The organism is Variovorax sp. GW821-FHT09D05 (assembly GCF_059416325.1).
This window is the reverse complement of record NZ_JBWKOZ010000001.1, coordinates 670634-780914: the sequence shown is the minus strand read 5'-3', so window position 1 is coordinate 780914 and position 110281 is coordinate 670634. Positions and strand designations below refer to the sequence as shown.

The 110281-nt window shown below is 66.4% G+C and carries 109 protein-coding genes and 1 tRNA gene (2 of these 110 cut by a window edge); 42 read left to right on the top strand and 68 right to left on the bottom strand.

Annotation, left to right across the window (positions count from 1 at the left end):
- Together AC07O3_RS03750 and AC07O3_RS03745 are read left to right on the top strand one after the other, a co-directional pair.
- Nucleotides 1–624, top strand: the 3' portion of a protein-coding gene (locus AC07O3_RS03750; protein ID WP_093058329.1) for an Lnb N-terminal periplasmic domain-containing protein. The gene continues 408 nt to the left of window position 1, outside the view; the window shows 624 of its 1032 coding nt (coding positions 409–1032); its start codon lies off the left edge, out of view; it ends in the stop codon at nucleotides 622–624.
- A complete protein-coding gene (locus AC07O3_RS03745) occupies nucleotides 624–2561 on the top strand; it encodes an esterase/lipase family protein (RefSeq protein ID WP_426393077.1) in 1938 nt (645 codons plus the stop codon). Before AC07O3_RS03750 ends, AC07O3_RS03745 begins: the two co-directional genes overlap by 1 nt.
- An 8-nt stretch (nucleotides 2562–2569) precedes the next feature.
- Here AC07O3_RS03745 and AC07O3_RS03740 read toward each other — a convergent pair whose 3' ends face one another.
- Nucleotides 2570–3364 (bottom strand): tetratricopeptide repeat protein, encoded by a 795-nt coding sequence (locus AC07O3_RS03740; protein ID WP_495338605.1) that lies wholly within the window; start codon nucleotides 3362–3364, stop codon nucleotides 2570–2572.
- A gap of 224 nt (nucleotides 3365–3588) precedes the next feature.
- Between AC07O3_RS03740 and AC07O3_RS03735 the strand changes: the two genes are divergently transcribed.
- Nucleotides 3589–5241 carry an ankyrin repeat domain-containing protein gene (locus AC07O3_RS03735; protein ID WP_495338604.1) on the top strand — a complete coding sequence of 551 codons (1653 nt, stop codon included), beginning with the start codon at nucleotides 3589–3591 and terminating at the stop codon, nucleotides 5239–5241.
- Nucleotides 5242–5367: 126 nt separating this feature from the next.
- Here the strand turns inward: AC07O3_RS03735 and AC07O3_RS03730 are convergent, their stop codons facing one another.
- The 10 genes from AC07O3_RS03730 to mgrA form a co-directional block, all read right to left on the bottom strand.
- Entirely contained in the window at nucleotides 5368–6375 is a 1008-nt protein-coding gene (locus AC07O3_RS03730; RefSeq protein ID WP_495338603.1) for an LLM class flavin-dependent oxidoreductase, read from the bottom strand.
- Nucleotides 6372–7310, bottom strand: coding sequence for an ABC transporter substrate-binding protein (locus tag AC07O3_RS03725; RefSeq protein ID WP_495338602.1), 939 nt, complete (start codon nucleotides 7308–7310; stop codon nucleotides 6372–6374). The genes AC07O3_RS03730 and AC07O3_RS03725 overlap by 4 nt, the downstream gene beginning before the upstream one ends.
- Before the next feature lie 8 nt (nucleotides 7311–7318).
- Nucleotides 7319–8239, bottom strand: a complete 921-nt coding sequence (locus AC07O3_RS03720) for an ABC transporter substrate-binding protein (protein ID WP_093074468.1) — start codon at nucleotides 8237–8239, stop codon at nucleotides 7319–7321.
- 38 nt (nucleotides 8240–8277) lie between these two features.
- Nucleotides 8278–10113, bottom strand: a complete 1836-nt coding sequence (locus AC07O3_RS03715; RefSeq protein ID WP_495338601.1) for an amino acid ABC transporter permease/ATP-binding protein — start codon at nucleotides 10111–10113, stop codon at nucleotides 8278–8280.
- A complete protein-coding gene (locus AC07O3_RS03710; protein ID WP_495338600.1) occupies nucleotides 10110–10649 on the bottom strand; it encodes a GNAT family N-acetyltransferase in 540 nt (179 codons plus the stop codon). The genes AC07O3_RS03715 and AC07O3_RS03710 overlap by 4 nt, the downstream gene beginning before the upstream one ends.
- A complete protein-coding gene (locus AC07O3_RS03705; RefSeq protein WP_495338599.1) occupies nucleotides 10649–11989 on the bottom strand; it encodes an LLM class flavin-dependent oxidoreductase in 1341 nt (446 codons plus the stop codon). Before AC07O3_RS03705 ends, AC07O3_RS03710 begins: the two co-directional genes overlap by 1 nt.
- A gap of 42 nt (nucleotides 11990–12031) precedes the next feature.
- A complete protein-coding gene (locus AC07O3_RS03700; RefSeq protein ID WP_495338598.1) occupies nucleotides 12032–13042 on the bottom strand; it encodes an LLM class flavin-dependent oxidoreductase in 1011 nt (336 codons plus the stop codon).
- Nucleotides 13043–13143: 101 nt separating this feature from the next.
- Nucleotides 13144–13644 (bottom strand): P-loop nucleotide/nucleoside kinase family protein, encoded by a 501-nt coding sequence (locus tag AC07O3_RS03695; RefSeq protein WP_495338597.1) that lies wholly within the window; start codon nucleotides 13642–13644, stop codon nucleotides 13144–13146.
- Nucleotides 13645–13682: 38 nt separating this feature from the next.
- Complete coding sequence (locus AC07O3_RS03690; RefSeq protein ID WP_307614151.1) at nucleotides 13683–13880, bottom strand: hypothetical protein; 198 nt, start codon at nucleotides 13878–13880, stop codon at nucleotides 13683–13685.
- A 106-nt stretch (nucleotides 13881–13986) separates the two neighbouring features.
- Nucleotides 13987–15027 carry an L-glyceraldehyde 3-phosphate reductase gene (mgrA, locus tag AC07O3_RS03685; RefSeq protein WP_093054901.1) on the bottom strand — a complete coding sequence of 347 codons (1041 nt, stop codon included), beginning with the start codon at nucleotides 15025–15027 and terminating at the stop codon, nucleotides 13987–13989.
- Nucleotides 15028–15242: 215 nt separating this feature from the next.
- On the opposite strand from mgrA, the gene AC07O3_RS03680 reads away from it, so the two are divergent.
- Genes AC07O3_RS03680 through AC07O3_RS03660 form a run of 5 tightly spaced genes read left to right on the top strand, consistent with a single transcriptional unit; the run spans nucleotide 15243 to nucleotide 19314 of the window.
- Nucleotides 15243–16307, top strand: a complete 1065-nt coding sequence (locus AC07O3_RS03680; protein WP_495338596.1) for an ABC transporter substrate-binding protein — start codon at nucleotides 15243–15245, stop codon at nucleotides 16305–16307.
- An 8-nt stretch (nucleotides 16308–16315) separates the two neighbouring features.
- A complete protein-coding gene (locus AC07O3_RS03675) occupies nucleotides 16316–17125 on the top strand; it encodes an ABC transporter ATP-binding protein (RefSeq protein WP_495338595.1) in 810 nt (269 codons plus the stop codon).
- Complete coding sequence (locus tag AC07O3_RS03670) at nucleotides 17122–17949, top strand: ABC transporter permease (RefSeq protein ID WP_489012838.1); 828 nt, start codon at nucleotides 17122–17124, stop codon at nucleotides 17947–17949. Before AC07O3_RS03675 ends, AC07O3_RS03670 begins: the two co-directional genes overlap by 4 nt.
- 13 nt (nucleotides 17950–17962) lie before the next feature.
- Nucleotides 17963–18826 carry a substrate-binding periplasmic protein gene (locus AC07O3_RS03665; RefSeq protein WP_495338594.1) on the top strand — a complete coding sequence of 288 codons (864 nt, stop codon included), beginning with the start codon at nucleotides 17963–17965 and terminating at the stop codon, nucleotides 18824–18826.
- 56 nt (nucleotides 18827–18882) lie between these two features.
- Nucleotides 18883–19314, top strand: a complete 432-nt coding sequence (locus tag AC07O3_RS03660; protein WP_495338593.1) for a GNAT family N-acetyltransferase — start codon at nucleotides 18883–18885, stop codon at nucleotides 19312–19314.
- Between the two features lie 6 nt (nucleotides 19315–19320).
- Here AC07O3_RS03660 and AC07O3_RS03655 read toward each other — a convergent pair whose 3' ends face one another.
- Nucleotides 19321–20808 (bottom strand): MFS transporter, encoded by a 1488-nt coding sequence (locus AC07O3_RS03655; protein ID WP_440531461.1) that lies wholly within the window; start codon nucleotides 20806–20808, stop codon nucleotides 19321–19323.
- A 127-nt stretch (nucleotides 20809–20935) separates the two neighbouring features.
- On the opposite strand from AC07O3_RS03655, the gene AC07O3_RS03650 reads away from it, so the two are divergent.
- Both AC07O3_RS03650 and AC07O3_RS03645 read left to right on the top strand, forming a co-directional pair.
- Nucleotides 20936–21868, top strand: coding sequence for a LysR substrate-binding domain-containing protein (locus AC07O3_RS03650; RefSeq protein WP_495338592.1), 933 nt, complete (start codon nucleotides 20936–20938; stop codon nucleotides 21866–21868).
- A gap of 125 nt (nucleotides 21869–21993) precedes the next feature.
- A complete protein-coding gene (locus AC07O3_RS03645) occupies nucleotides 21994–23733 on the top strand; it encodes a carboxylesterase/lipase family protein (RefSeq protein ID WP_495338591.1) in 1740 nt (579 codons plus the stop codon).
- 49 nt (nucleotides 23734–23782) lie between these two features.
- Here AC07O3_RS03645 and AC07O3_RS03640 read toward each other — a convergent pair whose 3' ends face one another.
- Together AC07O3_RS03640 and AC07O3_RS03635 are read right to left on the bottom strand one after the other, a co-directional pair.
- The gene (locus tag AC07O3_RS03640) at nucleotides 23783–25015 is read right to left on the bottom strand and encodes a class I SAM-dependent methyltransferase (RefSeq protein ID WP_258355008.1); all 1233 of its coding nucleotides are present in this window, start codon (nucleotides 25013–25015) and stop codon (nucleotides 23783–23785) included.
- A gap of 159 nt (nucleotides 25016–25174) precedes the next feature.
- The gene (locus AC07O3_RS03635; RefSeq protein ID WP_495338590.1) at nucleotides 25175–26167 is read right to left on the bottom strand and encodes an AraC family transcriptional regulator; all 993 of its coding nucleotides are present in this window, start codon (nucleotides 26165–26167) and stop codon (nucleotides 25175–25177) included.
- A 244-nt stretch (nucleotides 26168–26411) separates the two neighbouring features.
- On the opposite strand from AC07O3_RS03635, the gene AC07O3_RS03630 reads away from it, so the two are divergent.
- The gene (locus tag AC07O3_RS03630) at nucleotides 26412–27464 is read left to right on the top strand and encodes an aldo/keto reductase (RefSeq protein WP_093054881.1); all 1053 of its coding nucleotides are present in this window, start codon (nucleotides 26412–26414) and stop codon (nucleotides 27462–27464) included.
- On the opposite strand, the gene bioD is transcribed toward AC07O3_RS03630, so the two are convergent.
- From bioD to AC07O3_RS03600, 6 genes are all read right to left on the bottom strand, one after another.
- Nucleotides 27447–28187, bottom strand: coding sequence for a dethiobiotin synthase (gene bioD, locus AC07O3_RS03625; RefSeq protein WP_495338589.1), 741 nt, complete (start codon nucleotides 28185–28187; stop codon nucleotides 27447–27449). The genes AC07O3_RS03630 and bioD overlap by 18 nt on opposite strands.
- Nucleotides 28184–29416 carry an 8-amino-7-oxononanoate synthase gene (bioF, locus tag AC07O3_RS03620; protein WP_495338588.1) on the bottom strand — a complete coding sequence of 411 codons (1233 nt, stop codon included), beginning with the start codon at nucleotides 29414–29416 and terminating at the stop codon, nucleotides 28184–28186. The genes bioD and bioF overlap by 4 nt, the downstream gene beginning before the upstream one ends.
- A complete protein-coding gene (bioA, locus tag AC07O3_RS03615; RefSeq protein ID WP_495338587.1) occupies nucleotides 29400–30782 on the bottom strand; it encodes an adenosylmethionine--8-amino-7-oxononanoate transaminase in 1383 nt (460 codons plus the stop codon). Before bioA ends, bioF begins: the two co-directional genes overlap by 17 nt.
- Before the next feature lie 283 nt (nucleotides 30783–31065).
- The gene (locus tag AC07O3_RS03610) at nucleotides 31066–31935 is read right to left on the bottom strand and encodes an NmrA family NAD(P)-binding protein (RefSeq protein WP_495338586.1); all 870 of its coding nucleotides are present in this window, start codon (nucleotides 31933–31935) and stop codon (nucleotides 31066–31068) included.
- 13 nt (nucleotides 31936–31948) lie between these two features.
- Entirely contained in the window at nucleotides 31949–32260 is a 312-nt protein-coding gene (locus AC07O3_RS03605; RefSeq protein WP_093074500.1) for a plasmid stabilization protein, read from the bottom strand.
- Between the two features lie 103 nt (nucleotides 32261–32363).
- On the bottom strand, nucleotides 32364–33257 hold the full coding sequence (locus AC07O3_RS03600) for a LysR substrate-binding domain-containing protein (RefSeq protein WP_093054870.1): 894 nt from the start codon (nucleotides 33255–33257) through the stop codon (nucleotides 32364–32366).
- Between the two features lie 166 nt (nucleotides 33258–33423).
- On the opposite strand from AC07O3_RS03600, the gene AC07O3_RS03595 reads away from it, so the two are divergent.
- The 6 genes from AC07O3_RS03595 to AC07O3_RS03570 are packed head-to-tail and all read left to right on the top strand — an operon-like array spanning nucleotide 33424 to nucleotide 40507.
- Nucleotides 33424–34557, top strand: coding sequence for a C45 family autoproteolytic acyltransferase/hydrolase (locus tag AC07O3_RS03595; protein ID WP_495338585.1), 1134 nt, complete (start codon nucleotides 33424–33426; stop codon nucleotides 34555–34557).
- A gap of 13 nt (nucleotides 34558–34570) precedes the next feature.
- Entirely contained in the window at nucleotides 34571–35452 is an 882-nt protein-coding gene (locus AC07O3_RS03590; RefSeq protein ID WP_495338584.1) for an alpha/beta hydrolase family protein, read from the top strand.
- A gap of 15 nt (nucleotides 35453–35467) precedes the next feature.
- Entirely contained in the window at nucleotides 35468–36412 is a 945-nt protein-coding gene (locus AC07O3_RS03585) for an ABC transporter permease (protein ID WP_495338583.1), read from the top strand.
- A gap of 5 nt (nucleotides 36413–36417) precedes the next feature.
- Entirely contained in the window at nucleotides 36418–37245 is an 828-nt protein-coding gene (locus AC07O3_RS03580) for an ABC transporter permease (protein ID WP_093054950.1), read from the top strand.
- The gene (locus AC07O3_RS03575) at nucleotides 37242–38906 is read left to right on the top strand and encodes an ABC transporter ATP-binding protein (RefSeq protein ID WP_495338582.1); all 1665 of its coding nucleotides are present in this window, start codon (nucleotides 37242–37244) and stop codon (nucleotides 38904–38906) included. The genes AC07O3_RS03580 and AC07O3_RS03575 overlap by 4 nt, the downstream gene beginning before the upstream one ends.
- A gap of 35 nt (nucleotides 38907–38941) precedes the next feature.
- Nucleotides 38942–40507, top strand: a complete 1566-nt coding sequence (locus AC07O3_RS03570; protein WP_495338581.1) for an ABC transporter substrate-binding protein — start codon at nucleotides 38942–38944, stop codon at nucleotides 40505–40507.
- 7 nt (nucleotides 40508–40514) lie between these two features.
- Here AC07O3_RS03570 and AC07O3_RS03565 read toward each other — a convergent pair whose 3' ends face one another.
- The 3 genes from AC07O3_RS03565 to AC07O3_RS03555 are packed head-to-tail and all read right to left on the bottom strand — an operon-like array spanning nucleotide 40515 to nucleotide 44027.
- The gene (locus AC07O3_RS03565) at nucleotides 40515–41105 is read right to left on the bottom strand and encodes a DUF4304 domain-containing protein (RefSeq protein WP_495338580.1); all 591 of its coding nucleotides are present in this window, start codon (nucleotides 41103–41105) and stop codon (nucleotides 40515–40517) included.
- Nucleotides 41102–41719, bottom strand: a complete 618-nt coding sequence (locus tag AC07O3_RS03560; RefSeq protein WP_495338579.1) for an alpha-ketoglutarate-dependent dioxygenase AlkB — start codon at nucleotides 41717–41719, stop codon at nucleotides 41102–41104. The genes AC07O3_RS03565 and AC07O3_RS03560 overlap by 4 nt, the downstream gene beginning before the upstream one ends.
- Complete coding sequence (locus AC07O3_RS03555) at nucleotides 41706–44027, bottom strand: ATP-dependent DNA helicase (protein WP_495338578.1); 2322 nt, start codon at nucleotides 44025–44027, stop codon at nucleotides 41706–41708. The genes AC07O3_RS03560 and AC07O3_RS03555 overlap by 14 nt, the downstream gene beginning before the upstream one ends.
- Nucleotides 44028–44178: 151 nt before the next feature.
- Here AC07O3_RS03555 and AC07O3_RS03550 point away from each other — a divergent pair, with 151 nt between their 5' ends.
- From AC07O3_RS03550 to AC07O3_RS03530, 5 genes are read left to right on the top strand one after another with little or no spacing between them, the layout of a single operon-like run.
- Nucleotides 44179–47655, top strand: coding sequence for a response regulator (locus tag AC07O3_RS03550; RefSeq protein ID WP_495338577.1), 3477 nt, complete (start codon nucleotides 44179–44181; stop codon nucleotides 47653–47655).
- Nucleotides 47652–48527 (top strand): CheR family methyltransferase, encoded by an 876-nt coding sequence (locus AC07O3_RS03545; protein ID WP_307614133.1) that lies wholly within the window; start codon nucleotides 47652–47654, stop codon nucleotides 48525–48527. Before AC07O3_RS03550 ends, AC07O3_RS03545 begins: the two co-directional genes overlap by 4 nt.
- Nucleotides 48524–49141 carry a chemotaxis protein CheB gene (locus AC07O3_RS03540; protein WP_495338576.1) on the top strand — a complete coding sequence of 206 codons (618 nt, stop codon included), beginning with the start codon at nucleotides 48524–48526 and terminating at the stop codon, nucleotides 49139–49141. Before AC07O3_RS03545 ends, AC07O3_RS03540 begins: the two co-directional genes overlap by 4 nt.
- A complete protein-coding gene (locus tag AC07O3_RS03535; protein ID WP_093054847.1) occupies nucleotides 49131–50360 on the top strand; it encodes a hybrid sensor histidine kinase/response regulator in 1230 nt (409 codons plus the stop codon). The genes AC07O3_RS03540 and AC07O3_RS03535 overlap by 11 nt, the downstream gene beginning before the upstream one ends.
- Nucleotides 50357–50713: a response regulator gene (locus AC07O3_RS03530; RefSeq protein ID WP_440531444.1), complete on the top strand. Its 357-nt coding sequence runs from the start codon at nucleotides 50357–50359 to the stop codon at nucleotides 50711–50713. The genes AC07O3_RS03535 and AC07O3_RS03530 overlap by 4 nt, the downstream gene beginning before the upstream one ends.
- A gap of 10 nt (nucleotides 50714–50723) precedes the next feature.
- On the opposite strand, the gene AC07O3_RS03525 is transcribed toward AC07O3_RS03530, so the two are convergent.
- Both AC07O3_RS03525 and AC07O3_RS03520 read right to left on the bottom strand, forming a co-directional pair.
- The gene (locus AC07O3_RS03525) at nucleotides 50724–51554 is read right to left on the bottom strand and encodes an SDR family oxidoreductase (RefSeq protein ID WP_495338689.1); all 831 of its coding nucleotides are present in this window, start codon (nucleotides 51552–51554) and stop codon (nucleotides 50724–50726) included.
- Between the two features lie 36 nt (nucleotides 51555–51590).
- The gene (locus AC07O3_RS03520; protein ID WP_093173820.1) at nucleotides 51591–52574 is read right to left on the bottom strand and encodes an aldo/keto reductase; all 984 of its coding nucleotides are present in this window, start codon (nucleotides 52572–52574) and stop codon (nucleotides 51591–51593) included.
- Between the two features lie 102 nt (nucleotides 52575–52676).
- On the opposite strand from AC07O3_RS03520, the gene AC07O3_RS03515 reads away from it, so the two are divergent.
- Nucleotides 52677–53588 carry a LysR family transcriptional regulator gene (locus AC07O3_RS03515; RefSeq protein ID WP_093054841.1) on the top strand — a complete coding sequence of 304 codons (912 nt, stop codon included), beginning with the start codon at nucleotides 52677–52679 and terminating at the stop codon, nucleotides 53586–53588.
- On the opposite strand, the gene AC07O3_RS03510 is transcribed toward AC07O3_RS03515, so the two are convergent.
- The 5 genes from AC07O3_RS03510 to AC07O3_RS03490 form a co-directional block, all read right to left on the bottom strand.
- Complete coding sequence (locus tag AC07O3_RS03510) at nucleotides 53561–53923, bottom strand: hypothetical protein (protein ID WP_440531441.1); 363 nt, start codon at nucleotides 53921–53923, stop codon at nucleotides 53561–53563. The two genes, AC07O3_RS03515 and AC07O3_RS03510, sit on opposite strands and share 28 nt — an antisense overlap.
- Nucleotides 53924–53928: 5 nt before the next feature.
- Nucleotides 53929–55395 carry a DUF1501 domain-containing protein gene (locus AC07O3_RS03505; RefSeq protein ID WP_495338575.1) on the bottom strand — a complete coding sequence of 489 codons (1467 nt, stop codon included), beginning with the start codon at nucleotides 55393–55395 and terminating at the stop codon, nucleotides 53929–53931.
- A 24-nt stretch (nucleotides 55396–55419) separates the two neighbouring features.
- Entirely contained in the window at nucleotides 55420–57252 is a 1833-nt protein-coding gene (locus AC07O3_RS03500) for a DUF1800 domain-containing protein (protein ID WP_495338574.1), read from the bottom strand.
- Nucleotides 57253–57462: 210 nt separating this feature from the next.
- Nucleotides 57463–57813, bottom strand: coding sequence for a hypothetical protein (locus AC07O3_RS03495; protein WP_495338573.1), 351 nt, complete (start codon nucleotides 57811–57813; stop codon nucleotides 57463–57465).
- 131 nt (nucleotides 57814–57944) lie between these two features.
- On the bottom strand, nucleotides 57945–58892 hold the full coding sequence (locus AC07O3_RS03490) for an adenylate/guanylate cyclase domain-containing protein (RefSeq protein ID WP_093054831.1): 948 nt from the start codon (nucleotides 58890–58892) through the stop codon (nucleotides 57945–57947).
- A 311-nt stretch (nucleotides 58893–59203) separates the two neighbouring features.
- Between AC07O3_RS03490 and AC07O3_RS03485 the strand changes: the two genes are divergently transcribed.
- The gene (locus AC07O3_RS03485) at nucleotides 59204–59542 is read left to right on the top strand and encodes a hypothetical protein (RefSeq protein WP_093054829.1); all 339 of its coding nucleotides are present in this window, start codon (nucleotides 59204–59206) and stop codon (nucleotides 59540–59542) included.
- A 59-nt stretch (nucleotides 59543–59601) separates the two neighbouring features.
- Here AC07O3_RS03485 and AC07O3_RS03480 read toward each other — a convergent pair whose 3' ends face one another.
- The 8 genes from AC07O3_RS03480 to AC07O3_RS03445 all read right to left on the bottom strand — a co-directional run bounded on the left by AC07O3_RS03480 (nucleotide 59602) and on the right by AC07O3_RS03445 (nucleotide 66027).
- Nucleotides 59602–60573, bottom strand: a complete 972-nt coding sequence (locus AC07O3_RS03480) for an LD-carboxypeptidase (RefSeq protein WP_495338572.1) — start codon at nucleotides 60571–60573, stop codon at nucleotides 59602–59604.
- Nucleotides 60570–61679 (bottom strand): tRNA adenosine(34) deaminase TadA, encoded by a 1110-nt coding sequence (gene tadA, locus AC07O3_RS03475; protein WP_495338571.1) that lies wholly within the window; start codon nucleotides 61677–61679, stop codon nucleotides 60570–60572. The genes AC07O3_RS03480 and tadA overlap by 4 nt, the downstream gene beginning before the upstream one ends.
- Complete coding sequence (locus tag AC07O3_RS03470; RefSeq protein WP_495338570.1) at nucleotides 61669–61905, bottom strand: hypothetical protein; 237 nt, start codon at nucleotides 61903–61905, stop codon at nucleotides 61669–61671. Before AC07O3_RS03470 ends, tadA begins: the two co-directional genes overlap by 11 nt.
- 1 nt (nucleotide 61906) lies before the next feature.
- Complete coding sequence (locus AC07O3_RS03465; protein WP_495338569.1) at nucleotides 61907–62551, bottom strand: FMN-binding negative transcriptional regulator; 645 nt, start codon at nucleotides 62549–62551, stop codon at nucleotides 61907–61909.
- Nucleotides 62552–62594: 43 nt separating this feature from the next.
- Nucleotides 62595–63293 carry an ankyrin repeat domain-containing protein gene (locus AC07O3_RS03460; protein WP_440531437.1) on the bottom strand — a complete coding sequence of 233 codons (699 nt, stop codon included), beginning with the start codon at nucleotides 63291–63293 and terminating at the stop codon, nucleotides 62595–62597.
- Complete coding sequence (locus AC07O3_RS03455; RefSeq protein ID WP_495338568.1) at nucleotides 63293–63793, bottom strand: GlcG/HbpS family heme-binding protein; 501 nt, start codon at nucleotides 63791–63793, stop codon at nucleotides 63293–63295. Before AC07O3_RS03455 ends, AC07O3_RS03460 begins: the two co-directional genes overlap by 1 nt.
- Nucleotides 63794–63910: 117 nt before the next feature.
- Nucleotides 63911–64549: a response regulator transcription factor gene (locus tag AC07O3_RS03450; protein WP_426393016.1), complete on the bottom strand. Its 639-nt coding sequence runs from the start codon at nucleotides 64547–64549 to the stop codon at nucleotides 63911–63913.
- Complete coding sequence (locus AC07O3_RS03445; protein ID WP_495338567.1) at nucleotides 64546–66027, bottom strand: sensor histidine kinase; 1482 nt, start codon at nucleotides 66025–66027, stop codon at nucleotides 64546–64548. Before AC07O3_RS03445 ends, AC07O3_RS03450 begins: the two co-directional genes overlap by 4 nt.
- A gap of 62 nt (nucleotides 66028–66089) precedes the next feature.
- Between AC07O3_RS03445 and AC07O3_RS03440 the strand changes: the two genes are divergently transcribed.
- Nucleotides 66090–67154, top strand: coding sequence for a DUF72 domain-containing protein (locus AC07O3_RS03440; RefSeq protein WP_093074546.1), 1065 nt, complete (start codon nucleotides 66090–66092; stop codon nucleotides 67152–67154).
- Here the strand turns inward: AC07O3_RS03440 and AC07O3_RS03435 are convergent.
- From AC07O3_RS03435 to AC07O3_RS03415, 5 genes are all read right to left on the bottom strand, one after another.
- Nucleotides 67151–67645 carry a RidA family protein gene (locus AC07O3_RS03435; RefSeq protein WP_093074548.1) on the bottom strand — a complete coding sequence of 165 codons (495 nt, stop codon included), beginning with the start codon at nucleotides 67643–67645 and terminating at the stop codon, nucleotides 67151–67153. The genes AC07O3_RS03440 and AC07O3_RS03435 overlap by 4 nt on opposite strands.
- Nucleotides 67646–67731: 86 nt before the next feature.
- The gene (locus AC07O3_RS03430) at nucleotides 67732–68052 is read right to left on the bottom strand and encodes a non-heme iron oxygenase ferredoxin subunit (RefSeq protein ID WP_093074550.1); all 321 of its coding nucleotides are present in this window, start codon (nucleotides 68050–68052) and stop codon (nucleotides 67732–67734) included.
- 8 nt (nucleotides 68053–68060) lie between these two features.
- On the bottom strand, nucleotides 68061–68543 hold the full coding sequence (locus AC07O3_RS03425) for an aromatic-ring-hydroxylating dioxygenase subunit beta (protein WP_093054805.1): 483 nt from the start codon (nucleotides 68541–68543) through the stop codon (nucleotides 68061–68063).
- Nucleotides 68540–69796, bottom strand: coding sequence for an aromatic ring-hydroxylating dioxygenase subunit alpha (locus AC07O3_RS03420; RefSeq protein WP_440531433.1), 1257 nt, complete (start codon nucleotides 69794–69796; stop codon nucleotides 68540–68542). Before AC07O3_RS03420 ends, AC07O3_RS03425 begins: the two co-directional genes overlap by 4 nt.
- A 36-nt stretch (nucleotides 69797–69832) precedes the next feature.
- A complete protein-coding gene (locus AC07O3_RS03415) occupies nucleotides 69833–70822 on the bottom strand; it encodes a 2Fe-2S iron-sulfur cluster-binding protein (protein WP_495338566.1) in 990 nt (329 codons plus the stop codon).
- A 127-nt stretch (nucleotides 70823–70949) separates the two neighbouring features.
- Here AC07O3_RS03415 and AC07O3_RS03410 point away from each other — a divergent pair, with 127 nt between their 5' ends.
- Nucleotides 70950–71864 (top strand): LysR family transcriptional regulator, encoded by a 915-nt coding sequence (locus AC07O3_RS03410; RefSeq protein WP_093054799.1) that lies wholly within the window; start codon nucleotides 70950–70952, stop codon nucleotides 71862–71864.
- Between the two features lie 33 nt (nucleotides 71865–71897).
- Here the strand turns inward: AC07O3_RS03410 and AC07O3_RS03405 are convergent, their stop codons facing one another.
- Both AC07O3_RS03405 and AC07O3_RS03400 read right to left on the bottom strand, forming a co-directional pair.
- Complete coding sequence (locus AC07O3_RS03405; RefSeq protein WP_495338565.1) at nucleotides 71898–72524, bottom strand: 2'-5' RNA ligase family protein; 627 nt, start codon at nucleotides 72522–72524, stop codon at nucleotides 71898–71900.
- An 8-nt stretch (nucleotides 72525–72532) separates the two neighbouring features.
- Nucleotides 72533–72685 (bottom strand): hypothetical protein, encoded by a 153-nt coding sequence (locus AC07O3_RS03400; protein ID WP_177142293.1) that lies wholly within the window; start codon nucleotides 72683–72685, stop codon nucleotides 72533–72535.
- A gap of 1 nt (nucleotide 72686) precedes the next feature.
- On the opposite strand from AC07O3_RS03400, the gene AC07O3_RS03395 reads away from it, so the two are divergent.
- A complete protein-coding gene (locus tag AC07O3_RS03395; RefSeq protein ID WP_495338564.1) occupies nucleotides 72687–73295 on the top strand; it encodes a porin family protein in 609 nt (202 codons plus the stop codon).
- A 64-nt stretch (nucleotides 73296–73359) separates the two neighbouring features.
- Here the strand turns inward: AC07O3_RS03395 and guaA are convergent, their stop codons facing one another.
- The 4 genes from guaA to guaB form a co-directional block, all read right to left on the bottom strand.
- Nucleotides 73360–74979 carry a glutamine-hydrolyzing GMP synthase gene (gene guaA, locus AC07O3_RS03390; protein WP_093173852.1) on the bottom strand — a complete coding sequence of 540 codons (1620 nt, stop codon included), beginning with the start codon at nucleotides 74977–74979 and terminating at the stop codon, nucleotides 73360–73362.
- Nucleotides 74980–74990: 11 nt separating this feature from the next.
- On the bottom strand, nucleotides 74991–75410 hold the full coding sequence (locus tag AC07O3_RS03385; RefSeq protein ID WP_093054789.1) for a type II toxin-antitoxin system VapC family toxin: 420 nt from the start codon (nucleotides 75408–75410) through the stop codon (nucleotides 74991–74993).
- A gap of 11 nt (nucleotides 75411–75421) precedes the next feature.
- Nucleotides 75422–75670, bottom strand: coding sequence for a type II toxin-antitoxin system Phd/YefM family antitoxin (locus AC07O3_RS03380; RefSeq protein WP_093074566.1), 249 nt, complete (start codon nucleotides 75668–75670; stop codon nucleotides 75422–75424).
- A 165-nt stretch (nucleotides 75671–75835) separates the two neighbouring features.
- Nucleotides 75836–77305: an IMP dehydrogenase gene (gene guaB, locus AC07O3_RS03375; protein ID WP_093054786.1), complete on the bottom strand. Its 1470-nt coding sequence runs from the start codon at nucleotides 77303–77305 to the stop codon at nucleotides 75836–75838.
- Between the two features lie 128 nt (nucleotides 77306–77433).
- Between guaB and AC07O3_RS03370 the strand changes: the two genes are divergently transcribed.
- On the top strand, nucleotides 77434–77964 hold the full coding sequence (locus AC07O3_RS03370; protein ID WP_093074568.1) for a DUF4124 domain-containing protein: 531 nt from the start codon (nucleotides 77434–77436) through the stop codon (nucleotides 77962–77964).
- A 15-nt stretch (nucleotides 77965–77979) separates the two neighbouring features.
- On the opposite strand, the gene AC07O3_RS03365 is transcribed toward AC07O3_RS03370, so the two are convergent.
- Both AC07O3_RS03365 and AC07O3_RS03360 read right to left on the bottom strand, forming a co-directional pair.
- Nucleotides 77980–78318 carry an RnfH family protein gene (locus AC07O3_RS03365; protein ID WP_426393002.1) on the bottom strand — a complete coding sequence of 113 codons (339 nt, stop codon included), beginning with the start codon at nucleotides 78316–78318 and terminating at the stop codon, nucleotides 77980–77982.
- Nucleotides 78318–78764, bottom strand: coding sequence for a type II toxin-antitoxin system RatA family toxin (locus tag AC07O3_RS03360; protein WP_258355058.1), 447 nt, complete (start codon nucleotides 78762–78764; stop codon nucleotides 78318–78320). Before AC07O3_RS03360 ends, AC07O3_RS03365 begins: the two co-directional genes overlap by 1 nt.
- Nucleotides 78765–78827: 63 nt before the next feature.
- Between AC07O3_RS03360 and smpB the strand changes: the two genes are divergently transcribed.
- The 6 genes from smpB to AC07O3_RS03330 all read left to right on the top strand — a co-directional run bounded on the left by smpB (nucleotide 78828) and on the right by AC07O3_RS03330 (nucleotide 83159).
- Nucleotides 78828–79304 (top strand): SsrA-binding protein SmpB, encoded by a 477-nt coding sequence (gene smpB / locus AC07O3_RS03355; protein ID WP_007832247.1) that lies wholly within the window; start codon nucleotides 78828–78830, stop codon nucleotides 79302–79304.
- A gap of 99 nt (nucleotides 79305–79403) precedes the next feature.
- Entirely contained in the window at nucleotides 79404–79772 is a 369-nt protein-coding gene (locus AC07O3_RS03350; protein ID WP_495338563.1) for a COG4315 family predicted lipoprotein, read from the top strand.
- A gap of 18 nt (nucleotides 79773–79790) precedes the next feature.
- On the top strand, nucleotides 79791–80306 hold the full coding sequence (locus tag AC07O3_RS03345; protein ID WP_495338562.1) for an RNA polymerase sigma factor: 516 nt from the start codon (nucleotides 79791–79793) through the stop codon (nucleotides 80304–80306).
- 13 nt (nucleotides 80307–80319) lie between these two features.
- Nucleotides 80320–81138: an anti-sigma factor family protein gene (locus AC07O3_RS03340; protein WP_495338561.1), complete on the top strand. Its 819-nt coding sequence runs from the start codon at nucleotides 80320–80322 to the stop codon at nucleotides 81136–81138.
- 92 nt (nucleotides 81139–81230) lie between these two features.
- On the top strand, nucleotides 81231–81626 hold the full coding sequence (locus AC07O3_RS03335; protein WP_258355062.1) for a COG4315 family predicted lipoprotein: 396 nt from the start codon (nucleotides 81231–81233) through the stop codon (nucleotides 81624–81626).
- Nucleotides 81627–81737: 111 nt separating this feature from the next.
- Complete coding sequence (locus AC07O3_RS03330; RefSeq protein WP_495338560.1) at nucleotides 81738–83159, top strand: hypothetical protein; 1422 nt, start codon at nucleotides 81738–81740, stop codon at nucleotides 83157–83159.
- A 17-nt stretch (nucleotides 83160–83176) separates the two neighbouring features.
- On the opposite strand, the gene AC07O3_RS03325 is transcribed toward AC07O3_RS03330, so the two are convergent.
- The 12 genes from AC07O3_RS03325 to AC07O3_RS03270 all read right to left on the bottom strand — a co-directional run bounded on the left by AC07O3_RS03325 (nucleotide 83177) and on the right by AC07O3_RS03270 (nucleotide 99336).
- Nucleotides 83177–84094, bottom strand: a complete 918-nt coding sequence (locus AC07O3_RS03325; protein WP_093173862.1) for a DMT family transporter — start codon at nucleotides 84092–84094, stop codon at nucleotides 83177–83179.
- Nucleotides 84095–84113: 19 nt separating this feature from the next.
- Nucleotides 84114–85952, bottom strand: coding sequence for a translational GTPase TypA (gene typA / locus AC07O3_RS03320; protein WP_093054766.1), 1839 nt, complete (start codon nucleotides 85950–85952; stop codon nucleotides 84114–84116).
- Nucleotides 85949–86905, bottom strand: a complete 957-nt coding sequence (gene truB / locus AC07O3_RS03315) for a tRNA pseudouridine(55) synthase TruB (RefSeq protein WP_495338559.1) — start codon at nucleotides 86903–86905, stop codon at nucleotides 85949–85951. The genes typA and truB overlap by 4 nt, the downstream gene beginning before the upstream one ends.
- A 2-nt stretch (nucleotides 86906–86907) precedes the next feature.
- A complete protein-coding gene (gene rbfA, locus AC07O3_RS03310; RefSeq protein ID WP_062479819.1) occupies nucleotides 86908–87279 on the bottom strand; it encodes a 30S ribosome-binding factor RbfA in 372 nt (123 codons plus the stop codon).
- Between the two features lie 21 nt (nucleotides 87280–87300).
- On the bottom strand, nucleotides 87301–90288 hold the full coding sequence (infB, locus tag AC07O3_RS03305) for a translation initiation factor IF-2 (protein ID WP_093054762.1): 2988 nt from the start codon (nucleotides 90286–90288) through the stop codon (nucleotides 87301–87303).
- Nucleotides 90289–90312: 24 nt separating this feature from the next.
- Nucleotides 90313–91806: a transcription termination factor NusA gene (gene nusA / locus AC07O3_RS03300; protein ID WP_093054760.1), complete on the bottom strand. Its 1494-nt coding sequence runs from the start codon at nucleotides 91804–91806 to the stop codon at nucleotides 90313–90315.
- A gap of 16 nt (nucleotides 91807–91822) precedes the next feature.
- The gene (gene rimP / locus AC07O3_RS03295; protein WP_495338558.1) at nucleotides 91823–92470 is read right to left on the bottom strand and encodes a ribosome maturation factor RimP; all 648 of its coding nucleotides are present in this window, start codon (nucleotides 92468–92470) and stop codon (nucleotides 91823–91825) included.
- A gap of 177 nt (nucleotides 92471–92647) precedes the next feature.
- Nucleotides 92648–93847, bottom strand: coding sequence for a YbfB/YjiJ family MFS transporter (locus AC07O3_RS03290; protein ID WP_093074585.1), 1200 nt, complete (start codon nucleotides 93845–93847; stop codon nucleotides 92648–92650).
- Between the two features lie 16 nt (nucleotides 93848–93863).
- Nucleotides 93864–95501, bottom strand: coding sequence for an ABC transporter ATP-binding protein (locus AC07O3_RS03285; RefSeq protein WP_495338557.1), 1638 nt, complete (start codon nucleotides 95499–95501; stop codon nucleotides 93864–93866).
- Nucleotides 95501–96544: an ABC transporter permease gene (locus tag AC07O3_RS03280; RefSeq protein ID WP_307614107.1), complete on the bottom strand. Its 1044-nt coding sequence runs from the start codon at nucleotides 96542–96544 to the stop codon at nucleotides 95501–95503. The genes AC07O3_RS03285 and AC07O3_RS03280 overlap by 1 nt, the downstream gene beginning before the upstream one ends.
- Nucleotides 96537–97550, bottom strand: a complete 1014-nt coding sequence (locus tag AC07O3_RS03275; RefSeq protein WP_093054750.1) for a microcin C ABC transporter permease YejB — start codon at nucleotides 97548–97550, stop codon at nucleotides 96537–96539. The genes AC07O3_RS03280 and AC07O3_RS03275 overlap by 8 nt, the downstream gene beginning before the upstream one ends.
- A gap of 22 nt (nucleotides 97551–97572) precedes the next feature.
- On the bottom strand, nucleotides 97573–99336 hold the full coding sequence (locus AC07O3_RS03270) for an extracellular solute-binding protein (RefSeq protein ID WP_495338556.1): 1764 nt from the start codon (nucleotides 99334–99336) through the stop codon (nucleotides 97573–97575).
- Between the two features lie 106 nt (nucleotides 99337–99442).
- On the opposite strand from AC07O3_RS03270, the gene fabI reads away from it, so the two are divergent.
- On the top strand, nucleotides 99443–100225 hold the full coding sequence (fabI, locus tag AC07O3_RS03265; protein ID WP_093054746.1) for an enoyl-ACP reductase FabI: 783 nt from the start codon (nucleotides 99443–99445) through the stop codon (nucleotides 100223–100225).
- Between the two features lie 64 nt (nucleotides 100226–100289).
- Nucleotides 100290–101132, top strand: coding sequence for a DNA ligase (locus AC07O3_RS03260; RefSeq protein WP_495338555.1), 843 nt, complete (start codon nucleotides 100290–100292; stop codon nucleotides 101130–101132).
- 27 nt (nucleotides 101133–101159) lie between these two features.
- On the opposite strand, the gene AC07O3_RS03255 is transcribed toward AC07O3_RS03260, so the two are convergent.
- Nucleotides 101160–103457: an Orn/Lys/Arg family decarboxylase gene (locus AC07O3_RS03255; RefSeq protein WP_495338554.1), complete on the bottom strand. Its 2298-nt coding sequence runs from the start codon at nucleotides 103455–103457 to the stop codon at nucleotides 101160–101162.
- A 216-nt stretch (nucleotides 103458–103673) separates the two neighbouring features.
- Here AC07O3_RS03255 and AC07O3_RS03250 point away from each other — a divergent pair, with 216 nt between their 5' ends.
- The 5 genes from AC07O3_RS03250 (at nucleotide 103674) to AC07O3_RS03230 (ending at nucleotide 106223) form a co-directional block, all read left to right on the top strand.
- Nucleotides 103674–104099: an NfeD family protein gene (locus tag AC07O3_RS03250; RefSeq protein ID WP_093054742.1), complete on the top strand. Its 426-nt coding sequence runs from the start codon at nucleotides 103674–103676 to the stop codon at nucleotides 104097–104099.
- 33 nt (nucleotides 104100–104132) lie between these two features.
- On the top strand, nucleotides 104133–105062 hold the full coding sequence (locus AC07O3_RS03245) for an SPFH domain-containing protein (protein WP_093054740.1): 930 nt from the start codon (nucleotides 104133–104135) through the stop codon (nucleotides 105060–105062).
- 25 nt (nucleotides 105063–105087) lie between these two features.
- Nucleotides 105088–105178: transfer RNA gene (locus AC07O3_RS03240), tRNA-Ser, on the top strand.
- A gap of 207 nt (nucleotides 105179–105385) precedes the next feature.
- The gene (locus AC07O3_RS03235; protein WP_093054735.1) at nucleotides 105386–105742 is read left to right on the top strand and encodes a hypothetical protein; all 357 of its coding nucleotides are present in this window, start codon (nucleotides 105386–105388) and stop codon (nucleotides 105740–105742) included.
- Between the two features lie 91 nt (nucleotides 105743–105833).
- On the top strand, nucleotides 105834–106223 hold the full coding sequence (locus AC07O3_RS03230) for a response regulator (protein ID WP_093054733.1): 390 nt from the start codon (nucleotides 105834–105836) through the stop codon (nucleotides 106221–106223).
- 92 nt (nucleotides 106224–106315) lie between these two features.
- On the opposite strand, the gene AC07O3_RS03225 is transcribed toward AC07O3_RS03230, so the two are convergent.
- From AC07O3_RS03225 to AC07O3_RS03210, 4 genes are all read right to left on the bottom strand, one after another.
- A complete protein-coding gene (locus tag AC07O3_RS03225; protein ID WP_093054731.1) occupies nucleotides 106316–107530 on the bottom strand; it encodes a branched-chain amino acid ABC transporter substrate-binding protein in 1215 nt (404 codons plus the stop codon).
- Between the two features lie 136 nt (nucleotides 107531–107666).
- Complete coding sequence (locus AC07O3_RS03220; protein WP_495338553.1) at nucleotides 107667–108062, bottom strand: hypothetical protein; 396 nt, start codon at nucleotides 108060–108062, stop codon at nucleotides 107667–107669.
- Nucleotide 108063: 1 nt separating this feature from the next.
- A complete protein-coding gene (locus tag AC07O3_RS03215; protein ID WP_495338552.1) occupies nucleotides 108064–108504 on the bottom strand; it encodes a DNA polymerase III subunit chi in 441 nt (146 codons plus the stop codon).
- A complete protein-coding gene (locus tag AC07O3_RS03210) occupies nucleotides 108501–110018 on the bottom strand; it encodes a leucyl aminopeptidase (RefSeq protein WP_495338551.1) in 1518 nt (505 codons plus the stop codon). Before AC07O3_RS03210 ends, AC07O3_RS03215 begins: the two co-directional genes overlap by 4 nt.
- A gap of 21 nt (nucleotides 110019–110039) precedes the next feature.
- On the opposite strand from AC07O3_RS03210, the gene lptF reads away from it, so the two are divergent.
- On the top strand, nucleotides 110040–110281 hold the 5' portion of the coding sequence (lptF, locus tag AC07O3_RS03205; protein ID WP_495338550.1) for an LPS export ABC transporter permease LptF. The gene runs 880 nt beyond the window's last position; 242 of the gene's 1122 nt are visible here — the first part of the coding sequence; the start codon lies at nucleotides 110040–110042; its stop codon lies beyond the right edge, outside the window.

Genomic DNA, 110281 nt, shown 5'->3' with positions numbered 1-110281 from the left:
CGCTCGGTCGACGTGGCGCTCTCGTACTGGAGCGGCCCGGCCATCGCGCACACGCTGGTGTCCTTCGGTTTCGATGACGGGCAGTTCGTTACCTTCTCCATCGAGATCCGCAAGGAGCGCGGTGAAAGCTTCTCGTCGGTCGGCGGCTTCTTCAAGCAGTTCGAGACCAGCCTCGTTGCGGCCGACGAGCACGACATCATGCGCGTGCGTACCAACGTGCGTGGCGAAGACGTCTACATGTACCGCGTGCGCCTGCCGCAGCAGGAAATGCGCTCGCTGTTCGTGGCCTACCTCGGCGAAAGCGCGGCGCTGGTGCGCGAGGCCAGCTTCTACAACACGCTCACCGCCAACTGCACCACCATCGTGTATGCATTGGCCAAGCGCATCGTGCCCGGCCTGCCGATGGACTGGCGGTTGCTGGCCTCGGGCTACCTGCCCGACTACCTCTACGACGTGGGCGGCCTTACGCCCGGCTACAGCATGGAAGCGCTGCGCGCGGCGGGCCGCATCACCGACCGTGCCATCGCCACCGACAAGGCGGCGCCGGGCGTGAACTTCTCGCAGGCGATCAGGCAAGGCCTGCCGGGCCTCGAGGACTCCAAGGCACCCAAGGCGAAGCCGTGATGCGCATGCGCTTTCTTTGCCTTCTGTGCTCTGCCGTGCTGCTGGCCGGTTGCGCAGGCGTGAAGGTCGGCTCGATCTCGCCGGCCGAATACCTCGCGCAGCGCCGCGGCGACGTGCTCACCACCGGCGAGCTCAGCACCTCCGCACAGGAAGTGCTGCGCGTGATCGGCTCCGACGCCGATCTGTGTCGCAAGGACGGCCAGGCCTGCCGCAATGCGCTGGCCGACTCATCGGGCCTGAGCGACGAACAGCGCCTGTCCGCGCTGTCGGAAGTGTGGCTGCAGGTGGCGCTGGCGGCAGACAAAGGCGGCACCGCAGCGCAGTCAGATTCATCGGCCACCACGGCCATCGAGGCCTGGCTCGAAACCGCGCGCCATGCCTACGCCTACCTGTTCTACACCGCCCGCAAGCCGCGCGACCGCGCCTTCGAAGACCGGCAGACGCAGGTTCGCGACTACTACAACTACGCAGTGCAGCAGGCCATCACCGGCCTCTTCAAGACCTACCGGCGCACCGGGTCGCCATCGGACCCGACCCCGGAAGTGCCGCAGGTAGGCGACTGGCGCATCGAAACAGATGTGTCGGGACTGCGCCTCCCCACCAGCGCGCCGCTGCCGGACGAACTGATTCCCGCCGCCTCGCTGACCTTCTCTGGCCTGCGCAACACCTACCGGCGCGACGGCTTCGGCGCGGAGCTGGTGGCGGCAAACGCCAAGCGCACGGACGACGAGGCAACGCCCGGCCCGGCCGACGACAAGCGCCCGCCCCGGCCGCCCTACCGCGAGATGCCGTTCCCCGCCGTCACAGCGCTGCTGCTGTTCGACGGCGCCAATCTCGACGAGATCCTGCGCACCCACACGCTGCGCATTGCGGCCTACGACCCGTACCGCACCGCCAACGTGCAGCTGGCCGGGCAGGAGGTGCCACTGGCCGCCAACTTCACCTCGGGCTATGGCCTGTGGCTCGCGCGCTCCGACTTCGCGCTGCAGGCCCTGCGCAGCCTGTTCGGCGGCCGCGACGGGCTCACGCAGCCGCGCATCTACCTGATGCAGCCCTACGACCCGAACCGTCGCACGGTCATCATGCTGCACGGCCTCGCGAGCAGCCCCGAGGCGTGGATCAACGTGGCCAACGAAGTGCTCGGCGACGAAACGCTGCGCCGCCGCTACCAGATCTGGCAGGTGTATTACCCCACCAACGCACCGCTGCCGATCAACAACTTCGCGATCCGCGAAGCCGTCACGCAGACGCTTGCGCACTTCGACCCCACGGGCAAGGCCGAGGCCTCGAACAACATCACGCTGATTGGCCACAGCATGGGCGGCGTGCTGTCGCGGCTGATGGTGTCGTCGTCGGAAGACAAGCTCTGGGAGGCGCTGCTGGCCAGCTACCCGATGCAGGGCGCGCAGCAGCAGCGCATGGAAGAAAAGCTCGCGCCCTACCTGCGCTTCGAGCCGCTGCCGCAGGTGAGCGACGCGATCTTCATCGCCTCGCCGCACCGCGGCACCGACTTTGCCAACAACCGCGTCTCGCGCTGGGTGGCCAACCTCATCACGCTGCCGGTGGCAATGCTGGGGCAGCTGAGCGACATCTCGCGCGAGCTGATCCGCATCGCGCCCAGCACGCAGGGCCAGGAGCCGCTGCGCATTCCCAACAGCATCGACAACCTGAGCGACCGCGATCCGTTCGTGCGGCTGTCATCGGGGCTGCCGATGAATCCGCGCGTGCGTTTTCATTCGATCATCGGCAACGACACGCCGGGCGTGGCGCAGGCGCTGTCGAGCGACGGCATCGTGCCGTACGCAAGCTCGCACCTGGACGGCGCGGCATCGGAGCTGGTGATTCCGTCAGCGCACAGCGTGCAGGAGAATCCGTTGGCGATCCTGGAGATACGGCGGATCCTCAGGGAGCAGCTGCGTTCGCAGCCGCCGCGCTGACCGCGCGGCTACCTCTTCGCGGAGCGCTGCGCCCGCACGCGCTTCAGGAAGTCCTGGAAGAGCGCCTTCTTCTCGGGAAAGCGCTCCGCTCCCTCCGCGAAGATTGCCTCCGCGGCGGCCAGCTCTCCCAGCCGCATGAGGCACTCGCCCTTTGAGAAGAAAGCAGCCGGCCCGTCGGGATTCACCCGCAGCGACTGCTCGAAGTCGTTCAGCGCTTCACGGAAATTCCCGAGTTCCATGTGGGTGAACGCCCGGTTGTCGATGGCTTCGAAGAACAGCGGAAAGAGCTCCACCGCCGCGTCGTACTCGGCAATGCCCTCCTGTTTCTTGCCCTGCTCGCAGAGTTCATTCCCGCGCAGGTAATGCGCGTTGGCCTCGCGGACGATCTCCTTGCTGTCCTTTCCGGTCACCTCGAGGTAGCGCGGAAAGTCCGTGAGCCTCAGGTACTCGGCAAAGCCGATCAGGTCTTCTTCGGTGGGCTGCCGGTTGCCGATCAGCTCCCAGCCCTCCTCACCGAAGCTGCCTGCGTCGATGGGGGCATGCCATATCGACACCTCCGCCTGGTTCAGGGAATCGGCCGTGGGCTTGGCGTCCATCGGCTTGTAGCTCAGGCAATGGGCGGCCGCCGTTCCATCGGGCCATGGGTCGACTTCGAGGATCCAGACGGCCCGCCAGACCTGTCCGTCGCGCCGGGTCAGCAAATCGCCCGGCTTCACCGCGAGCTGGTTTTCCGCCGGAGAGTCGGGCGTCGAGGTCGAACCACCAAGGCGTGCGGCGAGCCGCTGGATGAATTGGGGCAGCATGGTTTGCGTCGGATATCGGAAGGATGGATGTGCGCGCCACTGTAGCCGCTCGCTGTCTGTCCGTTGACCGGCGCGCGCATCGTGCCCTAACATCCCGCCCGCGGTGCAAGCCGCGCCCGGGCCCGCGGGAAGGGTTGAACCCACTTGCCTTCATTTGCCGATCCACAACACCTTTTGTGCAGCCGGATTTGCGGGTCATCGGCGTCTGATGCACGGAGGTTCAAATGAAGCGCATGCCCGCCCGGCCCGACCTGGGCCACCTGAAGAAGCAAGCCAAGGAGCTGCTTGCTCTCTACCGAAGCAACGACCCCACCGCCACCACCCGTTTCCGCGAGGCCCTGCCGGCCGCCGCCGGCAAGAGCGACGCCGCCATCGCGGCCCTCGGCCTGCGCCTGCACGACGCGCAATCGTGCATCGCGCGCGAGTACGGATTCGTTTCGTGGACCGACCTGCAGGGCTTCGTTCTTGCGCGCCGCTCGCAGGTGGAAGATCCGGCGAAGGCCGTGCTGCAATGGCTGCGCCTCGTCTATGCAGGCGACATCGCCGGAGGCGTGAATCGCGCACGGCCTGCCCTGGCCCTGCGCCTGCTCGATGAAAGCCCCGGCCTGTTGGGCGACGACCCCATCCTCGCCTGTGCCATCGGCAACGAGGCACCGATCCGCCAGGCCATCGAGCGCGATCCGGGCTGGGTGAACCGCGCCGGGGGCTCGCTCTCGCTCCCGCCCCTGGTCGCGGTCGCCCACTCCGGGCTGCTCCAGCTGCCGGACTACCAGGAACGCCTGCGCAACTGCGCGAAGCTGCTGCTCGACGCAGGCGCGGACCCGAATCAATCGGCAGGCAACCGCTGGCCGCCGGCATCGCTTGCCGCGCCCGACGAAACCGAGCGCCTGTCCGCGCTCTACGGCGCCGCCGGCCAGAACCGCGATGCCGTGCTCACCAGGCTGCTGCTGGACGCGGGCGCCGATCCCAACGACGGCGAATCTCTTTACCACTCGCTTGAAACCCCGGCCTGCACAAAGCTGCTGCTCGAAGCCGGAGCACGCGTCGCGGGCACGAACGCGCTCTACCGCGTACTCGACCTCGACGACGTGCAGACCCTGCGCCTGCTGCTCGCGCACGGCGGCAACGCGAACGAGCCGCCCATGGGCTCGCCCACCAGCGACTGGGGTTCGCTGCTGCTGTGGGCCATCCGCCGTCGTAGGTCGCCCGCGCACATCGAGGCGCTGCTGGCGGCAGGCGCCGATCCATTCGCCACCACATCAGACGGCACGAGCGCCAACACCGCCGCCCTGCGCTTCGGATTGCCCGAAGTCGCCAGCCTCCTGCAGAAGGCCGGCGGCGGCACCCCGATCCCGGTGGACGAAGCCTTCACCGCTGCCTGCGCGCGAGGCGACGAAGCCGCGGCCCGCGGCATCCAGTCGACGCACCCCGGCATCGTCGGTTCGCTCTCCGATGCACAACTGCGCCTGCTGCCCGAACTCGCCGCACAGGGCTGCGTCGACGCGGTGAAGCTGATGGTCAAGCTAGGCTGGCCCATCGCCACCCGCGGCGGCGACTGGGACGCCTCGGCGCTGAACAAGGCCGTGTTCCGAGGCGACGCGGGCCTCGTGCGCTTCCTGCTGGAGCACGGCGCCAGCTGGGAAGAGCGGCACGGCTTCGGCGACAACGCCTGCGGCGGCCTTTCCTGGGCCTCGTGCAACGAGCCAGAAGGCGAAAGCGACTGGCTCGGCTGCGCCGAAGCGCTGGTCGAGCACGGCATGCCGACCGCACAGCCCGACCCCGAGAGCCCTGACAGCGTGCTCATCGGCGGACGGCGCTATGTGTTCTCGGATGAGGTCACCGATTTCCTGCTCGGTGCATCCGCGACCAGAAACTGAAGAAAAAAAACGGGCCCAAGGGCCCGCCCAAAGCCGTCCGTCGAATCGCGCGGAACGCAACCCGACTCCGACTCACCTCGAACTCAACTCCTACCTACTCTTGCTTCCCCGTTTTCCTCCTCGAACTCAAAGCGCGCGCCAACCAAGTTCCAGCGCTATGCGGCCGGACAGGTCGGTCAATATCTGTTCGTAGTCCTCGCTGCTGAAGTTGTAGGGCAGCTCCACGCGCAATTCGCTCACATGCGGCAGCACCGGGTCGTGCCGCAGGCGCTCCAGGATTTCATCGGACGTGCCAACGAGATCGGTCGCGAACAGCGTGCGCCGCTCACCCTGCGGTGCCAGCGTGCGCTCGACGCGGCCGGCTGCGAACTCGCGGTAGCGCTTGCGCGTGGCGGCATCGGCGCCATCGAGCGGCACGATCACACGGCCCAGCGCCACCCTGCCCTTGCGCGCATCCGCTTCGCTTACGCGGTAACGCTCGATCAAGCCCAGCTGCGCCTGCAGAAAGTCGTCGGTGGTCTCGCCCGAGAGCACATTGCCCAGCAGCAGGTTGAACCCGTTGCGCCCCGCCCATTCGACCGAGCGCAGCGAACCGCCGCCATACCAGAGCCGGTCGATCAGGCCCGGCGCATGGGGCTGCACGCGCGGCCGCACACGTCCGCCGGCCGATTCGACAAAAGTCTGCTCGTCGCCGAGCAGCGTGTCTTCCAGATTGGCCTTGAGCCGCCCCACGCGCTTGTGCGTGAAGTCGATGGTGTTCGGCGCCGCGTCGTAGAAGCGGTTGCCGAGCAGTGCTCCATGCAGCGGCGCGCCAGCGCTCAGGCCCACCTGCAGCCTGCCGCGCGACAGCACATCGACCGTGGCCAGGTCTTCGGCAAGGCGGAACGGGTTCTCGTACCCCATCTGGATCACCGCCGCGCCCAGTTCGATGCGGCGCGTGCGCTGCGTCGCGGCGGCCAGGAAGGTCGCGGCCGACGACACACCGCGCTCCAGATGGCGCTGCCGTACCCATGCGCCGTTGAAGCCCCGCTTCTCGCCGAACTCGAAGAGCTTCAGCGCGGCCTCGATGCCCGCGAAAGGGTCGGCCTCGGCGTAGTTGCCCGGCGTCAGGAATGCGAGATGGCGAATGTTCACGGCGCGAACTTCGGCAACCCGGGCGGGTTGGTCTCCGACTTTGGCAACGCCTCTTCGGCCAGGCTCCAGCGCGCGAGCGCCTTGGCATAGGTGCCGTTTCGGATCAGGTTGTTGGTCGCGGTGGTCAGCGCCGCCGCGAGGCCGCTGCCCTTGCGCGTGGCAATGGCCACGTCCGACTTCAGCGGCCAGCCCGCGTTGACGGTGCCCACCAGCCTGATCTGCCCGTTCTTCGCCGCCTCGTAGGCTTGCGGCGCATTCGGATTGAAATTGGCGTCGACCCGCTTGGTGACCACCGCCAGCGTGCGCGTCACATCGTCGTCGTAGTACTGGATCTCGACGGGCTTCAGCCCCGCCGCAACGTTCTGCCGGTTCCATTCGAGCAGGATGCGCTCCTGGTTGGTGCCGGCACCGGTCGTCAGCTTCAGGCCCGCAACGTCCTTCGGCTCCCTGATCGCCTTGATGGCGCTGTCGGTGCGCACATAGAAGCCGTGCAGGCCGAGGCGATAGGTCGAGAAGTCGAACTTCTCCTTGCGCTGCTCGGTCACGCCGACGTTGGAGATCACGGCGTCGTACTTGCCCGAGCTCAGGCCCAGCGGCCAGTCGGCCCAGGCAATGGGCTGCAGGTCGAGCTTGAGGCCCAATGCGTCGGCGATGAGAAGCGCGAAGTCGGGGTCGAAGCCGACGACGGTCTTCGCATCGGTGGCGTAGGTCGATATGGGTGGCGCGAACGGTGCGATCGCGACCGTCAGCACGCCTTCCTTCACGAACTTGAAGCCCGGCGGAATCGCGTTGACGGCCTCGGCGTCCTTGCCGGTGCGCAGGCGGCCGCGTTGCTCAGGGCTGAAGTCGAACTTGTCGGCGGCATGGGCCACGCCGGCCACGAGCGTGAGCGCGACAAGGCCACGGGCGATCCAGGCGTGCTTGAGAAAAGTCATGGCCATCATCAGTTCTTCGGCAGGCCCGGCGGGTTGGTGCGCGAGGCTGCGATGGCCTCCGACTCCAGGTTCCAGCGCGACAGCGCCTTGGCGTAGTTGCCGTTCTTGATCTGCGTGTTCAGCGCCAGCGTGACCGCATCGGCAAGGCCCGAGCCCTTGCGCGAGGTAACGGCAATCTCGGCCGTCTGCGGCCAGCCGCCCGAGAACACGCCCGCGAGCTTCGTCTTGCCGTCGCGCGCCTCGTAGGCAGCGATGGCGTTCGGGCCCACGTAGGCATCGGCGCGGCCCGACTGGATGGCCAGGCGCTGCACCACATCGTCGTCGTAGTACTGGATCTCCACCGGCTTCAGCCCGGCCGCCACGTTCTGCTTGTTCCAGCGCAGAAGAATCTGCTCCTGGTTGGTGCTGGCGGAAACGATCAGCTTCAGGCCCGCGATGTCCTTCGGCTCCTTGATCGCGCCGAGCTTGCTGTCCGACTTCACGTAGATGCCGATCTGATCGTTACGGTAGGTCGAGAAGTCGAACTTCTCCTTGCGCTCTTCCGTGACGGTCACGTTGGACACCACCACGTCGAACTTGCCCGACTGCAGGCCCAGCGGCCAGTCGGCCCAGGCGGTGGACACAAGCTCCAGCTTGCGACCGAGGCTGTCGGCCACCAGCTGCGCGATGTCGGGGGCGTTGCCCACCGGCGTCTTCGTGTCTGTCGCATAGGCGGCGAACGGCAGGCGGCCGGTGGTCGTGCCGACGACGAGCACGCCCTCCTTCTGGAACTTGAAATCCTTCGCGAGCTTGATGGCCTCGTCGATCTTCTGCGCGCGCGGGCGGCCGGCCTGCTCGGGGCTCAGGTCGGCGGCGGGCTGGGCCGAGGCGGCGAGCGGCACCAGCAGCGCGGCCAGGAGAACGGACAGGATGTTTCGTCGATGGGTCATGAAGGGCAATGCAGCAAGAAAGGGAAGAAAGGAAGAAGTCAGAGAACCTTGGCCAGGAACTCGGCCGTGCGCAGATGCTCCGGCGCGTTGAACACCTTGTCGGGCGAGCCGGTTTCGAGAATCCGCCCGCGCTCCATGAAGACGATGGTGTCGGCCACCTCGCGGGCAAAGCCGATCTCGTGCGTGACGATGACCAGCGTGGTGCCCGAGCGCGCCAGCTCCTTGATGACGGCCAGCACCTCGCCGACCAGTTCGGGGTCGAGCGCCGAGGTGGGCTCGTCGAACAGCAGCACCTTCGGCCTGAGCGCCAGCGCACGGGCAATCGCCACGCGCTGCTGCTGGCCGCCGGAGAGCTGCCTCGGATAGGCATGCGTCTTGTCGCTCAGGCCCACGCGCACCAGCAGCTCCGAAGCCAGCGCCTCGGCTTCCGCGCGCGGCAGGCCGCGCACCGACACCGGCGCCTCCACGATGTTCTCCAGCACCGTGAGGTGCGGGAACAGGTTGAAGTTCTGGAACACCATGCCCACGTCGACGCGGCGCTTGAGAATTTCCTTCTCGTGCAGCTCGTAGAGCGTGTCTTCGTCGCGGCGGTAGCCGATGAGCTCGCCGTCGATGGCAATGAAGCCGTCGTCCACGCGCTCCAAGTGGTTGATGGCGCGCAGCAGCGTCGACTTGCCCGAACCCGACTGGCCGAGGATGACCGTCACGCTGCCTTGCCCCACGGTCAGCGTCACGTCGTCGAGCACCTTGAGCGCGCCGAAGCTCTTCGAAACGCCGTGGATAGTGACCTCGCCGCCCTGCGTGAGCGGATCGGTCCAGCGCGGCACCTGTGCAGGGGCATCGGCAACAGATGCCTCCTCGGCCACAGGCAGCGCTGCTTGCACCTTCGCGCGCCACAGCCCGCGCACCACGCCGCCAAGCCACGAACTCGGCGGATTGCGCAGCGCACCGCGCGAGAAATGCCGCTCGACGTAATGCTGCACCACCGACAGCACCGTGAGGATGATGAGGTACCACACCGTCGCCACCATCAGCAGCGGAATCACTTCCAGGTTGCGCCGGTAGATGATCTGGATCGTGTAGAACAGCTCGGGCAGCGCCAGGATGTAGAGGTTCGACGTGCCCTTGGCCAGCCCGATGATGTCGTTGAACGCCGTGGGCAGAATGGTCCGCATGGCCTGCGGCAGCACGATGCGAAAGGACTGCCGTGTGCGCGACAGCCCCAGCGCCGCCGCCGCTTCGAGCTGCCCCTGCTCCACCGACAGGATGCCGCCGCGCACGATCTCCGAGGCAAAGGCCGCCTGGTTCAGCGTGAGGCCCAGCAGCGCCGCCACGAACGGGCTGATCAGTTGCGTTGTCGGGTACGAGAAGAAGGTGACGTCGGTGCCCGGAATGCCCAGCGTCACCGTCTCGTAGAGATAGCCCAGGTTGTTGATGATCAGCAGCAGCACGATCACCGGAATCGACCGGAAGATCCAGGTGAACACCCAAGCCAGCCGCGCCAACAGCGGCGAGCGGGACACTCGCGCCAGCGCCAGAGCAGTGCCGAAGAAAAAGCCCAGCAGCGCACCCAGCGCCGTCAGCAGCAACGTGCGGCCCAGGCCTTGCAGCACAGGCTCGGCGAAAAACCATTGCGCGAATACGCCCCAGCCCCAGCGCGGGTTGGTCAGCGTCGAATGCAGCACGATGCCGATGACCAGCACCGCGAAGATCGTGCCGGCCGTTCGCGCGGGGTATCTGGCCGGCACGATGCGAAAGTGCGAGTAGTCGCCCTTCGCGGGCACTGGTGCAGGTGCTGGGCGCTGCGGTTGCGGCGCGCGAACCGGTACGGGGCTTCGCGGCTCGGCGCCGGCATCGAGAACGGTCGTATTCATCGCTGCACCGCCTCAGCCTGTTGCTCGGCAAGGCGACCGCGATGGCGCCCCGTGTTCAGGTACTTCTCGAACGGCAGCTTGCGCGGCGTCTCCGGGTCGACAGGCGGATCGAACAACGCCGTGTAGCCATGGCCGAGATACAGGCCCACGGCCTCAGGCTGGCGAAAGCCGGTCGTCAGGTAAATGCGCTCATAGCCCTGCCGCAGCACCTGAGCTTCCAGTTCCGCGAGCACCTTGCTGGCCAGGCCCTGCCGCCGCAGGTCGCTGTGCGTCCACACGCGCTTGAGTTCCGCTGTGCGCTCGTCGTGGCGCATGAACGCACCGCCACCGATGGCAACGCCGTCGCGCAGCAGCAGCACGAAGTTGCCGCCGTGCGATGGCGCGAACACCTCGGGCGGATAGCGATCCATCTCGCGCGGCGCACCCGGCTCGCGCAGCACGTCGCCGTAGCGGCTGTCGTACTCGAAGGCCAGGCCCTCGATAAGCGGCTTCGCGCGCGGGTCGAGCGGCGTGGTGTAGAGGAACTGTTCGCTCATCAGGCAGCCTTCTGCACTGCGGGCGCAACTTCCTGCGCCGCATAGCGGCTCGCCTTGCGCGGCAGGCCCAGGTGGTCACGCAGCGTGTGACCGGGCAGTTCGCGCTGGTAGCGCCCGCGCGCTTCCAGCACCGGAATCACGAACTCGATGAAGTCGTCGAGGCCCTGCCCCAGCACCGGAAAGCCGAGGATGAAGCCGTCGGCCGCGCCCTCGTCCACCCAGCGGATGATCTCGTCGGCAATGCGCTCGCCGGTGCCCACGAACTGCGTGCGCGGCGTGGCCACTTCGAGCGCCACTTCGCGCAGGGTCTGGCCCTTGGCCTTAGCGTTGGCCTTGATGCGGTCGGTGGTCGAGCGAAAGCTGTTGCGGCCGATCTCACCCAGCTCGGGGAACGGCGCGTCCAGCGGGTACTGGCTGAAGTCGTGGTGGTCGAAGAAGCGGCCGAGGTAGGCCAGTGCCTCTTCCACCGTCAGCAGCTCGCGGATGGCGCGGTACTTGGCCTCGGCCTCCGCCTCGGTGGCCGCGACCACGGGGCCGATGCCGGGGAAGATCTTCACGTCGTCGGCCTGCCGGCCCTGTGCGACGGAGCTGGCCTTCACCTGCCGCAGGAAGCTGCGCGTGTCCTCCAGCGAGGGCGAGTGCGTGAACACCGCGTCCGCATACTTGCCCGCGAGCCCGATACCCGCATCCGACGAACCGGCCTGGAAGATCACCGGCTGCCCCTGCGGCGAGCGCTGGATGTTCAGCGGGCCCGACACCTGGAAGAAGCGCCCCTTGTGGTCCAGCGGGTGCAGCTTCTCGCGGTCGAAGAACTGGCCGCTCTCTCGGTTGCGCACGAAGGCGTCGTCGTCCCAGCTGTCCCACAGGCCTTGCGTGACGGCCAGGTACTCGTCGGCGATCTCGTAGCGCAGCGCGTGCTCAGGGTGCGCGCGGCTGTAGTTCTTCGCGCTGCCTTCGAGCGGCGTGGTCACCACGTTCCAGCCCGCGCGGCCGCCGCTGATCAAATCGAGCGAGCCGAACTGGCGTGCCACCGTGAACGGGTCGCTGTACGAGCTGGAGACAGTGCCCGCGAGGCCGATCTTCGAGGTCACGGTCGCGAGCGCCGACAGGATCGAGATCGGCTCGAAGCGGTTGAGAAAGTGCGGGATCGATTTCTCGTTGATGTAGAGCCCGTCCGCCACGAATGCGAAGGCGATGCCCGCCGCTTCGGCCTTCTGTGCGGTGCGCACGAAGAAGTCGAGGTTCACGCTGGCATCCGCAGGCCCGCCCGGATGCTTCCAGGAATTCATGTGGCTGCCGGCCCCCTGCAGCATGACGCCGAACTTGATGTTGTTGCTCATGACGATTGCTCTCTTGTCTCTTCTGGAATGGAAAGGAAAGGCTCAGGCCGGCACGGGTGTCGATTTGTGCGCCTTGGCGAGCAGTTCGACGGATGCGTGACGCTCCGCGAAACCGGCCACCGGGATGTCGATGACGAACTCCTCGATGCCATAGCGCTCGCTCAGTGCGTCGAGCGCATCGCGCACCTCTTCACCGGTGCCTGCGACCACATGAGGGCGGCGCTCTTCAGTGCGGTAGTCGCTCACGCCGGCTTGCCGCGCGAACTCGGCAGCGGCTTCGAGGCTCGGCAGGTTGACGCTCTGGCCGGTAGGCAAGTGCACACGAAAGCTTCGCAGCGCGCCGACAAGCTCCGCGGCTTTCTCGTGCGTCTCTGCCGCGAATGCAAAGAGCGCGAGTAGCGGTGCGCGCCCGGACTCCGCGCGATAGGCCTCGAGTGATTGCGCAAGATTCACCGGATCGCCGTTGAAGTGCCCCGCATAGACGAACTGCCAGCCGAGTCGCGCTGCAAGCACCGCGCTCTCAGGGCTGCCGCCGAGCAGCACGCGCTGCGGCAACTGCGGCGGGTTGGGCGTGGCGACCGCACCGGCCAGCGCATGGCCGGAGGCAATGCCGTCGTGCAGGAATGCATCGAGCTCGGCCAGGCGCACGCTGAAGTCTTCGCCCTTCTTCACCGGATCGTGCAGCCACTGCAGCGCCTTGCTCGTCAGCGGCAGGCCGCCTGGCGCCTTGCCGATGCCCAGGTCCACGCGACCCGGCGCCAGCGAGGCCAGCACGCGGAAAGTCTCGGCCACCTTGAACGGGCTGTAGTGCTGCAGCATGACGCCACCCGTGCCCACGCGGATGCGCGAAATCTTCGCAAGCACATGCGCGGCCAGCACCTCGGGCGCCGAGCCTGCGTAGTTCTTGTTGCCGTGATGTTCGGCGAGCCAGTAGCGGCGGTAGCCCAGCCGCTCAGCGCTCTGTGCGAGCGAGATGGTGTGCTGGAACGCCTGTGCGGCGTCGGCGCCTTCGGGGATCAGGCTCTTGTCGAGCAGGGACAGCGAGTAGGACACGTTGTGAGGCGGGAAGCGCCCTTGAAAGAATTGCTTCAAATTCTCTTGGGCATCGCGCGCACCGTTTGCGCCGAATTTCTATATCGATATCTGCTGAGTGCTCAGTCGCGCGTGTGAGAAAGAATTACCTCGGCAGCTTCTCGCGCGCCAAGGAAAGCCGTGTCAATGACGAGACGTTGCGTGGTCCACGGTTCGTAGTCGCGCTGCTGCACGGCCGCCCATGTCGGTGGCACGAGGCCCGGCACATCGATGCTTCGCTGCTCGACGCGGCGCCGATGCTCGGGGATGTCCGAACACACGATCTCGACCTCGACGATGCGCGACGAGGCGTCCGCCGCAACAGCCTGCCATGCCTCGCGCGTAACTGGCAATGGATTGACGCAGTCAGCCACGACCGTCAGCCCGAGCGAAAGATTGGAGCGGGCCAGCTCGTAGGCCACAACGTAGCCGGCCGGGCCGACCTCGCCGGCCAGCGCATCAGTCGACCGCAGTGCCTGCTCGATGGTGTCGATGCGCAGGTACACGCAAGGCACGAGCGCGGCTATCTCGCGTGCGATGGTGGTCTTGCCGGTGCCGGGCAGGCCACCCAGAACGATCAGCATCTTCTTGCGTCTCCAGGTTCAGGGCCCTGGTGCGGAGTTCACCACGAATGCGGCAGCAAGGCCAGAGCGGCCGCAGCATGCAGTCGCCGCAGCGCCCTTGCCGGCACATAGCCATGCGGCGCCCGCCGCGCCACTTCGTGTGCCGAGCTTGGCGGAATGCGCCAGGCCTTGGTTGTCAGGGCGAGAACGTGGCGGGCCTGGGCCGCCGGGGAAACGTAGTGGGTGCGCAGTGGCATGGCAACGGTCGAAAGAAAACTTCGGCCGATTCTGCGCAGTGCCACTGCTTTTCCAAAGACGGATTCCAAGTTACCTGATGCGGTTCGCGAATCGCGATCCCGGGCTTCAGGCGAAATCGGTCGATGGCTTCTCCCAGAGATTGACGCCGCCTTCCACCGCGTACTTGTCGATCTCGGCCAGTTCCTCTGTGCTCAACGGCGCGTGCGACAGCGCCGCAACGTTGTCGACGATCTGCTCGGGCCGGCTCGCACCGATCAGCGCGGAGCTGACGCGCGGGTCGCGCAGCGTCCACGTCAGCGCGAGCTGCGCCAGCGTCTGGCCGCGGCGCTTCGCGATCTCGTTGAGCGCGCGGGCACGCTCCACATTGGCTTCGGACAGGTGCTCCTGCTTGAGCGAGCCGCCGCCGGGCCGGTTGATTCGAGCATCGGCCGGAATGCCCTTCAGATACTTGTCGGTCAGCAGACCCTGCGCGAGCGGCGTGAAAGCGATGACGCCGGCGCCCAGTTCATCAGTCGCGTTCAGCAGGTCTTTCTCGATCCAGCGGTTGAACAGGTTGTAGGCCGGCTGATGGATCAAGAGCGGCACCTTCCACTCGCGCAGCAGCGCGGCGATCTCGCGCGTCTTGCCGGCCGAGTAAGACGAAATGCCGATGTACAGCGCCTTGCCCTGCTGCACGGCCTGGGCCAGCGCGGAGGCGGTTTCTTCCAGCGGCGTGTGCGGGTCGAAGCGGTGCGAATAGAAGATGTCGACGTAGTCCACGCCCAGGCGCTGCAGGCTCTGGTCGAGGCTCGCGAGCACGTATTTGCGCGAACCGCCGCCCTGTCCGTACGGACCCGGCCACATGTCCCAGCCGGCCTTGCTCGAAATGATGAGTTCGTCGCGGTACGGCTTGAAGTCCTCGCGCAGCAGCCGGCCGAAGTTGGTCTCGGCGCTGCCGTACGGCGGGCCGTAGTTGTTGGCCAGGTCGAAGTGGTTGATGCCCAGGTCGAAGGCCGTGCGCAGCAGTTGGCGCTGCGTGGCAATGGAGGTGGTGTCCCCGAAGTTGTGCCAGAGCCCGAGCGAGATGGCGGGCAGCACGAGCCCGCTGCGCCCGACGCGGCGGTAGGGGATGGCGTCGTAGCGCTTGGAGTCGGCGTGGTAGGTCATGGGTGTGTCTTGTCTTGACGGTGGATGGAGAAAAGGAAAAGAGCCGTCGAGGATGCCCCCGCAGGCACAGCGCGGCAAGCATTTCCACGCCGCTGTCGCGCTTATCCGTCGCCGCATATGCATAGGCGGTTTTCTTCGTTGGCGCAGCGCGGAGCGCTTTCTAGCATCGGCGCTCCGCCAACTCCCAGACCGCTCCCCTGCCGGAGCGCGCCGCCATGTCCATCGAAGCCTCTTCCCTCCCTTCGCGCCGCCTTGCGCTCAAGACTTTCGCCTCGCTGACCGCGGCCGGGGGCCTCGGTGGCCTGTTGCTGGCGGGTTGCTCGCGCGACGAAGGCAAGACCGCATCGGCCGGCGGCGCTCCGGCCGTGGTGAAGAAGGTCGGCGAGAAGGTTGCGTTCAAGTATCCGAACAACCCCTCGTTCGACCTGATCTACCTGGCCGACGAGCTCGGCTACTTCGAGGGCACGAACACGCGCCCCGAGTACGTGGGCAAGATCGCCGCGCCGCAGATCATTCCGCTGGTGGGCACGGGCGAGATCGACTTCGGCAGCCGCATGGTGCCACTGGTGATCTCGGCCATTGCCTCGGGCGCCGACCTCAAGGTGGTGGCAGCAGGCGGCAAGACGCTGCAGGAAGCGCCGCACATGAAGTACTTCGTACGCAAGGACTCGGGCATCCGCGAACCGAAGGACCTCGAAGGCAAGACCATCGGCTTCAACAGCTTCGGCGCCTGCGCCGAGTTCGTCACCAAGAAGTACCTGCGCCAGCACGGCGTGGACGTGAACAAGATCAACTTCGTCGTCATTCCCGACGAGCAGGCCGAGCAGACGCTGGTAACGCGCAACACCGACCTGGCGATCATCCACGCGCCCTTCTCGGGCCGTGCCGACAACGCCGAGCAACTGGTGCGGCTGTGGAGCGACTTCGACCTCGACGGCGGCCTCGGCGGCATGGCGCCGTACAGCGCGCACGGCCAGTTCATCCGCCAGCACCCCGAGGCGGTGCGCGACGTGGTCGTTGCACTGGCCAAGGCCGGCAACTGGGTCAACGCCAACACCGAGGAAGCTCGCAAGCTGGTGGCCAAGCGCATCAACATGGACCTGAAGAATGTCGACCGCTATGCCTACGTCGACGACCTGGTGGTGACCGAGCCGCCGATCCAGTACTACATCGACATCCTGCAATCCGAAGGCAAGCTCGCCTCCGGCAAGGTGGCGGTGAAGGACGTGTACACGAACGAGTTCAACCCCTTCGTCAACAAGATCAGCACGAAGGCCTGAGCGCGCCGATGACCATCAAGATCTCTGCCCGCGATGTGCGGATGGACTACGCAGCCCGCGGCGCGAGCGAGCGCGTGTGTGTGCTCGAAGGCTTCGACCTCGACGTGCGCGAGGGTGAATTCCTCTCGGTGCTCGGCCCGTCGGGCTGCGGCAAGTCGACCTTTCTCGGCATCCTGGCCGGGCTGACCGAGCGCACCGGCGGGCGCATCGCCATCAACGGCCAGCCGCTCGCGGGCATCAATCGCAACCAGGGTGTGGTGTTCCAGGGCTATGCGCTGTTTCCTTGGCTCTCGGTGCTCGACAACATCGCTGTCGGGCTCGAGATACGTGGCGTCGGCAAGGCCGAGCGTCGCCGCACCGCGCACGAATATCTCGAACTGGTCGGGCTGCATGGCTTTGCTGACCGATACCCGCACGAGATTTCTGGTGGCATGAAACAGCGTGTGGCCATTGCGCGCTCGCTCGCCTACAAGCCCGACGTGCTGCTGATGGACGAGCCCTTCGCCGCGCTCGATGCGCAGACGCGCGAGATTCTCCAGGGCGAGCTGCTGCGCATCTGGGAGCAGTACCGCAAGACCATCGTGTTCATCACGCACAGCCTGGAAGAAGCGGTGTACCTGTCGGACCGCGTGGCGGTGATGACGCAGCGGCCCGGCCGCATCAAGGACATCATCGACATTCCGCTTGCACGGCCGCGCTCGGCGGAGCTTCGTCACTCGGCCGAGTTCGCCGCGCTGCGCCAGCGTGCGTGGGAGGTGCTGAAGGACGAAGTGCAGATCGGCCTGCGGCCCAGGTCGCTCGAAGGGGGCGTGTCATGAGTGCCGTGCTCGACGCTCCAGTGGTTCGTTCGCCCAGCCGACTCTTCAAGTTCGCTCGCGGCCTCGGCCGGGTGGCCGAACGCGGCATCGGCATCGTGATCTTCCTGGCGCTGTGGGAGGCCCTGCCGCGCCTTGGCATCGTGAGCGATGCCTACCTGAGCCCGCCTTCCGCCGTGATCGCGAGCATCGCCCAACTCGTCGACACCGGCCAGCTCTGGAAGCACATGGCCGCGAGCCTGCAGCGCTCGCTGTGGGGACTGGTGCTCGCGAGCTTCTCTGGCGTGGTGCTGGGCCTGCTGATCGGCAGTTCAAGGCGGCTGGCGGCCATCGTCGATCCGGTGCTGCAGCTCTTTCGCCAGACTTCTGCCTTCGCGCTGTTTCCGGTGTTCATCCTGTTCCTGGGCATCGGCGAGCTGTCGAAGGTGGCGATCATCTTCTGGGCCTCGTTCTGGCCCGTGCTGCTGAGCACAGTGAGCGGCGTGAAGCAGGTCGACCGGCTGCTTGTGAACTCGGCGCTGTCGATGGGCGCGTCGCAGCGCTTCATCTTCTTCAAGGTGGTGCTGCCGGCGTCGCTGCCGTCGATCTTCACCGGCGTGCGGCTGGCGGGGGCGTACAGCATCACCGCGCTGGTGGCGGCCGAGATGATCGGCGCGCATTCGGGCCTGGGCTTTCTCACGCTGAATTCTCAGGAGACCTTCCAGATACCGACCATGTATGCGGGCATCCTGCTGCTGGCGGTGCTGGGGCTGGTGCTCAACTACCTGCTTGCGCTGCTGGAGCGGCGGTTGCTGCGCTGGCGCAGGGGGTTGAGTCTCGATGAGTGACGCTGCTTCCCCAGTGGCTTCGCGCCCCCGCCGGCTCGCGCTGGCAGGCGCCTCGCTCGTCGCGGCGGCCGCGCTGGCGGGCCTGGGCGCATCGTGGGCTTCGGGGAGCCGCCTGAGCGAACTGCCCAAGGGGCCGGTGCTGGCCAAGGCCATCGAGCGCGGCACGCTGGTCGTCGGCGTACGCCGCTATCCGCGCCCTGCCCCTCCCGAAGCACCGACGCCGCCGGAGCCCGATGGCTTCGATGCCGCATTGGCGCGCGAGCTGGCTCGCTCGCTGGGCGTGACGCTGGAACTGGTAGGGCTGGACGCTGCCGCGCAGGACGCCGCGCTGCGCGATGGCCGTGTCGACCTGCTGATCGCAGGAGTGCCGTCCGCCGCCGCGCCGAAAGGCATCGACGCCGCCCCCGGCAGCTACGACACAGGCAGTGGCCTGGTGGTCGCGCTGCGCAAGGGTCGCGTGCAGGATGCGGAGGCGCTGCGCGGCGCGCCGGTCTGCGTTGGCGAAGGCTCGGGCTATGCCGGTGCAGTGTCTCTGCGCTATGGGGCTGAGCCGCGCAGCTATCCCTCTTCCGTGCATGCCGTGTCGGCCTTCATGGCGGGCGAATGCGCTGCGCTGGCCGAAGATGCCGAAGTGCTGGAACGCCTGCTGAAGAACGACGAATGGCGCTTCTACAAGCCGCTGGCAAGCGGCCTGCGCCCGCCATCGGACGCCGCCATCCGCCTGCCGAAGGGCGATGCTGCCTCGCGCGACTACCTGGCCGCCGCGCTGCGCCAATGGCGCGCGGACGGCACGCTGGCACAGGCGCGCGGTGCGCGCGCGGGCAACCTGCAGTTCGAGATCACGCTGCTCAAGGACGGGTTCGTCTGTCATTCCTGAGTGGGCGGCGGTTCGGGGCCGGTACAGTTGCCCAGCTCCTACCCAGCCCACATGCCATGACGAACATCACGATCACGACACCCACGCCCGAAGAAGTCCACTCCGGCGAGCTGGGCCTCAAGCTGCGGCACTACAACTACGGCTTTGTCGGCGAGTACCCCGAGCAGCAGTACATCCGCCTCAACGCGAGGGACGAAAACGGCCGCCTCCTCGGCGGACTGCGCAGCTTCGTGTTCCTGTACTGGCTCAACGTCGAAGTGCTCTTCGTCGAGGAAGACGCGCGAGGCGCGGGCCTCGGCAGCCGCCTGCTCGCCGAAGCCGAGCGGCAGGCCATCGCGCTAGGTGCGAAGAACGCGAATGTCAGCACCTTCCAATGGCAGGCCCGGCCGTTCTACCTGAAGCACGGCTACGAGGAGTTCGCCCGCATCGACGACTACGCGCCCGGCTTCTACCTGGCGTATATGAAGAAGTCTCTGCTGGGGCCCTGAAACCGGCTACTTCGGCGCCGGCTTCCCCGCCCCGACTGCATGGCTCTCCAGCCCCTCTTTGGGCAGCAGCAATGCCAGCGCGATCACACCCAGGCTCACGACCAGCATCGCCATGAAGGTGAGATGCAGCGAGCCGCCCAGTGCCAGACGGATGCCTGCATCCCCCGCGACGGAGCCGTGCACGCCCTGCAGCAGCAGGCGCAACTGGTCGTCGGTGAACATCATCGTGCCGTCCCCGCGCGTCAGCCCGAAATTGAAGACCGCGCCGAAGAAGGCCGCGCCCAGCGCACTGCCGAGGTTGCGCGAAAACACGTTCGATGCGGTGGCGACGCCGCGTTGCGAAAGCTCCACGCCCTCCTGGATCAGGATCAGCGAGCTCAGGCTCATCACGCCCATGCCGAGGCCGATGATGAAAGAGCCCACGGCGGGCAGCACCGGCGAGCTGCCGGCCCCCAGCAAGGCGAAGGTCGATGTACCCAGCGGAATCAGCGCCGCACCGGCCACCACCATGCGCCAAAGCCCAATGCGGTGGAAGGTGCGCGAGGTCAGCGTCGCGCCGATGGGCCAGCCGAGCATCACCATCGTGAGCGTGAGGCCGGCCGTGACCGACGAACGCTCGAGCACCACCTGCACGTACATCGGCAAAAAGGTCGTGATGCCGATCAGCACCATGCCGGCGAGCATGGCCGCGCCGTTCACGGTGGCGATCATCCGCGCGCCCCAGAGGCGCAGCGACACCATGGGGTCGGCCGCGCGGCGCTCCTGTGCGATGAACAGCGCGAGCGTGACGACGAACAACCCGGCCCACGCGAGCGCCACGCCCGAATTGCCGACGCCGAACTCGGTCAGCGCAATCATCAGCGCCGCAATGCCGATGGTGAACAGCACCGCGCCCACCATGTCGATGGATGAGCGCCGCACCGTGGGCGCCTCGTGCAAGAAGAACCAGAAGCCCGCCGCCGCGGCCAGGCCGATGGGCACGTTGACCCAGAAGATCCAGGCCCACGACAGCTTCTGCACGATCAGCGCGCCGATGATCGGCCCGACCACTGCAGACACGGCCCACACGCTCGCGAGCCAGCCCTGCACCTTGCCGCGCTCGCGCACCGGATAGAGGTCGCCCACGATGGTGAGCGACACAGGCTGGATGGCGCCCGCGCCAATGCCCTGGATCAGCCGGAAGCAGATCATGGCCGGCATCGACCACGAGAAGCCCGCCAGCACCGAGCCGATGACGAAGACGGCGATGCCCACGAACATGATGGGCTTGCGGCCGTACAGGTCGGAGAGCTTGCCGAACACCACCGTCATCGCGGTCTGTGCGAGCAGGAAGGAGGCGAACACCCAGCTGTAGAGATGCAGGCCGCCCAGCTCGGAGGCGATCTGCGGCATCACGGTGGAGACGATGGTGGCTTCGATGGCCACCATCGCCATGGAGGCCATGATGGAGGCGATGACCAGCGGGCGGTTTGTTGTTCTGTTGGGGGAGGTCATGAGCCGTGCATGCTATAGACGGCACGAGTCCCTGTCCGCTGCTCGGGCTCTCGGCGCCGTTCGTTGGCTACAGTCCGGTGCAGCCGGCCGGCGTCATCCGGGCGCCGGGCGCTTCAGAAAGCTGCGAATGGATGAACTCAATGGCGTCGTCGACGACCTGATCGCGCTCGTGCTGGTGGTGGAAGCCGGCGGGTTCAACGCTGCGAGCACGCGCCACGACATTCCCGTGTCCCGGTTGAGCCGCCGCATCGCGGGCCTCGAAAAGCGCCTTGGCGTGAGCCTGCTGGTGCGCAGCTCCCGGCGCTTCAAGGTGACGGAAATCGGCGAACGCCTGTACCAGCACGGCCTGGCGATTCGCGCCGAGACCCGCAACGCGCTCGCCGTGGCGCAGGACACGCTCAACGAGCCGTCGGGCCATCTGCGGGTGTCGTGCCCCGTCGCCATGGCCACGGGCCTGGTCGGGCGGCTGTGCGTGGAGTTCGTCAAGCGGCATCCGAAGGTGACGCTGACGCTGGACTCCACAGACGGGCGCCCTTCCCCTTGGAGCGAGGCGGCCGACCTGCTGATTCGCCCGAGCATCGACACGCTGCCCGATTCGAGCATGGTGTCGCGCAAGCTCGGCGATTTTCCGTACCTGCTGGCAGCCACGCCGGCGCTGTTCGAATCGCTGGGCGAGCCGGCCACGCCGCAAGCGCTTGCGGCGCTGGACGACTGCCCCGCCATCGGCTGGACCTTCGGCCCGCATCCCTCGCGCTGGCTGCTGCGCGGGCCCGGCGATGCCGAGGTCGAGCTGAACGTGCATCCACGTTTCACCAGCGACAGCCTGCTGCAGATCCACCAGGCGGCGCTCGCGGGCATCGGCATCGCGCGGCTGCCGGTCAGCCTGTGTGCCAAAGACCTGGAACAGGGCCGCCTGCGCGTGGTGGCGCCGGGGTGGGCGCCGCCGACCATCTCGATCCACGCGCTGTATCCCTCGCGCCGCGATCTCACGCTGGCGGGGCGGCAGTTTCTGGCGATGCTGGTGGAGGCCACCGAGCCCTATTCGAAAACGGTGAGATAGCGTCGTTTCGAAACTGCATATTCAGAAAGCTGCGTTGCATTAGCCCGGGTGTCATCGCACGGTCATCGCTCCTAGCATCGGCCGCAAGTCGGGTCCGCTGTGGAACCGGCCACCCGAGGACGACGATGGCGCATCACGAAAAGAAGAGTTCTTTCCCGATCTGGCCCGAAAGCCGGCGGCGGTTCATCCAGGCGACCGGCGCGTTGATCGCGCTGCCGCTGGCCGGTTGCGGCGGCGGAGGCGGAGGCGGTGGCGGCTTCTCGACACCTTTTGCCGGCAACGGCACAGGCACCGGACAACAGGCCGCTGCGCCGGTCGCCGACACCACCTCGGGGCGGTTCAAGGGACAGGTCAGCGGCAGCGTTGCGTCGTACCTCGGCATTCCGTATGCCCAGGCGCCTGTCGGCGCGCTGCGCTTCCAGTCGCCGAAACCGTTCAAGCCCGCGTCCGACGTAGTGAACGCCGACAAGTTCGGCGCTGCCAGCCTGCAGACGCTGCCGCCGTACGTCACATGGATCTACCCCGTGCCGGCGCAGCAGAGCGAAGACTGCCTGACGGTCAACGTGTGGGCGCCTGCCGATGCCGCCAGGGCGCCGGTGATCGTGTGGCTGCACGGCGGCGCCTGGCGCACCGGCGCCACCAGCATGCCGCTGATGAACGGCGCAGCACTCGCGGCACTCGGCGTGGTGGTGGTCACAGTCAACTTCCGGCTGGGTGCGCTGGGCGGCCTTTCGCACCCGGACCTTGTCGATGCCGACACCGGCAGCATCGCCAACTGGCAGTTACAGGACCAGATGGCCGCGCTGCAATGGGTGCACCAGAACGCCGCCGCCTTCGGGGGTGACCCGGACAACATCTGCCTGATGGGGCAATCGGCCGGCGGCACCAGCGCAGCGGTCATTGCGCAGAACCCCGCCTCCCGGAAGTTCCTGCGCAAGGTCGTGCTGTTGAGCCCCGGCAGCAACGCGGCACCGAACAGCTTCAGCCTGAAGGACGCGGCGGCATACACCGAACTGCTGGCCGCCCGCATGAACACTACGCCGCGGGGCCTGCGCGACGTGCCGGCCGCCACGCTCCATGCGGCGGAGATAGCGCTCAACGCGCAGCCGTTGCCAGCCACCATCACGACCGGGCGCAGTTCGAAGTTCGTTCCGGTCGTGGATGCGCAGTTCTGCCTCGCGGACTGGACGCGTGCCGCATGGCCGGCCGACCTGCCCGTGATCATCACTACCACGCTGACCGAAGGCAGCTTCTTCGTCGACCTGATCGACCCCGCCACCGGCAAGGCGCTGACGGCGCCCCTGCCGCAAAACGACACGCAGCTGCTGGCATACATCACATCGCTGACCAACTCGGCCACGGTGAGCAGCCAGGTGCTTGCAAGCTACCGCCAGGCCGCCGCCGACGAGGGGCGGCCGACGGGCGCCGGCGACCTGTTGGTGGAGATCTACGGCGACTACGCCATTCGCGTTCATTCGGTGCACTACGCCGGCAGGCTCGCCAGTGAAGGCAAGGACGTGCGCTTCGGCACCTACGCGCACGCTCTCAAGGCGCCGGGACACGGCGTGCCGCACTGCGCCGACCTGCCATTGCTCTTCGGCACCTACGGGCTGGACTACTACAAGGACAAGGTCGGCAACGGCACCGCGGAAGCGCAGCTGTCGGCAAGCATGGCAGCGGCGCTGGTGTCTTTCGCGCGTGAGCCTCAGGCCACGGCATTCGGTGCCGGCACAGCGTGGCCGCGCTACACGGGCCCCTTGGCGAATGTGGTGCGCATGGGCGAAGGCAGCAGCGCAGGCGTGGTCGTCGGCACGGTGCCGAAGCTGGCGCAACTCGCCATCTGGGACGGTCTTCTGGGCTACTGAAGTGGCTCAGGCGCACGGCCCTCGGGCCGCACGGCGCCGCAACCGTCAGTCAGCCCGCATTCAACGCCGAAGTGCCGTCGTAGATGTAGCGGCGCGACCAGGGCAGCGTCTTCGCCGACCTGCCCGCCTTGCGCCCGACGATCTGGTAGATGGCCACGTCGTCGTTCTCGAAGGCATAGGCACAGCCCGCGAGGTAGATGCGCCAGATGCGGAATTTCTCCTCGTCGACGAACGCGTGCGCCTTCTCGCTGTTGGCTTCGTAGGCATCGCTCCAGCAGCGCAGCGTCTGCGCGTAGTGGCGGCGCAGGTTCTCCACGTCGAAGGCTTCGAGGCCGCCCTGCTGCATGGCCTGCAGCGCCAGGCTGATGTGCGGCAGTTCGCCGTTGGGGAACACGTAGCGGTCGATGAAGTCGCCGCCGCCGTAAGAAACGCCGCCGCCCTCGGGGTCGGACGAGGTGATGCCGTGGTTCATGACCACGCCGTCGTCGGCCAGCAGCTCCTGCACGCGCTTGAAGTACGCGGGCAGGTTCTTGCGGCCCACGTGCTCGAACATGCCGACGCTGGTGATGCGGTCGAACTGGCCGGTCACGTCGCGGTAGTCCTGCAGGCGGATCTCGATGCGGTCCTGCAGGCCGGCGGCCTTCACGCGTTCGGTCGCCAGGTCGAACTGGTTCTGCGACAGCGTGACGCCCACGCAGCGCGCGCCGAACTTCTGCGCCGCGCGGATCACCAGCGCGCCCCAGCCGCAGCCGATGTCGAGCAGGGTCTGGCCGGGCTTCAGTTCGATCTTGGTGAGGATGTGGTCGATCTTTTTCAGCTGCGCGGTGGCGAGGTCTTCGTCGCCGTTCTCGAAGTAGGCGCACGAATAGACCATGTTCGGGTCGAGCCACAGCCGGTAGAAGTCGTTGGAAACGTCGTAGTGGTACTCGATGGACTTCTTGTCCGACGACTTGGTGTGCGCGAAGTAGCGCGCCATGTGCCGCAGCGCGCCGCCGGGCTTGTCCATCGATGTCTTGGCCAGCCCGTAGGCAATGTCGATGACGTCGCTGAGCTTGCCTTCGATGTCGATCTTGCTCTTGACGTAGGCCTCGCCCAGGTTGTCAAGCGTGGGCTGCAGCATCAGCGACAGCGCCGCGGGCGACTTCACGTGCAGCGTGACCGAAGGCCCGCTGAAGGTGCCGAAGTCATAAGACTGGCCGTCCCACAAGGTGAGCCGCGCAGGCAGGTTGGCGCGTGCACGAACGGCGGCGCTCCACTGCGCCAGCTTCTTTTCCCAAAGCATGCATTTCTCCGTGTTGTTTGGTTCTCCCGATCACATGAACGGGCTGCTGCAGCGAACAAAACAATAGCGAAATTTTGCAAAACCTGCATGGTCGGGACGACGCAAGAAATTGCAGCAAGTGCTACAAGGCGGCCGGCCGGCCCGTACCAGCTGTAGCCCTCAGGCTGCTTCCATCGACTCCGCGCCCATCGCGTCGTTGCCCGCCTCGCCGAGCCAGCGGCGCTTGTCGCGCAGCGGCGGTGCGCCGAACATGCGGCCGTACTCGCGCGCGAACTGCGACGGGCTTTCGTAGCCCACGTTGTGCGCGGCACTCGCCACGTCGGCGCCGGCAATCAGCATCTGGCGGCGCGCCTCCTGCAGGCGCAGCTGCTTCTGGTACTGCAGCGGGCTCATCGCTGTGACGGCCTTGAAGTGATGGTGGAACGACGACACGCTCATGTGCACTGCCCGCGCCATGTCTTCCACCCGCAGCGACTGCGCGTAGTTGACGCGCAGCGCGCTGATGGCCTTGGCGATGCGCTGGGTGTGGCTGTCCTGCAGCGCGATCTGCCGCAGGCGCGCGCCTTCGCCGTTCACCAGCAGGCGGTACATGATCTCGCGCTTGATGAGCGGCGCCATGATCGGCACGTCTTCCGGCGTGTCGAGCAGCCGCAGCAGGCGCAGCACCGGCTCCAGCACCGGCATGGCGATGCGGTTGACGTACATGCCGCGCGAGGCCGGCGCGTTGGCCTTGGCCGGCAGCTTCTCGTCACCGATGAGGTCGCCGATTTCGTCGAGGGCCAGCTCCAGCCGCACGCCGAGGTACGGCTCTTTCTCGCTCGTGACGCACACCTGGCCGCACACTGGCAGGTCGACCGAGGTGACGAGGTAGTGCATGGGGTCGTACACGTAGATGTCATCGCCCACGATGATCCGCTTGGAGCCTTGTGCAATGAGGCCCAGCGCCGGCGACGCAAAGCCGTGCTTGGGGCCTTCGGGCTTGCTGATGCAGAACACCTGCAGGCCGAGCACGGCGGTGATGACTGTGCCGTCCTGCCCCTGGGTGATGTGCTCGATCAGCGCCACCAGTTCCTTGCGGGCTTCGTCGAGTTCGGGTTCCAGCGGCATCGGCTGTGCGATGACGGCGGCGATTTCGGGTGTTTCGTCGGACATGTTCGGGGCCTTGTCGCGGTGGGAGGCCAGGGAATGGCCACCATGGAGGATTGAGCGGTTTTGTAGCTTAGCGCGCCTCCCTTGGATTCGCACCTGCCGGCGGGGAGGTCTGGAGAATCAGGCAAATACTTTGCAGGAACGCGCTCGCCACGCCGGGGGCGGCAGCCGGATACTTTTTGCAGTCGCCCGGGCTTTCCGGCCCTTTCGGCCTCCCTCGGGCGCCTCCACCGCAAAGGATTCCTCCATGCAATACCGCAAATTCGGCCGCACCGGCCTCTTCGTTTCCGAGCTGTGCCTCGGCACCATGACTTTCGGCGGCTCCTCCGGCATCTGGGGCCAGATCGGCAACCTGCAGCAGTCCGAGGCCGAAGGGCTGATCGGCAAGGCCATGGACGCCGGCATCAACTTCATCGACACGGCGGACGTGTACTCCGACGGCCAGTCAGAAATCATCACCGGCCAGGCACTGAAGAACCTCAAGGCGCCGCGCGACAGCTTCGTGCTGGCCACCAAGGTGCTGGGCGAAACCGGCAGCAAGGGCGTCAACTCGGCCGGCGCCTCGCGTTTTCACATCATGGATGGCGTGAAAGCCAGCCTGCAGCGCCTGCAGCTCGACCACATCGACCTGTACCAGATCCATGGTTTCGACCCGGCCACGCCCATCGAGGAAACCGTGCACGCACTGGACAACCTCGTGCGCCAGGGCCACGTGCGCTACGTGGGCGTGTCGAACTGGGCGGCCTGGCAGATTGCGAAGGCGCTGGGCATCGCCGAGCGCGACCGGCTGGCGCGCTTCGAATCGCTGCAGGCCTACTACACCATCGCCGGGCGCGACCTGGAGCGCGAGCTGGCGCCGATGCTGCGTAGCGAAAACGTCGGGCTGATGGTCTGGAGCCCGCTCGCGGGCGGCCTGCTGAGCGGCAAGTTCGGCCGCAATACCGAAGCGGAAAAAGGCAGCCGCCGCACCACCTTCGATTTTCCGCCGGTGAACGTCGAGCGCGCCTACGACTGCATCGACGTGATGCGCCAGCTGGCCGAAGCGCGCAAGGTGTCGGTCGCGCAGATCGCGCTGGCCTGGCTGCTGCACCAGCAGGTGGTGACCAGCGTGATCATCGGTGCCAAGCGCGCCGAGCAGCTGGACGACAACATCGCCGCCACGGCCATCAAGCTCACGGCCGATGAACTCGCCACGCTGGACAAGGTGAGCGCGCTGCCGGCCGAGTACCCGGGCTGGATGCTGGAACGCCAGGGCGGCGTGCGCGGCAAGCGGCTGGTGGAATCAAACCAGCGCGGCTGAGACTTCCGACGCAGCAGCGCGGCGCGCGGCATGCGCTGCCGTCGCGCGCAGTGCGCGCAGGTCGATGTGGCGGGCAGCGCTGGCCGCATCGGGGTGTTCGAGGTGCGGCACGATGCCGAGCAAGGGCGCACCGAGACGCGCGCGCAGCGTCTGCAGATTGGCCTGCGGCGCGAGCATCGACGGATCGACCATGCTCGCCACCCAGCCCGCCAGCACGAGGCCACGGGCGCGAACGGCCTCGGCGCTCAGCAGCGTGTGGTTGAGGCAACCCAGCCGCAGCCCGACCACGAGGATCACAGGCAGGCCCAGTGCCACGGCCAGATCGGCGCTGTCGAGGTCGTCGCCGAACGGCACGCAGAAGCCCCCCACGCCTTCGACCACCACCGCATCCGCACGCGCCGACAGTTCCGCGAAGGCCGAGAGCATCGGCTGCAGCGCGATGTGCACGCCCTCTTCCCTGGCCGCCAGGTGCGGCGACATCGGTGCGCGCAGCAGATATGGGCAACGCAGCGCCAGCGGCGCATCGACGTTGCCGGCCGCGTGCAGCTGCTCCACGTCTTCGTTGCACCATTCGCCATTCATGTCTTCCAGCCCCGCGGCCACCGGCTTCATGCCGACCGCGCGCAGGCCAGAGCCGGCCAGCAGGCTCAGCATGGCGCTGCTGACCAGCGTCTTGCCGATGCCCGTGTCGGTGCCGGTCACGAACCAGGCCCGGCGCGTCATGCGGCTTCCTTCAAAGGCTGCGCGAGGGCTTCGCCCAATGCATCGACCAGCCGCGCGACATCGGCTTCGCTGTGGCTGGCCGACAGCGCGATGCGCAACCGCGCCGTGCCGGCAGGCACCGTCGGCGGGCGGATCGCGCCCACACGCAGGCCGCGTGCATCGAGCTGCGCCATGACTCGCATCGCGCGTGCGTTGTCGCCGACGATCAGCGGCTGGATTGCGGTGGGTGACTCCGGCAGCCACGCGCTTCTATCTGCTGGCAGCACTTCCTTCAGGCCGCGACGCAACTGCGCGATGCGGGCCTGCAGCCGCGCACGGCGTTCCGCGCCCTCCTCGCCCTCGATCAGCGTCAGGCTCGCGAGCAGCGCATGTGCGACGGCTGGCGGCGCGGCGGTGGTGAAGATGTAGGGCCGCGCACGCTGCACCAGGTAGTCGATGACGGTACGGTGCGCCGCTACGAAAGCGCCCGACACGCCAGCCGCCTTGCCCAACGTGCCCACCAGAACCAGTCGCTCAGAGCGCAGGCCCATGGCTTCGGGCACGCCGCGCCCCGTGTCGCCCAGCACGCCGAAGCCGTGCGCGTCGTCGATCACCAGCCAGGCGTCGTGCCGCTCGGCCAGTGCGAGCAGCTCGGCAACCGGCGCGATGTGGCCGTCCATGCTGAACACGGCATCGCTCACGATGAGCTTGACCGGTGCGTCGCAAGCGGCGAGTTGCGCATCGAGCGCGGCCACGTCGCAATGTGGATAGCGCTCGACGCGCGCCTTGGCCAGTCGCGCGCCGTCGATCAGCGAGGCATGGTTGAGCGACTCCGAGAAGATGACAGCCTCGGCTCCGCCAAGCGCCGACAGCACCGCGAGATTGGCCATGTAGCCGGTGCAGAAGAACAGGCTCTGCGCCTCGGGAATGAAAGGCGCCATCCAGCCGGCCAGCCGCTCTTCGAGCTGTGCGTGCGCGCGCGAGTGGCCGAGGATCAGGTGCGAACCGCCGCTGCCGGTGCCATACAGCGCAGCGCCTTCGGCCCACGCAGCAGCCAATGCGGGATGCGCGGCGAGGCCGAGATAGTCGTTGCTGCTGAAGCCGAGCATGGTGCGCGGTGCAATGGCGCCTGCCAGCGTCAGGGTCTGTTCGGGTGCGCAGGCGGTTTCGGCGATCTGCCGGCGGCGGCGCAGCGACTGGGCGTCGAGCGCATGGATCTCGCCCTGCAGGCGGTCAAGCAAGCGCGACATTGCGGGCTCCTTCCTTTGAACTCGTGGCCATGACGGCTTTCAGCGTGGCCAGCGTGCCGTCGACCAGCTGGTCGATCTCGCCATCGTTGATCGCATACGGCGGCATGAGGTAGACGGTGTTGCCGATCGGCCGCATCAGCAGCCCCTGCGCACGCGCCGCCATGTGGAAGCGCTCGGCAAAGCGCGCGCCGGGCTCACGCACGTCGAAGGCCGTGATCATTCCCCGCTGCCGCAGGTGATCGACCGGCTGGCCCTCGAGCCCGTCGTGCAGTCGCTGCAGCAGGCGCGCCGCCCGGCCGCGGTTGCGCTGCAGCGCGTCTTCGCTCTTGAACAGCTCCAGCGTGGCCACCGCCGCACGGCAGGCCAGCGCGTTGCCGGTGTACGAATGCGAATGCAGAAAGCTGCGCGCCACGTCGTCGTCGACAAAGCCTTCGTAGATGGCGTCACGCGTCATCACCAGCGCTAGCGGCAGGTAGCCGCCGCTGATGCCCTTCGAGAGGCACAGGAAGTCAGGCCAGATACCGGCCTGCTCGCACGCGAAGAAGCTGCCGGTGCGGCCGCAGCCCACCGCTATCTCGTCGGCGATGAGGTGAACTTGGTAGCGGTTGCACAAGGCGCGCACGAGCCGCAGGTATTCAGGGTCGTGCATCGCCATGCCGGTGGCGCATTGCACCAGCGGCTCGACGATCACGGCGGCGATGGTGTCGTGCTGTTCGGCCAGCAGAGCTTCGAGTTCGGCTGCGGCGCGGCGGGCGGCGGCGGCCGCGTCTTCGCCCGGCTTGGCGTTGCGTGCATCAGGTGAAGCAACGAGGTGCGCATTCGCGAGCAAGGGGGCGTAGGCGTCGCGGAACACCGGCACGTCGGTCACGTGCAGGGCGCCGAGCGTCTCGCCGTGGTAGCCCTGCTTCAGCGCGACGAAGCGCTGCTTGCCGCCACGGCCAGCGTTGCGCCAGGCGTGGAAGCTCATCTTCAGCGCGATCTCCACCGCAGAAGCGCCATCGGAGGCGTAGAAGCAATGGCCCAGCGCGTGCCCCGTCAGCGCGGACAGGCGCTCGGCCAGTTCCACGGCCGGGGCGTGCGTGCAGCCCGCGAGCATCACGTGCGAGAGCTTGTCGAGCTGGTCTTTCAACGCAGCGTTGAGCGCGGGGTGTGCGTGGCCAAAGAGGTTGACCCACCACGAACTGGTGGCGTCGAGATAACGGCGGCCTTCATGGTCGAAAAGCCAGACCCCCTCGCCTCGCGCGATGGGCAACGGCGGCACCGCTTCGAGGCGAATGCTCTGCGTGCACGGATGCCAGACATGGCGCCGGCTGCGTTGCTGCAAAGCGGCATTGGGAGATGAGGAAGAAGCAGTCGTAGAAGGCACCCGCGCATTCCTTTCGTGAGGGCAAGGCGCGGGATCGTATCGATGGGTTCGCCGTGCGGCAAACCGCTGGACGGCTTGCGAAATGACGGACGAATCAGCGACGTTTGCAGGCGTAGAAGCCGCGTTCGGAGCAACGTCAACGAACAAGACGGCTTCTCGCGCCCGGGCCGCCATGGCGGGAAAACGCAAGTTGTCCGGCTGCCGCCAGAAACAGGTCACGAATGTCCGGTTTTAGCGGCTTCACGGCCTGAGGCCCGGATATCGGACAGCATGTTGGCGGGTTTCAGCGGTCCGGACTCTTCTTCACAAGCGCGGAGATGTATTCGCCCAATGAAATCGCGCCGCGCTCCGGCTTGTCGGGCGGTTCGTAGTGCTGGTCCAGCGTGACGCGCGTCATGGCCGCGTACGACCTGGCGGCAGCGTCGGAAAAGCCCAGCGACTTGAACGCCTGCTCCCACTGCTCGCGCGGCGTCTCGACCACCTCCACCGGTCGCCCCAGCGCTTGCGAGAAAGCCCTCGCCACGTCGCCCGCCGAATAGCGCTCCGGCCCCTCGACGTGATGCGGTCCCGAGGACTCGGGCGGGCCCAGCATGAGCCTGGCGGCGAACTGGCCGAGATCGTGCGGCGCCACCATCGGCAACCTGAAGTCGGCGGGGTACATGCTGTACACCTTGCCTTCCTCACGCGCGGTCTTCAGCGAAGCGTCCCAGTTGCTCATGTAGTACGCGGCGCGAATAGCGCAGAACGGCGTCGGGCCGGCGCGCAACGCCTGCTCCATGTCGTACAGCACGCCCAGGTCGCCCAGGCCCTCACCGGGCTGCGCGCCATAGGTCGACTCGGCGACGATCTTCTCGAGCCTGCAGCCTTCGAGCGCCGAGAGAATGGCGCGCAGGCTCCTGTGCTCTTCGGCCACCGTGTCGGTCGAGGGCGCTGCCGGCGGGTTCAACACGAACAACCGATGGCCGCCCTTGAACACACGGTGCAGCGCATGCGTGTCGAACACGTCGACCACGGCCACGTGCGCGCCCTTGGTTCGCAGGGCTTCGGCCTTGTGCGCATCGCGCGTCACCACTGTCACCGGCTCGCTGCGCGCGAGCAGGTCTTGCGCCAGGGCCGAGCCGACGTGGCCCGTCGCTCCCAGAATGATGTGCATCGTCGGCTCCGTGTCAGCCGCGCTTTTCGGCGTTGCGCCTGCGCGTGGCGGCGGCCTTCATAGCGGAAGCCGAGCGTGCGGCCGCTGGGCGATGCGCGGCGGCAGCGCCACCCATGCGCCCACCCTTGCGTGCCGGCGCATGGTTCTCGGCCTTGCCGCGCCCGGAGCCCGACTTCTTGCCGCCGCCGGTCTCGGCATTCACCGTGGCCCAGGCGCGGCGCTCGGCTTCGGCCTTGCCCACGCCGCGGTGTTCATAGCCTTCCTCGATGTGCTCGGCCTGTCGCTTCTGCTTGTCCGTGTAGGACGACTTGTCGCCTCTAGGCATGGCATTGCTCCTGCTCGATGAGAAGCCTCCATGCTGGGCACGCGAGGCGCGCCGTGGGTCGGAAGACGCGCGGGCTGCGCGTCAGCCTTGTCTGTCGTGCGTGTCAGGAGCCCGGCTTCATGCGGCGCAGGTGCGCCAGCATCTCTTCTCGGACCACGCCGGTGATGTGGCTGCGCCGCCCGTTCTCCAGCATGCCCAGCCGCCGCGCGATCGGCCGGCCGGGCAGCTGCAGCACGCACAGCGCGGGGTCGCTCTCCCAGTCGAAATTTTTCAGCAGCGGCGCCATGGTGAAGCCCACGTTCTTGCGCACGAGCTCCGCAATGGCCAGCAGCGAGTTGAGCTCCAGGAACTCTTTCGGCACCAGCTGCAGCCGCCGCAGGATGCGGTCGATGCGCGCGCCGGTCGGTGTGCGCCGGTCGAAGCGAATGAAGGGCTGGCTGGCGAACAGGCTCGCAATGCTCGTGTCGGGCGCGGCGATGCCCGAGTTGGCGATGACGGTGAGCGTCTCGTCGTAGCACGGCGTCCACAGCAGGCCCGGCACCTCGGGCCATTGCCGCTCGACGACCACAGCCGCGTCGAGCTCGCCGCTCACCACGTCCTGCATCAGCTGAGTCTGCTCGCGCACGCGCAGTTCGACTTCGAGGTTCGGATGCAGCGACTTGAGCTGCGCCAGCGTGCTCGACAGCAAGCCCATGGCCGAGATCAGCGAGCCGAGCTTGATGGTGCCGGCGATCTGCCGCTGGTCTTGCAGGTCGCGCCGCATCGACTCGTATTGCGCCAGCAGCTCTTCGGCGCGCGGCAGGAGCAGATGGCCTGCGGGGCTCAGCACCATGGTGCGGCCGGTCTTGTCAAACAGCGTCTTCTTCATTTCCGCTTCGAGCGCGCGCATCTGCTGGCCCACGGCGGCCTGCGTCAGCGCGACCTGGTCGGCAGCCGCGGCAAAGGAGCCGCCACGGGCGGCGGCCACGAAGGTGCGAAGAAAGCGGATGCTGCTCATGGCGTGTTGCGTGCCGCGGTGAAAGGAAAAGAATTTATTTACTAATTCTAAATAATTTTTAAATTTATTTTTTCCTGTACCTGCCAAAGAATGCGGGCCATGGTCATTGCCCTAGCGCCTTCAGGCGGCAGGCCGATGACAGGAACACCCCAGCCCCTTTCACCTCATGACCACCCCTGAATACTTTCCCCTCGTCGATGTTTCCGGCACGCCGCATGCGCGCGGCCTGCAGCACGGCCGCGCCGTGCCCGAGCGCGTGGCCGGCGGCGTGGCGCTCTACCGCGCCCAACTCGGCCGCCGCGGCCTGGACGACGCCACCATCCGCCAACTGGCGCAGTCGATGCTGCCGCTGATCGAGGCCTACGACGTGAGCTATCTCGAGGAGATGCGCGGCATCGCCGAAGGCGCGGGCGTACCGCTCGAAGACATCGTGATGCTCAACTGCCGCACCGAGATGCTCTTCGGCTATGCCGACATGAAGCGCCCCGCCGAAGCTTCTGTCGACGCGGCACCCTCCGAAGACGGCGACTGCACCGGCCTCGTCGTGCTGCCCGCGCGCTCGGCCACCGGCCGCCTGATGCACGCCCACAACTGGGACTGGCGCCAGGAATGCGTGGACACCGGCATCGTGCTGCGCATCCGCAATGCAGGCGGCCCCGACATGCTCACCTTCACCGAAGCCGGCGCGCTGGCCCGGCACGGCTTCAACAGCAACGGCGTGTCGCTCACCGGTAATTCGCTGACCTGCCATGAAGACTTCCAGAAAGGCGCCGGCGTGCCGCTGGTGCTGCTGCGCCGACGTGTACTGGAGGCCACCAACCTCGCGCAGGCGATGAAGACCATCTGGGCCTCGAAGCGCTACTGCGCCAACAACATGATCCTGGCGCAGGCCAGCGGCAACGACGGCTCGGGCATCAGCCTCGAGACCTCGCCCGGCGAGATCTTCTGGACCCTGCCCGAAAACGACCTGCTCGTGCATGCCAATCACTGGATGTCGCCCTCGGCCGTCATCAAGCTGCGCGACCCGGGCCTGCCGCAGCGCCCTGACAGCATCTACCGCCAGCACCGCGTGGAAAACGCGCTGCGCCGCGTGGAGGGCCGCATCGACTGGACCGACGTGAAGGCCGCGCTCGCCGACGAATTCGGCAAGCCCGACGGCGTGCTGCGCACCCCGAAGCCGGCCGACTTCAGCAGCATCTCGGCCACCGTGGCCACCACGCTCATGGACGCGGCCAACCGCGTGATGTGGGTCGCGCGCAAGCCTTACGAGGCCCGCAATTTCCAGGAATACACGCTTTGATCGCCCCGCTCCCATGACCCAGAACACTTCCACCGAAGCCCCCACGGCCCTGGCCGACCAGCGCGCCCGCTCCATCTACGACCTGGGCCCCAGCACCATCTACGCCTCGCGCAGCGACCCGCGCTTTTCTTACTGCACCTACGTGCCCGAGCACATCGGCAAGCCCGGCGCGCGGCCGATGCAGCTGGTGGTGGTGATGCACGGCACCGGCCGCGGTTTCGTCAACTACCGCGAGGCCTTCAGCGGCTTTGCCAAGTGGAACGACTGCATCGTGCTGTGCCCGCTGTTCCCGGCCGGCGTGCGCGGCGACGGCAATCGCGACGGCTTCAAGCACCTGATCGAGGCCGACATCCACTACGACCGCGTCCTGCTCGACATGGTGGCCGAGGTGGGCGAGAAGTTCGGCTGCGACTTCAGCCAGTTCGCGCTCTTCGGCTACTCGGGCGGCGGCCAGTTCGCCAATCGCTTCGCAATGCTGCACCCCGAGCGACTGTGGGCCGTGTCCATCGGCGCGCCCGGCTCGGTCACGCTGATCGACCCCGAGCAAGGCTGGTGGGTGGGCACGAAAGATTTTGCCGGCCGCTTCGGCAAGCCGATGAACCTCGAAGCCCTGCGCGAAGTGCCGGTGCACATGATTGCCGGCAAGGCCGACATCGAGACCTGGGAGATCACGCACCGCGAAGGCGGCAAGTACTACATGCCCGGCGCCAACGATGCCGGCCGCACCCGGCCCGAGCGGCTGGAAACGCTGCGCCGCTCCTTCGAGGCGGCGGGCGTGAAGGTCACTTTCGACCTGCTCGACAACGTGCCGCACAACGGCCTGGCCTGCGTGGGCCACGTGCAGGACTTTTTCGCCGACGCACTGCACGCACTGCGCGAGCCGCGCGCCGCATAACAAGGAAGACGGCCCATGTTCCGTTTCGCAGCGTCCCGCATCGCCATGGCGATACCCACACTGCTCATCGTGGCGGTGTCGGTGTTCGTGTTGATACGGCTGATTCCCGGGGACCCCGCGCAGTTGCTGCTGGGCGACCTCGCCACGCCGGCCAGCCTGGCCGAGCTGCGTGCCCGCCTCGGGCTCGACCGCTCGCTGCCGGCGCAGTTCGGCATCTGGTTCGGCCACGTGCTGCAGGGCGACCTGGGCACCTCGATCAACAGCGGGCAGGACGTGCTCTCGCTGGTGACCGACCGCTTTCTCATCAGCGGCCGCATCGTGCTGGTGGCCGTGGCGCTGGCCGCGATGGTGGCGGTGCCCGCCGGCATGATCGCCGCGTGGAAGCAGAACCGCGCGCCCGACCTGCTGCTGGTCGGCACGGCCACGCTGCTGGTCTCCATTCCGACCTTCTGGCTGGGCCTGCTGTTGCTGCTGCTGTTCGGCCTGAAGCTGGGCTGGCTGCCGATGGTGGGCTACGTGGGCATCGCCGAAGACTGGAAGAACGGCCTGCTCTACCTGGTGCTGCCGGTGCTCACGCTGTTCCTGCACGAGATCGGCGTGCTGATGCGCATGGCGCGCGCCAGCACGCTCGAAGTGCTGCGGCTGGACTACATCACGCATGCGCGCGCCAAGGGCCTGTCGGAGCGCGCGGTGCTGATGCGCCATGCCTTCAAGAACGCCTTCGGGCCTACGTGGACGCTCATCGGCCTGGTGCTGGGCAATCTGCTCGGCGGCATCGCGGTGGTGGAAACGGTGTTCACCATTCCCGGACTGGGCCGGCTGCTGGTCGATGCGATCTTCGCGCGCGACTACCCGGTGATACAGGGCTGCCTACTGTTCGTGGCGGTTATCTACGTGGTGGTGAACCTCGTCATCGACCTTTGCTACCCCTTCTTCGACCCGAGAGTCGCCGTCGAATGAGCACGATGAAACGCAAGAAGCGCATTCCCCTCAACGCCCTGATCGGCATCGTCATCGTCGGTTTGATCGCGGCCGCGGCGCTCGTCAGCCTCGTGTGGACGCCGCACGATCCGCTGCGCATCAACTTCGGCTCGCGCCTGAAGCTGCCGGGCGGCGCCTTCCTGCTGGGCACCGACGAATTCGGCCGCGACGAGCTCTCCCGCCTCATGGCCGGCGCCGCCACCAGCGTGTGGATCGCAGTGTTGACTGTCGGCTTCTCGATCGTGGTGGGCAGCATCGTCGGCGTGCTGACGGGCTTTCTGCGTGGCTGGACCGACCGCATCGTGATGGCCTTCAACAACGCACTGCTGGCCTTCCCCGGCCTGCTGCTGGCGCTGGGCCTGCTCGCGGTGGTGGGCGCGAACCAGTACGGCATCATCCTGGCGCTCGGGCTGGCCTACACGCCCTCGGTGACGCGCATCGTGCGCGGCACGGTGCTGTCGCTGCGCGAAAAGGAATTCATCGAATCCTCGCGCGTGCTGGGCAACTCCGAGCTCTACACCATGGTGCGCCACGTGCTGCCCAACTGCACCGCGCCGCTGACGGTGCTGGCCACTTCGATGTTCGGCTGGGTCATATTGGCCGAGAGCGCACTGTCGTTCCTCGGCCTTGGCGTGCCGCCGCCGGCGCCCACCTGGGGCAACATGCTCGCCTCGGCCCGCCCGTTCATGGCGCAGGCCAGCTACCTTTCAATTCTTCCGGGCCTGTGCATCGCACTGACGCTGCTGGGCATCAACCTGCTGGGCGACGCGGTGCGCGACTGGCTCGATCCGCGCATGAAGGGCGTGCAATGACGATCACAACAAACGGCCCGCTGGTCAGCGTGGAAGGGCTGACGCTCGCCGTCGGCATGGGCGGGCGCGAGATCGTGCGCAACGTGTCCTTCGACATCGCACCGGGCGAGATGGTCGGCATCGTGGGCGAATCGGGCAGCGGCAAGACGCAGGCGGCGCGCGCCATCATGGGCCTCACGCCCCCGCCGCTGGTGCGCACCGCCGGGCGCATCCTGTTCGAGGGCGAAGACCTGGCGCTGGCCAAGCCGGTGCGGCTGCGCGAGCTGCGCGGAGCGCGCGTGGGCATGGTGTTCCAGGAGCCGATGACTTCGCTGAACCCGTCGATGACCATCGGCAAGCAGCTCGGAGAGGCGCTGGCGCTGCACCGGCGCGAGCTGCCTGCGGCCGCGCGACAGGCGCGCATCCTCGACATGCTGGCGCGCGTCGGCATCCGCGAGCCCAAGGGCGCCCTCGATGCATGGCCGCACGAGTTCTCGGGCGGAATGCGCCAGCGGATGATGCTGGCCTCGGTGATGCTGCTGGAGCCCGCGCTGCTGATTGCCGATGAGCCGACCACCGCGCTCGACGCCGTGGTGCAGCGCGACGTGCTGGAACTCATGGTGGGCCTTACGCGCGAACACAACACGGCCGTGCTGATGATCAGCCACGACCTGCCGATGGTGGCGCGCTTCACGCAGCGCATGGTCGTGATGCGGCACGGCGAGGTGAAGGAAACCGGCCGCACCGACGACATGCTCGAACAGCCGAAGCACGAATACACCCGCGAGCTGCTGCAGGCCATGCCGCGCCGCCTGCCCGCGCGGCAGGTGGCCGACGAGGCTCCGGTCGTCGAAGTGCGCAACCTGGTGGTCGACTACGCGGGCCACCGCCGCCTGTTCACCAAGGCTGTACCCAAGCGCGCGCTGCACGGCATCGACCTGGTGGTGCGCCCGCGCGAGGTGGTCGCGGTGGTCGGCGGCTCGGGCTCGGGCAAGACCACGCTGGGCCGCACCATCGCCGGGCTGCTCAAGCCCAGCAGTGGCGACATCCTGTTCCGCGGCCGGCCCATCCTGCGCTCCGATGCGGGGTGGTCCGACTACCGGCTGCAGTGCCAGATGGTCTTCCAGGACCCGTATGCCTCGCTCGATCCGCGCATGACCATCGACCAGCTGGTGGGCGAAGGCCTGCGGCTCATCAAGGGCATGTCGGCGACCGACAAGGCGCGCCGCGTGCAGGAAGTGCTCGACGAGGTCGGGCTCGGCGCGTCCTTTGCGTCGCGCTATGCGCACGAGCTCTCGGGCGGCCAGCGCCAGCGCGTGGCGATCGCGCGCGCCATCGTGCGTCGGCCGGCTTTCGTGATTGCCGACGAACCGGTGTCGGCGCTCGACGTGACGGTGCGCGCGCAGGTGCTGGAGCTGTTCGCCGAGCTGCAGAAGCGCCACGGCTTCTCGTGTCTTTTCATCAGCCATGACCTCGGCGTGGTCGAGCAGATCGCCGACCGCGTGATCGTGATGCAGGACGGCCGCATCGTCGAGCAAGGCCCGCGCGACGCGGTGTTCGACGCGCCGCAGCAGGAATACACGCGCAAGCTGCTGTCGGCCATCCCGGCGCTGGAGCCGACCGCCAGTGGCGGCGTACGGCTGCGCTGGCGCTTCGGCGCCGAAGCCCCGGCCTTCGCCTGATTTTTCTTTTTGCAATCGCACCGCAGGAGTCCTTCATGCACCGCTTCACCTTCCGCCACGCTGCCATCGCCGCTGCCTGCCTGGCCGCCTCGGGCGCCTTCGCCCAGACCACCGTCACCGTGGCCCAGCCCGCGGACATCCGCTCCACCAACCCCGGCGTGAACCGCGACAACACCACCGACGGCGTGGTGCTCAACATCGTCGAAGGACTGGTCGGCTACCGCATGGACGGCAGCGTGGGCCCGCTGCTGGCGCAGTCGGTCGACGTGTCGAAGGATGGCCTGACCTACACCTTCAAGCTGCGCAAGGGCGTGAAGTTCCACAACGATGCGCCGATGACCTCGGCCGATGTGGCGTGGAACTGGAAGCGCTACATGGACCCGAAGACCGACTGGCGCTGCACCAGCGAGTACGATGGCCGCAACGGCCTGAAGGTGGTCGAGACCGCAACGCCCGACGACAGCACCTTCGTGATGAAGATCAACAAGCCCTCGGCCGTGTTCCTCGACACGCTCGCGCGCACCGACTGCGGCATGACGGCCATCCTGCACAAGAGCTCGGTGAAGGCCGACGGCAGCTGGGACAAGCCCGTGGGCACCGGCCCCTTCAAGTTCGGCGAGTGGAAGCGCGGCGAATACGTCACTGTGACGGCCTTCAAGGGCTACACCTCGCCGGCCGGCGCCACCAAGTCAGACGGCTACACCGGCCTGAAGGCGCCGCTGGTGGACACGGTGAAGTTCCTCGTCGTGCCCGACGCGGCCACCGCGGCGGCCGGCCTGAAGTCGGGCGCCATCGATGCGGGCCAGATCACGTCGAGCGACGCGCAGGAACTGAAGAACGACCGCAACCTCGTGGTGCAGGCTCCGCCCGAGGCCATCAAGAACGTGCTGCTGATCCAGACGCGCGACCCGCAGTTGAAGAACCAGAAACTGCGCCAGGCCATCGCGGCCTCGCTCGACATCGAGCAGATCGTGGCGGCCGCCTCCGAAGGGCTTGGCTCGGTCAACAACTCCGCGATCCACAAGGGCTCGGCCTTCTACAGCGCCGCGCAGAAAAAGGGCTGGCACTACGACCCCGCGCAGGCCGCCAAGCTGCTGCGCGAAGCCGGCTACAAGGGCGAGAAGATCACCATCCAGACCAACAAGCGCGCCCATGTGCCCAGCTATACGGTGGCGGTGCTGGCGCAGGCCATGATGCAGGCGGTGGGCATCAACGCGCAAATCGAGGTGCTCGAATGGGCCACGCAGCTCGACCGCTACAACAGCGGCAACTACCAGATGAGCTCGTTCAGCTACTCCTCCCGCCTCGACCCGGCGCTGAGCTACGAACAGTTCTCGGGCCCGAAGGACAAGCAGGCGCGCAAGGTGTGGGAAGACCCGCAGGCGCTGAAGCTGATCGACGACGGCTTCGCCGAGTCTGACCCGAAGAAGCGCCAGGCCCTTTTCGACCAGATCCATGCGCTGATGATCCAGCAGGTGCCGATGGTGATGCTGTTCAACGGCCTCGACGCCTGGGCGGTGCGCAAGCGCATCAGCGGGTTTGCGGTGTGGGAAGGCAAGCCGCGCATGTGGGGCGTTTCAGCTGCTGCTGCGCGCAGCTAGCCGAGCGCTAGGCCGTCAGGACCTTCGCGAGGTCCGCCTTCAAGGACGTGGCCCGTTCCGGCGCGCGCGCCAGCCCGGCATCGACCAGGGCCTGCGCTCGTGCCCGATCGCCCAGGTGCACTGCGATCCGCGCGAGATGCAAAGCCGTTCGCGCATGGATCTGGTTCGGGTCGGTCTCGCGCAGCATCTGCTCGAAGCTTTGCGGGTAGCTGCCATGCCGTGCAAAGAAAGCTCGCCCCGGGCCCGCCCATTCGCTCACGATGAACTCGACGTTCTCTTCCGCCTGCTCTTTCGTCGCGCCATAGGCCCATCCGAAAGCGGCGCCGGGCGGCGGCTCCATCCGGTCGCGAAACACGCAATGCGATTCCTCCAGCGCATCGGGCGCCACCTGGGCACCGCCTTCGGTCGGCAGGAAGTCGAGATGCGCGCCGAGGTTCAGGTAGCACGCCTTCCCCCCGTTCGCGCCCTGCACGTTGAACACGTGGATCAGCGGCCCGTCGATGCGCCGCAGCGTCTGGCCCGAACCCTCGAAGCCTTCGGCCTTCAGGACAGGAAAGAGTTTTTGCGTGAGCAGCTTGAGGAAGGTGGTGCGGTTCATGGGGCGCGAATTCTCCGTGTGCGCAAGGTGATGGAATAGCGCAAGGCCTCGGTCGGTGCAATGGCATGTTGCCATGCCCAGCGCGCCGGGCCGCGCAGCAGGTACACGGAGCGCGGCTCGATCAGGAATTCGAGCGTGGCGGGGCCTGAGGCCGGTGTGCCAGGCACGTACGGCCTGAACTGCATCACCGCGTCGCTGCGCAGCGAAACGCCGACGATGTCCTCGAAGTCCGGCACGTCGCGGTGCCAGCCCAGCGGCGTGCCGGGCCGGTACTCGGCGATCAGCATGTGAGTGAGCTCTTCGGGCGCGAAGCCGGCCCATGCGGCCGCCTCCGCGCGCAGCGGATGCAGCGCTTCGGGCAGCGGCGCGCCGGGCTTGAGGCGGTTGTTCTCGAAGTCGTAGCTGCCGCCGAAGCTGGTGCCGCGCCGCCGTGCCGTGTATTCCTTGTAGCGCATCTCCTTGAGCGGCAGGCCCTGCACGATGTGCAGCAGGTTGGCTTCTTCCTCGGCGGACAGGAAGTCGCGCTCGTAGCGCAGGCCTTCGATGGCGGCCACGGGCGCTTCACCGAACAGGTCCGGCTGACCTGCGTGTTCGATGCGTCTAGCGGAGCGCATCTTCGTTGCCCCCGGCCAGTTGCACATGCCACCAGCGCGGCAGCAGTTCGCGGATCTCGGCGCGCGCGAAGCGGTCGTCGAGCAGGTGCAGCACGCCGCGGTCTTCCTCGGTGCGGATCACGCGGCCGGCCGCCTGCACCACCTTCTGCAGGCCGGGGTAGAGATAGGTGTACTCGTAGCCCTTGCCGAAGCGCGTCTGCATGCGCTCGCGCGTGATCTCGTTGAGTTCGTTGTATTGCGGCAGGCCCAGGCTGGCGACGAAGGCGCCGATCAGCCGGCTGCCTGGCAGGTCGATGCCCTCGCCGAACGCACCTCCAAGCACCGCGAAGCCGATGCCCTGCCCGCCCTCCTCGAATCGTGCGATGAAGCCGTGGCGGTCGGCCTCGCGCATGCCGCGCGTCTGCGTCCACACGGGCACGCCGGGGTGCCGCAGCGAGAACGCGGCGCAGGCTTTCTCGAGGTAGTCGAAGCTGCTGAAGAAGGCCAGGTAGTTGCCCGGCAGGCGCTCGAACTGCGCGCCGATGATGTCGGCCACGTTGCGCAGCGACCCCGCGCGGTCGCGAAAGCGCGTCGACACATGCATCGCCACTTCGACGCGCAATTGATGGCTGTCGAAGGGCGAGGCCACATCTAGCAGCGCGGTGTCTTCCGGCAGCCCCAGCGCATCGCGGTAGAAAGCGAAAGGCGACAGCGTGCCCGAGAAGCACGTGACCGACACCGCATCGCCGAAGCGCGCTTCAAGGAACGGCGCAGGCACGAGATTGCGAATGGCCAGGCTGCGATCCTGCTGCGTGGCCCCCAGCGTGCGCTCGAACACCGAGTGGTCACCGAAGGCCTCGGCCAGCCGGGCGAAGTGCAGCGCGTCGAAAAAGAAGCGCTGCAGCGGCCCCTGCGAGGCATCGGGCGTGGCCGCGAAATACTCGGCCATGGCGGTGTTGGCTGCCTGCAGTGTTCGCAGGAAACGCTCGGGGATCTCGTCGGCGGTTTCGTAGTCGGCCACCTGCGACTGCTGTACCGTATCCCACTCGCGAAACAACCGGGCCAGCGGGCCGCGCAATGCAGCGGGCGCCAAGCGATGCGCCTCTTCGAGCGCCGCGCCTTCGAGTTGCGCGGTGTACATGCCGCGCGAGCGCTCCAGCAGGTTGTGGGCCTCGTCCACCAGCACGGCCACGCGCCAGTCGGCGTCGCGCATGGTGGCGTAGAGGAAGGCGCTGCTGTCGAAGTAGTAGTTGTAGTCGCCGACGATGGCATCGGCCCAGTGCGCCATTTCCTGCGCGAGGAAATAGGGGCACACCTCGTGCGCGAGCGCGATGTTGCGCAGCGCCTCGCGGTCGAGCCACGCCACCTGCGCGGCCTGCTCGCGCGCGGCGGGCAGGCGATCGTAGAAGCCCCTGGCGAGCGGGCAGGCATCGCCGTGACAGGCGCGATCGGGGTATTCGCAGACCTTCTCGCGGGCCGCGAGTTCGAGCACGCGCAGGCGACCCTGTCCCCTGCCCTTGTCGAGCACGCGAAGCGCGTCGAGCGCCACCGGCCGGCCGGAGGTCTTGGCGGTGAGGAAGAAAAGCTTGTCGATCTTGCGCGCCGCGCGGGCCTTGAGCAGCGGGAAGATGGTGGCCAGCGTCTTGCCGATGCCCGTGGGCGCCTGCGTCATCAGGCAGCGTCCGCCCACGGCTGCGCGGTAGACGGCTTCGGCCAGTTCGCGCTGGCCGGTGCGAAAGGCGCGGTGCGGAAACTCGAGCTGGCCTAGCGTGGCGTCGAGCGCGGCGCGATGGCCGGCTTCGCTGTGCGCCCAGGCGCTGTAGCGGCCACACAGCTGCTCGAAGTGCTCCCGCAGCGCTTCGCGGGTGTGGTGCTCTTCGAGCACGGTTTCGTCGCCAGTGGCCAGGTCGAGGTACACCAGCGCCACGGTCATCTCTTCGTGGCCGTTGAGTTCGCACAGCATCCAGCCGTAGGTGCGGGCCTGCGCCCAGTGCAGTGCGCGGTGGTTGCCGCGGATGGCGTCGAAATCGCCGCGGAAGGTCTTGATTTCTTCGACGCGGGATGCGCGGGCCTCGTAGCCGTCGGCCCGGCCGCGCACGCGAACCGTGCCGCAGGTGGCTTCGAGCCCGACCTCGCAGGCGTAGTGCTCGGGATCACGCCGGTGCTGCACCATCGCGTGCCCGGCCATGCCTTCGAGCGCGCTGGGTGCGGGCACGAAGCGCAGGTCGAGGTCGCCCGCCTTCGCGCCGAAGGCGCACAGGGCCTTGACGGAAACTACATGCGCGATCATGGAGGCCGCATCCTGCTGGTTGGAGGGTTCGGAGCCCATCTGGGAATGCTGTATGAATTTACAGTATAGCCACGCCAATACGCCGCTTGCGGTTTCCCTATCCGCATCAAGACCGTGACGGGGCCTTCTCCGACAGGGCGTCTTCGATTTATCGACAAAACTTGACAAGTTTTGCCTACAACTGCGACCGATGAACACTCCCACCGCGATCGACCCCGACGACTTCGAGCGCCTGCTCAGCCGGAACATCAAGCTGCCCCTGATCGGCGGCGTGTTCGGCGCCGTGGTGTTCGTGGGGTTGATCCTGTTCCTGCTCAACACCATCGGCTGGGTCGAGCACACCGACCGTGTCACCCGCGCCGCCAGCGAGTTGCAGCGCCGCACCATCGACATGGAAACCGGCGTGCGCGGCTTCCTGATCACCGGTGAGCGGAGCTTTCTGGAGCCCTACCAAAGCGCCCTGACCCGCCTCAAGGGTGATACGGTCGGGCTGCGCAACCTGGTGTCGGACAACCCCCAGCAGGTGGAGCGCATCGATCGCCTCGCCACGCTGCAGACAGCCTGGCTCGAATTTGCCAACGGCATGATTGCCGCGCGCGATGCCAGCAGCGGCACACAGACCGCCGTGCGCCTCGGCGACGAAAAGCGGCTGATGGACGACATGCGCGCCGAGTTCACCGCCTTCATGGAGACCGAGCAGGCCCTGCGCTTCCAGCGCAACAACGCGGCCAACAGCACTGCCTGGTGGGTCGTCGGGCTGTTCCTGCTGTTCACCTTGAGCTTCACCGGGTTGATGGCCTACTTCGGGCGGCGCCAGCTGGTGCTGCTGTCCGACAGCTACGACGTGGTGCTGAAGGAACAAGCTGCGCACGCCGAGCGGCTCGCTCACGAAGCGTGGTTGCGCAACGCGCAGACCGGGCTGGTGGGCGAGCTGGTCGGCGAACTCAGCGCGCCGGACATGGGCCGCAAGGTGCTCGCGTTCTTCTCGCGCTACCTGGGCGCCTCGGTCGGCGCCATGTACGTGCGCGAGCGCCATGGCCCGCTGCGTCGGGCGGCGAGCTACGGCTTTTCGAGCGCGGCCGAGGCCACGCCGCAGGTTTTCTCCCCTACCGAAAGCCTGGTGGGCCAGGCGGCTGCCGAGCGCCGGCGCATGCTGATCGACCCGGTCGATGCCGACTACCTGAAGGTCAACTCGGGCCTTGGCGAGATGGCGCCCAAGGCCGTGCTGCTGGTACCCGTTGCAAGCAGCGGCATGGTCAACGGCGTGGTCGAGCTCGGCCTGCCAGGCGCGCTGGACGACCGCGGCAGCCAGTTGATCGACCTGGTGGCCGACGACATCGGCACCTCGCTGGCGGCAGCGCGCTACCGCGAGCAGCTGCAGGAGGTGCTCGGCGAAACCCAGCAGCTCAACGAGGAACTGCAGGTGCAGCAGGAAGAGCTGCGCACCGCCAATGAAGAACTGGAAGAACAGTCGCGCGCCCTGCGCGCCTCTCAGGCCATGCTGGAGAACCAGCAGGCCGAACTGGAGCAGACCAACAGCCAGCTCTCCGAACGCACCGAGGCACTGGACCAGCGCAACACCGCGCTGCGCCGCGTGCAGCGCGACCTCGAAGACCGCGCCGACGAACTGCAGCGCGCAAGCCGCTACAAGTCGGAATTTCTCGCCAACATGTCGCACGAGCTGCGCACGCCGCTCAACAGCGCGCTCATCCTCGCCAAGCTGCTGGGCGACAACCCGCAAGGCAATCTCTCCCCGGAGCAAGTGAAGTTCGCGGAGTCGATCTACTCGTCGGGCAACGATCTGCTGGTGCTGATCAACGACATCCTCGACATCGCGAAGGTCGAGGCCGGCAAGCTCGAAGTGGTGCCCGAAGACGTCACGCTCGCCAAGCTGGGCCGCAGCCTGGAGAGCACGTTCAGTCCGCTTGCGATGCAGAAGAACCTGGGCTTCAGGCTCGAAGTGCGGCCCGATGCACCGGCCTCGCTGGTCACCGACCGGCAGCGGGTCGAGCAGATCCTGAAGAACCTGCTGTCGAACGCGATCAAGTTCACCGAGCGCGGCGAAGTGGCGCTGACCGTCTCGCCGACCGCGGACGGTGGCGCCGCTTTTGCGGTGTCCGACTCGGGCATCGGCATCGATCCGCAGCAGCACGAGCTGATCTTCGAAGCCTTTCGCCAGGCCGACGGCACGACCAGCCGGCGCTACGGCGGCACCGGGCTGGGCCTGTCGATCTCGCGCGACCTCACGCAGCTGCTGGGCGGCACGCTCACGGTGCAGAGCGAGCCGGGCCAGGGCAGCACCTTCGTCCTGCAACTGCCGGCGAAGGCACCACAGGCTTCGCCGGCAGCGCTTCAGCCATCGGCGGTCTACACGCCCCGGCCCGCGCAGGCGCCATCCGTTGCCTCGCTGGCGCCGAAGCCCCCTGCCCCGGTGCCCGCACCGCAGTTCGCCGACGACCGCTCCATCCCGCGCGACCAGGTGCGCCGCGTGCTCGTGATCGAGGACGAGCCGCAGTTCGCGCACATCCTCTACGACCTGGCGCACGAGCTGGGCTACCGCTGCCTGGTGGCGCACGGCGCGGCCGATGGCTTCGAACTGGCCACGCAGTTCCTGCCCGACGCGATCCTGCTCGACATGCGCCTGCCCGACAGCACCGGCCTCGACGTGCTGCAGCGGCTGAAGGATTCGCCGCACACGCGCCACATTCCGATCCACGTGGTGTCCGCCGCCGAAGGCGTACAGGGGGCGGCGCTGCAGATGGGCGCCATCGGCTATGCGCTGAAGCCGGCCACGCGCGACGAACTGATGAAGGTGTTCGGCCGGCTGGAAGAAAAGCTCACGCAGAAGGTCAAGGTCGTGCTGCTGGTGGAAGACGACGAGCTGCAGCGCGAGAGCGTCATCAGGCTGATCGGCGACGACGACATCGAGATCGTTGCCGTCGGCTCCGGCGAAGAAGCGCTGGAGCTGCTGCGCACCCGCGTGTTCGACTGCATGATCACCGACCTGAAGCTGCCCGACATGCAGGGCAGCGAGCTGCTCAAGGCCATGGCGGCGGAAGAAATCGTGTCGTTCCCGCCGGTCATCGTCTACACCGGGCGCAACCTCACGCGCGACGAAGAAGCCGAGCTGCAGCGCTACTCGCGCTCGATCATCATCAAGGGCGCGCGCTCGCCCGAACGCCTGCTCGACGAAGTGACGCTGTTCCTGCACAAGGTGGAGGCCGAGCTTTCCAGCGAGCGCCGGGGCATGCTGAAGACGGCGCGCGGACGCGACCGCATCTTCGAGGGCCGCACCATCCTGCTGGTGGACGACGACGTGCGCAACATCTTCGCGCTGACCAGCGCGCTGGAGCAGCGCGGCGCCATCGTGGAGATCGGCCGCAACGGCCGCGAGGCGCTGGCGCGGCTCGACCAGGTGAGCGAGATCGACCTCGTGCTGATGGACGTGATGATGCCGGAGATGGACGGCCTGGAAGCCACGCGCCGCCTGCGCGGCGACCCACGCTTCGAGAAGATGCCGGTGATCGCCATCACCGCCAAGGCCACCAAGGACGACCGCGAGCAATGCCTTGCCGCCGGCGCCAACGACTACCTTGCCAAGCCGGTGGACCTGGAGCGCCTGTTCTCGCTGCTGCGCGTGTGGATGCCGAAGATGGAGCGCCTGTGACAACACGCCACGGCACCTCGAAGACCGCCACGCACACGCCGCCGCTGCATCCGCTGAGCGACACGGAGATCGAACTGCGCCTGCTGATGGAGGCGATCTACCTCAAGTACAGCTACGACTTCCGCAACTACACCGTGGCCTCGCAGAAGCGCCGCGTGCTGCACGCGCTCGACCAGCTCGGGCTGCCGAGCATCTCGGCGCTGCAGGAGCGGGTGCTGCGCGACCCGTCGCTGTTCGGCCGGCTGCTGCAGTTCCTGACGATCCCGGTGAGCGAGATGTTCCGCGACCCGGCCTACTTTCTGGCTTTGCGCCAGCACGTGGTGCCGATTCTTCACACCTACCCGTCCGTCAAGGTGTGGGTGGCGGGCTGCAGCACGGGCGAGGAAGTGTTCTCGCTGGCCATCCTGCTGCGCGAAGAGGGCCTGCTCGCGCGCACGCAGATCTATGCCACCGACATCAACCCCGCCTCGCTGGAGAAGGCGCGCCAGGGTATCTTTCCGCTGGAAGCGATCCGCGGCTACACCACCAACTACCAGCGCGCGGGCGGACGCGGCGAGTTCTCCGACTACTACACCGCCGCCTACGACGCTGCGCGCTTCGACCCCTCGCTGTGCGCCGGCGTGATCTTTGCCGACCACAGCCTGGCAACCGACAGCGTGTTCGCGGAAACGCAGCTGGTGTCGTGCCGCAACGTACTGATCTACTTCAACCGGGAGCTGCAGGACCGGGCGCTGGGCCTGTTCCACGAGTCGCTGTCGCACCGCGGTTTTCTCGGTCTGGGCTCGAAGGAGAGCATCGACTTTTCGGGCTACTCCGACCGCTTCGACACGCACGCGCGCGTCGAGCGCATCTACCGCAAGAAGGCCGCATGACGAGCCACATGCAGCGCCACCTTCGCTCCCCCGTTCGCAAGCGCATCGACGCCGTGGTGCTGGGCGCCTCGGCCGGCGGCATCGATGCGCTCTCCACGCTGCTGCACGACCTGCCCGCAGGCTGGCACATTCCGATGGCCGTGGTGCTGCACCTGCCCGGGGATCACGAGAGCCATCTCGCCGAGATCTTCGCGCAGCGACTGCCGATCCCGGTGCACGAGGCCAACGACAAGATGCCGCTGGCGGCCGGCAGCCTGTACTTCGCGCCGCCCGGCTACCACCTGTCGATCGAGCGCGAGCGCACCTTCTCGCTGAGCTGCGAGCCGCCGGTGCTGTTCTCGCGGCCGTCCATCGACGTGCTGATGGGCTCCGCCGCCGACGTCTACGGCCCCGCCCTTGCCGGCTTCTTGCTGACCGGCGCGAATGACGACGGCGCCGAAGGCCTGCACCGCATTCATCTGGCCGGCGGACTCACCGCCGTCCAGGAACCGAAAGAAGCTCTTATTCCAACCATGCCCCAAGCCGCCATTGCGCGCCACATTCCCGACTACGTGCTCCCCCTGCGCGAACTGCGCACGCTGCTGCTCCAGTTGGAGGCCGCCCATGAACATTGACATCGAAAGCAAGCTGCTGATCGTCGATGACCTGCCAGAGAACCTGCTGGCACTGGAAGCGCTGATCCGCGCGCCGGGGCGCCTCGTGTACCGGGCCGACTCGGCCGATGCGGCGCTGGCGCTGCTGCTGGAGCATGAATTCGCGCTCGCCATCGTCGACGTGCAGATGCCGGGCATGAACGGCTTCGAGCTGGCCGAGCTGATGCGCGGCACCGAGCGCACGCGGCACATTCCCATCATCTTCGTGAGCGCAGCCGGGCGCGAGCTGAACTACGCCTTCCAGGGCTACGAGAGCGGCGCGGTCGACTTCCTGCACAAGCCGCTCGACCCGCACGCGGTGGTCAGCAAGGTGAACGTGTTCGTCGACCTGTACCAGCACCGCAAGGCGCTGCGCCACGAAATGGAATCGCTCGCGGCCGCGCACAAGAAGCAGGAAGAGCTGGTGCAGCAGTTGCAGCAGACGCAGCACGAGCTGGAACGCGCCGTGCGCATGCGCGACGACTTCATGTCGATGGTGTCGCACGAGTTGCGCACGCCGCTCAACACGCTCTACCTCGAAGCGCAGCTGCGGCAGTTGCATCTGTCGAAAGGCAACCTCGCCAACTTCACGCCCGAGCGGCTGCCCACGATGATCGAGCGCGACCAGCGGCAGATCCGCAACATGGTGCGGCTGATCGACGACATGCTCGACGTCACCCGCATGCGGCGCGACGCGCTGTCGATCAAGACCACACCGGTGGACCTCGCGACGCTGGCGCAGGCGGTGGTCGAGAGCCTGCGGCACCAGGCCGAGGCCGCGGGCTCGGTCATCACGCTCGCGGCGCCGGCCGAACTGCGCGGCGAATGGGACGAGTTCCGCATCGAACAGGTGCTGACCAACCTGCTGACCAACGCGCTGCGCTACGGCGGCGGCAAGCCGGTCGAGATGGTCGTGCAGCAGGTGGGAAACACCGCGCAGGTGGCCGTACGCGACCAGGGCATAGGCATTGCGCCCGAAGACCAGGGCCGCATCTTCGAGCAGTTCGAGCGCACCGACGACAGCCGCAAGCACGCCGCGGGGCTGGGGCTCGGGCTCTACATCACGCGCAAGATCGTGACCTTGCACGGCGGGCAGATCGGCGTGGAAAGCGCGCCGGGCGAAGGCTCGCGCTTCGTGGTCGACCTGCCGCTGCAACCACCGGCCCCCCCGGCCGACACCCAAAAGGAGACACCTCTGTGAACGTGCTGATCGTCGACGACAACAAGGCCGCGGCCGATCTGCTGCAGGAGCTGCTGAGCCTGCACGACCACACCGCCCGCTGCACCTACACCGCGCAGCAGGCGCTCGACGCGGCAGCGGCCGAAAGCTTCGACGCCGCGCTGATCGACCTCACGCTGCCCGACTTTCCGGGCACCGAAGTAGCACGCCGGCTGCGCGCGAGCACGGCGGAAGGCACGCCGAAGCTGCTGGTCGCGATCTCGGGTTTCTCGGCGCAGGATGCGGGCGGCAAGGCGGCCGAGGGGCTGTTCGACCACCATCTGCAGAAGCCGATCGACATCGACGAGCTGGGGCGAATCCTGGCACAGACCTGAGCCTGGCGAGTCACTTCGCCGGAGCGAGCTCTCCGTACCAGTAGGCCGCGGTGACGCCGCCGTCCATGAGGAAGTCGCTGCCGGTGATGAAGCCGCCGTCTGGCCCCATCAGCAGCGCGCCGACGTTGCCGACCTCGTCCGGTGTGCCACCGCGCTTGGCGGACGACGCTTCGATCATGCGCCGGTAGCCTTCGCCGCGAGGGCCTGTCAGTTCGTCTCTTGCGAGCGGCGTGAAGATGATGCCGGGGCTGATGGTGTTCACCCGGGCGCCACGCTTGCCCCATCGCACGGCCTCCGCCATGACCCGCAGGGAATTTCCGCGCTTGGAAAGTTGGTACGCGTGCAGGGAGTCTTTCACCTGCTCGGGCTGAAGCATCGGCAGCGCAAGCAAGTCTTCTGTCGGCGTCGTCGCGAGAGCCGCATTCTGTTCGGGGCTCAACGCTGGCAAGCGGTGTCCTGACTGCGACGCGATGACGACGCCAGCGCCTCCCTCCGCGATAACGTTGCCGAACTCTTCCAGGACGAGCGCGGTGCCGTACAGGTCGACCTTGAGGATCGTGGCCGGCGATGCCTGCGAAGGAGAAACGCCCGCGGCGTGGATCAGGCCGGTGACACTGCCAAGCGCGGTGGCCGCCTCCACGAGCGCATGGACCGAGGCGCGCGAAGACACGTCCACGACTGCCGTGCTCACTTCGAAGCCTGCATCCGCGAGCACCTTGGCCGCTGCGTCGGCCCCCTCCTGCCGCAGGTCGGCGAGCAGAACGTGCTTGCCCGCGCTGACACGGCGGGCGATGGCCTGGCCAATGGACCCAGCTCCGATGACAACAACTACTTGGGTCATGATCAATTCCTTTTGCTCGGCGTCAGTCGTCATCGCTCAGCGGCCGACGAGCTTTTGTCGATCCGCCGAATAGCGGTCGCCCTGGACCTGGACACCCGAGACGGCCGCCTCGATTTCCTTCAGGTCTTCCGGCAACAACACGACAGAGGCGGCGCCGGCGTTTTCCTCGAGGCGGAGCAACTTCGTCGTGCCGGGAATCGGCACGATCCACGGCTTTTGGGCGAGCAGCCAGGCAAGTGCAAGCTGGGCAGGCGTAACCTGCTTGCGCGCGGCGATCTCCGCCAGAACATCGACCAGGGCGCGATTCGCCTGGCGCGCCTGCGGTGCAAAACGAGGCACTGTGCTGCGGAAATCTGTCGCGCCGAACGATGTCTGCGCGTCGATCGCTCCCGTCAGGAAACCCTTTCCGAGCGGACTGAATGGCACAAAGCCGATGCCCAGTTCCTCCAGCAGCGGAAGAATCTCTTTCTCCGGCTCGCGCCACCACAGGGAATATTCGCTCTGAAGGGCGGCGACCGGCTGAACCGCGTGCGCGCGGCGAATGCTGTCGACGCCGGCCTCGGAAAGACCGAAGTGCTTCACCTTGCCTTCGCGGATCAGGTCTTTCACGGCGCCCGCCACGTCTTCCATCGGAACCTGCGGATCGACACGGTGCTGATAGAACAGATCGATGCGGTCGGTGCGCAGGCGCTTCAGCGCCTCGTCGGCCACCTGCCGGATGCGTTCCGGCCGGCTGTCGAGGCCCTTGCCGGCGTCACCCTCGCGAAACCCGAACTTGGTCGCGATCACGACCTGGTCACGCACAGGTTCCAGCGCTTCCCCGACCACGCTTTCGTTGACGAAGGGCCCATAGACTTCCGCCGTGTCGAAAAACGTGATCCCGCGTTCGAAGCCCGCGCGGATGAGCTTGACCGCTTCGGCCGTGCCGGTCGCCGGCCCATAGCCGAAGCTCAGGCCCATGCAGCCGAGACCGAGGGCCGAAACGGTGAGGCCGCCGCGGCCCAGTTGACGTGTTTTCATGGTGTGTGTCCTTGTCGCTAACCGATCCCAAGAACTTTAGGCAGCCTGCTTGCCAATGACTAGACTGCTGGATCGACATGTACCTAGAAGACAGGCTAATCAATGGCACGCTTCGACGACTTGGCCAGTTTTGCGGCCGTGGTGCGCGCAGGCAGTTTCACGCGCGCGGCGGCCCAGCTTGGGGTGACGCAGTCCGCGCTCAGCCAGACCGTCCGCGCGCTGGAGCGCCGCCTCGACCTGAAGCTGCTCAACCGGACCACGCGCAGCGTCGCGCCCACGGAAGCGGGCGAACGCCTGTACCAAGCCGTCGGCCCGCGTTTCGAGGACATCGAAGCAGAACTCGCCGTTCTGGGCGAGATGCGCGGCAAGCCCGCCGGCATGGTCCGCATCACGGCGACCGAACACTCGATGCGAACCTTGATCTGGCCCAGGCTTCAACCATGGCTGCCCCTGTACCCCGACATCAAGGTGGAGATCAGCGGCGACAACCGCTTCACCGACATCGTTGCCGAGCGCTTCGACATCGGCGTGCGACTGGGCGGCGACGTGGCCAAGGACATGATCGCCGTACGCATCGCGCCCGACATGCGCATGGCCGTGGTGGGCAGCCCCGACTACTTCTCGCGCCACCCCCGGCCGTCTACCCCGCAGGATCTGACCCTGCACGACTGCATCGGATTGCGCCTGGCATCCCACGGCGGCCTTCTGAAATGGGAATTCACGCGGCGCCGGAAAGGCGTCAACGCGCACGTCACGGGCCGGCTCGTCTTCAACTCGAGCGAGCTGATCGTCGCCGCGGCGCTGTCCGGGCACGGGCTGGCATGGCTGCCCTCCGACCTCGTCGAGAAACACATCGAGGCAGGCCGGCTGGTGCCGGTACTCGACGATTGGGCGGCAACCTTTGACGGGTATCACGCCTACTATGCCGGCCGACGCGCTTCGCCAGCCTTGATGCTCGTCGTGGAGGCGTTGCGGCCTCCGGAAACTCAGCGCCTCTTGCTGCGCCCCTTGTAGCTGCGCATGGCCTCGTAGCGATACACGCGGAATCCGTCCTTCTGCAAGAAGCTGACCGGCTCCCAGCCGCGTGCGAGCGCGCAGTCGGTGATCTGCGCCATCTGCACGCCCAGGTAATCCTGCAGGCTGTCGGCCACCGCGAGCTCGAACTTCTTGAGCTCGCGGTCCAGCGATTCCAGTGCCGCGATGGCAGCCTCGACGCTGGTGAAGGGACGCACGTGCGTCACGGCCTTGCTGCGCGCCAGCGCGGGCGCCTCGGGAGGGTCCGCGCTGAAGTTCACGCTGGCCCCACCTTCCATGCCGTTGAGGCCGCCGATGGCGGTCATGCTGCTCATTGCGTTCATGTCATGAACCCCATATCGCGCGGATAGCTGATGCCACTCGGCGCAGTCACGTTGTTGAAATTCTTCAGGTTGGGCAGGATGCCGTTGAGGTCCGCGTCAGGCACGCCGAACCACTTGGCCAGCGTGGCCGCGTATTGGTCGACCGAGGTGGTCGGCAGCAGCCGGCCCTGGCCGACGTGCCACTGGTCGTCGTCGGCAGCAGTGTTGCCGATGCTCACCGGCGGTGGCGTGCCGTAGAACGCCTTGCCCTTCACGGCATTGACACCGCCGACCACGAAGTGATGGCTGCCCCAGCCGTGGTCGGAGCCATTGCCGTTGCTCGAAAGCGTGCGGCCGAAGTCGGAGGCGGTGAAGGCCGTCACCTTGTCGTCGATGTCCAGAGCTTTCATCTGCCGCTGGAAGGCAAACATGGCCTCGGACAGCCGCAGCATCAGGCCGCCCTGCTTCGTGTCGAGGTCGTCGTGCAGGTCGTAGCCGCCCATGGAAACGAAGAACACCTGGCGCTTCACGCCCAGCGAGACGCGCCCTCGAATGAGGCGGGCCACCATCTTGAGCTGGTCGGCCAGGTTGTTGCCGGTAGGAAAGTTGCCGTTCAGGTCGTCGGGCTGGATGGCGGCGGTGATCTTGCCTTCTGCCTCGACCGCGCGCAGCGTGACCTTGTTGTATTCGTTCTCCAGCGTGTGACTGCGCGCCTGCTGCGCCAGCTGCTGCATGGCCGCCTTGACCGCGGACGAGCCGTAGACGTTGCCCGTGGCGCTGCTCACGCTGTTAATGCGCACCGCGCCGCGCGTGCCGACCTGGTACTGCAGCGCTTCATCGCCCGACAGGAACACCGCGTTGCCCGCCACCGAGACGCAGGTGAAGAGCGACGCGTTGCGCTGCCCGGCCAGCATCAGGTCGCCGAGGTTGCCACCCCAGCCGATGGTGGAGCCTTCGGGCGAGGACGACTGCCAGATCGACTGCTGGTCGTTGTGCGAGAACAGCTTGGGCGGAATCGGGAAGTCCTTGCGGTTGGAGCTGTTGAACTGCGCGCGCGTGAGTGGCTTGACCAGCGGGCCGACGTTGAGCTGCACCGCCATCCTGCCTTCGTCGAACAGCGTCGCGAACTTGGTCATCGCCGGGTTCAGCGCGTACTTGCGGCCGTTGGCCAGCGAGACGGCGGGCTTGAGCTCGGTGGCTGCGAGCGCGGCATCGGACGGCAGCGCGATGGCGCCGCGGATGGCGCTGTACTTCGCGTAGCTGTCGGCGTCGTAGTTGACGAGGGTGTTGGCGTAGTCGTTGCCGCCGAACAGGAAGACGCAGACCAGTGCCTTGTAGTCGTCACCGGGCGCGGCCTGCGCAGCGGCTTCACCCATAGCGGCGAGGTTGAGCGCGAACGGCAGCGCGGTGCCGGCCATCGCGAGCTGACCCGTGCGGCGCAGGAAGGCGCGGCGCGAATGCTGGGCAGGATTTATCAGGTGCATGGTCGGTTCGCTCCGGCTTCTTCTTTACTTCTGGATGAGGTATTCGGGCGAGCCCATCACCAGCAGCACGCCGGCGCAGATGAGGTCGAGCTTGCGGGCGTCGGTGGTGGGGTTCAGCAGCGGCGCCTTGGTCAGCGCGTCGGTGATCAACGCCACGGTGGCGGCCGAGAGCTGGTTGCCCGTGAGCAGCAGGCTAAGCCTGCGCACCAGCGCGGCGGGATCGGTCACGAGCGCTTTCTCGGCCGTGTAGGTGGCGATCACGTCCTTGCTGTTGTTGAAGCCGTTCTGCAGGCTGCCCTGCAGGAAGTTGAGATAGCCCCCCACGCTGGTCTCGTTGACCAGCTGGAACTCGGGCGCCACCAGCTTGTTGCTGGCGATGGCGGTAGAGGGCGGCACGTAGCCGGGCCGGAAGAAATTGAACACCGAGGGCGAGCGCAGCGGGCACTGGCCCAGGCTCTGGCTCGGGTCGGAGGTGTTGCCGATGTTCCAGTTGTCCGACGCCGAGCCGATGCCGAAAGTGCGGCCCCATTGCACGAGCCGCAGCATAGGTTCGCGCAGGTGGCCGAAGTTCGGGTCGGAAAGACCGGTGGGGCCGCGTGCCTCGTCGTCGAGCAACACAGCCGCGAACACGCTCTTCATGTCGCCGCGCACGCCCGCGCCGTTGTTGGCGAAGATGTCGGCCACGCGCTTGACGTAGGCCGCGCTGGGGTTGCTGGTAACCAGCCGCTGGATGAGCTGGCGACCGATGAAGGGACCGACGTTCGGGTGGTTGAAGAGCGCGTCGAGCGCGATCTTCAACGCCGCCGGGCCGGGTGTGCCAGCGGGCACGGTGGCGCCGAGAAAGCGCGCTTCGAGCATCGAGTGGTTGCCCGCCGTGTAGGCCATGGGGCGCGTGGTCCAGGCGTTGGTCTCGATGCGGCTGCTTGCAGCGGGCGGAAGAAAGGCGTTGCGCTCCGCGGAGCGGATGTCGAGGTCGTAGCCGGTGAAGACGCGCGCGAGGTTCGACACGTCGCTCTGCACGTAGGTTTCGAGCGGCTGGCCGTCGGCGCCGGTCTTCACCGTGCCGTCGGCTTCGAGCTGGTACAGGCCGATGGTCATGAGCTGCATGACTTCACGCGCGTAGTTCTCGTCGGGCTGCCGGCCCGAGGCGTCTTCCTTGCGGTTGCCGCGGGTGTTGAGATAGAAGCCCATCGCGGGATTCAGCGAGACGTCTTCAAGCAGCTGGCGGAAGTTGCCGGTGACGCCGTTGGCCAGCGTGTCCCAGTACTGGGCCATCATGGCGGTGGGCCAACTCGACCCGATCTCGGTGCCCGAGACCACGAAGATTTCGCTGAGCGCCAGAGCCATGCGCTTGCGCACCGGGTCGGCTGCGACCATGAGCTGGCGCCAGATCATCGCGTCGGTGTCGACGGTGCCGTAGGTCTTGCCGTTGACCCATTCCCAGGCCGTGGGCTCGCGCGCCGCGCTGAACTGCTCGCTGAGCCATGGCATGTAGCCCTTGGCGCGTACGGCGGCGATCTCTGCGTCCGAGGCCGAGAACTGCGCTTGCAACAGGAAGCGCGCGGCCTCCGCGTCGTTCTGCGCCTGGGTGTAGTGATAGGGGCCGGTGTCGGGCTGCTCGCCCGGATTGGGGCTGCCGCCGATGGGGAAGCCGAAGCCACCGGAAGAGCCGCCTCCTCCGCCACCACCGCATGCGGCCAGTGCCGCCGCGATGGAGAACGCAGCCGCGGCCTTCAGGGGCCGCGTTGTTTCATCGATTGCCGCCGCCGTTCTTGTTGCTGCATACGCAGGCGGCGCAGTAACGCGCACCACCTCATCGACCGGGCTTGCGCAGCCGGCCTCGAACTGTTCCACCATGTTCCTCGCTCCTGCGGCGCATCAACGCCGGTCGAGCAATCAAGGCAAGCGGCATGCCCTGCGGAAAACAGCTGGACGGGTGTCTAAAACTGGCGAAGTCGCCACATAAATGTGTGCCAATGTGACTTTTTGGTCACCCCTTGAAACAAAATTGGCATGCCAGCGCGCATGCCAATGTTTCAGCAAACATTCAGGTGACAGTGCCAGTCGTCAATCGCGCTCGTCGTCCCAGCCGTTCGGCGGACGATAGGGATAGCCGGGGCCGTAGTAGATGCGGCCGGGCGGCGGGCTGTAGATGGGCACCGGGCGGTAGTACACCGGTGGCGGCGGCCGGTAGTAGACCGGCGGAGGTGGCTCGTAATAGATGGGGGCCGGATACGGATAGACCGGCGGGGGTGCGTAGTAAGGCGCCGGGTAGCCGCCGGCGACATAGCCGGGCGTGCCGATCTGCACTGACCAGCTTCCGCGCGCGTTGGCGGCACCCGCCGCCAGCAATGCACCGGCAACGACGGCACCGATTGCGGCCCACTTGAAAACAGAAGATTGATGTTTGAAGTTCACTGAGGCTCCAAGGCCAAGGGCGGACAGCGCCCAGGTTGATACGCAACGCCCGACGTGTACCCGTGGTGCACCCGTCACCGCGACGGCTGGTTGCCAAACGTCACTGCCGCGCGGTGCGTTGCAACCAACGCTCAACCCGCGATTTCGCGGCGCGACAACATCACGTCGCCGCTGTTCGTGTTGAAGGCGATGGTCGGCGCGCTGAAGTCGCTGAGCGGCGCGCCCAGGCCGATTTCACCGCGGCCGTGCAGCACGCACTCTTCACGCCGCAGGGCAATCTCGGTGCTCGGCCCGCCGTTGCCATGGAAGCGCACCCAGGTGCCATAGGTGCTGACGTCGATCAGCACGCAACTGCCCTGCCGCAACTCGATGCGCGCATGCAGCCGCGAGACGCGGGGGTCGTTGACCACGAACTGTGCGTCGTCGACGCGACCCAGGTGAATCGGGAGCTCTTCGGTGCGGAACATCGACCGCACGTCGAGCCAGGCCAGCTCGATCTGGCCGAAGGAAGAATCCGGCATCCGCAGCGGGGCGAGCGCGGCGGGCACGGTGAGGAAGCTCGTCACCTCCTCCTGCCAGTCGATCCGGTGCACGACCGACATCTCGCTCCGACCCCGGATGTTGATGAGGCCCAGGTCGCGGTGTTGCACCGCGCCTTCGCGCAATTGGGAAATGACGGCGTCGGTCACCCAGATCTGGCCGGGGCCGGCCAGGTCGCTCAGGCGCGAGGCCAGGTTGACGGCGTCGCCGTAGCAATCGCCCTCGACCTCGACCACCTCGCCGCTGGCCACGCCGATCTGCAGCGCCATGCGCAACGGCGCCGGCCATGCGAGCAGGCGCTTCTGGTGATAGCGCTGCAGCTCGACGACCGCGTGCGTGGCGGCGGCGCCGCTGGTGAAGATGGCGAACACACCGTCTCCGAGCGACTTCACCACCCGTCCGCCGTGCGCCTGGCACACGCCGCCGATCCATTGCGTCAGCCGCGTCACGGTCTCGGTGGCTCGAGCATTCCCCATGGCCTCGAAGACCCTGGTGCTCCCCGTCAAGTCCGCGAATACGACTGTGGAATTGACACCCATACTGTTGTGATTCTCGATTTCTATCGCTGGTTGTAAATGCTCAGGGCATACGTTCATTTACGCACGGGAGAAACGGTCTTCGCACCTATCGTGTTGACCATATAGGTATACGCCGCGGGCAACGGAGCAGATGCAAGAGGGGCATTCCTTAATTTGTAGTACTTTGGATTACAAAATACAACATCTGTTAAATACGCTAAGTAAAGCGTGTTGTTTACAGACAAGAAACACCGTTTCAGATCTTGTGAAATGGTTAACTGAGGCTTAAGGTAGCGGCCGTTCTGGCTTCCGGCAATACGCTTTTCGTCCCCATGCTCTTCCGCCGCATTCTTCGTCTGCTGAACGTACCCGGCTTCGGATCCCGCCAGGCGACGGAAAGTCAGCTGGGGCGCATTCGCACGGCGATGCTGTCGGTGCTCCAGGGCCATGGCGGCCACTCGGTGCAGCGCGTGAGCCAGCGCGTGCGCTTTGCGGCCGACGTCGAAGCCCTCTGGTACCTGCGGCAGGACGTGATGATGGCGTTGAGCGCCATCGACGGCGAAACCGCCGCACGCCGCCAGATGAAAACCATCAACAGCATGTTCAAGGGCGGATTGCCCGGTTCGATGGGGCCTCGCGCGCATCAGCGCTTTACCAACAACAACGGTTGAAGTTGCGACGGCCCTTCGGGGCCGTTTTATTTTTCCTGCGTTCTTCCCCCATGGCCGGGTCAGTGGCCGTGATGATGATGGTCATGGCCGTGATGATCGTCATGCGCTGGCGTGTGACGATGACCCCAGACGAGAAAGACATCGCGCCCCTCCGCCGCCATCGACACCTTCGCACCCACGGGCAGTAGCACCTTCGTGGGCACATGGCCGAACGGCAGTCCCGCCAGCACAGGCACCTTGAGCGATGCGCGCAGCCGGTCGATCACCGTGTTCAGGCCAAAGCCCCGGTCGTAGCCCGGCGCCTTGCGAATGCCCGTGAATTGCCCGAACACGATGGCGCGCTGACGCGCCAGCACACCGGCCATCTTCAACTGGTCGAGCATGCGTTCGATACGGTACGGGTGCTCGTTGATGTCCTCGATGAAGAGCACGCCCTTGTCCACCACGGGAAAGTACGGCGTGCCGATCAGGCTGGCCAACACGCAAAGGTTGCCGCCCCACAGCACCGCGTCTTGCACGGGCTTGAACTTCAGGTCCGCATCGCGCGCCGGCATGCGCCAGCCGGTGCCTTCGCCCTGCCCCGTAACGAGGTCGTCGAAGCAGGCTTCCATGATGTCGTCAGCCTCGGCCTCGGCACCGAAGTCTTCGCCGACCGCAGGGCCCGACCAGGTCACGGCGCCGGTCTTCACCAGCAGCGCGTTCTGCAGTGCGGTGAAGTCGCTGCAGCCGACGAACTCTGTGCCCTTGTCGATCGCCTTGGCCACGGCCTTGTACGGAATGGCGTCGAGGATGCGCGTGAGGCCGTAGCCACCGCGTGAAATGAGCGCCACGTCGGCGCCACTCGCGGCCGCGCGTGAAATCGCGGCGAGCCTCGTGGCGTCATCGCCCGCAAAGCGTTGATGCACCGAGAGTGCCGCATCGTCGACTTCGACTTCATGGCCCAGTGCCTTGAGCCGCTTCACGCCGCGCCGGAAAGCGGCCTTGTCGCGCACCGCGCTGGAGGGGGAATAGATGTAGATGTGTTTGGTCACGTGTTCGAGTATCCCATTGCGTTTCGCGCCTGCGGCACGAACGTTCGGGCTTGCACCAGCGTTGGTCCCGACGATGTGGCGATGGGGCCGAGCGCGCGCAGCGCGGCTTCGTAGCCACGGTCGGGGAAAGGTGCGCGCCATGCGTCTTCGGTGTGCTCATCGCCCTCGGGTACGGCGAGCGCCGCCGCGAAGCGTTCAGGTGCCGCGGCCATCAGCAGCGCGGCCAGGTCGGCGGCGGCCGCGCTGTGCGCGAGCACCATGGTCGCCGGTGCGGGCTGCACGCGGGCCAGCCATTCGAGCAGCACATCGCGGTGCCATTCGAGGCGATGCGGTGCTTCGCGCTTTGGCTTGTCGCTCTTGCCGAAGCCGATCAGGTCGGGCACGAGCGTGCGCAACCCGGGCAGGCCCACGAGATGCCGGAAGAAGTAGCCCCATTCGCCGGGGCCGTGCAGGCACAGGCAGCAGGCGGCGTCGCCACCTTCATCGACATAGTGCATGCGCCAGCCCTTCTGGCTTGGCAGGTCCTGCACGTACTGCGGTGCGAAGCCGTAGCCGGCCAGTGCGTCGAAGCGCTCTGGCGGTGTGCGCAACGCGTCGTCGCGCAAGGGCTCGGCCTGTGCGCGCGCGGCGCTTCGGCGTTGCTGGAAGAAGGTCTGCAGCACTGCAGCGCATTCCTGCGCCAGCACGCCGCCCTGCACCTGCGTGTGATGGTTCAGGCGCGGCTCGGCGAAGAGATCGAGCACCGAGCCGGCCGCGCCGGTCTTCGGATCGGCCGCGCCATACACGACGCGCGCCAGGCGCGAATGCAGCATGGCACCCGAACACATCGCGCAAGGCTCGAGCGTGACGAACAGCTCGCAGCCGTCGAGCCGGTAGTTGCCGAGCGCCGTGGCACCGGCGCGCAGTGCGTTGATCTCGGCATGCGCGCTCGGGTCGTGCTGCGCGACCGGCGTGTTGCGCCCCGTCGCGATCAGCTGGCCATCCTTGACCAGCACCGCGCCGACGGGCACCTCGCCCGCCTCGGCGGCAAGCCGCGCCTGGGCGAGCGCGAGCGCCATCCAGTGCTCGTCTTTCGCCGCCGACGTTGTAAGGGCCTCAGTTGTCATCCGGCATCTGCCGCGCCTTCGCCGCCGCGTCGAGCGCTTCCTTGACTTGCTGCTGCACCTGCTGCGCCTGATCGCGCGCATTCGCAGGCGCTTCGCCGGCGGCCGGTGCGGCAACGCCGGGCACGGCCGGCCGCGTGGAAGAAGCCATGCTCGTCATCTGCTTCTTCGCGACCAGCCCGGCGATCACCAGCGCCAGCACAAGGCCGATCAGCCCGAACGCGCGCATCTCAGCGTCCTTCCGCCACGGTTGCCGCGGCGTTCATGCCGAGGCGATCCATCCACACGGCAAGCGCCTGCTCGTCCGGCGTGCCTGCGCTGTAGACCGCATGCATTGCCGCATGCGACTCGCGGCGATGCTGGTTGAGCTTGATCTTGCATTGCAGCGCCGTCACGCGCAACTCGAAGCCGACGATGCCGGCCAGCATCTTGAGCTGGAATTCCTCGCCCAGGTCGCGCCATTGCTGCGCGTAAGCGGGCTCGTGTTCGCCGATGAGCTTCTTGAGCAGCACGTCCTTCTCGGACGGCTCCTCGATCAGCCGGGTCTCGACGGTGCAGTGCACAGCCAGGTAGTTCCACGTCGGCACGCGGGCCAGGTCGGGGTAGACCGAGGGTGACAGGTACGAGTGCGGACCGAGAAAGGTCACCGCCGCCTTGGGCCGCGCCTGCAAGTAACGCCAGTGCGGATTGGGCTTGGCGCAATGGCCCCACAGCACAAGCTCATCGCCCTCTCGCTGCTCGGCCACCAGCGGCAGGTGCGTGACGTACGGCAGTCCGTCGTCATCGTTCGAGATCAGGCTCGCGAACGGGTGCGAGCGCATCAGTTCCAGCGCGATGGCCGGGTCCTTGGCATTGAACTGCGGGGGCATGTACATGGGACGGTTTCCTCGTGGAGAAACGCCATTGTCCCCGAGCCGCCTATCTTGCGCGCGGAGCTTCCAGCAGTTTCACCATGGCGATGTAGCCACGCGCCTTCGCCAGCTGCAGCGGCGTGTTGCCCTGGCGGTCGGCCAGCTTGAGATTGGCGCCAGCATCGACCAGCGCGGCCAGCGTGCGCTGATGGCGCGGGCCGCCATCGCCGAGCACGATGGATTCGATCACTGCCGTCCAGTGCAGGTTGTTGACGTGGTCGAGCGGCGCGCCGGCGGCGATCAGCCTGCGCACCACTTCGTCGTGCCCGAGGTGCGCGGCCGCGATCAGCGCGGTGCCGTCGTAGCGGCTCGTCGTCTGCCCGGCCTTGGCGCCGAGCGACAGTAGCAGCGAGAGCGTCGCGGCATCGTCGGCCACGGAGGCGATGGTGACCGCGTCGTAGCGGTCGTCTTCGAGCAGGTCGAGGTTGGCGCCGGCCTTGGCCAGCAGCTTGATCGCCTCGCGCTGCCGCGCATGCGTGGCGACATGCAGCGGCGTGCGGCCGCGCGTGTCGCGCACATCGAGATTGGCGCCCGAGGCGATCAGCGCCTTCAGCTTTGGCAGGTCGCCATGCCACGCAGCCTGGTGCAGCCCTTCGTAGGCCAGCACCTCGGCCGCCAGCGGCGGCACCTGGGCGAGCGCGCCTACCGTCACGCCCAACCCGAGCGCAGCCGCCAGCACCCCCGACCAGATACCGCGTGCCGTCATCAGAGCAGGCCCTTGACCTTCTCGAGCGCCGCGTTGGCGCACTGCTCGTCGAGGTGGCCGCCGGGCGCGCCGCCCACGCCGACCGCGCCGATCACTTCATTGCCCGACTTGATCGGCACGCCACCGCCCAGCACCAGGAAGCCCGGCAGGTACACCAGGTTGGCGGCGGCCGGGTTCTTCTGTGCGCCTTCCATCATGGCCTGCGTCGGGCTCTTGGCCGAAGCCGAAGTCCAGGCCTTGCGCTCGCTCGATGCCAGCGTGTGCGGGCCGGCGCTGTCGGCGCGCTGCACGGCACGCACGGTCCCGGCGCGGTCGACCACGGTGGCCGCCACGTTGTAGCCGTTGGCAGCGCAGGCCGCCACGGCTTCGGCCGCGATCTGGTTGGCCAGCACGAGCGACATGTTCTTTTCGGTGCGCACCGCAGGTGCGGGCGTCTGGGCCTGGGCGACGGAAGCGGCGAGCAGAACGGCGAGGCCGCCGAGGCGAAGGATGGATTGCATTGTTCGTTTTCTCCAGTGAAACGGGTGGTTGCGCCGGCTGTTGCCGACGGCTGCGCCACTGTAGAAAACATGCGCCGCCGCAACCATTCGTACGGCTACGCCCGGCGCTCCGTAGAACTACGGAGCGCTGTCCACCAGCACGGCATAGCGCCGGATCAGCTGCGCGAGCGAATCGCAGTCGAGCTTGGCGAACAGGTTGGCGCGGTGCGTCTCGACCGTGCGCGGCGACAGCGTCAGCGTGCGCGCGATCTCCTTGTTGGTGAGCCCCTGCACGATGAAGGCCAGCACCTCGCGCTCGCGCTCCGACAGTTGCGCCACCCGCTCGCGCGCCGCGTTGTCGGCCTGCGAGCGTTGGCGCGAGCGCACGTGCTGCCGCACCGCCTGCTGCAGCGCCTCGAGCAGTTGCTCGTCGTCCACAGGTTTTTCGAGGAACTCGGCTGCCCCGGCCTTGAAGGCGCGGCGGCACATCTCGACCGTGCCGTGGCCCGTCAGCATGATCACGGGCTGGTCGACGCCCTGCGCCACCAGCCGGTCGAGCACCGTAAGACCGCTGATACCGGGCATACGCACGTCGAGCACGATGGCGCCCACGCTCGCGCGATCAAAACCGTCGATGAAGACCTGCGGATCGGCCCAGGCCTGCACGCGCAGGCCGACCGTGCCGATCAGCAGCGACAGGCTGTCACGCACCGCCTGGTCGTCGTCGATCAGGTGGACCAGCGGGGATTGCGGCTGATGGGTGCTCGGTATGTTCATTGAGACGGCGCAACAAGCGGAAGCAGCAAGGTGAAGCGCGCGCCGCGCGGCGAGGCGTTGGCCGCGCTCAGGCTGCCGCCCATGCCGCTGGCCAGCGTTTCGCTGAGGCTCAGGCCGAGGCCCAGCCCGCCTTCGCGTGTGCTGAAGAAAGGTTCGAAGAGGCGCGGAAGGGCTTCGGGGGCGATGCCGCGTCCGTTGTCGGTCACGGTCAGCACGCCCTCCTGCCCATTGCGGCCGACGGATACGACGAGGCGCCGCTCGGCCGCCGGCACGAGGTCGAGCGCCTGCAGCGCATTCATCAGCAGGTTGTGCACGATCTGTTCGAGCGCCACCGCCTCGGCCTGTACACGCACCGGCGCCTGCGCGGTGGCATCGAACTGCGCGTTGATCGCGTGTTTGGTGAACTCCGGCACCAGCAGGTGCATGGCGCCGCGCACTACCTCCTGCAGCACCAGCGGCTTCGCTTCTTCGCCACTCGCCTCGGGCCGCTCGATGACGCGGCGAAGGCGCCCCACCACACCGGCCGCGCGGCGCGCCTGCTCCACGGCCTGCCCCATCGCATCGCGTGCCGTGGCCAGGTCAGGAGGATCGTCGTCGAGCAGGCGTCGCGCGGCTTGCGCGTTGGCCAGCACAGCCGTGAGCGGCTGGTTGAGTTCGTGCGCCAGGCCGGCTGACAACTCGCCCAGCGCATTGAGCCGCGCGACCTGCCCGAGCCGCAGCAATTCTTCGGCCCGCCGCCGCGCAACCCGCTGGCGCTGCGCGGCCCGCAGGCCCGCCAGCAACACCGCAATCGCCACGGCCCAGCCGGCGATGCCACGCCACGGCAGTTCTCCCCAGCCCACCTGCCGCTCGGCAACGAGGTCGAACGGCTGGCTCGGCGACGCCAGTGGCTTTGTCAGGTCGAAGCGCCAGCCGTTCGCGGCCGGCACGCCCGGTTGCAGCACCAGTTGCTGGCCGTCGCGCTGCAGGCTCAGCCGCACGGGGCTGTGCTGCGGGTTCATAGGCCAGTCGCGCCACGGCACGGAGCCGGCCAGGTCGATGTCGAGTGCATAGCTGAACGGCGTGGCGCCGATCACCAGCACGTAGCGGCCGTGGACCAGGTCGAGAACCGCCAACTCTGCGCGCTGCTGGCTGCGCGAGCGCGCCTCCGCCGCGGCCAGTGCAGCGGCCTGCGCGCCGTCTGACCAGGGCTCGTCGCGATCGCGCCGCTGCACGCGCAGGATCGACGAGTACACCGAGGGCAGGCGCTGCTCCGGATGGTCCGCGCCGGTGCTTGGCTCCAGCAGCGCAAGCGTGGCCAGCACCGCGTCGTACTGCACCATCTGCTGGCTCATGAGCCGGTGCGCGATGCGCACGTCGGTCTCGAAGTCCTGATGCATCTGCGCCAGCTCTGCGCGCGCGACCCACACCGCGCCCACGGCGGTGAGCGCCAGCCATGCCAGCCACCAACCACCCTGCGTACGCAACCACTGTTTCATGGCGCGGATTGTGCCCGGCGCGGCAGGCGTGTTCGATGTTGGCCCAGAATGCGAGCCCAGACATGGCTGAAGTACAGGACTCCCTTTTCCCCGAACTGCCGCGCCCTCAAGAGGCGGCTGCGGCCCCCGCCCCCGAGCCACCCGCGAAAAAGAAATCGCGCACCGGCACGGTCGAGCCTGCGCCTACCGACCCGGAGCTGGTCGAGCTAGCCGCAGCACTGCCGCCCAAGCTGCGGCTAGGCACCTCGTCGTGGAGCTATCCGGGTTGGGCCAACCTGGTGTGGGACGGCGAATACGCCGAGACCGTGCTGTCGAAAAACGGCCTCTCCGCACTGGCGAAGCACCCGTTGTTCCGCACCGTGAGCCTGGACCGCAACTTCTACCGCGCCCTCACAGCCAGCCAGTACGCACGCTACGCGGCCATGGTGCCCGACGACTTCCGCTTCGTCGTGAAAGCGCCGAGCCTTGTCACCGATGCCACCGTGCGCGATGAAAGCGGACGCGGCATGCAGGCCAACCCCGTCTTCCTCAGCAGCGAGATCGCGCGGCAGGAATTCGTGCTGCCCGCGCTCGAAGGCCTGGGCCATCGCATCGGCGTGCTGGTGTTCCAGCTGAGCCCGATTCCCGGGCACATCCTCGCCGACCAGCCCGCGCTGCTCGCGCGCATCGCGGCAATGCTCGAATCGCTGCCCGACCTCACATCGGTCGCGCCCGATGCGGTAGTAGCCGTCGAGGTGCGCGACCCGCAACTGCTGAACCCCGCCTTCGCCGAAATGTTGCGCAGCGTGCGCGCCACCTTCTGCATGGGCCTGCACGCCAAGATGCCTCCCATCGAAGAGCAATTGCCGATGCTGCGCGCGCTGTGGCCCGGGCCGCTGGTGTGCCGTTGGAACCTGCACAGGCGCCACGGCCGCTTCGGCTATGAAGACGCGGAAAAGCTCTACGGCCCTTTCGACAAGATCGTCGACCCCGATCCCGAGACGCGCGAGGCACTGGCCAAGGTGATTGCGGGCACCACCCGTGCAGGCCAGAACGCCTTCGTCACCGTGAGCAACAACGCCGAAGGCTGCGCACCGCTGACCATCGCACAGCTGGCGCGCGACCTCACCGGCTTGACGTCGCGTTAGCCGATGTTCTGCTTGGCAGCGACCGTCATCTCGACTTCGACCGTCGCATTCTTCGGCAGCGCATAGACACCGACCGCCGTGCGCACATGCACGCCGGCATCGCCAAACACGCGGTGCAGCAGGTCGGATGCGGCATCGGCCACTTCGCTCTGCTGGGTGAAGTCGGCCGTGCACTGCACGAACACCCCGACGCGCAAAACCTTCTCTACCGCATCGAGCGAACCGAGCGCGCGCCGCAGCAGCGCGAGGCTGCGCAGTGTGCTGATCTGCGCGCCTTCGCGGGCCTTGTCGAGCGACACCGCGTCGCCGACGCGGCCGGTAACCACCACCGTGGTGCCCACGCGCGGTACCTGGCCGCTGAGGTAGATCGTGCGGCCGTCGCGCACCAGCGGCACGTAGTGGCCGCCGGCAATGATCTCGCCGTCGAAGCTGTGGCCGAGTTCGGCGGCAATCTGGTCGGCGATCTGGTCCCGGGTCTTTTCTGCTGTCATGGCTGTTCCGTGAAAGGGAGCGTCATTGTCGCCAGCCCTTTCGCGGCAGAACAGATACAGACGGTGCGGACAAGAGGCAGAACAGATCAGCCCTCGAACGCGAGAAACACCCGCCCGCCTTCGATCTTCACCGGGTAGCTGCGCAGGTCTTCCGTGAGCGGCGCGCACATCGCCTTGCCCGTGCGCACGTCGAAGCGCCCCTGGTGCAGCGGGCATTCGATCTCGTGGCCTTCGAGAAAGCCGTCGCACAGCCGCGCGTGGCCGTGCGTGCAGATGTTGTCGGTGGCGTGAATGCCGTCCTCGGTGCCGTAGAGGGCGATGTCCCTCCCCTGCACCTCGATACCCACCACGTCGTCAGAGGGAACGTCGTCGACTGCCGCGGCGTCGACCCAGGTCATCGTGCTCATGGTTGCTTTCAGATGGGGTAGATGATGGAGTTCGGGATCATTTCGCTGTCGAACACGCACAGGCGCGTGGCGAACTTCAGGCCCTCGGGCGTGGGCACCACGGTGTCGAGGTAGCGCCCCACGTTGAACACGGTCGAGGCCTGGTCAAGCTTGGTGCGGAACACCGCATAGTTGGCCTCGCTATGAATCGTGCCGTTGTCATCGACCTTGTGCACCAGCGGCAGTCCGACGACGTGGCGCTGGTAGTACGGGTCGTGGAACAGCGTCTCCTTGATGCCGTAGACCCGGTCTTCCAGCATGCCGCGGCTCTCGAAGGAGAGCGTGGCCAACGGCAGGTTGCGCTCGTGGTTCTCGCGCGGCTGCAGGCGGTAGCTGCATTGCTCGATGAAGAACGCAGGCCACAGGTCCCAGTTGCCGGAATCGACGGCATGCGCGTAGGCCGCGTAGAGCCGCGACAGATCGAGATAAGTGTTGGCGTCGAGGTTCGTCATGCTTCCATCACCTCGCGCCAGTAGCGATACATGCCGCGGATCAGCGTCTCGGTCACCATGTGATCGGTGTTCTCGACCTCGCGTCCGCCGAGCTCGGCCAGCGTGCGGTGGAAGGGCTTCTGCTCGAAGCCTTCCTGCGAGAACTCGATCACCTCGCCGTCGTCGGCCGAGACGAAGCCGGCTGGCCCGAACAGATTGGCCTGGCGCAGGCGTCGCTGCGTCATCTCCTCGGTGTCGTCCTCGAAGCCGAAGTGCGTCCAGACGAAATCGAAGGCGTCGTGCCCCACCGGCTGGATGTGCCGCGTCGACACGCTGTTGACCTGCTGCTGCAGGATCAGGCTCGGAAACAGCGTCATCATCACCGCGGTCGGCCCGCCCCACCAGGGCTCGGGCACGATGTCGAGAAAGCGCGGATCTTTCAGCTGCATGCTCTCCTTGAAGCTCGACACCTGCGTGACCTGCGCAGCCTTGCCGGCGTTGCCGCGCGTGGAAATCATGGCGGCGTGGCGGCCGCGAGCGTCCATCTTCAGCTCCGACTTGTTGTCTGCGCGCCAGAGCCCGAAAGTGACGAACCAGGTGTGCAGCAGGCCCGGGTGATACGGGTCCTTGATGTTCTCCTGCATGAGCTTCCAGTTGCCCGGAATGCGCTGGCGGTTGTAGCCGAGGATGGTGAGCTTGCGCCCATCGAACAGGCGGTCGAAGTAATGAAGGATGTCGGGGCCGAGGAAGTCTTCGAACGACTCGATTTCATGGTCGAATGACGCGAACACCACGCCGCCGCGCGTGGCCACCTTGAGCTTGGTGAGGCCGTGCTCCTCGGTCTTGAAGTCTGCCGGCATGCCGCCGTTGACCTTGCCGTCCTGCTTCACGCCGCGGCGAAACGGCACGCCCTGAAGGTCGCCCTTGAGCGTGTAGTTCCACTGGTGGTAGGGGCAGACGAACTCCTTGCGGTTGCCCTGGCGCTCGCGGCAGAACTGCATGCCGCGGTGAGCGCAGACGTTCTCGAAGACGTGGATGGCGCCCTCTTCGTCGCGCGACATGACGACCGAGCGCTCGCCGATGGTGGTGCGCTTGAAGTCGCCCGGGTTCGGGATCTCGGCTTCCAGCCCGACGTAGCACCAGTGCTTTTCATAGAAGAAGCGCTGCAGCTCTTTCTTGTGCAACGCCTCGTCGGTATAGGCCATGAAGGGAATGCGGCTGCTCTTTTCGCTTTCCCATTTCAGCTCGATGGGGAACACGGCTTGCGTGGTCATCGCGGGTCTCCTTTTCTTTTCTCGTGGATCTTCGCTTCAGGTGCCTTGCAGGTAGAAGGCATCGGCATGGGTTTGCTCGGGGGCAAGGCCGCGACCGCGCACCAGTTGCGTCACGGCCTCGACCATCGGCGGCGAGCCGCAGAGGTAGGCGCGCCAGCCATCGAGGCTGCCGGGCCAGTCGGCGCGAATGGCGTCGGTGATAAGGCCGATGCGCTGGCCGTCGAGCGCTGGGCCGGTGACGACGACCACATGCACGTTCAGGCCAGGGTGCTGCGCCTGCAGCTCGCGCAGTTCCTGCAGGCCGTAGACGTCGGCATCGGAGCGCACGCCCAGGTAGAGGTGAATGGCCTGCTTGAGCCCCGCCGCGATGGCGCCCCGGACGATCGACAGGATGGGCGCCAGCCCCGTGCCACCCGCTGCGCAGAGCATCGGCCCTCGATGCTTCGTGCGCAGGTAGGCCGTGCCCAACGGCCCGCTCACCCGCACCGAATCGCCTACGCACAGTTGCTCGAAGATGTGCGCCGTGACTCGCCCGCCGGGCACCCTGCGCACGTGGAATTCAAGCTCCGAGTCGTGGCTCAGCCCCGCCATCGAATACGGCCGCGCCAGGTCGGGCGCGAATTGCAGCTGCGCATACTGGCCTGGAGAAAACTCCAACGGCTTGTTCGGCTTCAGGCGCAAGCGCCGGATGTCATGCGTGAGCACGTCGATGCCCGTGACAGTGGCCTTGAGGATGCGCGCCGGGTGTACCACCACTTCGTCGGGCTCCGGGATCTCGATGGCGCAGCTTTCGGTCAGCGTGCTCTGGCAGGCCAGCACGTAGCGCTCGCCTTGCCCGTCGGGCCGGATCGCGTCCTGGCCAGCGTCGAGCACCTGGCCCGAAACCACCTTGCAGCGGCAGGTGCCGCAGCGCCCCGACATGCAGCTGTACGACACCGGCACATGGTGCTCGCGCAGCACTTCGAGCAGGTTCGCGCCGGGGCGAACTTCGAGGGTGCGGGCAAGGGGGTGAATATGCAGGTCCATCGTGGGGTTCTCTTACGCCGGCGTCATGGCCGGCTTGTCTCTGGGGCCGGATGATGCGCGGCCGCTGCCGATTCACCAATAGAATTTGGTGAATCCTCTGCATCACCACGATGAATAAAGGTGCGCCATGCAACTCAAGGACATCGACCTCAACCTGCTGCTCGTGTTCGACCGCATGCTGGCCGAGAAGCGCGTGTCGGCCGTGGCCGAGTCGCTCGGGCTCTCGCAGCCGGCCATCAGCAATGCGCTGGCGCGGCTGCGCAAGCTGCTGGGCGACGAACTGTTCCTGCGCACCGCGCGCGGCATGGAGCCCACGCCCTTCGCGCTGCAGCTGGCCGAGCCTGTCGCCTACGCGATGGGTGCGCTGCATACTGCGCTCAACCAGCAGGTGGTGTTCGACCCCGCCACGAGCACGCGCGGCTTCACGCTCGCGATGACCGACATCGGCGAGATCTACTTCACGCCACGGCTGATGGAGGCGCTGTCAGTGGCAGCGCCCGGCGTGACCATCAGCACGGTGCGCAACAACACCGCGGCCAGCCTGCGCGATGAGCTGGAAGCCGGCCACGTCGACATCGCCATCGGCCTGCTGCCGCAGCTGAAAGCCGGCGTGTTCCAGCGCCGGCTGTTCCTGCAGCGCTATGTGTGCATCTTTTCAAAGGAGCATCCGCTCGCACGCAAGCGCAGCGTGTCGCTCAAGGATTTCAGCGCGGCCGACCACGTGCAGGTGCAGGCGGCCGGCACGGGCCATGGCAAGGCCGACGACGTGATGGCGGCTCAGGGCATTCACCGGCGTATCAAGCTCAAGGTGCCGCACTTCGTGGCCATCGGCCACATCCTGCGCTCCAGCGACATGATCGCGACCGTGCCCGAGCGGCTCGCGCAGAGCATCGCCGAGCCTTTCGGGCTGGTGTGGCGCCCTCACCCGGTGGCACTGCCGCAGATTGCGATCAATCTGTTCTGGCACGCGAAGGCGCACCGCGACCCGGGCAACCAATGGCTGCGCGGGCTGCTGTTCGACAACTTCGCGGACGGCGATTGATCGCGACTGGCAGGGAGCCCCCGCACGCTCGCCTCAGGCGACCGCAGTGTTGTCAGGCCACCGGCCCAACACCTCGTGCACGCCCTCGCCGACGTGACTGTCGATCAGAACGAGTGAACCTGCGGTCCACCGGACTGGCGCTTCGAGCGCGTGCTTCTCGAGCTTGCGCCGCGCGTAGGCGACGGTCATGTGCGGCGCGAATGAGCGCGAGGGTTTCAGGCCGGCATCGGCCAGTGCCTCGCCCAGACGCTGCCTGAAAGCCCGCAGGGCTGAGACGCTCTCCTCATCATCGGCGCACAGCACCAGCGCGCCTTTCGCGTAGCTCATGGATTTCTCGAAAGCGACATCGAATGCCGGCATGGGCACCGAGGCAGCAGCGTTCGAAGCCTGCGCCACCTTGTCGGCCGGCACCTGCACGTAGTCGCCGAGATCGAACAGCGTGACATGCAGGCGATGCGCCTCGACCAGCGTTCCCTTCAGGGCGTGTTGCGAATTCATGCGCTCGCCGAGCGCGGCGATCATCGCGGCGTCTTGCATGTCGGGGAGCAGTGCGAAAAAGAGTGCGTGCGGCAGTGGTTCCTTGCGGAGCACCTTGCTTCGTGGACGCGGCAGGGGCCGCGGCGGGGGATCGATTCCGGGAAGAAAAAGCTGTTCTGGCATTGCTCCGATCATCGCGCATCGAGAGTGCGCTTCATGAGCCCTTCAGCAAGCACAAAGCTCTTCTTCAGATTGGAATTTGAGAATCGTCGCACGCCGGTGACCGGGTCAAACAGCCGGTCACGCGTCGCACAAATCTCAACAGATCCAACCAGGAATTTCATCTTGAAGCATTCGCTTGCCTGCTCTGCCCTCGCCGCACTTTTGCTCGGCACCACTGCCATCGGCGCGCACGCCGCCGCTCCGAACGCAGATACCGGACTCTATGTAGGCGGCGCCATCGGCCGCTCGAGCTACAGCCTGCCGTCGTCCAACCGCGTGCCCGTGCCATGGGGCGGCGAGAAGAGCAGCAAGGCCGGCACGGCCTACAAGCTCTACGGCGGCTACAGGCTGACGGAAAACTTCGGCGTCGAAGCCGGCTACGCGCGCCTCGGCCGCGTAAGCCAGTGGAGCTCGGGCGGCGCCTACTCCCGCCTGCAAAGCGGCACGGGCCAGGTCTTCTACGCAGCCGCCACCGCGCGCCTGCCGCTGGGCGATTCCTTCGCCATCAACGGCCGCCTCGGTGTCTCGCGTGGACGCATTTCCGGCGACAACAACTGGGTGCCGATCAACCAGCGCATCTCGGGCAGTTCGACCGGCGTGATGGCGGGCTTCGGCGCGGAGTACCGCGTGACGCAGAACCTTGCCATCACCGCGGACTACGACTACTTCGGCAAGCTGTCGAAGCAGGCCAAGGGCGGGATGCTGACGGTGGGTCTGAAGGCGAGTTTCTGACCGAAGTGGTAGGCCGGAAGCCCGGCCTACCTATGGCAGACGCATGTCCGCGAAATGCGGCAAATCATTCCCACTCGATCGTCGCCGGCGGCTTGCTCGACACGTCGTAGGTCACACGATTGATGCCCCGCACTTCATTGATGATGCGCCCCGACACCTTCTTGAGCAGCGCGTACGGCAACTCGGCCCAGTCGGCCGTCATGAAGTCGCTGGTCTGCACGGCGCGCAGTGCCACCACGTAGTCGTAGGTGCGGCCGTCGCCCATCACGCCCACGCTCTTCACGGGCAGGAACACGGTAAAGGCCTGGCTCGTGAGGTCGTACCAGGTCTTGCCCGTTTCGGCGTCGGTGAAGTTGCGCAGCTCTTCGATGAAGATCGCGTCGGCGCGGCGCAGCAGGTCGGCGTATTCCTTCTTCACTTCACCGAGGATGCGCACGCCCAGGCCCGGGCCAGGGAACGGATGGCGATACACCATCTCGGGCGGCAAGCCGAGTGCCACGCCCAGTTCGCGCACTTCGTCCTTGAACAGGTCGCGCAGCGGTTCGAGCAGCTTCAGGCCAAGCTGCTCGGGCAGGCCGCCCACGTTGTGGTGACTCTTGATGGTGACGGCCTTCTTGCTCTTGGCGCCGCCAGACTCGATGACGTCGGGATAGATAGTGCCCTGCGCCAGGAAGGTCGCACCCTTGTGGCCACCGTCGCCCGCCTTGAGCTTGGCGGCCTCCTGCTTGAACACGGTGACGAACTCGCCGCCGATGATCTTGCGCTTGGCTTCAGGGTCGCTCACGCCTGCGAGCTTGCCGAGGAACAGGTCGCTGGCATCGACGCGGATCACCTTCGCGTGCAGCTTGCCTTCGAACATCTCCATGACCATGTCGCCCTCGTTCAGGCGCAGCAGGCCGTGGTCGACGAACACGCAGGTCAGCTGGTCGCCGATGGCGCGGTGGATGAGCGCGGCTGCCACGCTCGAATCCACACCGCCTGAGAGGCCCAGGATGACTTCTTCGTCGCCCACCTGCTCGCGAATTTTCTCGACGGCTTCGGCGATGTGGTCGCGCATGACCCAGTCGGGCTTGGCTTCGCAGATGCCGAGCACGAAGCGCTCGATGATCGCCTTGCCCTGCACGGTGTGCGTCACTTCGGGGTGGAACTGCAGCGCGTAGTAGCGGCGCGCCTCGTCGGCCATGCCGGCGATGGGGCAGCTGTCGGTGCTTGCCATGAGCTTGAAGCCCGGTGGCAGTTCGGTGACCTTGTCGCCGTGGCTCATCCACACGTTGAGCATGCCGTGGCCTTCAGGCGTGGTGAAGTCGGCAATGTCCTTCAGCAGCGCGGTGTGGCCATGGGCGCGTACGGCCGCGAAGCCGAACTCGCGCTTGTGGCCGCCCTCGACCTTGCCGCCGAGCTGGTGCGCCATGGTCTGCATGCCGTAGCAGATGCCGAGCACGGGCACGCCGAGGTCGAACACGGCCTGCGGTGCCTTGTCGGTGGTCTCTTCGTACACGCTGGCGTGGCTGCCGGAAAGGATCACGCCCTTGAGGTGGCCGTCGGCGGCGTATTGGCGCACCCATTCATCGGTAACGTCGCAGGGGTGCACTTCGCTCAGCACGTGCGCCTCGCGCACGCGGCGTGCGATGAGCTGCGTGACTTGCGAGCCGAAGTCGAGGATGAGGATCTTGTCGTGTTGCATGGCGAAAGGACTCAGAGCGTTGAAATGTCGAACAGCTTGACGCCCGCTTGCGGCGCCGCCTGGATGAGGTGCTCGTCGAAGGTGGCGAGCGGGAGATTGAGCGACTTGGCGAGCCAGAGGTAGCCCGCGTCGTAGAGAGAGACGCCGGCATCGATGGCGACCGCGAGCACAGCCTTGTGCTGGGCCGGCGCGAGTTCATGCAGCTCGACGCGATGGCGGATGGCGTCGAGCACGCTCCACAGCCCTTCGACCGCGGACGCCGGAATGCGGCCGCTGCGTACGCCATTGGCAAGAATGTTGGCGCACTCCCACTGCCAGGCGTTGGGCGCCTGCGGCTCGACCTCGTCGCGGCGGATGGCGGCGTAGAGCTTGCGGGTGTGTTCGCTGGCCATGTCGGGCAGCAGCCAGGCGGCGGTGACGGAGGCGTCCATGACGAAGGCTGTCACGATTGGCGCCCTTCGTCGAGCAAGGCGCGCAATGGCAGGCCGGGTTGGATGGTGGCGTGCAGCGCGTCGATCTGGCCGAGTTCGCGCTCGATCTGCTCGTCGGTGATGACCGGCTTGCGGCGCACCGGCAGCATGCGCACGACTTCCTTGCCGTGGCGGGTGATGCGAACCTCCTCGCCCTTTTCGACCAGGTCGATCAGGGCCGAGAAGTTGTTCTTGGCTTCAGCGATACCGATGGATTGCATTTGGGCCAGAAAATTTGAATCTGGCCCAAATTCTAAACCCATTCTGGCCTGACTTTCAAGGTCTGGCCAGAATGGGCTTCAGGCCGGCGCCGGGCCGCCCCAAGGCGGCCTGCGGCCCCCTCGGGGGCAGCGACCCACACGCAGTGGGGGAGCGTGGGGGCCAGACTACTCAGCGCGGTAGTTCGGCGCTTCCTTCGTGATCTGCACGTCATGGACGTGGCTCTCACGGATGCCGGCCGTGGTGATCTCGACGAACTCGGCCTTGTTCTGCATGTCCTCGATGGTCGCGCAGCCGCAGTAGCCCATGCTGGCGCGCACGCCGCCGGCCATCTGGTAGACGATGGAGACGATCGAGCCCTTGTAGGGGACGCGGCCTTCGATGCCTTCGGGCACCAGCTTGTCGGTGTTGGGGTTGCCGGTGGTCGATTCCTGGAAGTACCGGTCGGCACTGCCCTGCTGCATCGCGCCGATGGAGCCCATGCCGCGGTAGCTCTTGTAGCTGCGGCCCTGATACAGAACGATTTCGCCCGGTGCCTCTTCGGTGCCGGCGAACATGCTGCCCATCATGACGGTGCTCGCGCCGGCCGCGATGGCCTTGGCGATGTCGCCCGAGTAGCGCACACCGCCGTCGGAGATCAGCGGAATGCCCGTGCCCTGCAGCGCGGTAGCGACGCTGTCGACCGCCATGATCTGCGGCACGCCCACGCCGGCCACGATGCGGGTGGTGCAGATGGAGCCCGGGCCGATGCCGACCTTGACCGCGTCGGCGCCGGCGTCGGCCAACGCGCGCGCGGCGTCGCCGGTGGCGATGTTGCCGCCGATGACTTCGACCTGCGGGTAGTTTTTCTTGACCCAGCGCACGCGCTCGATCACGCCAAAGCTATGGCCGTGGGCGGTGTCGACCACGATGGCGTCGACGCCGGCCTTCACCAGGGCTTCGACGCGCTCTTCGGTACCGTCGCCCACGCCGACCGCAGCGCCCACGCGCAGGCGGCCGTTGGCGTCGCGTGCTGCATTGGGGAAGCTGGTCTGCTTGGTGATGTCCTTGACGGTGATGAGGCCCTTGAGCTCCCAGTCGCCGTTGATGACGAGCAGCCGCTCGAGCTTGTACTTGTTGAGCAATGCCTTGGCTTCGGCCAGCGTGGTGCCGTCGGGCACGGTGATGAGCTTCTCGCGCTGGGTCATGATTTCGCTGACCGGCACGTCATAGCGGTTCTCGAAGCGCAGGTCGCGCCCCGTCACGATGCCAACGACCTTGCCGCCGTCAACCACCGGGAAGCCCGAGATGCCGAGCTGGTCTGACAGCGCCATCACCTGGCGCACCGAGTGCGTCGGGGTGATCACCACCGGGTCGCGCAGAACGCCCGACTCGTAGCGCTTCACGCGGGCCACTTCGGCGGCCTGCTGTTGCGCGGTGAGGTTCTTGTGAACGATCCCGATGCCGCCCTCTTGCGCGATGGCGATCGCCAGGCGGGCTTCGGTCACGGTGTCCATGGCCGCCGAGACGAGCGGCAGGTTCAGCGTGATGTTGCGGGAGAGTTTGGTGGCGAGAGAGGTGTCCTTGGGCAGGACCTGGGAGAACGCTGGCACCAACAACACGTCGTCGAAGGTGAGCGCTTTGCCGAGAAGGCGCATGGGTGAAGCTCCAAAAGACGGATTGTAACGAGGCGCCCGGCCTGTTCGCCGGCCCGGGCTTTTCATGGGCGTTGCAAAACTACCTAAGCGGGATGTTGCAAAAAGTAAGGCCCGGCTAAACTTCGGGGATGAAATTCGTGCACTGGCTGGTACTGGGATGTGTCGTTGCGCTGCCGCTTTCGGCAAGCGCGCAATGGCAATGGCTCGACAAGAACGGCAAGAAGGTCTTCAGCGATCAGGCGCCACCGCCCGATGTGCCCGAGAAGAACATCCTGCGCCGCGTGGGCCCGCCGCCAGCGGCGCGCTCCACTGCGAACCCCAACGTCGATGCGCCGCCCGCTGAAGGTACGCCGGCCGAGGCAACTGCACCGGCCAAGACGGCGGGCACGCCGAAGCCGACTGGTGTCGACAAGGAACTCGAGGAAAAGACCAAGAAGGCCGAGGCCGAAGCAAAGGCCAAGGAAGCCGCAGAAGCCGCCAAGGTCGCAAAGGCCAAGGCCGACAACTGCGCTCTCGCACGCCAGGGCAAAGCCACCGTCGACAGCGGCATGCGCATTGCCAAGGTCAATTCGCAGGGCGAGCGCGAGATCATGGACGACGCCGCGCGCGCCGCCGAGCAGAAGCGCCTTCAGACGGTCATCAACAGCGACTGCAAGTAGCCCGGCAGCTCGAGCTCAGTAGCCGGCCTTGCCGCCCTTGCGGCGATTCGCGAACAGGCCGGTTCCCTTCGAGCCCTGGCGCTGGAAGCGCTCCCGGCGCGCCACCTTGGGGTCCACTGCGAGAGGGCGGCACAGCTCGATGCGGTCGCCGTCCTTCAGGGCCTGGTCCCACTCGACCACCCTGCCCCAGATGCCCGGCGTCATCGCATGACGCCAATCCAGGTCCGGAAAACGCAGCGAAAGATCGCTGGCCCGTACCGCATCGGCCAGTGTTGTCTCGGGCAAGAGCTGCAGCACCTGCTCGAACACCTCGCGTGCCGCGGGCGAGCAGCTCAGCGTGACCTCGATGGTCATCAGGTTGCGCCGTAGACGTGCTCGGCGCGCTTGACGAAGGCTTCGACAAGACTGGAGGCGATGGTGTCGAACACCGGTCCGACCAGCGCCTGCAGCGCGAAATTGCTGAAGCCGTAGCTCATGTGCAGCTCGACGCGGCAGGCGCGCTCGCCCTGCTCGCCCACGGGCACGAACTTCCACTTGCCGTCGAGGTTGGAGAACGGCCCATCGACCAGCTTCAGCTGCACCTCGCGCCCCGGAACATGGGTGTTGCGGGTGGTAAAGCTCTGGTGCAAACCGGCAAAGGCCAAGCCGACCTCGGCCGTCATGCCGGCCTCGTCCTGCTCGATGATGCGGGCCTTGTCGCACCAGGGAAGAAACTGCGGATACCTCGCCACATCGGTGACGAGCGCATACATCTCTTCGGCGCTGTACCAGATGAGGACGGACTTGTTGACTGTTTTCATAGAATCGACACAGCGTGCGCGACGGATTGTATTGAAGCCATGCAGCCCCCACATTCCCGAGTCATGGCCACAAAGAAACAAGATACCTCCTCCCGCATCGCCGACAACAAGAAGGCCGCGTACAACTATTTCTTCGAAGAACGCTTCGAGGCCGGCATGGTCCTCGAAGGCTGGGAAGTCAAATCGCTGCGCGAAGGCAAGGTGCAGCTCACCGACGGCTACGTGGTAATCCGCAATGGCGAACTGTTCGTCGTGGGTTGCCAGATCAACCCGCTCAAGAGCGCATCCACCCACGTCAACCCCGATTCGGTCCGTACCAAGAAGCTGCTGCTGAAGAAGGACGAAATCCGTCGCCTGATCGGCAAAGTCGAGCAAAAGGGCTACACGCTGGTGCCGCTCAACCTGCACTGGAAGGCCGGCAAGGTGAAGTGCGAGATCGCGCTCGCCAAGGGCAAGGCCGAGCACGACAAGCGCGACACCATCAAGGACCGCGAAGGCAAGCGCGAAGTCGAGCGCGCAATGAAGAACCGCAGCCGCTGAATCTTTTTTGCGGGCAATGGAATAAAAGACGGGCTGCGGGCGTTTGTGCGGTTGTCACCGGACCACCGGTGTCGCCACACACAACCCAGGAGTCTTTCCATGTCGCCTTTTCGCGCATCTTCCGCCGTATTGCTGAGCGCCGTTCTCGCGCTCCCCGCCTTCGCCCAGCCCAAGCCCGCCGACGGCGCGCTAGTCGGTGCGAACGGCATGACGCTCTACACCTTCGGCAAGGACACGGCCGGCAACGGCAAGTCGGTCTGCAATGGCGGCTGCGCCACCAATTGGCCACCTTTCATGGCCGCCGACAGCGACAAGCCGAGCGGCGACTTCACCATCGTCACCCGCGACGACGGCAAGAAACAATGGGCCGCCAAGGGCTGGCCGCTGTACTACTGGGCCAAGGACACCAAGCCGGGCGACAAGACCGGTGACGGCGTCAACGGCACCTGGAAAACCGCCAAACCCTGACCGACCGATCCACGCCCCATGGACGCCCGCCTGCTGGTCGAGCACATCCCGAGCCTGCGCCGCTATGCGCGGGCACTCACGGGCAATGCGTGGGCGGCCGACGACCTCGTGCAGGACACGCTGGAGCGCGCCTGCAGCAAGTGGCGTCTGTGGGTGGTGGGCAGCGACCTGCGCGCGTGGCTCTTCACCGTCATGCACAACATCTTCGCGAGCCAGGTGCGCCGCACGCCACCACCCCATGCCGTGGTATCGCTCGAAGACCTGCCGCACGAACTGCAGGGCGGCGTCGATCCTGGTCACGACCAGGGCACCAGCCTCGACCTGCAGCGCTGCCTGATGCAGTTGCCGGACGAACAGCGCGCCGTGCTGCTGCTGGTGACGCTCGAAGACCTGTCGTATGCCGAAGTGGCCAAGGTGCTCGGCATCCCGGCCGGCACGGTGATGTCGCGCCTGTCGCGCGCCCGCGTCCGGCTGCAGGAACTGATGGACGGCGCATCGGCGCCCGTTCGCCCCGGCCTGCGCCGCCTCAAATGAAACCCGCCGCACCATGAGCCGCCCCGCCCCGCCCCCTACCGACGACGAGCTGCACGCCTGGGTCGATGGCCAGTTGACCGCCGATCGTCATGGCGCGGTCGAGGAAGCCATTGCCAGCAATCCCGCCGTGGCCGCCAAGGTCGCTGCCTGGCACACGCAGCGCGATGCCTTGCGCCGGCTGCATGGCGAACTGCTCGACGAACCGGTTCCCGCGGCCCTGATGGGCGCACTCGATCGGCATCTGCCGCGAACGGCGCGGCACGTCTCCTGGCTTCGCTGGGGCGGCATGGCGGCAGGTCTGCTGATCGCCTTTGCTGCCGGCTGGCTCGGGAATGCCCAATGGTCCGCGCCGCGCGGCGGCATGCAACTGGCCAAGGTGCCGGCGGTGCGCGAATTCGTGCACGACGCCTCTGTCGCGCACGCCGTCTACGCACCCGAGAAAAGACATCCCGTCGAAGTGGCCGCCTCCGAGCAGCAGCACCTGGTCCAGTGGCTCTCCAGGCGCCTCGACAGGCCGCTGAAGGTGCCCGACCTCTCCACCCAGGGCTACACCCTGGTCGGCGGCCGCCTGCTGCCCGGGGAAACCGGCGCGCGCGCCCAATTCATGTTCGAAGATGCGGCCGGCGAGCGCGTGACGCTCTACATCGGCACGCTGGACGCCAATGCCGCCGGAGCCACCGCCGCACGCGAAACCGCCTTCCGCTTCGCCTCCGAAGGCCCCGTGCCCAGCTTCTACTGGGTCGACCAGGGCTTCGGCTATGCCCTCGCCGGCAAGCTGCCGCGAGAAGTTCTGCTCAAACTTGCGACGCTGGCCTACCGCGATTTGTCGTAACGACCGCATAAACTGCCGGTCGCGCAATCACATTGCCTGGCTTTCCGTCACCTGGCTTGTTTTCGCGATTTTTCAACTGAAGGAGAAACTGCATGAAATTGCTCAGCGCCTCGATCCTCGCGGCGGCCCTGCTCGCCGGCTGCGGCGGCATGTCCAACAAGACCGCCAGCGCCCCCGACACGCCAACCCGCACCGCCGACGGCGTGCTGGTCGGACCGAACGGGATGACGCTGTACACCTTCACCAAGGACACCGCCGGCTCCGGCACCTCCGCCTGCAACGCCCAGTGCGCCGCCAACTGGCCCGCGCTCAGCGTGGCCGACACCGCCAAGCCCATCGGCGGCTACACCATCATCATTCGCGAAGACGGCAAGCGCCAGTGGGCCTACAAGGGCTGGCCGCTGTACTACTGGGCGAAAGATGCCAAGCCCGGTGACAAGACCGGCGACGGCGTGGCAAACGGCGCCTGGAAAGTCGCTCGTCCCTGATCCATCACGGATCTGACACAAGAACGCCGGCGCCTGCCGGCGTTTTCTTTTATCGGCTTTTCCCGGCGTTTCCCGGTGTAGAGGCCGCACCACCCACGGCAGAATCCCCGCATGAGCCCTGACGCCAATCCGGATGCGTTCCTCGCCCTGCTGACCCAGGGCCTGATCAGCGACGCACAGCACGACGCCGCGCGCGCCCACCCCGAAACCGCCGCCCTTCCCCCGCTCCCGAGCCCGGCCCATGCGCTGGCCTGGATGCGCGTACGCGGCCTGGTCACCGAGGAAGAACAGAACGCGGCGCTCGACAAGATCGGCGACGACGCCCCGCACGCCGACGACGCGGCGGATACCGCCATCGATGCCGACGACCTCATCGAGTTGGCCGGGCAAGGCATCACGCACGAGGCAATCGAGGTGCTCTTCAGGGACAGCCTCATCGACGCCGAGACGCGCGACATGGCGCTGACGGAAACGCCGGTCGTGGGCACCGTGGCTGCGTCACCCGTGGCCACGCTGGCCTGGCTGGCAACCGAAGGCCCGCTCGAAAAGGAACGCTTCGACGCCCTGCGCGCCCAGGTCGCCGCCGAGCCGGCCTTTGCCATGGCCGCCGAGCGCACGCGCATCGTGAACGAGGCACAGGCCCTGATCGAGGCCGACGAGCAGGCCATCAAGGCATGGCAGGCTCGCGCGCAACGCAGCCGCCGCATCGGCGCGTGGAAGTTCATCCTGGCCGTGGCGGTGATCGGCGGCGGCCTCGGCTGGTACCTGTTCGCCCCGGCGAGCGTGCCCGCCTGCGACGCCGCCTCTACGCGCAAGACACTCGACAGCCTCATGCGCCGCGTGACCATGGACGTGCGCATGCGCCACCTCGACCCGAACGCCGGCACCGTGATCGAAACGCCCTCCGTCGGCAGCATGCGCGAAGTCGGCTACCGCAAGCCGGAGCGCGTGCGAGGCTGCGTGGCGGTCATGACGCGGGGCGACAGCAAGGAACCCATGGCGTACACCATCGGTCCCACGGAGCCGAAGAGCGACGAGATGGTGGTGCGCGGCGCGGACGTAGCCATCGTCGAGGCACGCTTCGGGCACCTCGACGCCGATGGCAGACCGCTCTACAACGCCGAGCCCATCGGCCGCGAGGCGATGGAAAAAGCCTTCCGCGAAGGCGCAGCGCCGTTGAGCGCGGCACGGTCGGCTTCGGCCATGCGCATGCGCCCGCGCACCGACTCGGGCCTGGTGCGCAAGGACCCGAACCGTTCGCGCGAGATCGCCGAGATCGAGCCCACGGGCCCCTGCCGCAAGCTGGACGACGGTGCGGGCCACGCCTGCCCACTGGTCATCGAATACAACGACAGCCTGCTGGGCGCCCTCTCGGGCAGCGACACCTCGTTGCCCGTGACCGGAGAATTCACCTTCGTGGAAGACAACGGCAACTGGCGCGTCAGCGACGACTTTCCGAAGACCTTCGTGCGCAAGGTGCTCGAAGCGCGGCTGAGCAGCATGGGCGTCACCGACGCGGCCATGCCGCAGTAGGCAGAAGCGCCAGTCGATCAGTGCGCGCCCGGCACCGCGGTGTCGGCGACCGTGGTGCGCCGACCGCGCAGCGCCAGCAGTTCGTTGAACACCAGCGCGCCAATGACCAGCGCCCCGCCGGTCAGTACGCTCGCTGCGGGCTGCTCGCCCGCACCGATCCAAGCCAGCGCGATGCCGAAAATGACTTCCAGCAAGGCCAGCAACGCGACTTCAGGCGCCTTCAGCACCTGGGCGCACAACACCGACAGAACGCAGGGAATGGCGAGCTGGAACACGCCCAGAAAGGCCAGCAGTCCAAGGTCGTGCGCGCTCGCCTGGAACGGCCATGCAAAGGGCAGCGTGAAGAGCGCCGTGAGCACTGCGCCGATGAGCACCGCGGGCACCAGATCCACCTTGTGGCCCTTCGCCTGCGCGTGCTGAACCACGGTCCAGTTGGCCGCGCCCGCCAGCGGCACGCACAGCGCGAGCAGCGTGCCGGCCAGCGATCCGCCCCCGCCCTGCATGAGCTGCGTGCCGTACATCCAGCCGATGCCCGCACCCGCGACCACGATGGCCAGCCAGGTGCGCGCGGGCAGCTTATGGCCGATGAAGAAGCGCGCCGCCAGCGCGGTGAGCAGCGGCCCGAGCGACATGGTGACGAGCACGCTGGCCGTCGAAGCCAGCGTGAGCGCGACCATGAAGGCCGTGAACATCACGGCCCAGCACACGCCCGAGATCCAGAGTTCGCGCCCGCCGCGGCGTAGTTGCGAGAACACGGCGCGGCCTCGCCAAAGCGGCAAGATCACCAGCAGCGCCAGCGTCGTGAAGAGGCTGCGCCAGAAGGTGATCTCGAAACTGTGCGCCTGCGCCAGGTGGCGGGTGACGACGCCCGCCGTGCCCCACATCAGGGTCACGACGACCATCAGCCAGACGGCGCCGCCGTGCGTCAGGCGCATGGCAAATCGACGGAGTCGATCAGCCTTGCGACGTATCGCGGCCGGCGCGCTTGCGCTCGTGTTCCTTCAGGTAGCGCTTGCGCAGGCGCACGCTCTTGGGCGTGATTTCGACCAGCTCGTCGTCCTCGATGAATTCCACGCCGTATTCGAGCGTGAGTTCGATCGGGGGCGTGATCTTGATCGCGTCTTCCTTGCCCGAGACGCGGAAGTTCGTCAGCTGCTTGGTGCGCGTGGCGTTCACCACCAGGTCGTTGTCGCGGCTGTGGATGCCGACGATCATGCCTTCGTACACCGGATCGTTCGCCTTCACGAACATGCGGCCGCGGTCGTCCAGCTTGCCCAGGGCGTAGGTGAAGATTTCACCGTCGTCCATGGAGATCAGCACGCCGTTCTTGCGGCTGCCGATGTCGCCCTTGTGCGGCTCGTAGCTGTCGAAGATGTTGCTGATGAGGCCCGAGCCGCGCGTCAGGTTCAGGAATTCGTTCGTGAAGCCGATCAGGCCGCGCGCCGGAATGCGGTATTCGAGGCGCACGCGGCCACGGCCGTCCGGTTCCATGTTGACGAGTTCACCCTTGCGCTCGCCCAGTGCCTGCATCACGCCGCCCTGGTGCTGGTCTTCGATGTCGGCCGTCACCAGTTCGATCGGCTCGTGCTTCTCGCCGTTGACGGTGCGGAACACCACGCGCGGCTTCGACACGGCCATTTCATAGCCTTCGCGACGCATGTTTTCCAGCAGGATGGTCAGGTGCAGTTCGCCGCGACCCATCACTTCGAAGATGCCTTCTTCGTCGGTTTCGTTCACGCGCAGCGCAACGTTGTGCTGCAGTTCTTTCTGCAGGCGGTCCCAGATCTGGCGGCTGGTGACGAACTTGCCTTCGCGGCCGGCCAGCGGGCTGGTGTTGACGCAGAAGTTCATCGTCAGGGTCGGTTCGTCGACCTTGAGCATCGGCAGCGGCGCGGGGTTCGCGGGGTCGGTCACGGTAACGCCGATACCGATGTCGGTGATGCCGTTGATCAGCACGATCTCGCCCGGGCCGGCTTCAGTGGCCTGCACGCGGTCCAGGCCCTGGAAAGTCAGCACCTGGTTGACGCGGCCCTTGATGGCCTTGCCGTCCGGGCCTTCCATCACCACCACGTCCATCATCGGCTTCAGGGTGCCCTGGCTGATGCGGCCCACGCCGATGCGACCGACGAAGGTCGAGAAGTCGAGCGCAGAAATCTGCAGTTGCAGCGGCGCGGCGGGATCGCCCTTTTGCGCCGGCACGTGCTTCAGGATGGTGTTGAACAGGGCCGACATGTCGGGGCCCCACTGCTCGCCCTGCGCGCCTTCTTCCAGCGACGACCAGCCGTTGATGCCCGAGGCGTACACCACGGGGAAGTCGAGCTGTTCGTCGGTCGCGCCGAGCTTGTCGAACAGGTCGAAGGCGGCGTTGACCACCTTGTCGGGGTTGGCGCCCGGCTTGTCGACCTTGTTCACCACGAGGATGGGCTTCAGGCCGAGGGCCAGCGCCTTCTTGGTCACGAAGCGCGTCTGCGGCATCGGGCCTTCCTGTGCGTCGATCAGCAGCACCACGCCGTCGACCATCGACAGCGCGCGTTCCACTTCACCGCCGAAGTCCGCGTGGCCCGGGGTGTCGACGATGTTGATGTGCGTGCCTTCCCAGGTCACGGCGCAGTTCTTGGCCAGGATCGTGATGCCACGTTCCTTTTCGATGGCGTTGTTGTCCATCACCGTGTCGACCACTTTCTCGTGCTCGGCGAAGGTGCCGGACTGGCGCAGCAATTGGTCGACCATCGTGGTCTTGCCATGGTCCACGTGGGCAATGATGGCGATATTGCGAATTTGCTTGGTACTCATGGTGTCGCTTCGGTCTGTTGTGCGTTCAAAAGAATTTGCTGGATTTCGATGGGGTTCAGCAAGCGCCCCGGGATCAATTCGCCGGCCGTTACATGGGCTGTGCCCAGGAACGCCTGCGGGTCGGAGCCGAACACGGCCACCTCATCGGCATCGGCCCAGCCGCCACGGCGGCGCAGACCCGAAAGAAAACGTGCCGCATCTTCCGCGCCGAGCGTGACGCGGCTGTGGCCGTCCACCAGGGCTTCGGCAGGCAGGAGTTGTGCCAGGCGCTCTTCCTCGTCCATGGCTTCGAGCGCTTCGAGCGTGATGCACTGGGCCTCGACGAAGCCGCCCGTGGCGGTCCGGCGCAGCGAGCTCAGGTGTGCACCACACCCAAGCGCCTCGCCGATGTCTTCGCCGAGGGTGCGGATGTAGGTGCCCTTGCTGACGGAGGCCAGGATACGGATGACGTCGTCGCCGATCGCGCTGAGTTCGAGCTTGTGGATCACGACGTCGCGCGGTGCCCGCTCGACTTCGACGCCTTCACGCGCGTATTCGTACAGCGCCTTGCCGTCCTTCTTGAGCGCGCTGTGCATCGGGGGCACCTGGCGGATCGGGCCGGTGAACTGCGCCTCGACGCGCGCCAGGTCTTCAGACGTGACGTGCACCGGCCGCTCGGCGATCACTTCGCCCTCGGCATCGCCCGTGGCAGTCTTGATGCCCAGGCGAGCCGTGGCCTCATAGGTCTTGTCGGCATCGAGGTGCAACTGGCTGAATTTGGTGGCCGCGCCAAAGCACAGCGGCAGGACACCGGTGGCGAGCGGATCGAGCGTGCCGGTGTGGCCTGCTTTTTCCGCGCGCAGCAACCACTTGGCCTTTTGCAAGGCCTGGTTGCTGGAGAGTCCCAGCGGCTTGTCGAGCAACAACACCCCATGCACAGGGCGCCGCTGCACCCTTGTGCGTGGCGCGTTCATGGCTAGTCGTCTTTCGAGCGCGAAGCGACGGCTTGCGCGATGAGCGCGTTCATGTCGGCTGCACGCTCGGTGGTGCGGTCGAACAGGAAGTGCAGCGTGGGCACGGTGTGGATGTGCAGGCGCTTGAACAGGCCGTTGCGCAGGAAGCCCGCGGCCTGGTTCAGCGCTTCGGTGGTCTCGGCCACGTCGCCCGTGAGCAGGCTGAAGAAAATCTTCGCGTGCGCATAGTCGGGCGTGACCTCGACGGCCTGGATCGTGACCATGCCCACGCGCGGGTCCTTCAACTCGCGCGCGATCAGCTCCGTCAGATCGCGCTGGATCTGATCGGCAACCTTGAACGCGCGGTTGGGGGCGGCGGCTTTTCTCTTCGGCATGGACTTTCTCGCATGGAACGCTTACAGCGTCCGGGCGATTTCCTTGATCTCGAAGAATTCGAGCTGATCGCCCTCTTTGATGTCGTTGTAGTTCTTGAGCTTGATACCGCACTCAAAACCTTCGCGGACTTCGCGCACATCGTCCTTCATGCGCTTGATCGAGTCGATTTCGCCCGTGTAGACCACCACGTTGTCACGCAGCAGGCGGAAATGCGCAGTGCGGTTGACCGAGCCCGAAGTGATGTAGGAACCTGCAACGGTACCGATCTTCGAGGCCACGAACACCGTGCGGATTTCGGCCGAGCCGATGATTTCTTCGCGGCGCTCCGGTGCCAGCATGCCCGACATCGCGACCTTGATCTCGTCCACGGCGTCGTAAATGATGCTGTAGTAGTTCAGCTGCACGCCGTTGTTCTCGGCCAGCTTGCGCGCACCGGCATCGGCACGCACGTTGAAGCCGATCACGACCGCCTTGGAGGCGATGGCGAGGTTGATGTCGCTTTCGCTGATACCACCCACGCCGGCGTACACCACCTGCACCTTGACTTCGTCCGTCGCCAGCTTGAGCAGCGATTGCGCCAGAGCTTCCTGCGAGCCCTGAACGTCGGCCTTGATGATGATGCGCAGCGTCTGCACTTCGCCCGCCGACAGGTCGGTGAACATGTTCTGCAGGTTCGCGGCCTGGGCCTTCGCCAGCTTGGTGTTGCGGAACTTGCCGGCACGGTAGGTGGCGATTTCGCGCGCACGGCGCTCGTCGCTCATCACCATGAACTCGTCACCCGCTTGCGGCACTTCGGTCAGACCCTGGATTTCGACCGGGATCGACGGGCCTGCGGTCTTGGTCGACTTGCCGTCTTCGTCCAGCATGGCACGCACGCGGCCATAGGTCGAGCCAGCCAGCACCACGTCGCCGGTCTTGAGCGTGCCGGACTGAACCAGCACGGTAGCAACCGGGCCGCGGCCCTTGTCGAGCTGGGCTTCGATGACCAGGCCCTTGGCGGCGGCATCCACCGGCGCCTTGAGTTCCAGCACTTCGGCCTGCAGCAGCACCTGTTCGAGCAGGTCGTCGATGCCCTGGCCCGTCTTGGCGGACACCGGCACGAACGGCACGTCGCCGCCGTACTCTTCGGGGACGACCTCTTCGGCCACCAGTTCCTGCTTCACGCGGTCCAGGTTGGCGTCGGGCTTGTCCACCTTGTTGATGGCAACCACGATCGGCACACCAGCCGCCTTCGCGTGCTTGATGGCTTCCTTGGTCTGGGGCATGACGCCGTCGTCGGCCGCCACCACCAGGATCACGATGTCGGTAGCTTGCGCACCGCGAGCACGCATGGCCGTGAAGGCCTCGTGACCCGGGGTGTCGAGGAACGACACCATGCCGCGATCGGTTTCCACGTGGTAGGCGCCGATGTGCTGCGTGATGCCGCCGGCTTCGCCGGCTGCGACCTTGGCGCGGCGGATGTAGTCGAGCAGCGAGGTCTTGCCGTGGTCGACGTGACCCATGACGGTCACGACCGGTGCACGCGGCAGGGCTTCGGCGGTTTGCGCCGACACGTCCTCGTCGGTGAAGGCTTCCGGGTCGTCAAGCGCGGCAACCACCGCGTTGTGGCCCATTTCCTCCACCAGGATCATTGCGGTGTCCTGGTCGAGCGACTGGTTGATAGTCGCCATCTGGCCGAGCTTCATCAGTTGCTTGATGACCTCTTGCGCCTTGACGGCCATCTTGTGCGCGAGCTCGGACACCGTGATGGTTTCGGGCACATGCACTTCGAGAATGCGCGCCTCGACCGGTGCGGCCGGCGCATGTTGCTCGTCGTGACCGCCGCGGTCGTTGCCACGGCGACCGCGCGGGCCTCCGCGCCAGTTGCCGCGACCGACACCACCGCTGGCATCGCCGCGGGTCTTGATTTCCTTCTTCTTGGCAGGATCGCCAGCCCAGCTCGACGAGAGCTTGGCGGACTTGACTTCCTTGCCTGCGGCACCGGCAGCGCCGGGTGCAGCTGCTGCAGCGCCGGGAGCGGCAGGTGCGCCGGCACGCGCTGCGGGCGCGGTCGGCTTGTGCAGCGTGCCCTTGACCGCGGCCTTCTCGGGCTGCGGCTTCTCGGGTGCCTTGTGCGGCACCAGCACGCGGGCCGGTGCGTTCATCATGGCGCGGATGGCTTCGGCTTCGGCAAGGGCCTTGCGGCGACGCTCGTCGAGATCCTTGGCGCGTGCGGCTTCTTCGTCGGCGCGGGCCTTCGATTCGGCGGCGGCCTTGGCCTTCGCGTCTTCCTTGGCCTGCGTCGCAGCAGTTTGCGCGGCGAGCTTGGTGTCGGCAGCCTTCTGCTCTGCAGCAGCAGCGGCGGCCGTCACGGCGGGCGCGGGGGCAGCCGCCGGCTTGGTGGCCGTGGTGCTGTCCTTTGCGCTCGCGGCGGCGGCAGCTGCTGCGGCAGCGGCCTTCTTCTCGGCGGTTTCGGCGGCGACACGTGCGGCTTCCTGCTCAGCCTTCTCAGCCTTTTCGGCCTGCTCGCGTTCGCGGGCTTCGGCTTCTTCGCGCAGGCGGCGCTTTTCAGCCAGCTCTTCTTCCTGGCGGCGGATCAGCTCGGCCTGGCGGCGCGCTTCTTCCTCGCGGCGGGCCAGTTCGGCTTCGTCGATGCGGGGAGCGGCGGGCGCGGCGGCAGGTGCCTCGGCCACTTGCTGCGCCGTCTCAGGCGTGGCGGGATGGCCGTCTTCGCGCTGGATGAAGGTGCGCTTCTTGCGCACCTCGACCTGGATGGTGCGGGCGCGGCCGGTGGCGTCGGCCTGCTTGATCTCGCTGGTCGACTTCTTGGTCAGCGTGATCTTCTTGCGCTCGGGCTCGACGGTGCCGTGGCTGGCCTTCAGGTGGCCGAGCAGGCGCTGCTTGTCAGCCTCGGTGAGCGCATCGGTGGCGGCCGCTTTGGGCACACCTGCGCTCTTGAGCTGGTCAAGCAAGGTTTCGGGAGTCTTCTTGAGCTCGTTCGCGAACTCGGCGACAGTGGTACTGGACATATTGGTTTCGTGCCTCCATGACCGTCACTCTTGGCCGGCGAACCAGTGTTCGCGGGCTTTCAAGATGAGGGCTTTGGCGTCATCGGCGCTTTGGCCGGTGATCTCGGTGAGTTCATCGACCGCGAGGTCGGCAAGATCGTCACGGGTGTTCACACCCGCTTCGGTCAGCTTGGGAATCAGCTCGGGGTCCAGGCCTTCGAGGTCGTGCAGGTCTTGCGACACCGTCGACTGGGCCTCGACGCCCTCTTCCTTGGCGATTTCCATGGTCAGCAGCGCATCCTTGGCACGCGAGCGCAGCTCATTGATGGTGTCTTCGTCGAAGGCCTCGATTTCCAGCATTTCGGAAATTGGCACATAGGCCACTTCTTCGAGGCTGTTGAAGCCTTCCGAAATGAGGATGTCGGCGATTTCCTCGTCGACGTCGAGCTTTTCCATGAAGAGCTTGCGGCTGGCGTCCGTTTCGGTCGCCTGCTTCTGGGCCGACTCGTTGGCGTCCATGATGTTGATCTTCCAGCCGGTGAGGTCGGAAGCCAGGCGCACGTTCTGGCCGCCGCGGCCGATGGCGATGGCGAGGTTTTCCTCGTCGACCACCACGTCCATGGCGTGCTTTTCTTCGTCCACCACGATCGACGACACGTTGGCCGGGGCCAGCGCACCGATCACGAACTGGGCCGGGTCTTCGCTCCACAGCACGATGTCCACGCGCTCGCCAGCGAGCTCGTTGGTCACGGCGTTGACGCGGGTGCCGCGCACGCCGACGCAGGTGCCGATGGGGTCGACGCGCTTGTCGTGCGATAGCACGGCAATCTTGGCGCGCGAACCCGGGTCACGGGCGCAGCTCTTGATTTCGAGCAGGCCCTGCTCGATTTCGGGCACTTCCTGGCGGAACAGCTCGATCATGAACTCGGGGGCCGAGCGCGACAGGATGATCGGCGCGCCGCGCAGCGTCAGGTCGACTTCCATGATCATGGCGCGCACGCGGTCACCGTTGCGCAGGTTTTCCTTGGCGATCATTTCGCTGCGGCGCAGGCGCCCTTCGACACGGCCGGCCTCGACGATGATGTCGCCCTTGTCCAGGCGCTTGACGGTGCCCACGAAGATCTTGTCGCCGCGCGACATGAAGTCGTTGAGCAGCATCTCGCGCTCGGCGTCGCGGATCTTCTGCAGGATGACCTGCTTGGCGGCCATGGCGCCGATGCGGCCGATCGGCACCGAGTCCACCGCTTCTTCGATGTACTCGCCGACTTCGATGTCCGACATTTCTTCCTTGGCTTCGAACAGGAGGATTTCCTGGTCGGGCAGCTGCAGGCCGGCCTCGTCGGGCACGACGTGCCAGCGGCGGAAGGTTTCGTAGTCGCCGCTGTCGCGATCGACCGCGACGCGAATGTCCACGTCGCCCTGATGGAGCTTCTTGGTGGCTTGCGCCAGAGCGGACTCGACCGCACCGAAGACCACGTCACGCTCGACGTTCTTCTCGCGCGAGATCGCATCCACCAACATCAACATTTCGCGATTCATGCCACCACTCCTCTAGTCAGTCCGGAACCTGCGTTCCGTCGTCAATATCCGAAAAACCCGGTTGGGTTTTGGCCTTGCGGCCCTTGAAATCCACAATAGGCGCGAGCCGCGCCTCGCGCAGCTCGTCCAGCACGAAGCCCAGCGCCTGCAGCGTTGCAGGCACGCGCTTCTTGCTCACTTTTTGACCCGGCTTGGGCTCCGGCGCATCGCTCCAGACGATTTGCCAGCCCTGGGCGCCGACAGCGCCCTCAACCTGTGCAACACGCTCCAGCGTGCCGCGAAACTTCTTGCGAGTGGCCGACACCTGGCCCGCCGCCGCAGCACCCATGGGCGCCTTGAGCGTGATGTCGATCACCTCGCCCACGAAACGCTCGAAATCCTGCTCATTGCGTAGCGGACGGTCAATACCGGGCGAGGACACCTCGAGCCGCTTGTAATCGACACCATCGACCTCGAGCGCAAATTGCAATTGGCGCGTTACCTTCTCGCAGTCTTCGACCGTCACGAAGGGCTCGGGCACGCCGGCAGCCGCATCTTCCAAGGTGGGGGCCGTCCAGGGCAAATCAATCGTCACGCGCAGCAATCCCCCGGCCGAGCGTTCGATCTCGACCAGGTCATAGCCGAGACCGGCCACGGTTTGTTCCACTATTTGCTGCAATGCCACGTGTTCGAAGGTGCCTTTTAAATACTGGGTTCATGCCATCCGCCCGCCACAGATGCCAGATCGCCATGAATGCTCAGAATGCATAGACCAAAAAAAACGGGCGGTTGGTACCCGCCCGTTTGGTCGTGAGCCTCGAATTATATGCTATTTGTGTAATAAATGAAGGGGCTTCGAGGCTCAGCCACCTATTGATTGGCGCGATTTGAACCAAACCAATGCGAATAGCACCGCGCCGAGCGCCAATGCCGCCGCCGCGACCAGCAACGGCAGCTGAAAAGACCCCGTCCGCTGGGCCAGTGGCGCCGCAAACAGCGGCCCGACGATCTGCCCTACTCCATAGGATGCCGTCGCGTAGCCGATCAGCCCGGCAGCCGCATTGCCGCGCAGCCGGCGCGCATCCCGCATGGCAAAAAGAGTGATCGCGGTAAACGGCATGCCCAGCAGCAGGCTTCCGAGCGCGAATCCGGCAATGCTCGGCCATGCCACCGACAGCACGACGCCCAGCGCCTGCAACGCGTAGGCGCAAGCCAGCAGTAGCCGGTTGTCCCAATGCGTCGGCGCGCGGGCCCCGATCAGCGCGCCCGGAATGATGGCCAGCCCGAACAGCGGCCAGAAGAAGTCCGGCCAGGGCGATCCCGGCAGCGCCTGCCGGGCGATCACCGGCAGGAAGGTGGCGGTAATGATGTAACCGAAGCCCGCCAGCCCATAGAGCGCGACCAGCCAGATCGCATCGCTACGGTCAGCCGGACCGGCCACGCGAACCGCCGCAGCAGGCGCCGGAGCGGCACCACCACCTGCGGATGCCCGCTCGCCGTCGTCGAACACCCGCCAGATCACCGCGATCAGCACGACCGCCAGGATGCCAAGGCCGATCCACCCCGCCTCGGAACCCCAGCGCCCCAGCGCACCACCGAGCAGGCCCGTCATCGCGATGCCGATTCCCGGCCCGGTGTAGATCACGCCGGCCAGCGTCGGCGCGTTCGTCTCCGCCAGCCGGCGCAGGCCCCAGCCTGAGGCGAAGACGAAGACCCAGGCGCTCATCACGCCTGCCGCCGTGCGCAGCACGCCCCAGCTCGTGAAGCTGTGCAGCAAGCCCATGCCGATCAGCAGAGCGGCCGTGGCCACCAGCCCGCCCCGCACCATGCTCGACGCCTTGATGCCAATGGCGGCACAGCTCACCGCACCGAGGAAGTACCCCAGGTAGTTGAGCGACGCCAGCACCCCGCCCGCCGCCAGCTCCAGCTTTCCCTCGTGCAGCATGATGGGCAGCATGGGTGTGAAGGCAAAGCGCCCCAGGCCCATCGCCACTGCGAGGGTGACCATGCAGGCCAGCGCCGCGCGCCAGGCTCCGCGCCGGTCGCGTCCGATTTCCGACATTTCTTGCAGTCTCCGTTTATTCCAGCAGCGCGGCGGCCACCAGCTTCTTTGTATAGGGGTGCTCGGGCGCGTCGAGCACGCGCTCGACCGACCCTGTTTCGAGAATGGCCCCGTCCTTCATCACGATGACGTGGTGCGCCATCGCCCGGATCACCTCCACGTCGTGCGTGATCAGCAGATAGCTCAGCCCCCGCTCGCGCTGCAGGCGCTGCAGCAAGCTCAGCACCTGCTTCTGGATCGTCACGTCCAGCGCGCTGGTGGGCTCGTCGAGCACCAGCAACTGCGGGTCGACGATCAGCGCGCGGGCAATCGCCAGACGCTGCCGCTGACCGCCCGAAAACTCGTGCGGATAGCGGTCGAGCAGCGAGGGGAACTGGGCCTCCGTCAGCCCGACATCGGCCAGCGCGACGAGTGCACGGGCACGGCGCGCCGCGGTGTCGAGTTCGGGCGCATGCACGCGCAGCCCCTCGCCCACGATCTGCTCCACCGTCATGCGCGGCGACAGCGACGAGAACGGGTCCTGGAACACCACCTGCATCACGCGTCGCAGGCCGAGATCGGAGGCGCGGTCGACCGCCCAGCCCTTGCCCGCGACCGTCAGCGCGCCCTGGTGCTTCAGCAGCCCCAGCGCCGCCAGCGCCAGCGTCGACTTGCCCGAACCCGACTCACCGACCACGCCGAGCGTCTCGCCCGGCACGATGCGGAAATCCGCCCCCTGCACCGCCACGAATTCGCCCTTGCGGAACCAGCCGGCGAAGCCCGGCTTCGGCACGGGATAGATCACGCGCAGGGCCTTGGCCTCGATCACTGGCGCCGCGTCGGCGCGCGCAGCGACGGCCGCCACGTTGCGCTCCGGATGACTGTCGATCAGCTTGCGCGTGTAGGGATGCTGCGGGGCATCGAACACAGGCGCCACCGCGCCATGCTCGACGATGTGGCCGTTCTCCATGACCACCACGCGATCGGCAAAACGCCGCACCAGGTTCAGGTCATGCGTGATGAGGAGCACCGCCATGCCGTACTTGCGCTGCAGGTCGGCCAGCAATTCGAGGATCTGCGCGCGCACGGTCACGTCGAGCGCGGTGGTCGGTTCGTCGGCCAGCAGCAGGCGCGGCTTGCAGGCCAGAGCCATCGCGATCATCGCGCGCTGGCGCTGGCCGCCCGAGAGCTGGTGCGGAAACGCCCTCGCCCGTCGCGCCGGCTCCGGGATGCCGGTGTCAGCCAGCAGCTGGACGGCCGCCGTCTGCGCGGCGCGGGCCGACAGCCCTTCGTGCAGCTCGAGCACCTCGGCGATCTGGTCGCCGACGCTGTAGAGCGCATTCAGTGCAGTCATCGGCTCCTGGAAGATCATCGCGATCTCCTTGCCGCGGATGCCGCGCAATTCGCGCTCGGGAATCGACAGCAGGTCGCGCGCGCCCTGCGAGCGCTCCCCACCGAAAAGCCGGGCAGTGCCGGACAGATCAGCGTTCTGCACCAGCCGCAGCAGCGACAGCGCCGTGACCGTCTTGCCCGAACCCGATTCGCCGACGAGGGCGAGCTTTTCGCCAGTGGCCATCTGGAAGTCGATGCCGTGCACGACCTCCTTGCCGCTGAACGCGACGCGCAGGCCCTTCACGTCGAGCAGGGGCTGGTTGGGTTGTTGTGAATCGCTCATCACTTGTCGGCCTTGCGCGGATCGAGCGCATCGCGCAGCGCGTCGCCCATGAAAGTCAGCAGCATCAGCGTGACGACCAACACGACGAAAGTGGACAGCGAGATCCACCAGGCGTCGATGTTGCCCTTGCCCTGGCTCAGCAGCTCACCGAGCGACGGTGTGCCTGGCGGCACGCCAAGGCCGAGAAAGTCCAGAGAGGTCAGCGCCAGAATGGCCGCGCTCATGCGGAACGGCAGAAAGGTGACGACCGGCACCATGCTGTTGGGCAGGATGTGGCGCCACATGATCTGCAGATTGCCCACACCGAGCGCCCGCGCCGCACGCACGTAGTCCATCTGCCGGTTGCGCAGGAACTCGGCGCGCACGTAGTCCGACAACCCCATCCAGCCGAACAGGCTCAGCAGGATCAGCAGCAGCGCCACGCTGGGCGTGAAGATCGCACTGAAGATGATCAGCAGGTACAGCTCGGGCATCGCTCCCCAGATCTCGATCAGCCGCTGGAAGGTCAGGTCGATCTTTCCGCCGAAGAAGCCCTGCACCGCGCCGGTCGCGATACCCAGCACCACCCCTATTACCGTGAGCGCCAGCGCGAACAGCACGCTCACGCGAAAGCCGTAGATCAGCTGGGCCAGCAGGTCGCGGCCACGTTCATCCGTGCCGAGCAGGTTCTCGCTCGAAGGGGCCGCGGGGTTCGGAGGCTTCGAGAAATAGTTGAGCGTGGCCGGGCCGTAGCGGTTCGGCGCATAGATCGCCCAGTTGTCGCCCTGGGTGATGCGCTGCTCGATGAACGGATCGAGGTAGTCGGCCGGCGTTTCGAAATCGCCGCCGAAGGTTTTCTCGGAATAGTCCCGCAGCACCGGGAAATAGGTCTTGCCTTCGTAGCGCACCACGAGCGGCTTGTCGGTGGAAAGCACGTCGGCGAAAAGGCTCAGCACCACCAGCGCCGAGAAGATCAACAGGCTCCAGAATCCCAGCGGATTGCGGCGAAAACGGCGCCAGGCGCGGCGGCCGGGGCTCACGGACACGACAGGCGCTTTAGTCAAACTTCACCCTCGGATCGACCCAGACATAGCAAAGATCGGAGATGAGCTTGGTCACCAGACCGATCAGCGTGAACAGATAGAGCGTGCCCAGAAACACCGGGTAGTCGCGCCGCAGCACGCTTTCGTAGCTGAGCAGGCCCATCCCGTCGAGCGAGAACAGCGTCTCGATCAGCAACGCGCCCGAGAAGAAGGCGCCGATAAAGGCTGTCGGGAAGCCCGTGATGATCGGAATCAGCGCGTTGCGGAACACGTGCTTCCAGAGCACCTGGCGCTCGGCCAGTCCCTTGGCACGCGCCGTCAGCACGTACTGCTTGCGGATCTCTTCGAGGAAAGAGTTCTTGGTGAGCATCGCGGTGATCGCGAAACTGCCGAGCACCATCGCCGTCACCGGCAAGGTGATGTGCCACAGGTAGTCGACGATGCGCGCGCCCCAACTCAACGACTCCCAGTTCGGTGAGGTCAGCCCGCGCAGCGGAAACCATTGCAGCTGGCCGCCGAAGATCACCAGCAGCGCCACGCCCAGTACGAAGCCCGGAATCGCGTAGCCAACGAGCACCAGCAGCGTCGTCAGAAAGTCGAAGCGCGAACCGGCGCGAACCGCTTTCGCAACGCCGAGCGGCACCGCTATCAGGTAGCTGATGAAGAAGGTCCAGAGCCCCAGGCTGATCGAGACCGGCAGCTTCTCCTTGATGAGCTGCCACACGTCCTTGCTCTGGAAGAAGCTCTTGCCCAGGTCGAAGCGCGCGAATTGCTTGAGCATCTGCCAGAAGCGCTCGGGTGCCGGCTTGTCGAAGCCGTAAAGGGCCTTGATCTCCGCCACCTGCTTGGCGTCGAGGGAGCGCCCCGTGGGGCCGCCCGAGAGGCGGTTTTCCTTGTTGGTCAGTTGCGACAGCAACTGCTCGGCCGGACCGCCCGGAACGAATTGAACGATGGCGAAATTGATCAGCAGCACCCCGAACAGCGTGGGAATGATCAGCAGAAGGCGTCGGAGCAGGTAGGCGGCCATGCGGTCTGTCTGTGTCTGTCGTCTACTTCGCTGCCGCGTCGATCCACCACGTCGTCAGCATCGCCGAGCCGGCGAGAAGACGTTGCGGCAATGGCGCTTCGGGGCGGCGCAGCTTGCGCTTGTGGGCAATGAAATATTGCTTGCCGTAGTACATCGGGATCACGTAATGCTGGTGGAGCAAATAACGGTCCAGCAGCCGCGCGCCTGCTGCGAGCGACTTGCGGTCCGGGCTGTTGACGATCACTTCGAGAATCTCGTCGATCACCGGATCGCTGATGCCGCTGAGGTTCTGGCTCCCCTTTTCATTGGCCGATTTCGAGCCGAAATCGTCGTACAGCTCGTTGCCCGGACTCGATGAGCCACCCGCGATGTTGATGACCATGTCGAAGTCGAGATCGTCCTGTTTCTTCTTTATCAGGCTCGGGTCGCGCAAGCGATAGTCCAGCGCGATTCCCAGCTTGGCGAGGTTGCGCGCGTAAGGCGCCAGCACCACGCCCAAACTGCGATCCCCAATGTCGAAATTGATGACGAAAGGCGTTCCGTCCTTGTCGCGCAAGGCGCCATCCCTGTATGTCCAGCCCGCCTCTCTAAGCAGCTCCTGCGCGCGGACCAGGTTGCGCCGCAGGCCTTCGGCGGTGTCTCCGCTGCTGGCGGGGCGCGGCAATTCGCCCTTCGTGTTGTCGATGTATCGCTGCTTGTTCTTCAGGTGCTCGATCAGCACCTGCTCCTCGGGGCTGATCTCGGGCTGGGCCATGAGGTCATCGCTGTTCTGGAAGTAGCTCATCGTCCGGGCCCTGCGCCCGTAGAAGAGATGCTGGTTGAGCCAGTCGAAATCGAAGGCCAGCGCCAATGCCTGTCGCACGCGCATGTCCTGGAAGCGAGGCTGCCGCAGGTTGGGCGAGAGGCCCTGCATGCCGGTGAAGCGGCGGTGCGAAATCTCTTCCTTGACCAGCTCGCCGGAATCGAAGCGCCGCCCCTTGTAGCGGCGCACCCAGGCGATGATCGAACGCTCTTCCATCGCGTCGAGCGAGCCGGCCTTGAGCGACTCTTCCTCTCCGAGTGCGTCCTTGAAGTATTGGTACGAAACCTCGCCGAAATTGAACATCCCCTTGCGCACCGGAAGATCGGCGGCCCAGTAGTCCGGCCGCCGGCGGTACGAGATGTACTTCCCGAAGTCGACCTTGTCCACCACGTACGGCCCGCTGGCTATGGGTGGCTCGCTCACGATCTGGTCGAAGGGCTTGCCCTTGCCCCAGGCACTCGAGAAAACCGGCAGCTGGCCGATGATCATGTGCAGCTCGGAGTTCTGGCGCTTGAAGTCGAAGCGGATCGTGCGCTCCCCCACCACCACGGCGCCCTTGATGTCAACCCAGTACGAGCGGAAGGTCGGCCCTACCTGCTTGCTCATCAGGGTGTCGAAGGAGTACTTCACGTCCTTCGCGAGCACCGGGGAGCCATCGGAGAACTTGGCTTTCGGGTTCAGGCGGAAAGTGACGCTCAGGCGGTCTGCGGCAAGCTGCACGTCTTCGGCCAGCATGCCGTAGTTGGAGAAGGGCTCGTCTTCGCTCGGCGTCATCAGCGAATCGAAGATCAGGCCGTACTCGGAGAACACAAAACCATTGGCGCTGTAGCCCATGCCCTGCGGCGGCACACCCCGCAGCGTGAAGGGGTTGAGCTTGTCGAACGTTCCGCTGGCCGAGAGGATCAGCTCGCCGCCCTTGGGGGCGTCGGGATTCACGTAGTCGAAATTCTTGAACGACGCCGGGTACTTCGGCTCGTAACCCATGCCCAGACCATGCGCTGCCCACGAGGGGAGCGCCAAGAGAGCCAATATCAGAAGCAGCCAACCTCGCATGCGAGAATTCTGCCCAAGATTTTCACGAGGCAACTTCATGGGCTTTCTTTCCGGCAAAAAACTGTTGATCACCGGTGTGTTGAGCAATCGCTCCATTGCTTATGGCATTGCCAAGGCCTGTCATGAACAGGGCGCGGAGCTCGCCTTCAGCTATGTCGGCGAGCGATTCAAGGACCGTATCACCGAATATGCCGCAGACTTTGGCTCGAAGCTGATTTTCGATTGCGACGTGGGCGACGACGCGCAGATCGACAAGCTCTTTGCAGACCTCTCGCAGACCTGGCCGAAGTTCGACGGCTTCGTGCACAGCATCGGCTTTGCGCCGCGCGAGTCCATTGCGGGCGACTTCCTCGACGGGCTCTCGCGCGAAGGCTTCAAGATCGCGCACGACATCAGTGCGTACAGCTTTCCGGCCATGGCCAAGTCGGCCCTGCCCTACCTCAACGACAAGTCGGCCCTGCTCACGCTGACCTACCTGGGCGCCGAACGCGCGCTGCCCAACTACAACACCATGGGCCTGGCCAAGGCCTCGCTCGAAGCCTCGGTGCGCTACACCGCCGCCTCGCTCGGCCCGAAGGGCATGCGTGTGAACGGCATCAGTGCGGGCCCGATCAAGACGCTGGCAGCCAGCGGCATCAAGGGCTTCGGCAAGATGCTGGCGGCCGTGGCCGACGCCTCGCCCATCCGCCGCAACGTGACCATCGAGGAAGTCGGCAACGTGGCCGCCTTCCTGCTGAGCGACCTGGCCAGCGGCGTGACCGCCGAGATCACCTACGTGGACGGCGGCTTCAGCAATGTCGTCGGCGGGATGGCCGAGTAATCCTGCCATCGAGTCCCGACACGGCCACAAGATGGCCGTGCTGCGCTATTCATTTCATAGCATCGTGCTGAACCGACGCTCCCTCCTGCTTGCCGCTTTCGGCGTGATCGCCGCGCCTGCCGCGTTCGCGCGCGAGGCGGCGCCCTCGCTGATGCTGGCCGACGTCTACCGCCCCGGCATGTCGCTGCACGACTACTGGGTCAGCGAGAAGTACGACGGCGTACGCGGCTACTGGGACGGCAAACAGCTCTGGACGCGCGGCGGCGAGCGGATCGTGGCGCCGGCATGGTTCACCGCACCGCTGCCGAAGCAACCCCTCGACGGCGAACTGTGGGTGGGCCGCGGCCAGTTCGCACGCGCCGTCTCCACGGTGCGCAGCCAGACGCCCAACGACATCGCCTGGCGCGAGATGCACTTCATGGTGTTCGACCTGCCTGCGCAGGGTGGCGACTTCACGACGCGCCTCGCCGTGCTGCGCAAGCTGCTGCCGATTACCGACGCACCATGGGTCGTCGCGGTCCCGCAGGAACGCGCGACCACGCACGCCGCATTGCAGGCGCTGCTCGACAAGACGGTAAAAATGGGCGGTGAGGGCCTGATGCTTCACCGCGGCAGCTCCCGGTACCGTGGGGAGCGGAACAGCGACCTGCTGAAGGTCAAGCCCTACGAAGACGCCGAAGCCCGCGTGGTCGAGCACGTGCCCGGCAAGGGCAAGCACAGTGGCCGGCTCGGCGCGCTGGTGGTCGAGACGGCCGACGGCAAGCGCTTCAAGCTCGGCACCGGACTGACCGACGCCGAACGCGAGAACCCGCCCGCCGTCGGCAGCTGGGTGACCTACCGCTACAACGGCACCACCGCCAAGGGCCTGCCGCGATTCGCGCGCTTCATGCGGGTGCGCGAAGGTTAGGCCGGCCCGTCCAGCCGGCCCGCTTCCTTACTTCACTTCCCTGACGCAGTCTGCGTAGTAGCGCTTCTTGCCCGTCTCGTCGACGCGCGCAACCAGGCCGTGGATGTCGGTCTCGAAGCCCGGGCACTGCGTGTTGAACTCGCGCGAGAACTTGAGGTAGTCGACGATCTTCTTGTTGAACACCTCGCCCGGAATCAGCAGCGGAATGCCCGGCGGGTAAGGCGTGATCAGGCTGGTGGTGATGCGGCCTTCGAGCTCGTCGATTTCCACGCGCTCGGTCTTGCGGTGCGCGATGTGGGCGAAGGCGTCGCTGGGCTTCATCGCCGGCGTCAGGTCGCTCAGGTACATCTCGGTCGTGAGGCGGGCCACGTCGTAGCGCGCATACAGCTGGTGGATGTGCTGGCATAGGTCGCGCAGGCCGAGGCGTTCGTAACCCGGATGCTGCTGGCAGAACTCGGGCAGGATGCGCCACATCGGCTGGTTGCGCGCGTAGTCGTCCTTGAACTGCTGCAGCGCCGTCAGCAGCGTGTTCCAGCGGCCCTTGGTGATGCCGATGGTGAACATGATGAAGAAGCTGTAGAGCCCGGTCTTCTCCACGATCACGCCATGCTCGGCGAGGAACTTGGTCACCACGCTGGCCGGGATGCCGGTTTCAGCAAAGTTGCCTTCGAGGTCGAGACCCGGCGTGACGATGGTCGACTTGATCGGGTCAAGCATGTTGAAGCCGTCGGCCAATTCGCCAAAGCCGTGCCAGTTGCGCGGCGACTTCTTGTTCTTGGGCTTACCGTTCTTCTCGCCCTGCATGATCCAGTCGTCGGCGCGGCCGATGCCTTCTTCGACGAGCTTCTCGGGGCCCCAGACCTTGAACCACCACTCGTCCTTGCCGAACTCCGCCTCGACCTTGCGCATGGCGCGGCGAAAGTCGAGCGCCTCGAGGATGCTTTCTTCCACCAGCGCGGTGCCACCGGGCGGCTCCATCATGGCGGCAGCCACGTCGCAGCTCGCGATGATCGCGTACTGCGGGCTGGTCGACGAGTGCATCAGGTAGGCCTCGTTGAAGAGGTCGCGGTCGAGCTGACGGTTCTGCGAGTCCTGCACCAGCACATGGCTGGCCTGGCTGATGCCGGCCAGCAGCTTGTGCGTCGACTGCGTGGCGAACACCAGCGATTCCTTCGGGCGCACGCGGCGCTTGCCCATCGCGTGATAGGCGCCATAGAACGGGTGGAAGGCCGCGTGCGGCAGCCACGCCTCGTCGAAGTGCAGCGTGTCGACGTAACCGTCGAGCATGTTCTTGATGGTCTCGGTGTTGTAGATCACGCCGTCGTAGGTCGACTGCGTGAGCGTCATCACGCGCGGCTTGACCGTTTCGGGGTCCACGTCGGCCAGCAGCGGGTTGGCCTTGATCTTGGCCTTGATGGCGCTCTGCTCGAACTCGCTCTTCGGGATCGGGCCGATGATGCCGAAGTGGTTGCGCGTGGGCTTCATGAACACCGGAATCGCGCCGGTCATGATGATCGCGTGCAGGATCGACTTGTGGCAGTTGCGGTCGACCACCACCACGTCGCCCGGCGCCACCGTGTGGTGCCACACCATCTTGTTGCTGGTGCTGGTGCCGTTGGTCACGAAGAAGCAGTGGTCGGCGTTGAAGATGCGCGCCGCATTGCGTTCGCTGGCCGCCACCGGGCCGGTGTGGTCGAGCAGTTGGCCCAGCTCTTCGACTGCGTTGCAGACGTCGGCACGCAGCATGTTCTCGCCGAAGAACTGGTGGAACATCTGGCCCACCGGGCTCTTCAGGAACGCCACGCCGCCCGAGTGGCCCGGGCAGTGCCACGAATAGGAGCCGTCTTCCGCGTAGTCGATCAGCGCCTTGAAGAACGGCGGCTGCACGCCCTCAAGGTAGCTCTTGGCCTCGCGGATGATGTGGCGCGCCACGAATTCGGGGGTGTCCTCGAACATGTGGATGAAGCCGTGCAGCTCGCGCAGGATGTCGTTCGGGATGTGGCGCGAGGTCTTGGTCTCGCCGTAGATGTAGATCGGCACGTCGGCGTTCTTGCGCCGCACTTCGCCGATGAAGTTGCGCAGGTTCAGCACGGCCGGATCGAGGTCGGGGCCGACCGTGAACTCCTCGTCGTCGATCGACAGGATGAACGCGCTGGCACGGCTTTGCTGCTGGGCGAACTGGCTCAGGTCGCCATAACTCGTGACGCCCAGCACCTCGAAGCCCTCGCTTTCGAAGGCCTGCGCGAGCGCGCGAATGCCGAGGCCCGAGGTGTTTTCGGAGCGGAAGTCCTCGTCGATGATGACGATGGGAAAGCGGAATTTCATGAGCGGGGCTCCGGACGGGCTGACAGACAGGCAATAAGGCGAGGCGCGAAGTGTACGGAATTCGGATGACGAATCTGGTCAGGCTCGTGCAAGCCATTCGGGCCTGTCCGGCATGGTCCCTTTCGTCGGCTCGGGCGCAGTACCCCTACGCAGGGCAAGCGCTTGGAGCAGATGCATCAGAATGGCGCGCATCGAATAAGGAAAAGAGGAGTCGACATGGCGAATTCCACCGTCTGGTGGCTGATTGCGGGGGTAGCCATCGTGGTCGAGTTGCTCTCGGGCACCGTCTATCTTCTGCTGCTGGCCGCCGGCTTTGCGGCCGCGGCAATTGCGGCGCACCTGGGCTTCGGCACCGTCACCCAACTGATCGTGGCCTCGGTCATCGGCGTGGGCGCCGTGCTGACCTGGTACTCGATCCAGCGCAAGCGCCCCCCTGCCCCGCCCACCGGAACCAACCGCGACGTGAACCTCGACATCGGCGAGACCGTTCACGTCGACGCCTGGAATGCCGACGGCACGGCAACCGTGCGCTACCGGGGCGCGCAATGGACGGTGGTCCAGCGCGCGGGCCGCACGCCGTCGACCGGCGAGCACCGTGTGGTCGAAGTCATCGGCAGCCGGCTGGTCGTCGACAAGGTTTAGTCAATACGTAGAACTCAGAAAAGGAAGCGCACCATGGAATTTTCGGTCCCACTCATCATCCTGGTCATCGCGATCATCTTCATCAGCCAGTCGGTGAAGTTCGTGCCGCAGCAGAACGCCTGGGTGCGCGAGCGCCTCGGCAAGTACCACGGCACCATGACGCCCGGCCCCAACTTCCTGATTCCGTTCATCGACCGGGTGGCCTACAAGCACAGCCTGAAGGAAATCCCGCTCGACGTGCCGAGCCAGATCTGCATCACGCGCGACAACACACAGCTGCAGGTCGACGGCATCTTGTACTTCCAGGTGACCGATCCGATGCGCGCGAGCTACGGCTCGTCGAACTACATCGTGGCCGTGACGCAGCTTGCACAGACCTCGCTGCGCAGCGTGATCGGCAAGCTGGAGCTCGACAAGACCTTCGAGGAACGCGACGTTATCAACGCCCAGGTGGTTGCCGCCATCGACGAGGCCGCGCTCAACTGGGGCGTAAAGGTGCTGCGCTATGAAATCAAGGACCTGACGCCGCCGAAGGAAATCCTGCTGGCCATGCAGGCGCAGATCACGGCCGAGCGCGGCAAGCGCGCGCTGATCGCGGCCTCGGAAGGCCGCCGCCAGGAGCAGATCAACATCGCCACCGGCGAACGCGAGGCCTTCATCGCCCGCTCCGAAGGCGAGAAGCAGGCGCAGATCAACAACGCCCAGGGTGAAGCCGCCGCCATTACCGCGGTCGCCACCGCGACGGCGGACGCCATCGAACGCGTGGCCGCGGCCATCCGCCAGCCGGGCGGCGAACAGGCCGTGCAGCTGAAGGTGGCCGAGCGCGCCGTCGACGCCTACGGCAAGGTCGCGGCCGACTCCAAGACCACGCTGATCGTGCCGAGCAACATGAGCGAGACCGCCGCGCTCATCGCGTCAGCGATGCGCATGGTCCAGGCAGGCAAGCCGTCGAATCCGACCTGAACTGACTGCTACAATCGTGGGCTCAGGAGCGGTGGATGAGCGGTTTAAGTCGCACGCCTGGAAAGCGTGTGAGGGTTAATAGCCCTCCGCGGGTTCGAATCCCGCCTGCTCCGCCAGAGATTGATTGTTCGTAACCGTTCACGAACATGAAGACAAAGCAAGAAGCCCAAGTTGCCACAAGCACTTGGGCTTTTTTGTCGTCTGGCCCAGCCGGAGTTGAAAGGCAGTGCGTTGCTTTGCAACAACTTGACTCCCGAACTCAGACACTTTCTTCTGGCAGTACCATCCAAAGGTTTTCATTTCAAGCCCACAAAGGAGCCTCGATGGCCGGACAACCGAAAACCCAGCCGCGTGGCAAGACACCGCTGGACCGCACCCTCGAAAAGAGCGAGCAGGTGGCTGCCGACGTGCAACGGGCGTCGGACAACCTCGCCGTGGTGAACACGGTGCTCGAACAGGAACTGCCCGAAGAAGTGCAGGTTGGCGAGGTGGCACAGGCCATCGAACACACCAGCCAGCTGGAAGAGAAGCTGGCCAAGTCCGCCGAGAAGCTGGCCGAGGTCAATGCCGCGCTGAGCGAGGAAATCGAGAAGCGTCTCGAGGTCACGGCTGAGCGCGACGAAAGCCAGGCTCTGGCCGAGAAGCTCAAGGCAAAGATCCGCGCCGAAAGCTCCGACTGACCGGCGCGCAATACGCCGTCCGTATCCTTTCTCCTACGCTGCATCAGCGTCAGGCACGCTACGCTATTGGTTCTCAAAGCGAAACCACGGCATGGCCCTCATCACGTTCCTCGTCGAGGACAACAAGACCATCAGGGATAACCTGGTCCCGGCACTCGAGGACTTGGTCAACGGCCGCGTGGTCGGCTTCGCCGAAACCGAAACGGAAGCCCTTGCATGGCTCGCGGCGCATCCCGACGACTGGCAGCTCCTGATCGTCGACCTGTTCCTGAAGGAAGGCTCCGGCCTCGGCGTGCTGGGCGGCTGCAAGACCCGCAAACCCAGCCAGCGGGTGGTCGTGCTCAGCAACTACGTGACGGCGGATATCCGGGCGCGCTGCACGGCGCTCGGCGCCGATGCGGTATTCGACAAGTCACGCGACCTCGATGCCTTCATCGAGTACTGCAATGCCAACCGCCCATCGGGCCTTGCTCCGCTCTGAGCTCTGAATAAGCCGCCTTCGAAGCGGCCATGAAAAAAGGGCCCGAAGGCCCTTTTCTCTTTTGCGGATAACCGCAGGTTTGCCGAAATGAATCAGCGCACCACGGCGATCTGCGTGCGTGCACCACCCTTGTAGGTGTACAGCGTCAGGGCACCGTTCTTGATGTCGCCCTTTTCGTCGAAGGCGATCGGGCCGGTCACGCCCTTGTATTGCACCTTGCCAACTTCAGGCAGGTACTTGGCGGGGTCGGACGAACCGGCCTTCACCATGGCTTCGGCCAGCACGTTGACCGCGTCGTACACGTACGGTGCATAGATCTGCACTTCGACGCCGTTCTTGGTCTTGAACTTGGCCTTGAAGTCTTCCAGCGGCTGCTTGAAGTCGCCGTCCACACCGCCGGCTTCGGCGCAAACAACCATCTCTTCGCCGATGGCATCGCCAGCCAGCTTCGGCAGTTCGCTGGTGCACAGGCCGTCGCCGCCCATGAACTTGACGTTCAGGCCGAGTTGCTTGACCTGCTTGAGCATCGGGCCGCCGACGGCGTCCATGCCGCCGAAGAACAGCACGTCGGGCTTGGAGGCCTTCAGCTTGGTCAGGATGGCGTTGAAGTCGGTCGACTTGTCGGTGGTGAACTCGTGGCCCACGATGGTGGCGCCAGCGGCCTTGGCTGACTTCTCGAACTCTTCGGCAACGCCTTGGCCGTAGGCGGTACGGTCGTCGATCACGGCAATGTTCTTGCCCTTGAGCGTTTCGACTGCGTACTTGCCCAGCGTGCCGCCGAGTTGCGTGTCGTCAGCCACCACGCGGAACGTGGTCTTGAAGCCTTGACGCGTGTACTTCGGGTTGGTGGCCGAAGGCGAGATCTGTGGAATGCCGGCGTCGCTGTAGAGCTTCGAGGCGGGGATGGTGGTGCCCGAGTTCAGGTGACCGACCACGCCGTTGACCTTCTCGTCCACGAGCTTCTGGGCCACAGCCGTGCCCTGCTTCGGATCGCCTGCGTCGTCTTCGGCGATCAGTTCGAACTTGGCAACCTTGTCGCCGATCTTGAGGCCCTTTGCATTCAGGTCTTCGATGGCCATCTTGGCGCCGAACTCGTTGTCCTTGCCGAGGTGGGCGATGGCACCGCTGGTCGGTCCCACGTGACCGATCTTGACGACCAGGGTTTCTCCGGCAGGTGCGGGTGCAGGTGCAGCCGGGGCCGCAGCCGTTGGCGCGGGCGCTGCAGCGGGAGCAGCAGCTTCTTCCTTCTTGCCGCAAGCCACGAGCGTGATTGCAGCCAGTGCGACCGCAGTCCATTTCAATTGCATGAGAACCTCCAGAACTTGGATGAAAAGAATAAAAAACCGGTCGTGTGATCCGGGCGCGCTGACCTCGCAAGTTTCGCGCCGCGGACCAGCGGCACCCTCACGCCCTTCCGACCTGCGGCGCAGTTTAGCCGAGGATTCAGACTCCGGAAGCTGGCGTAGACCCTGTGTTTTCGCTGAGTTCGGCGGCCATGGCCTCGATCACCAACGCACGCAAAACGGCTTCGATTTCATTGCGCAAACGCGGCACCATCGCATCGAGTTGATGCTGAACGGCAGCTGACACGGTGTCGCTCAAACGCTCTTCCAGAGACAGGTCGACGCGCTGCAGAACGCGGTGCAGCAACTGCTCTTCGAGGCTGACGATTTCCGCCTGCGAAAGCTGCGCGGCCGGCGGCAATGCCATGGCACTCGCCGGGTCGGGCTGGGGCGTCGGTGCGGCCTGCGGCTCGGGGATCGCGGGCTCCTCCGGGATCTCGAGCACCGTGGTCAGCGTGGGAACGAACCGGGGCGGCGTGCGCAGTGTGCTGGCCATGTCAGAGACTCTTTGCGAAGTCGTGCGGCTGGATGGTGTAGCCACGATCGGCATAGTGGCGCCAGCGCGAACGACCGACCTGGCGGTCGTTGTCCTCGTCGCTCACGATATCGATCATGCGTTCATAGCGCTCGAAGCCCGCAGGCACTTCGAGGCCCAGATTCACCAGCATTTCGCGGTGCGGCAGCGAGGCCGCATCAGCGCCCTGCGCCGACAGAACGACGGGCGAACGCGCGACCACATGAGCCGGCGCATCGCCTCGGCAGTGCGCGACGAAGTCCACCGGCGACAGCTGCCAGAGCGCAGCATCCACCGCGTCGAGCGCCTGCGCATCGCCCACGACTACCACGCGCAGGCCGCGCGCGTTCACGGCCTTGCGAACCAGCCGGCAGGCGTAGTTCAGCTTGTCACGCGCGTTGTAGTGAAAGCCGATTTCCGTCACTTCGTGGCCCGAGCCTTTTTGGCCGGAACTCCAGGGGTCTTGGTTTTCTTGGCCTTGCCGGTCTTGGCGTCGCCGCTGGCCGCGCGACTCGTCAGGTACGACACCAGCAAGCCCACCGGTCGACCGGTCGAACCCTTTGCCGCTCCGCTCTTCCACGCAGTGCCCGCGATATCCAGATGCGCCCAGGCGAAGTCGCCCGCGAAGCGCTGCAGGAACTTGGCGGCAGTGATGGCGCCACCCGCGCGGCCGGCGATGTTGGCCACGTCGGCGAAGTTGCTCTTGAGGCCTTCCGCGTAGTCGTCATCGAGCGGCAGGCGCCAGCAGCGGTCTTGCGAGGTCTCGCCAGCGGCTTCGAGCGCCGCGGCCAATGCTTCGTTGGTCGAGAACAGGCCGCTGCGCACGCCGCCCAGGGCCACCACGCAGGCGCCCGTCAGCGTGGCGATGTCGATCACTGCCGCCGGCTCGAAGCGCTTGGCATAGGTCAGCGCGTCGCACAGGATTAGCCGGCCTTCTGCGTCGGTGTTGAGCACCTCGATGGTCTGGCCGCTCATGCTGGTCACCACGTCGCCCGGCTTCACCGCGCGGCCGTCGTTCATGTTCTCGCACGAAGGAATGAGGCCGACGACGTTGATGGCGGGCTGGATGTCGCCGAGCGCGCGGAAGGTGCCGAGCACGCTGGCCGCGCCGCACATGTCGAACTTCATTTCGTCCATTTCGGCAGCGGGCTTGAGCGAGACGCCGCCGGTGTCGAAGGTGATGCCCTTGCCGACCAGCACCACGGGCGCCTGGTCCTTGGGCGCCCCGTGGTAGCGCAGCACGATGAAGCGCAGCGGCTCCGCCGAGCCCTGCGCCACTGCGGCGAAGGAGCCCATGCCGAGCTTTTCGACTTCCTTCGGACCCAGCACCTCGCACTTGATGTTCGGCAGCTTGGCCAGCCCCTTGGCGGCCTCGGCCAGCAGCGTGGGCGTGGCGTGGTTGGCGGGCCGGTTGCCCCACTCCTTGGCCAGTTCGATGCCCGCGACAGTGGCACGGGCGGCGTCGAAGGCGCCGGTGACGGCGGCGGCATCAGCCACGCCGACGGTCAGGTGGCGAATGCTGCGGGGTTCGGCCTTCGACTTGGTGGCGGTGTAGACGTAGCTGGCGTCAGCCGCCGCCGTGACGGCGCTGGCCACCGCCGCGCCCTCAGCAGGCTGGGCGAACACCACGGTCACGCGCTTGGGGGCCTGGGCCTTGGCCGAATTGACCGCCGCGACCACGCCGCTGCGAACCGAGGCGGGCTTGCCGTCGCCGATGGCGGCGAGCACCACGCGGGACGCCACGACGTCTTCCGGACGGTAAAGCCCCAGCAGCTTGCCGGCCTTGTCAGGCAGGTCGCCGGCCTTGCGGGCACTGGCGGCGAGCACCGACAACGGGTCTTTGGAGGTAAGAGGAGCGCTGCCGACGAGCACGATCAGGACATCGGATTTCTCGGCTGCGGCCTGGGCGACGGTGAGGGTCTTGAGTTGAAAGTCCATAATCCTTTTTTTCCTCGAACGATGTTATTCCATTCTTCCCTACGCAAGGAGCTGTCCCGCAGCTTCGGAGCGACCCTCGTGGTACTGGTCACCATCGTGATGACCATGATGCTCATCCGTACCCTCGGGCTCGCGTCCAAGGGCAGTGTGAACCCGCAGGAGGTGTTCCTGGTGATGGCCTACACGGTGCTCGGCTACATGCCGACCATCCTGAGCCTGAGCCTGTTCATCGCCATCGTCGGCACCCTGTCGCGCATGTACCG

What these genes read in the sequence shown, in the direction of transcription:
- AC07O3_RS03720 (WP_093074468.1), bottom strand. Translation starts at nt 8,239, where the DNA reads ATGACCCATCGACGAAACATCCTGTCCGTTCTCCTGGCCGCGCTGCTG.
- AC07O3_RS03425 (WP_093054805.1), bottom strand. Translation starts at nt 68,543, where the DNA reads ATGACGAACCTCGACGCCAACACTTATCTCGATCTGTCGCGGCTCTAC.
- AC07O3_RS03650 (WP_495338592.1), top strand. Translation starts at nt 20,936, where the DNA reads ATGGATGAACTCAATGGCGTCGTCGACGACCTGATCGCGCTCGTGCTG.
- AC07O3_RS03520 (WP_093173820.1), bottom strand. Translation starts at nt 52,574, where the DNA reads ATGAAAACACGTCAACTGGGCCGCGGCGGCCTCACCGTTTCGGCCCTC.
- AC07O3_RS03580 (WP_093054950.1), top strand. Translation starts at nt 36,418, where the DNA reads ATGAAACGCAAGAAGCGCATTCCCCTCAACGCCCTGATCGGCATCGTC.
- fabI (WP_093054746.1), top strand. Translation starts at nt 99,443, where the DNA reads ATGGGCTTTCTTTCCGGCAAAAAACTGTTGATCACCGGTGTGTTGAGC.
- AC07O3_RS03420 (WP_440531433.1), bottom strand. Translation starts at nt 69,796, where the DNA reads ATGACCACGCAAGCCGTGTTCCCCATCGAGCTGAAATGGGAAAGCGAA.
- AC07O3_RS03490 (WP_093054831.1), bottom strand. Translation starts at nt 58,892, where the DNA reads ATGGGTGTCAATTCCACAGTCGTATTCGCGGACTTGACGGGGAGCACC.
- AC07O3_RS03210 (WP_495338551.1), bottom strand. Translation starts at nt 110,018, where the DNA reads ATGGACTTTCAACTCAAGACCCTCACCGTCGCCCAGGCCGCAGCCGAG.
- AC07O3_RS03285 (WP_495338557.1), bottom strand. Translation starts at nt 95,501, where the DNA reads ATGAGCGATTCACAACAACCCAACCAGCCCCTGCTCGACGTGAAGGGC.
- truB (WP_495338559.1), bottom strand. Translation starts at nt 86,905, where the DNA reads ATGAACGCGCCACGCACAAGGGTGCAGCGGCGCCCTGTGCATGGGGTG.
- AC07O3_RS03410 (WP_093054799.1), top strand. Translation starts at nt 70,950, where the DNA reads ATGCAACTCAAGGACATCGACCTCAACCTGCTGCTCGTGTTCGACCGC.
- AC07O3_RS03400 (WP_177142293.1), bottom strand. Translation starts at nt 72,685, where the DNA reads ATGAAATTCCTGGTTGGATCTGTTGAGATTTGTGCGACGCGTGACCGG.
- AC07O3_RS03370 (WP_093074568.1), top strand. Translation starts at nt 77,434, where the DNA reads ATGAAATTCGTGCACTGGCTGGTACTGGGATGTGTCGTTGCGCTGCCG.
- AC07O3_RS03550 (WP_495338577.1), top strand. Translation starts at nt 44,179, where the DNA reads ATGAACACTCCCACCGCGATCGACCCCGACGACTTCGAGCGCCTGCTC.
- AC07O3_RS03605 (WP_093074500.1), bottom strand. Translation starts at nt 32,260, where the DNA reads ATGCCTAGAGGCGACAAGTCGTCCTACACGGACAAGCAGAAGCGACAG.
- AC07O3_RS03325 (WP_093173862.1), bottom strand. Translation starts at nt 84,094, where the DNA reads ATGCGCCTGACGCACGGCGGCGCCGTCTGGCTGATGGTCGTCGTGACC.
- AC07O3_RS03245 (WP_093054740.1), top strand. Translation starts at nt 104,133, where the DNA reads ATGGAATTTTCGGTCCCACTCATCATCCTGGTCATCGCGATCATCTTC.
- AC07O3_RS03440 (WP_093074546.1), top strand. Translation starts at nt 66,090, where the DNA reads ATGGCTGAAGTACAGGACTCCCTTTTCCCCGAACTGCCGCGCCCTCAA.
- AC07O3_RS03250 (WP_093054742.1), top strand. Translation starts at nt 103,674, where the DNA reads ATGGCGAATTCCACCGTCTGGTGGCTGATTGCGGGGGTAGCCATCGTG.
- typA (WP_093054766.1), bottom strand. Translation starts at nt 85,952, where the DNA reads ATGAGTACCAAGCAAATTCGCAATATCGCCATCATTGCCCACGTGGAC.
- AC07O3_RS03230 (WP_093054733.1), top strand. Translation starts at nt 105,834, where the DNA reads ATGGCCCTCATCACGTTCCTCGTCGAGGACAACAAGACCATCAGGGAT.
- AC07O3_RS03510 (WP_440531441.1), bottom strand. Translation starts at nt 53,923, where the DNA reads ATGAGCAGCATGACCGCCATCGGCGGCCTCAACGGCATGGAAGGTGGG.
- nusA (WP_093054760.1), bottom strand. Translation starts at nt 91,806, where the DNA reads ATGAATCGCGAAATGTTGATGTTGGTGGATGCGATCTCGCGCGAGAAG.
- AC07O3_RS03590 (WP_495338584.1), top strand. Translation starts at nt 34,571, where the DNA reads ATGACCCAGAACACTTCCACCGAAGCCCCCACGGCCCTGGCCGACCAG.
- infB (WP_093054762.1), bottom strand. Translation starts at nt 90,288, where the DNA reads ATGTCCAGTACCACTGTCGCCGAGTTCGCGAACGAGCTCAAGAAGACT.
- AC07O3_RS03385 (WP_093054789.1), bottom strand. Translation starts at nt 75,410, where the DNA reads ATGGACGCCTCCGTCACCGCCGCCTGGCTGCTGCCCGACATGGCCAGC.
- AC07O3_RS03500 (WP_495338574.1), bottom strand. Translation starts at nt 57,252, where the DNA reads ATGGTGGAACAGTTCGAGGCCGGCTGCGCAAGCCCGGTCGATGAGGTG.
- AC07O3_RS03575 (WP_495338582.1), top strand. Translation starts at nt 37,242, where the DNA reads ATGACGATCACAACAAACGGCCCGCTGGTCAGCGTGGAAGGGCTGACG.
- AC07O3_RS03435 (WP_093074548.1), bottom strand. Translation starts at nt 67,645, where the DNA reads ATGACAGCAGAAAAGACCCGGGACCAGATCGCCGACCAGATTGCCGCC.
- bioD (WP_495338589.1), bottom strand. Translation starts at nt 28,187, where the DNA reads ATGACGCGCCGGGCCTGGTTCGTGACCGGCACCGACACGGGCATCGGC.
- AC07O3_RS03380 (WP_093074566.1), bottom strand. Translation starts at nt 75,670, where the DNA reads ATGCAATCCATCGGTATCGCTGAAGCCAAGAACAACTTCTCGGCCCTG.
- AC07O3_RS03340 (WP_495338561.1), top strand. Translation starts at nt 80,320, where the DNA reads ATGAGCCGCCCCGCCCCGCCCCCTACCGACGACGAGCTGCACGCCTGG.
- AC07O3_RS03485 (WP_093054829.1), top strand. Translation starts at nt 59,204, where the DNA reads ATGCTCTTCCGCCGCATTCTTCGTCTGCTGAACGTACCCGGCTTCGGA.
- AC07O3_RS03680 (WP_495338596.1), top strand. Translation starts at nt 15,243, where the DNA reads ATGTCCATCGAAGCCTCTTCCCTCCCTTCGCGCCGCCTTGCGCTCAAG.
- AC07O3_RS03565 (WP_495338580.1), bottom strand. Translation starts at nt 41,105, where the DNA reads ATGAACCGCACCACCTTCCTCAAGCTGCTCACGCAAAAACTCTTTCCT.
- AC07O3_RS03695 (WP_495338597.1), bottom strand. Translation starts at nt 13,644, where the DNA reads ATGCTGATCGTTCTGGGTGGCCTGCCCGGCACCGGCAAGACCACCATC.
- AC07O3_RS03710 (WP_495338600.1), bottom strand. Translation starts at nt 10,649, where the DNA reads ATGAGCGAACAGTTCCTCTACACCACGCCGCTCGACCCGCGCGCGAAG.
- AC07O3_RS03675 (WP_495338595.1), top strand. Translation starts at nt 16,316, where the DNA reads ATGACCATCAAGATCTCTGCCCGCGATGTGCGGATGGACTACGCAGCC.
- guaA (WP_093173852.1), bottom strand. Translation starts at nt 74,979, where the DNA reads ATGCAACACGACAAGATCCTCATCCTCGACTTCGGCTCGCAAGTCACG.
- AC07O3_RS03645 (WP_495338591.1), top strand. Translation starts at nt 21,994, where the DNA reads ATGGCGCATCACGAAAAGAAGAGTTCTTTCCCGATCTGGCCCGAAAGC.
- AC07O3_RS03405 (WP_495338565.1), bottom strand. Translation starts at nt 72,524, where the DNA reads ATGCCAGAACAGCTTTTTCTTCCCGGAATCGATCCCCCGCCGCGGCCC.
- AC07O3_RS03330 (WP_495338560.1), top strand. Translation starts at nt 81,738, where the DNA reads ATGAGCCCTGACGCCAATCCGGATGCGTTCCTCGCCCTGCTGACCCAG.
- rbfA (WP_062479819.1), bottom strand. Translation starts at nt 87,279, where the DNA reads ATGCCGAAGAGAAAAGCCGCCGCCCCCAACCGCGCGTTCAAGGTTGCC.
- AC07O3_RS03465 (WP_495338569.1), bottom strand. Translation starts at nt 62,551, where the DNA reads ATGTACATGCCCCCGCAGTTCAATGCCAAGGACCCGGCCATCGCGCTG.
- AC07O3_RS03460 (WP_440531437.1), bottom strand. Translation starts at nt 63,293, where the DNA reads ATGACGGCACGCGGTATCTGGTCGGGGGTGCTGGCGGCTGCGCTCGGG.
- AC07O3_RS03585 (WP_495338583.1), top strand. Translation starts at nt 35,468, where the DNA reads ATGTTCCGTTTCGCAGCGTCCCGCATCGCCATGGCGATACCCACACTG.
- AC07O3_RS03360 (WP_258355058.1), bottom strand. Translation starts at nt 78,764, where the DNA reads ATGAAAACAGTCAACAAGTCCGTCCTCATCTGGTACAGCGCCGAAGAG.
- AC07O3_RS03335 (WP_258355062.1), top strand. Translation starts at nt 81,231, where the DNA reads ATGAAATTGCTCAGCGCCTCGATCCTCGCGGCGGCCCTGCTCGCCGGC.
- tadA (WP_495338571.1), bottom strand. Translation starts at nt 61,679, where the DNA reads ATGACAACTGAGGCCCTTACAACGTCGGCGGCGAAAGACGAGCACTGG.
- AC07O3_RS03535 (WP_093054847.1), top strand. Translation starts at nt 49,131, where the DNA reads ATGAACATTGACATCGAAAGCAAGCTGCTGATCGTCGATGACCTGCCA.
- guaB (WP_093054786.1), bottom strand. Translation starts at nt 77,305, where the DNA reads ATGCGCCTTCTCGGCAAAGCGCTCACCTTCGACGACGTGTTGTTGGTG.
- AC07O3_RS03715 (WP_495338601.1), bottom strand. Translation starts at nt 10,113, where the DNA reads ATGAATACGACCGTTCTCGATGCCGGCGCCGAGCCGCGAAGCCCCGTA.
- AC07O3_RS03600 (WP_093054870.1), bottom strand. Translation starts at nt 33,257, where the DNA reads ATGAGCAGCATCCGCTTTCTTCGCACCTTCGTGGCCGCCGCCCGTGGC.
- AC07O3_RS03515 (WP_093054841.1), top strand. Translation starts at nt 52,677, where the DNA reads ATGGCACGCTTCGACGACTTGGCCAGTTTTGCGGCCGTGGTGCGCGCA.
- AC07O3_RS03660 (WP_495338593.1), top strand. Translation starts at nt 18,883, where the DNA reads ATGACGAACATCACGATCACGACACCCACGCCCGAAGAAGTCCACTCC.
- AC07O3_RS03455 (WP_495338568.1), bottom strand. Translation starts at nt 63,793, where the DNA reads ATGCAATCCATCCTTCGCCTCGGCGGCCTCGCCGTTCTGCTCGCCGCT.
- AC07O3_RS03655 (WP_440531461.1), bottom strand. Translation starts at nt 20,808, where the DNA reads ATGACCTCCCCCAACAGAACAACAAACCGCCCGCTGGTCATCGCCTCC.
- mgrA (WP_093054901.1), bottom strand. Translation starts at nt 15,027, where the DNA reads ATGACCTACCACGCCGACTCCAAGCGCTACGACGCCATCCCCTACCGC.
- AC07O3_RS03745 (WP_426393077.1), top strand. Translation starts at nt 624, where the DNA reads ATGCGCATGCGCTTTCTTTGCCTTCTGTGCTCTGCCGTGCTGCTGGCC.
- AC07O3_RS03560 (WP_495338579.1), bottom strand. Translation starts at nt 41,719, where the DNA reads ATGCGCTCCGCTAGACGCATCGAACACGCAGGTCAGCCGGACCTGTTC.
- AC07O3_RS03640 (WP_258355008.1), bottom strand. Translation starts at nt 25,015, where the DNA reads ATGCTTTGGGAAAAGAAGCTGGCGCAGTGGAGCGCCGCCGTTCGTGCA.
- smpB (WP_007832247.1), top strand. Translation starts at nt 78,828, where the DNA reads ATGGCCACAAAGAAACAAGATACCTCCTCCCGCATCGCCGACAACAAG.
- AC07O3_RS03235 (WP_093054735.1), top strand. Translation starts at nt 105,386, where the DNA reads ATGGCCGGACAACCGAAAACCCAGCCGCGTGGCAAGACACCGCTGGAC.
- AC07O3_RS03220 (WP_495338553.1), bottom strand. Translation starts at nt 108,062, where the DNA reads ATGGCCAGCACACTGCGCACGCCGCCCCGGTTCGTTCCCACGCTGACC.
- AC07O3_RS03570 (WP_495338581.1), top strand. Translation starts at nt 38,942, where the DNA reads ATGCACCGCTTCACCTTCCGCCACGCTGCCATCGCCGCTGCCTGCCTG.
- AC07O3_RS03445 (WP_495338567.1), bottom strand. Translation starts at nt 66,027, where the DNA reads ATGAAACAGTGGTTGCGTACGCAGGGTGGTTGGTGGCTGGCATGGCTG.
- AC07O3_RS03225 (WP_093054731.1), bottom strand. Translation starts at nt 107,530, where the DNA reads ATGCAATTGAAATGGACTGCGGTCGCACTGGCTGCAATCACGCTCGTG.
- AC07O3_RS03255 (WP_495338554.1), bottom strand. Translation starts at nt 103,457, where the DNA reads ATGAAATTCCGCTTTCCCATCGTCATCATCGACGAGGACTTCCGCTCC.
- AC07O3_RS03365 (WP_426393002.1), bottom strand. Translation starts at nt 78,318, where the DNA reads ATGACCATCGAGGTCACGCTGAGCTGCTCGCCCGCGGCACGCGAGGTG.
- AC07O3_RS03595 (WP_495338585.1), top strand. Translation starts at nt 33,424, where the DNA reads ATGACCACCCCTGAATACTTTCCCCTCGTCGATGTTTCCGGCACGCCG.
- AC07O3_RS03450 (WP_426393016.1), bottom strand. Translation starts at nt 64,549, where the DNA reads ATGAACATACCGAGCACCCATCAGCCGCAATCCCCGCTGGTCCACCTG.
- AC07O3_RS03690 (WP_307614151.1), bottom strand. Translation starts at nt 13,880, where the DNA reads ATGCCACTGCGCACCCACTACGTTTCCCCGGCGGCCCAGGCCCGCCAC.
- AC07O3_RS03540 (WP_495338576.1), top strand. Translation starts at nt 48,524, where the DNA reads ATGACGAGCCACATGCAGCGCCACCTTCGCTCCCCCGTTCGCAAGCGC.
- AC07O3_RS03345 (WP_495338562.1), top strand. Translation starts at nt 79,791, where the DNA reads ATGGACGCCCGCCTGCTGGTCGAGCACATCCCGAGCCTGCGCCGCTAT.
- AC07O3_RS03740 (WP_495338605.1), bottom strand. Translation starts at nt 3,364, where the DNA reads ATGCTGCCCCAATTCATCCAGCGGCTCGCCGCACGCCTTGGTGGTTCG.
- AC07O3_RS03430 (WP_093074550.1), bottom strand. Translation starts at nt 68,052, where the DNA reads ATGAGCACGATGACCTGGGTCGACGCCGCGGCAGTCGACGACGTTCCC.
- AC07O3_RS03670 (WP_489012838.1), top strand. Translation starts at nt 17,122, where the DNA reads ATGAGTGCCGTGCTCGACGCTCCAGTGGTTCGTTCGCCCAGCCGACTC.
- AC07O3_RS03725 (WP_495338602.1), bottom strand. Translation starts at nt 7,310, where the DNA reads ATGACTTTTCTCAAGCACGCCTGGATCGCCCGTGGCCTTGTCGCGCTC.
- AC07O3_RS03470 (WP_495338570.1), bottom strand. Translation starts at nt 61,905, where the DNA reads ATGCGCGCGTTCGGGCTGATCGGCCTTGTGCTGGCGCTGGTGATCGCC.
- AC07O3_RS03630 (WP_093054881.1), top strand. Translation starts at nt 26,412, where the DNA reads ATGCAATACCGCAAATTCGGCCGCACCGGCCTCTTCGTTTCCGAGCTG.
- AC07O3_RS03735 (WP_495338604.1), top strand. Translation starts at nt 3,589, where the DNA reads ATGAAGCGCATGCCCGCCCGGCCCGACCTGGGCCACCTGAAGAAGCAA.
- AC07O3_RS03290 (WP_093074585.1), bottom strand. Translation starts at nt 93,847, where the DNA reads ATGTCGGAAATCGGACGCGACCGGCGCGGAGCCTGGCGCGCGGCGCTG.
- AC07O3_RS03705 (WP_495338599.1), bottom strand. Translation starts at nt 11,989, where the DNA reads ATGAGCAACAACATCAAGTTCGGCGTCATGCTGCAGGGGGCCGGCAGC.
- AC07O3_RS03635 (WP_495338590.1), bottom strand. Translation starts at nt 26,167, where the DNA reads ATGTCCGACGAAACACCCGAAATCGCCGCCGTCATCGCACAGCCGATG.
- AC07O3_RS03555 (WP_495338578.1), bottom strand. Translation starts at nt 44,027, where the DNA reads ATGGGCTCCGAACCCTCCAACCAGCAGGATGCGGCCTCCATGATCGCG.
- AC07O3_RS03350 (WP_495338563.1), top strand. Translation starts at nt 79,404, where the DNA reads ATGTCGCCTTTTCGCGCATCTTCCGCCGTATTGCTGAGCGCCGTTCTC.
- bioF (WP_495338588.1), bottom strand. Translation starts at nt 29,416, where the DNA reads ATGTCGCGCTTGCTTGACCGCCTGCAGGGCGAGATCCATGCGCTCGAC.
- AC07O3_RS03415 (WP_495338566.1), bottom strand. Translation starts at nt 70,822, where the DNA reads ATGGACCTGCATATTCACCCCCTTGCCCGCACCCTCGAAGTTCGCCCC.
- AC07O3_RS03275 (WP_093054750.1), bottom strand. Translation starts at nt 97,550, where the DNA reads ATGGCCGCCTACCTGCTCCGACGCCTTCTGCTGATCATTCCCACGCTG.
- AC07O3_RS03610 (WP_495338586.1), bottom strand. Translation starts at nt 31,935, where the DNA reads ATGCACATCATTCTGGGAGCGACGGGCCACGTCGGCTCGGCCCTGGCG.
- AC07O3_RS03505 (WP_495338575.1), bottom strand. Translation starts at nt 55,395, where the DNA reads ATGCACCTGATAAATCCTGCCCAGCATTCGCGCCGCGCCTTCCTGCGC.
- AC07O3_RS03525 (WP_495338689.1), bottom strand. Translation starts at nt 51,554, where the DNA reads ATGACCCAAGTAGTTGTTGTCATCGGAGCTGGGTCCATTGGCCAGGCC.
- AC07O3_RS03270 (WP_495338556.1), bottom strand. Translation starts at nt 99,336, where the DNA reads ATGGGTTACGAGCCGAAGTACCCGGCGTCGTTCAAGAATTTCGACTAC.